105 protein-coding genes, 3 tRNA genes and 2 riboswitches (2 of these 110 running past the window's edge) are annotated in these 114,045 nt (G+C 67.7%); of the genes, 78 read left to right on the forward strand and 30 right to left on the reverse strand.

All coding sequences use genetic code 11. The features are described from left to right. The 9 genes from MRBLMD1_RS15380 to MRBLMD1_RS15420 all read left to right on the forward strand — a co-directional run. Positions 1–1,722, forward strand: the 3' portion of a protein-coding gene (locus MRBLMD1_RS15380) for an FHA domain-containing protein (RefSeq protein ID WP_364401142.1). The gene continues 393 nt to the left of window position 1, outside the view; only the last 1,722 of its 2,115 coding nucleotides appear in the window; the start codon falls outside the window, past its left edge; it ends in the stop codon at positions 1,720–1,722. Further along, on the forward strand, positions 1,719–3,485 hold the full coding sequence (locus tag MRBLMD1_RS15385; protein ID WP_364401145.1) for a serine/threonine-protein kinase: 1,767 nt from the start codon (positions 1,719–1,721) through the stop codon (positions 3,483–3,485). Before MRBLMD1_RS15380 ends, MRBLMD1_RS15385 begins: the two co-directional genes overlap by 4 nt. Positions 3,486–3,530: 45 nt before the next feature. Continuing rightward, a complete protein-coding gene (locus MRBLMD1_RS15390; protein WP_307492410.1) occupies positions 3,531–4,235 on the forward strand; it encodes a hypothetical protein in 705 nt (234 codons plus the stop codon). Then, on the forward strand, positions 4,232–8,677 hold the full coding sequence (locus MRBLMD1_RS15395; protein ID WP_364401148.1) for an FtsK/SpoIIIE domain-containing protein: 4,446 nt from the start codon (positions 4,232–4,234) through the stop codon (positions 8,675–8,677). Before MRBLMD1_RS15390 ends, MRBLMD1_RS15395 begins: the two co-directional genes overlap by 4 nt. A gap of 121 nt (positions 8,678–8,798) precedes the next feature. After that, on the forward strand, positions 8,799–9,422 hold the full coding sequence (locus MRBLMD1_RS15400; protein WP_364401151.1) for a hypothetical protein: 624 nt from the start codon (positions 8,799–8,801) through the stop codon (positions 9,420–9,422). A 63-nt stretch (positions 9,423–9,485) separates the two neighbouring features. Next, positions 9,486–11,831, forward strand: a complete 2,346-nt coding sequence (gene ligA, locus MRBLMD1_RS15405) for an NAD-dependent DNA ligase LigA (RefSeq protein WP_364401153.1) — start codon at positions 9,486–9,488, stop codon at positions 11,829–11,831. Further along, positions 11,828–12,637 (forward strand): inositol monophosphatase family protein, encoded by an 810-nt coding sequence (locus MRBLMD1_RS15410; protein WP_159632438.1) that lies wholly within the window; start codon positions 11,828–11,830, stop codon positions 12,635–12,637. Before ligA ends, MRBLMD1_RS15410 begins: the two co-directional genes overlap by 4 nt. 113 nt (positions 12,638–12,750) lie before the next feature. Further along, the gene (locus MRBLMD1_RS15415) at positions 12,751–13,254 is read left to right on the forward strand and encodes a GNAT family N-acetyltransferase (protein ID WP_364401156.1); all 504 of its coding nucleotides are present in this window, start codon (positions 12,751–12,753) and stop codon (positions 13,252–13,254) included. 47 nt (positions 13,255–13,301) lie between these two features. Then, positions 13,302–13,682 carry a RidA family protein gene (locus MRBLMD1_RS15420; protein WP_364401158.1) on the forward strand — a complete coding sequence of 127 codons (381 nt, stop codon included), beginning with the start codon at positions 13,302–13,304 and terminating at the stop codon, positions 13,680–13,682. A gap of 10 nt (positions 13,683–13,692) precedes the next feature. On the opposite strand, the gene MRBLMD1_RS15425 is transcribed toward MRBLMD1_RS15420, so the two are convergent. Together MRBLMD1_RS15425 and MRBLMD1_RS15430 are read right to left on the reverse strand one after the other, a co-directional pair. Continuing rightward, a complete protein-coding gene (locus MRBLMD1_RS15425) occupies positions 13,693–14,355 on the reverse strand; it encodes a response regulator (RefSeq protein ID WP_159632435.1) in 663 nt (220 codons plus the stop codon). Further along, positions 14,348–16,102 carry a sensor histidine kinase gene (locus MRBLMD1_RS15430; protein ID WP_364401161.1) on the reverse strand — a complete coding sequence of 585 codons (1,755 nt, stop codon included), beginning with the start codon at positions 16,100–16,102 and terminating at the stop codon, positions 14,348–14,350. The genes MRBLMD1_RS15425 and MRBLMD1_RS15430 overlap by 8 nt, the downstream gene beginning before the upstream one ends. Before the next feature lie 190 nt (positions 16,103–16,292). Between MRBLMD1_RS15430 and MRBLMD1_RS15435 the strand changes: the two genes are divergently transcribed. From MRBLMD1_RS15435 to MRBLMD1_RS15455, 5 genes are all read left to right on the forward strand, one after another. After that, positions 16,293–17,774 carry a CitMHS family transporter gene (locus tag MRBLMD1_RS15435; protein WP_275180368.1) on the forward strand — a complete coding sequence of 494 codons (1,482 nt, stop codon included), beginning with the start codon at positions 16,293–16,295 and terminating at the stop codon, positions 17,772–17,774. A gap of 145 nt (positions 17,775–17,919) precedes the next feature. After that, entirely contained in the window at positions 17,920–18,216 is a 297-nt protein-coding gene (gene gatC / locus MRBLMD1_RS15440; protein WP_141940678.1) for an Asp-tRNA(Asn)/Glu-tRNA(Gln) amidotransferase subunit GatC, read from the forward strand. A gap of 2 nt (positions 18,217–18,218) precedes the next feature. Next, positions 18,219–19,784 carry an Asp-tRNA(Asn)/Glu-tRNA(Gln) amidotransferase subunit GatA gene (gene gatA / locus MRBLMD1_RS15445; protein ID WP_159632432.1) on the forward strand — a complete coding sequence of 522 codons (1,566 nt, stop codon included), beginning with the start codon at positions 18,219–18,221 and terminating at the stop codon, positions 19,782–19,784. Beyond that, entirely contained in the window at positions 19,784–21,292 is a 1,509-nt protein-coding gene (gatB, locus tag MRBLMD1_RS15450) for an Asp-tRNA(Asn)/Glu-tRNA(Gln) amidotransferase subunit GatB (protein WP_159632431.1), read from the forward strand. The genes gatA and gatB overlap by 1 nt, the downstream gene beginning before the upstream one ends. Before the next feature lie 219 nt (positions 21,293–21,511). Continuing rightward, complete coding sequence (locus tag MRBLMD1_RS15455; RefSeq protein WP_364401166.1) at positions 21,512–22,183, forward strand: hypothetical protein; 672 nt, start codon at positions 21,512–21,514, stop codon at positions 22,181–22,183. Positions 22,184–22,204: 21 nt separating this feature from the next. Here MRBLMD1_RS15455 and MRBLMD1_RS15460 read toward each other — a convergent pair whose 3' ends face one another. Continuing rightward, complete coding sequence (locus MRBLMD1_RS15460; RefSeq protein WP_159632429.1) at positions 22,205–23,116, reverse strand: LysR family transcriptional regulator; 912 nt, start codon at positions 23,114–23,116, stop codon at positions 22,205–22,207. 125 nt (positions 23,117–23,241) lie between these two features. Between MRBLMD1_RS15460 and tdh the strand changes: the two genes are divergently transcribed. The 6 genes from tdh (at position 23,242) to MRBLMD1_RS15490 (ending at position 29,662) form a co-directional block, all read left to right on the forward strand. Next, positions 23,242–24,288 (forward strand): L-threonine 3-dehydrogenase, encoded by a 1,047-nt coding sequence (gene tdh / locus MRBLMD1_RS15465; protein ID WP_364401169.1) that lies wholly within the window; start codon positions 23,242–23,244, stop codon positions 24,286–24,288. 8 nt (positions 24,289–24,296) lie between these two features. Then, complete coding sequence (locus MRBLMD1_RS15470) at positions 24,297–25,493, forward strand: glycine C-acetyltransferase (protein ID WP_364401171.1); 1,197 nt, start codon at positions 24,297–24,299, stop codon at positions 25,491–25,493. Between the two features lie 55 nt (positions 25,494–25,548). Next, the gene (locus MRBLMD1_RS15475) at positions 25,549–26,679 is read left to right on the forward strand and encodes an NAD(P)/FAD-dependent oxidoreductase (RefSeq protein ID WP_364401174.1); all 1,131 of its coding nucleotides are present in this window, start codon (positions 25,549–25,551) and stop codon (positions 26,677–26,679) included. 11 nt (positions 26,680–26,690) lie between these two features. After that, entirely contained in the window at positions 26,691–27,902 is a 1,212-nt protein-coding gene (hutI, locus tag MRBLMD1_RS15480) for an imidazolonepropionase (RefSeq protein ID WP_364401177.1), read from the forward strand. A 99-nt stretch (positions 27,903–28,001) separates the two neighbouring features. Next, complete coding sequence (locus MRBLMD1_RS15485) at positions 28,002–28,790, forward strand: DeoR/GlpR family DNA-binding transcription regulator (protein WP_224025534.1); 789 nt, start codon at positions 28,002–28,004, stop codon at positions 28,788–28,790. Positions 28,791–28,882: 92 nt separating this feature from the next. Further along, complete coding sequence (locus tag MRBLMD1_RS15490) at positions 28,883–29,662, forward strand: CPBP family intramembrane glutamic endopeptidase (RefSeq protein ID WP_364401181.1); 780 nt, start codon at positions 28,883–28,885, stop codon at positions 29,660–29,662. An 85-nt stretch (positions 29,663–29,747) separates the two neighbouring features. Here MRBLMD1_RS15490 and MRBLMD1_RS15495 read toward each other — a convergent pair whose 3' ends face one another. Continuing rightward, positions 29,748–31,493, reverse strand: coding sequence for an HNH endonuclease signature motif containing protein (locus MRBLMD1_RS15495; protein WP_364401185.1), 1,746 nt, complete (start codon positions 31,491–31,493; stop codon positions 29,748–29,750). A gap of 206 nt (positions 31,494–31,699) precedes the next feature. Beyond that, positions 31,700–32,338, reverse strand: coding sequence for a VOC family protein (locus MRBLMD1_RS15500; RefSeq protein ID WP_364401188.1), 639 nt, complete (start codon positions 32,336–32,338; stop codon positions 31,700–31,702). Between the two features lie 161 nt (positions 32,339–32,499). Beyond that, positions 32,500–32,614: riboswitch (SAM riboswitch) on the forward strand. Between the two features lie 44 nt (positions 32,615–32,658). Between MRBLMD1_RS15500 and MRBLMD1_RS15505 the strand changes: the two genes are divergently transcribed. From MRBLMD1_RS15505 to MRBLMD1_RS15520, 4 genes are all read left to right on the forward strand, one after another. Beyond that, entirely contained in the window at positions 32,659–33,981 is a 1,323-nt protein-coding gene (locus MRBLMD1_RS15505; protein WP_159632421.1) for a bifunctional o-acetylhomoserine/o-acetylserine sulfhydrylase, read from the forward strand. 103 nt (positions 33,982–34,084) lie between these two features. Then, positions 34,085–34,200: riboswitch (SAM riboswitch) on the forward strand. A gap of 12 nt (positions 34,201–34,212) precedes the next feature. Next, positions 34,213–35,328 (forward strand): homoserine O-acetyltransferase MetX, encoded by a 1,116-nt coding sequence (gene metX, locus MRBLMD1_RS15510; RefSeq protein ID WP_224025537.1) that lies wholly within the window; start codon positions 34,213–34,215, stop codon positions 35,326–35,328. A gap of 179 nt (positions 35,329–35,507) precedes the next feature. After that, complete coding sequence (locus MRBLMD1_RS15515; protein WP_224025538.1) at positions 35,508–36,890, forward strand: MFS transporter; 1,383 nt, start codon at positions 35,508–35,510, stop codon at positions 36,888–36,890. A gap of 4 nt (positions 36,891–36,894) precedes the next feature. Next, positions 36,895–38,031, forward strand: coding sequence for an alcohol dehydrogenase catalytic domain-containing protein (locus MRBLMD1_RS15520; protein WP_364401193.1), 1,137 nt, complete (start codon positions 36,895–36,897; stop codon positions 38,029–38,031). Positions 38,032–38,066: 35 nt separating this feature from the next. Here MRBLMD1_RS15520 and MRBLMD1_RS15525 read toward each other — a convergent pair whose 3' ends face one another. After that, positions 38,067–38,999, reverse strand: coding sequence for a LysR family transcriptional regulator (locus MRBLMD1_RS15525; protein WP_159632417.1), 933 nt, complete (start codon positions 38,997–38,999; stop codon positions 38,067–38,069). A gap of 111 nt (positions 39,000–39,110) precedes the next feature. Between MRBLMD1_RS15525 and mmsB the strand changes: the two genes are divergently transcribed. Further along, positions 39,111–40,028 (forward strand): 3-hydroxyisobutyrate dehydrogenase, encoded by a 918-nt coding sequence (mmsB, locus tag MRBLMD1_RS15530; RefSeq protein ID WP_364401197.1) that lies wholly within the window; start codon positions 39,111–39,113, stop codon positions 40,026–40,028. A 69-nt stretch (positions 40,029–40,097) separates the two neighbouring features. Then, a complete protein-coding gene (locus MRBLMD1_RS15535) occupies positions 40,098–41,582 on the forward strand; it encodes a CoA-acylating methylmalonate-semialdehyde dehydrogenase (protein ID WP_364401200.1) in 1,485 nt (494 codons plus the stop codon). A 131-nt stretch (positions 41,583–41,713) separates the two neighbouring features. On the opposite strand, the gene MRBLMD1_RS15540 is transcribed toward MRBLMD1_RS15535, so the two are convergent. Both MRBLMD1_RS15540 and MRBLMD1_RS15545 read right to left on the reverse strand, forming a co-directional pair. After that, a complete protein-coding gene (locus MRBLMD1_RS15540) occupies positions 41,714–42,295 on the reverse strand; it encodes a hypothetical protein (RefSeq protein WP_364401203.1) in 582 nt (193 codons plus the stop codon). Between the two features lie 48 nt (positions 42,296–42,343). Then, positions 42,344–43,213, reverse strand: a complete 870-nt coding sequence (locus MRBLMD1_RS15545) for an SGNH/GDSL hydrolase family protein (protein ID WP_159632413.1) — start codon at positions 43,211–43,213, stop codon at positions 42,344–42,346. Between the two features lie 77 nt (positions 43,214–43,290). Here MRBLMD1_RS15545 and MRBLMD1_RS15550 point away from each other — a divergent pair, with 77 nt between their 5' ends. Beyond that, entirely contained in the window at positions 43,291–43,941 is a 651-nt protein-coding gene (locus MRBLMD1_RS15550; RefSeq protein WP_224025543.1) for an alpha/beta hydrolase, read from the forward strand. Between the two features lie 53 nt (positions 43,942–43,994). On the opposite strand, the gene MRBLMD1_RS15555 is transcribed toward MRBLMD1_RS15550, so the two are convergent. Beyond that, a complete protein-coding gene (locus MRBLMD1_RS15555) occupies positions 43,995–44,228 on the reverse strand; it encodes an RNA-binding S4 domain-containing protein (RefSeq protein ID WP_364401208.1) in 234 nt (77 codons plus the stop codon). Positions 44,229–44,260: 32 nt separating this feature from the next. On the opposite strand from MRBLMD1_RS15555, the gene MRBLMD1_RS15560 reads away from it, so the two are divergent. The 3 genes from MRBLMD1_RS15560 to MRBLMD1_RS15570 all read left to right on the forward strand — a co-directional run bounded on the left by MRBLMD1_RS15560 (position 44,261) and on the right by MRBLMD1_RS15570 (position 47,806). Beyond that, entirely contained in the window at positions 44,261–45,250 is a 990-nt protein-coding gene (locus tag MRBLMD1_RS15560; protein WP_364401211.1) for a DMT family transporter, read from the forward strand. Between the two features lie 130 nt (positions 45,251–45,380). Continuing rightward, a complete protein-coding gene (locus MRBLMD1_RS15565) occupies positions 45,381–46,766 on the forward strand; it encodes a glycine--tRNA ligase (RefSeq protein WP_224025544.1) in 1,386 nt (461 codons plus the stop codon). Positions 46,767–46,768: 2 nt separating this feature from the next. Further along, entirely contained in the window at positions 46,769–47,806 is a 1,038-nt protein-coding gene (locus MRBLMD1_RS15570; protein WP_364401215.1) for a GNAT family N-acetyltransferase, read from the forward strand. A gap of 67 nt (positions 47,807–47,873) precedes the next feature. Here MRBLMD1_RS15570 and MRBLMD1_RS15575 read toward each other — a convergent pair whose 3' ends face one another. Both MRBLMD1_RS15575 and MRBLMD1_RS15580 read right to left on the reverse strand, forming a co-directional pair. After that, positions 47,874–48,710: a lysophospholipid acyltransferase family protein gene (locus MRBLMD1_RS15575; protein ID WP_364401218.1), complete on the reverse strand. Its 837-nt coding sequence runs from the start codon at positions 48,708–48,710 to the stop codon at positions 47,874–47,876. A 9-nt stretch (positions 48,711–48,719) separates the two neighbouring features. After that, positions 48,720–49,568, reverse strand: coding sequence for an alpha/beta hydrolase (locus tag MRBLMD1_RS15580; protein ID WP_364401221.1), 849 nt, complete (start codon positions 49,566–49,568; stop codon positions 48,720–48,722). 110 nt (positions 49,569–49,678) lie between these two features. Here MRBLMD1_RS15580 and MRBLMD1_RS15585 point away from each other — a divergent pair, with 110 nt between their 5' ends. Beyond that, entirely contained in the window at positions 49,679–51,160 is a 1,482-nt protein-coding gene (locus MRBLMD1_RS15585; protein ID WP_364401224.1) for a YibE/F family protein, read from the forward strand. Positions 51,161–51,208: 48 nt separating this feature from the next. Here MRBLMD1_RS15585 and MRBLMD1_RS15590 read toward each other — a convergent pair whose 3' ends face one another. Further along, positions 51,209–52,420 carry a globin domain-containing protein gene (locus tag MRBLMD1_RS15590; RefSeq protein WP_275180355.1) on the reverse strand — a complete coding sequence of 404 codons (1,212 nt, stop codon included), beginning with the start codon at positions 52,418–52,420 and terminating at the stop codon, positions 51,209–51,211. Positions 52,421–52,552: 132 nt separating this feature from the next. On the opposite strand from MRBLMD1_RS15590, the gene dusB reads away from it, so the two are divergent. The 10 genes from dusB (at position 52,553) to MRBLMD1_RS15640 (ending at position 60,993) form a co-directional block, all read left to right on the forward strand. Further along, positions 52,553–53,731 (forward strand): tRNA dihydrouridine synthase DusB, encoded by a 1,179-nt coding sequence (gene dusB / locus MRBLMD1_RS15595; RefSeq protein WP_159632404.1) that lies wholly within the window; start codon positions 52,553–52,555, stop codon positions 53,729–53,731. After that, positions 53,724–55,043: a deoxyguanosinetriphosphate triphosphohydrolase gene (locus MRBLMD1_RS15600; protein WP_414703699.1), complete on the forward strand. Its 1,320-nt coding sequence runs from the start codon at positions 53,724–53,726 to the stop codon at positions 55,041–55,043. Before dusB ends, MRBLMD1_RS15600 begins: the two co-directional genes overlap by 8 nt. A gap of 116 nt (positions 55,044–55,159) precedes the next feature. Beyond that, positions 55,160–55,483, forward strand: coding sequence for a hypothetical protein (locus MRBLMD1_RS15605; protein WP_159632403.1), 324 nt, complete (start codon positions 55,160–55,162; stop codon positions 55,481–55,483). Position 55,484: 1 nt separating this feature from the next. Beyond that, positions 55,485–56,585, forward strand: coding sequence for an FAD:protein FMN transferase (locus tag MRBLMD1_RS15610; RefSeq protein ID WP_364401230.1), 1,101 nt, complete (start codon positions 55,485–55,487; stop codon positions 56,583–56,585). Next, entirely contained in the window at positions 56,578–57,135 is a 558-nt protein-coding gene (locus MRBLMD1_RS15615) for a ferric reductase-like transmembrane domain-containing protein (protein ID WP_364401468.1), read from the forward strand. The genes MRBLMD1_RS15610 and MRBLMD1_RS15615 overlap by 8 nt, the downstream gene beginning before the upstream one ends. Further along, entirely contained in the window at positions 57,132–58,400 is a 1,269-nt protein-coding gene (locus MRBLMD1_RS15620) for an NADH-ubiquinone oxidoreductase-F iron-sulfur binding region domain-containing protein (RefSeq protein ID WP_364401233.1), read from the forward strand. Before MRBLMD1_RS15615 ends, MRBLMD1_RS15620 begins: the two co-directional genes overlap by 4 nt. After that, on the forward strand, positions 58,397–58,657 hold the full coding sequence (locus MRBLMD1_RS15625; protein WP_159632401.1) for a ferredoxin: 261 nt from the start codon (positions 58,397–58,399) through the stop codon (positions 58,655–58,657). The genes MRBLMD1_RS15620 and MRBLMD1_RS15625 overlap by 4 nt, the downstream gene beginning before the upstream one ends. A gap of 29 nt (positions 58,658–58,686) precedes the next feature. Next, the gene (gene dnaG / locus MRBLMD1_RS15630) at positions 58,687–60,630 is read left to right on the forward strand and encodes a DNA primase (RefSeq protein ID WP_159632400.1); all 1,944 of its coding nucleotides are present in this window, start codon (positions 58,687–58,689) and stop codon (positions 60,628–60,630) included. A 95-nt stretch (positions 60,631–60,725) separates the two neighbouring features. After that, positions 60,726–60,798, forward strand: a tRNA-Asn gene (locus MRBLMD1_RS15635). Positions 60,799–60,920: 122 nt separating this feature from the next. After that, positions 60,921–60,993, forward strand: a tRNA-Asn gene (locus tag MRBLMD1_RS15640). A gap of 70 nt (positions 60,994–61,063) precedes the next feature. On the opposite strand, the gene MRBLMD1_RS15645 is transcribed toward MRBLMD1_RS15640, so the two are convergent. The 3 genes from MRBLMD1_RS15645 to MRBLMD1_RS15655 all read right to left on the reverse strand — a co-directional run bounded on the left by MRBLMD1_RS15645 (position 61,064) and on the right by MRBLMD1_RS15655 (position 63,025). Further along, the gene (locus tag MRBLMD1_RS15645) at positions 61,064–61,471 is read right to left on the reverse strand and encodes a hypothetical protein (protein WP_159632399.1); all 408 of its coding nucleotides are present in this window, start codon (positions 61,469–61,471) and stop codon (positions 61,064–61,066) included. Between the two features lie 80 nt (positions 61,472–61,551). Next, the gene (locus tag MRBLMD1_RS15650) at positions 61,552–61,728 is read right to left on the reverse strand and encodes a glycine zipper 2TM domain-containing protein (RefSeq protein WP_159632398.1); all 177 of its coding nucleotides are present in this window, start codon (positions 61,726–61,728) and stop codon (positions 61,552–61,554) included. Between the two features lie 73 nt (positions 61,729–61,801). Further along, positions 61,802–63,025: a multidrug effflux MFS transporter gene (locus tag MRBLMD1_RS15655; RefSeq protein ID WP_159632397.1), complete on the reverse strand. Its 1,224-nt coding sequence runs from the start codon at positions 63,023–63,025 to the stop codon at positions 61,802–61,804. 179 nt (positions 63,026–63,204) lie between these two features. Here MRBLMD1_RS15655 and MRBLMD1_RS15660 point away from each other — a divergent pair, with 179 nt between their 5' ends. From MRBLMD1_RS15660 to MRBLMD1_RS15685, 6 genes are all read left to right on the forward strand, one after another. Beyond that, positions 63,205–64,056 (forward strand): phage holin family protein, encoded by an 852-nt coding sequence (locus MRBLMD1_RS15660; protein ID WP_364401240.1) that lies wholly within the window; start codon positions 63,205–63,207, stop codon positions 64,054–64,056. A gap of 102 nt (positions 64,057–64,158) precedes the next feature. After that, positions 64,159–64,782 carry a CDP-alcohol phosphatidyltransferase family protein gene (locus tag MRBLMD1_RS15665; protein WP_224025556.1) on the forward strand — a complete coding sequence of 208 codons (624 nt, stop codon included), beginning with the start codon at positions 64,159–64,161 and terminating at the stop codon, positions 64,780–64,782. Further along, positions 64,782–65,690 (forward strand): DMT family transporter, encoded by a 909-nt coding sequence (locus MRBLMD1_RS15670; protein WP_224025557.1) that lies wholly within the window; start codon positions 64,782–64,784, stop codon positions 65,688–65,690. The genes MRBLMD1_RS15665 and MRBLMD1_RS15670 overlap by 1 nt, the downstream gene beginning before the upstream one ends. Before the next feature lie 111 nt (positions 65,691–65,801). After that, positions 65,802–66,998 carry a glycosyltransferase gene (locus MRBLMD1_RS15675; RefSeq protein ID WP_364401244.1) on the forward strand — a complete coding sequence of 399 codons (1,197 nt, stop codon included), beginning with the start codon at positions 65,802–65,804 and terminating at the stop codon, positions 66,996–66,998. A gap of 75 nt (positions 66,999–67,073) precedes the next feature. Then, positions 67,074–67,147 (forward strand) — tRNA-Ile (locus MRBLMD1_RS15680). A gap of 137 nt (positions 67,148–67,284) precedes the next feature. Further along, positions 67,285–68,475: an acyl-CoA dehydrogenase family protein gene (locus tag MRBLMD1_RS15685; protein WP_364401247.1), complete on the forward strand. Its 1,191-nt coding sequence runs from the start codon at positions 67,285–67,287 to the stop codon at positions 68,473–68,475. Between the two features lie 68 nt (positions 68,476–68,543). On the opposite strand, the gene MRBLMD1_RS15690 is transcribed toward MRBLMD1_RS15685, so the two are convergent. Beyond that, positions 68,544–69,203: a M23 family metallopeptidase gene (locus MRBLMD1_RS15690; protein ID WP_364401250.1), complete on the reverse strand. Its 660-nt coding sequence runs from the start codon at positions 69,201–69,203 to the stop codon at positions 68,544–68,546. 447 nt (positions 69,204–69,650) lie between these two features. On the opposite strand from MRBLMD1_RS15690, the gene rpsB reads away from it, so the two are divergent. The 6 genes from rpsB (at position 69,651) to MRBLMD1_RS15720 (ending at position 74,678) form a co-directional block, all read left to right on the forward strand. Then, positions 69,651–70,514 carry a 30S ribosomal protein S2 gene (gene rpsB, locus MRBLMD1_RS15695; protein ID WP_110544706.1) on the forward strand — a complete coding sequence of 288 codons (864 nt, stop codon included), beginning with the start codon at positions 69,651–69,653 and terminating at the stop codon, positions 70,512–70,514. Between the two features lie 129 nt (positions 70,515–70,643). Further along, positions 70,644–71,480 carry a translation elongation factor Ts gene (tsf, locus tag MRBLMD1_RS15700; protein WP_141161028.1) on the forward strand — a complete coding sequence of 279 codons (837 nt, stop codon included), beginning with the start codon at positions 70,644–70,646 and terminating at the stop codon, positions 71,478–71,480. A 150-nt stretch (positions 71,481–71,630) separates the two neighbouring features. Next, positions 71,631–72,368, forward strand: coding sequence for a UMP kinase (gene pyrH, locus MRBLMD1_RS15705; RefSeq protein WP_159632390.1), 738 nt, complete (start codon positions 71,631–71,633; stop codon positions 72,366–72,368). A gap of 129 nt (positions 72,369–72,497) precedes the next feature. After that, positions 72,498–73,055 carry a ribosome recycling factor gene (gene frr, locus MRBLMD1_RS15710; RefSeq protein WP_141161026.1) on the forward strand — a complete coding sequence of 186 codons (558 nt, stop codon included), beginning with the start codon at positions 72,498–72,500 and terminating at the stop codon, positions 73,053–73,055. Then, positions 73,055–73,975 carry a phosphatidate cytidylyltransferase gene (locus MRBLMD1_RS15715; RefSeq protein WP_159632389.1) on the forward strand — a complete coding sequence of 307 codons (921 nt, stop codon included), beginning with the start codon at positions 73,055–73,057 and terminating at the stop codon, positions 73,973–73,975. Before frr ends, MRBLMD1_RS15715 begins: the two co-directional genes overlap by 1 nt. Positions 73,976–74,093: 118 nt before the next feature. Next, entirely contained in the window at positions 74,094–74,678 is a 585-nt protein-coding gene (locus tag MRBLMD1_RS15720) for a DivIVA domain-containing protein (RefSeq protein WP_364401254.1), read from the forward strand. Positions 74,679–74,700: 22 nt separating this feature from the next. Here MRBLMD1_RS15720 and MRBLMD1_RS15725 read toward each other — a convergent pair whose 3' ends face one another. From MRBLMD1_RS15725 to MRBLMD1_RS15745, 5 genes are read right to left on the reverse strand one after another with little or no spacing between them, the layout of a single operon-like run. Next, positions 74,701–75,390, reverse strand: coding sequence for a hypothetical protein (locus MRBLMD1_RS15725; RefSeq protein WP_307492312.1), 690 nt, complete (start codon positions 75,388–75,390; stop codon positions 74,701–74,703). Between the two features lie 19 nt (positions 75,391–75,409). Further along, a complete protein-coding gene (locus MRBLMD1_RS15730; protein WP_159635633.1) occupies positions 75,410–76,876 on the reverse strand; it encodes a cation acetate symporter in 1,467 nt (488 codons plus the stop codon). Positions 76,877–76,883: 7 nt separating this feature from the next. After that, on the reverse strand, positions 76,884–77,255 hold the full coding sequence (locus MRBLMD1_RS15735) for a hypothetical protein (RefSeq protein ID WP_159632386.1): 372 nt from the start codon (positions 77,253–77,255) through the stop codon (positions 76,884–76,886). Beyond that, entirely contained in the window at positions 77,252–77,968 is a 717-nt protein-coding gene (locus MRBLMD1_RS15740) for a LytR/AlgR family response regulator transcription factor (protein ID WP_159632385.1), read from the reverse strand. The genes MRBLMD1_RS15735 and MRBLMD1_RS15740 overlap by 4 nt, the downstream gene beginning before the upstream one ends. 33 nt (positions 77,969–78,001) lie before the next feature. After that, on the reverse strand, positions 78,002–79,183 hold the full coding sequence (locus MRBLMD1_RS15745) for a sensor histidine kinase (protein WP_364401257.1): 1,182 nt from the start codon (positions 79,181–79,183) through the stop codon (positions 78,002–78,004). Positions 79,184–79,397: 214 nt separating this feature from the next. Here MRBLMD1_RS15745 and MRBLMD1_RS15750 point away from each other — a divergent pair, with 214 nt between their 5' ends. Beyond that, positions 79,398–79,778: a DUF485 domain-containing protein gene (locus tag MRBLMD1_RS15750; RefSeq protein ID WP_159632383.1), complete on the forward strand. Its 381-nt coding sequence runs from the start codon at positions 79,398–79,400 to the stop codon at positions 79,776–79,778. Continuing rightward, entirely contained in the window at positions 79,775–81,391 is a 1,617-nt protein-coding gene (locus MRBLMD1_RS15755; protein ID WP_159632382.1) for a solute symporter family protein, read from the forward strand. Before MRBLMD1_RS15750 ends, MRBLMD1_RS15755 begins: the two co-directional genes overlap by 4 nt. Before the next feature lie 171 nt (positions 81,392–81,562). Here the strand turns inward: MRBLMD1_RS15755 and MRBLMD1_RS15760 are convergent, their stop codons facing one another. From MRBLMD1_RS15760 to MRBLMD1_RS15775, 4 genes are all read right to left on the reverse strand, one after another. Further along, positions 81,563–82,198, reverse strand: coding sequence for a hypothetical protein (locus tag MRBLMD1_RS15760; RefSeq protein ID WP_364401260.1), 636 nt, complete (start codon positions 82,196–82,198; stop codon positions 81,563–81,565). A gap of 16 nt (positions 82,199–82,214) precedes the next feature. Continuing rightward, on the reverse strand, positions 82,215–82,619 hold the full coding sequence (locus MRBLMD1_RS15765) for a DUF4383 domain-containing protein (RefSeq protein ID WP_364401262.1): 405 nt from the start codon (positions 82,617–82,619) through the stop codon (positions 82,215–82,217). Positions 82,620–82,765: 146 nt separating this feature from the next. Further along, on the reverse strand, positions 82,766–83,311 hold the full coding sequence (locus tag MRBLMD1_RS15770) for a hypothetical protein (RefSeq protein WP_364401264.1): 546 nt from the start codon (positions 83,309–83,311) through the stop codon (positions 82,766–82,768). 141 nt (positions 83,312–83,452) lie between these two features. Next, entirely contained in the window at positions 83,453–83,926 is a 474-nt protein-coding gene (locus MRBLMD1_RS15775) for an Lrp/AsnC family transcriptional regulator (protein ID WP_307492302.1), read from the reverse strand. Positions 83,927–84,119: 193 nt separating this feature from the next. On the opposite strand from MRBLMD1_RS15775, the gene pdhA reads away from it, so the two are divergent. From pdhA to MRBLMD1_RS15790, 3 genes are read left to right on the forward strand one after another with little or no spacing between them, the layout of a single operon-like run. After that, complete coding sequence (gene pdhA / locus MRBLMD1_RS15780) at positions 84,120–85,289, forward strand: pyruvate dehydrogenase (acetyl-transferring) E1 component subunit alpha (RefSeq protein WP_307492300.1); 1,170 nt, start codon at positions 84,120–84,122, stop codon at positions 85,287–85,289. After that, positions 85,289–86,299 (forward strand): alpha-ketoacid dehydrogenase subunit beta, encoded by a 1,011-nt coding sequence (locus MRBLMD1_RS15785; protein WP_159632377.1) that lies wholly within the window; start codon positions 85,289–85,291, stop codon positions 86,297–86,299. The genes pdhA and MRBLMD1_RS15785 overlap by 1 nt, the downstream gene beginning before the upstream one ends. Beyond that, a complete protein-coding gene (locus tag MRBLMD1_RS15790) occupies positions 86,296–87,687 on the forward strand; it encodes a dihydrolipoamide acetyltransferase family protein (RefSeq protein WP_364401267.1) in 1,392 nt (463 codons plus the stop codon). Before MRBLMD1_RS15785 ends, MRBLMD1_RS15790 begins: the two co-directional genes overlap by 4 nt. Positions 87,688–87,792: 105 nt before the next feature. Here the strand turns inward: MRBLMD1_RS15790 and MRBLMD1_RS15795 are convergent, their stop codons facing one another. Next, positions 87,793–88,416: a TetR/AcrR family transcriptional regulator gene (locus MRBLMD1_RS15795; RefSeq protein ID WP_364401471.1), complete on the reverse strand. Its 624-nt coding sequence runs from the start codon at positions 88,414–88,416 to the stop codon at positions 87,793–87,795. A gap of 221 nt (positions 88,417–88,637) precedes the next feature. On the opposite strand from MRBLMD1_RS15795, the gene MRBLMD1_RS15800 reads away from it, so the two are divergent. The 7 genes from MRBLMD1_RS15800 to MRBLMD1_RS15830 are packed head-to-tail and all read left to right on the forward strand — an operon-like array spanning position 88,638 to position 96,582. Beyond that, positions 88,638–90,245, forward strand: coding sequence for a carboxyl transferase domain-containing protein (locus MRBLMD1_RS15800; RefSeq protein ID WP_364401269.1), 1,608 nt, complete (start codon positions 88,638–88,640; stop codon positions 90,243–90,245). 31 nt (positions 90,246–90,276) lie between these two features. Further along, positions 90,277–92,448: a biotin carboxylase N-terminal domain-containing protein gene (locus MRBLMD1_RS15805; protein WP_364401474.1), complete on the forward strand. Its 2,172-nt coding sequence runs from the start codon at positions 90,277–90,279 to the stop codon at positions 92,446–92,448. A gap of 2 nt (positions 92,449–92,450) precedes the next feature. Next, complete coding sequence (locus tag MRBLMD1_RS15810) at positions 92,451–93,614, forward strand: acyl-CoA dehydrogenase family protein (RefSeq protein ID WP_364401271.1); 1,164 nt, start codon at positions 92,451–92,453, stop codon at positions 93,612–93,614. Positions 93,615–93,634: 20 nt separating this feature from the next. Further along, entirely contained in the window at positions 93,635–94,399 is a 765-nt protein-coding gene (locus tag MRBLMD1_RS15815) for a CoA transferase subunit A (protein ID WP_364401273.1), read from the forward strand. Then, positions 94,396–95,175: a CoA transferase subunit B gene (locus MRBLMD1_RS15820; protein ID WP_414703700.1), complete on the forward strand. Its 780-nt coding sequence runs from the start codon at positions 94,396–94,398 to the stop codon at positions 95,173–95,175. The genes MRBLMD1_RS15815 and MRBLMD1_RS15820 overlap by 4 nt, the downstream gene beginning before the upstream one ends. Then, on the forward strand, positions 95,172–95,738 hold the full coding sequence (locus MRBLMD1_RS15825) for a MaoC family dehydratase (protein WP_224025573.1): 567 nt from the start codon (positions 95,172–95,174) through the stop codon (positions 95,736–95,738). The genes MRBLMD1_RS15820 and MRBLMD1_RS15825 overlap by 4 nt, the downstream gene beginning before the upstream one ends. A gap of 4 nt (positions 95,739–95,742) precedes the next feature. Beyond that, positions 95,743–96,582, forward strand: a complete 840-nt coding sequence (locus MRBLMD1_RS15830) for an HpcH/HpaI aldolase/citrate lyase family protein (protein ID WP_159632372.1) — start codon at positions 95,743–95,745, stop codon at positions 96,580–96,582. On the opposite strand, the gene MRBLMD1_RS15835 is transcribed toward MRBLMD1_RS15830, so the two are convergent. Next, a complete protein-coding gene (locus tag MRBLMD1_RS15835; RefSeq protein WP_224027300.1) occupies positions 96,583–98,052 on the reverse strand; it encodes a lipase maturation factor family protein in 1,470 nt (489 codons plus the stop codon). A 110-nt stretch (positions 98,053–98,162) separates the two neighbouring features. Between MRBLMD1_RS15835 and dxr the strand changes: the two genes are divergently transcribed. From dxr to MRBLMD1_RS15890, 11 genes are all read left to right on the forward strand, one after another. Continuing rightward, a complete protein-coding gene (gene dxr / locus MRBLMD1_RS15840) occupies positions 98,163–99,347 on the forward strand; it encodes a 1-deoxy-D-xylulose-5-phosphate reductoisomerase (RefSeq protein ID WP_224025574.1) in 1,185 nt (394 codons plus the stop codon). Positions 99,348–99,364: 17 nt separating this feature from the next. Continuing rightward, the gene (locus MRBLMD1_RS15845; RefSeq protein WP_364401277.1) at positions 99,365–100,696 is read left to right on the forward strand and encodes a M50 family metallopeptidase; all 1,332 of its coding nucleotides are present in this window, start codon (positions 99,365–99,367) and stop codon (positions 100,694–100,696) included. Between the two features lie 77 nt (positions 100,697–100,773). Continuing rightward, positions 100,774–101,556 (forward strand): MarR family transcriptional regulator, encoded by a 783-nt coding sequence (locus MRBLMD1_RS15850; protein ID WP_224025576.1) that lies wholly within the window; start codon positions 100,774–100,776, stop codon positions 101,554–101,556. After that, positions 101,553–102,176 (forward strand): hypothetical protein, encoded by a 624-nt coding sequence (locus tag MRBLMD1_RS15855; RefSeq protein WP_364401280.1) that lies wholly within the window; start codon positions 101,553–101,555, stop codon positions 102,174–102,176. The genes MRBLMD1_RS15850 and MRBLMD1_RS15855 overlap by 4 nt, the downstream gene beginning before the upstream one ends. Before the next feature lie 97 nt (positions 102,177–102,273). Continuing rightward, complete coding sequence (locus MRBLMD1_RS15860) at positions 102,274–102,567, forward strand: YciI family protein (RefSeq protein WP_224025578.1); 294 nt, start codon at positions 102,274–102,276, stop codon at positions 102,565–102,567. A gap of 34 nt (positions 102,568–102,601) precedes the next feature. Continuing rightward, complete coding sequence (gene ispG / locus MRBLMD1_RS15865; protein ID WP_018771945.1) at positions 102,602–103,768, forward strand: flavodoxin-dependent (E)-4-hydroxy-3-methylbut-2-enyl-diphosphate synthase; 1,167 nt, start codon at positions 102,602–102,604, stop codon at positions 103,766–103,768. After that, complete coding sequence (locus MRBLMD1_RS15870; protein ID WP_159635612.1) at positions 103,731–104,621, forward strand: GNAT family N-acetyltransferase; 891 nt, start codon at positions 103,731–103,733, stop codon at positions 104,619–104,621. The genes ispG and MRBLMD1_RS15870 overlap by 38 nt, the downstream gene beginning before the upstream one ends. Before the next feature lie 39 nt (positions 104,622–104,660). Then, complete coding sequence (locus MRBLMD1_RS15875; protein ID WP_364401284.1) at positions 104,661–105,422, forward strand: hypothetical protein; 762 nt, start codon at positions 104,661–104,663, stop codon at positions 105,420–105,422. A 373-nt stretch (positions 105,423–105,795) separates the two neighbouring features. Next, positions 105,796–107,607, forward strand: coding sequence for a proline--tRNA ligase (locus tag MRBLMD1_RS15880; RefSeq protein WP_364401287.1), 1,812 nt, complete (start codon positions 105,796–105,798; stop codon positions 107,605–107,607). After that, positions 107,604–108,398, forward strand: coding sequence for a sulfite exporter TauE/SafE family protein (locus MRBLMD1_RS15885; protein WP_324644678.1), 795 nt, complete (start codon positions 107,604–107,606; stop codon positions 108,396–108,398). Before MRBLMD1_RS15880 ends, MRBLMD1_RS15885 begins: the two co-directional genes overlap by 4 nt. A 56-nt stretch (positions 108,399–108,454) precedes the next feature. Further along, on the forward strand, positions 108,455–109,846 hold the full coding sequence (locus MRBLMD1_RS15890; protein WP_364401291.1) for a pyridoxal phosphate-dependent decarboxylase family protein: 1,392 nt from the start codon (positions 108,455–108,457) through the stop codon (positions 109,844–109,846). A 43-nt stretch (positions 109,847–109,889) separates the two neighbouring features. Here the strand turns inward: MRBLMD1_RS15890 and MRBLMD1_RS15895 are convergent, their stop codons facing one another. From MRBLMD1_RS15895 to MRBLMD1_RS15905, 3 genes are all read right to left on the reverse strand, one after another. Beyond that, complete coding sequence (locus MRBLMD1_RS15895; RefSeq protein ID WP_364401294.1) at positions 109,890–110,945, reverse strand: aminoglycoside phosphotransferase family protein; 1,056 nt, start codon at positions 110,943–110,945, stop codon at positions 109,890–109,892. After that, positions 110,938–111,705: a VIT1/CCC1 transporter family protein gene (locus tag MRBLMD1_RS15900; protein ID WP_159632363.1), complete on the reverse strand. Its 768-nt coding sequence runs from the start codon at positions 111,703–111,705 to the stop codon at positions 110,938–110,940. Before MRBLMD1_RS15900 ends, MRBLMD1_RS15895 begins: the two co-directional genes overlap by 8 nt. Before the next feature lie 98 nt (positions 111,706–111,803). Then, positions 111,804–112,964, reverse strand: coding sequence for a DUF4439 domain-containing protein (locus MRBLMD1_RS15905; RefSeq protein WP_364401298.1), 1,161 nt, complete (start codon positions 112,962–112,964; stop codon positions 111,804–111,806). 140 nt (positions 112,965–113,104) lie between these two features. Here MRBLMD1_RS15905 and rimP point away from each other — a divergent pair, with 140 nt between their 5' ends. Continuing rightward, entirely contained in the window at positions 113,105–113,716 is a 612-nt protein-coding gene (rimP, locus tag MRBLMD1_RS15910; RefSeq protein WP_364401301.1) for a ribosome maturation factor RimP, read from the forward strand. Then, on the forward strand, positions 113,716–114,045 hold the 5' end (the start) of the coding sequence (gene nusA / locus MRBLMD1_RS15915; RefSeq protein WP_159632360.1) for a transcription termination factor NusA. It continues 651 nt past the right edge of the window; only the first 330 of its 981 coding nucleotides appear in the window; the start codon lies at positions 113,716–113,718; its stop codon lies off the right edge, out of view. The genes rimP and nusA overlap by 1 nt, the downstream gene beginning before the upstream one ends.

The raw sequence follows: 114,045 nt of genomic DNA on the forward strand, positions 1-114,045 counted from the left end.
CCCGGCCAGCCGCTCGGTGAACAGCTGCTGGGTGAACAGCCGCTGCCTGAACTGCCGCTGGCTGAACTGCCGCTGGGGGAGGGTGTGGTGCTGCTCCAGACGCTGACCCTGTGCGCGCCGGCCGGCCCTGCCGCCGTCGGTGGTCCTGCCGCAGTGGACCGCGAAGAATCCCCGGGGAAACCGGCCAGTGTTGATGGCCCGTTCGCCGTCAGTTCTTCCGGCGAGGTGGACGGTCCAGCCGGTTTCGCTCCGCCGTTGGCCCCCGAAGCGCCAGCAGGTGGGGGCGAAACAGCCGACGATTCCCCCGTGGGGACCCCTAGTGGCATGCCGGCCGCAACCGCCGGAGACCCGCAGCAACCTGACGCGCTGCCGGATCCGGTACCCGCCGCGCACCACCTCGACCCGGAGGCCACGATTGCCCCCGGCGCGATCATTGACGCCGACGGAGAGCTTCTCGAAGCAACCGGCACCGAAGACCCGGCCGGCCCTGGGGACCCAGGATCGGAGCTGCCCGGTTCCGCGGGAGCAGGCATGGACTCAACCGCCCCCGCGGCAGGCCACGGTGATACGGGTCCCGCCGTGGAGATGACTACGTCCTACGACCACCTCTGGGACCGGACCGTCATGCGGAACATCGAAGACGCAGCCGTGCGGGAGGACCCCGACGCCGACTCCGGACATGTAGTGCCGCAGCAACAGCCGGCGCTGCCCGCACCTGAACCACTCCCTGCCCTGGGCACGGGGGAGGATTCGGCGCGGGATTCCTCGTCGGCCGAATCCGGAGCAGGACTTGCCGGAGCAGCAGATGCCGGACCAGCAGATACCCGTTCAGACGCTCCAGCCGGACCCGGTGACGGCTCGAACGGCACGGCTGCCACTCCGTCCCGTCCCGCTTCCTCCGGTGTCCTCATCGATTCCGTCCCCTGGCGCACTGCAGGGACGGCACCCGCACCGACGGAACCCGGCACCGGCAGCGACGCTCCCGCCCGGGAGCCCGCGCCCTTCCAGGGACCTCCGGCTGCCTATGAGCCCGGTCCGGCTGCCTTCGGGCGTGCCCCTGTCCATGAGCTGCCTGCCGATGGGCCGCCCGCCCATAACCCGTCAGTCCATGACCCACAGGTCCAGCAGCCGGACACGGGCCAGGAACCCGCTGCCGGCTTCGATCCCGACCATGATGGCCAGACGGTCATGAAGAGCAGCGTCGCCGGATCAACGGCCGGCCCTGCCGCGGACGCACCTGCGGCCCGGCAGGACGCGGGCGGCGGCCCGCTGGTGCTGGCGCGCGTCTGCGCCCAGGGCCACGCCAATCCGCCCACCCGCGCCCAGTGCAGCGTCTGCGGGGCGGCCCTGTTGCCCGACGCGGTGCAGGTAGCGCGTCCCAGGCTGGGACGGATGCGGCTGTCCACCGGCGACCTGCTGGACCTCGACCAGTCCATGGTGATCGGCCGCCAGCCGTCGGTGTCCCGGGTCCAGGGCGGCGTGATGCCGCGCCTGGTGCAGGTGGCAAGCCCGGGCGGTGACATCTCGCGGTCCCACGTGGAGGTGCGGCTTGAGGGCTGGCACGTGATGCTCTGCGACCTCAAGGCCACCAACGGCACCGTCCTGGTCCGCGAAGGCCAACCGCCGCGCCGTCTCGCCCAGAACGAGATGGCCATCCTGCTCGACGGTGATATCGCTGAACTGGGCGACAACATCTCATTGCGTTTTGAGGAGATTCCTTGAGTTCCAAACGGCCTGTTGCGCCGCCGCCCCGCATTCCGGGGTTCACCTACATCAGCCTGCTCGGCTCGGGCGGCTTCTCCGACGTCTACCTCTACGAACAGGACAGGCCGCGCCGGAAAGTCGCCGTCAAGGTGCTGCTCTCGGACCTGAAGACCGAAGGCGCCCGCCGGCGCTTCGAGTCCGAGGCCAACCTCATGGCCCAGCTGTCCTCGCACCCGTACATCGTCACCATTTTCGAGGCGGAAGTGACGGACGACGGGCATTCCTACCTGGCCATGGAGTACTGCTCCCGGCCCAGCCTGGACGTGCGGTACCGGCGGCAGCGCTTCAGCGTTGATGAAGTCCTGGCCGTCGGCATCCAGGTGGCCTCCGCCGTCGAAACCGCGCACCGTGCCGGAATCGCCCACCGCGACATCAAGCCAGCCAACATCCTGGTGACGGACTACAACCGTCCCGCGCTGACCGACTTCGGGATCTCCGGCACCCTTGCCGGGGACTCCGACGACGACTCGGGCATGTCCATTCCCTGGTCCCCGCCGGAGCAGTTCCGCGACGGCAGTGTCGACGGCGTCATGGTGGACGTGTGGGCCCTCGGTGCCACCCTGTACACCCTGCTGGCCGGCCGCTCGCCCTTCGTCATGCCGGGGGCGGACAACTCGCAGCGGGAACTGATCAACCGGATCAGCAACTTGCCGCTGCCCCGGCTGGGCCGTCCGGACGTGCCGGAATCGCTGGAACTGGCCCTGGCCACCGCCATGGCCAAGTCGCCGCAGTCACGGTATTCCTCCGCGCACGCCTTCGCCCTGGCCCTCCAGCGGATCCAGGCTGAGCTCAACCTCTCCGTGACTCCCTTCGAAGTCCTAGAGGAACCCCAGCAGGAGGAAAGCCACCCGGACGACGGCACCGAGGAAACCCGCGTCCGCAGCATCGCCGCCATCGATCCCGAGCGCACCGGCAGCGCCCCCACCTTCCCGGCCCGCACCCGCCCCGGCTCACCCGGCGCCGGAACCGACGCCACGGGACGCCGCGGTGGTGCCCTCCCGCCGTCGTCCTTCACTCCCGCCGGCCCCGGCCAATGGCGGCAAGCCCCGGCCGTGCCCTCCATCCCGGCGGCCCCCGCCGGAGCGGCTGGCCCCGGAGCAGACGCGGCCGACGGCGGCGGCCAGGGGGAGTGGGCACAGTCCACCGTCCTGCGCGGCAGCACCGGCGCGGCGAAGTATGGGGCCCCGGTAAGGGACGACGCCGGGCCGGACACCTACACCGCCGACGCCACCGTGCACCGGCCCGTGAACGTGGACCAGCCCCAGGCGGAGCCGGCGGCAGACCATGGCAAGCGCAACCTCTGGCTCGCGCTGGCCGGCGGAACCCTCCTGGCCCTGGCGGCGGTGGTGGGCATCGTGGTGGCCAACACTGCGACCGGAACGCCCAAAGCAGTGGACACCCAGCAGGTCAGCAAGCCGCCGGCGGACGCCGTGGACAGCGGCACCGTCCCCAGTGTTGAAGGCCTCACGGCATCACGAAAGCCCGAAGATCCAAACACCATCATCTTCTCCTGGACCAACCCGCAGCCCAGGGAGGGCGACTCCTACAAATACCGCACCAAATCCGCCAAGGCGGACGGTCCCTACGAAACCACGAAGGTACCGAAGACCTTTGTTTCCGGGTTCGGCCCCACTCCCATTTGCCTGGAAGTGATCCTGGTGCGGGCCGACGGCAGCGCCTCGCCGGAAGGCCAGGACTCCATCGCCTGCCTGCAGGACTAGCCAGCTGATGATGCAAACACATTGCCCACTGAGGAGGCACAGATCATGGGGGATCTAGCAATAGATTTCTGTGGCGAATGGTACGAGCCATCGGATGAGGACATCTTCAATATCGGCCGCGAAGGCGACCTTGAAGTGGACGACAACCCGTACCTGCACCGGCAGTTCCTGCAGGTGGCCCGCTACGACGGCATTTGGTGGCTGAGCAACGTCGGCAGCATGCTGTCCGCCACCGTGGCTGACGCGTCCGGCGGCATGCAGGCCTGGCTGTCGCCCGGCGCCCGGATTCCGCTGGTGTTCAGCCACACCAACGTCATCTTCACGGCCGGGCCCACCACCTACGAGTTCGCCGTGCACCTGAAGACGCCATCCTTCCGGCAGGAAGCCCGGGAAGGCGCCAGCAGCGGCGACACCACCATCGGCCCCGTGGTCTTCACCGACGCCCAGAAGGCGCTGATCGTGGCCCTCGCCGAGCCCGTGCTCCGGCGCGAAGGCACCGGGTTCAGCACCATCCCGTCCTCGGCGGCCGCCGCCAGGACCCTGGGCTGGGCGCTGACCCGTTTCAACCGCAAACTGGACAACGTCTGCGACAAGCTGGACCGCGTGGGCGTGGTGGGGCTGCGCGGAGGCGGCGGGAAACTGGCCACCAACCGCCGCGCCCGCCTGGTGGAGCACGCCGTCACCACCCACCTGGTGACACCCGATGACCTGTACCTGCTCGAAAAGATGAGGGGCGTGGACGAAGGATGAGGATCCGGCTGACACTCCGCCGCGAACCCGCCGACGCCAAGGACCTGGCCGTCACGGTGGACGGCCTGGCCACCGTGGCCGACATCGCCACCGTGCTCTGGGCGGCCGACCCTGACCGGAAGGGCACCCCTGCCCCGGACAACCTGTCCCTGCGCATCGACGAAGCCTTCGTGGGTGCCGGCATCAGCGGCAACGTCCTGGCCCGCGAAGACAACCTGCTCGAATCGGGCCTGCGCCCCGGCTCCGTGGTGTCGCTGGCCCAGGTCAGCGGGCAGTTCCACGAACCCGGAGCCAGCCGTGGGCCTGCTGCGGCCACGTTGCGCGTGTTGTCCGGGCCCGACGTCGGCCGCGAATTTTCGCTGCCCATCGGCACCAGTTACATCGGCCGGGACCGGGACGTGGATATCCGCCTGACGGATCCGCTCACGTCCAAACGGCATGCCCGGATCACGGTGGGCGAAAGCATCGAGATCGTGGACACCAACTCCGCCAACGGCCTCCTGATGGACGGGCTGCCGGTCACGCGCGCCACCCTGAACTCGTCCGACACGGTGACCCTGGGGGACACCACCGTCACCGTGGTGCCCCTGGGGCATAATCACGCGGCAGCGCCGACGTCGCCCCTTGTGGACTTCAACCGCTCCCCGCGCGTGGTGCCCCGCTTCGACGTGCCCAAACGCGTCCTTCCTGCCGGGCCCAAGCGGCCCGATGACCAGCCGTTCCCGTACATCATGCTGGTGGCACCCCTGATGATGGGCGCGGTCATCTTCGCGGTCACGCAGAACGTGCTGTCCATGGTGTTCATGCTGATGATGCCCCTGTTCATCGTGGGCCACTACGTGGACACCAGGATGCGGACGCGGAAGCAGCAGAAGGAACAGCTCAAGCAGTTCCGGGCGTCCATGGCCGCCTTCCGGCAGGACCTCACCGAACTGCAGCAGGTGGAACGGGCGGTCCGGCTCCAGGAAGCGCCGTCGGTCAGCGACACCGTGGATGCCATCTACAAGCTCGGGCCACTGCTGTGGACGCACCGGCCCGAGCACTCCTCGTTCCTGGGCCTGCGCTTCGGGCTGGGGACCGGGCCGTCCCGCATCCCGCTGGAGGAACCCTCCAACAATGACACCGAAGTCCAGTACGCCCGCGAGATCCAGGACTGCATCAAGCAGTTCAGCGAGATCGAAGGCGTCCCCGTGGTCTCCCAGCTGCGCACCTCCGGGGCCCTTGGCATCGCCGGCGCCCGCGGCCTGGTGGACGATGTTGCCCGCGGCATGGTGCTGCAGCTCGTGGGCCTGCATTCCCCGGCCGAGGTGGTCCTGACGGCCATCACGTCCGCGCAGTCCCGCGAACGGTGGAACTGGCTGCAATGGCTGCCGCACGTGGGCTCGGGGCACAGCCCGCTGGGCGGGGACCACCTGGCAGCCGGGTCTGCCGGCGGCTCCTCCCTGCTGGCCCGGCTTGAGGACTTGGTGGACGCCCGCGAAGCGGCGGCCAAACGGACTGCCCCGGAACTGCGCCCCGGCATCGACCCCGCCAAACACGAACTCGAAGAGCCCGTCCTTCCCTCGGTGCTGGTCATCGTGGAAGACGACGCTCCCGTGGACCGCGGCCGGCTCACCCGGCTGGCGGAACGCGGGCCCGACTCCGGCGTCCACGTCCTGTGGGTGGCCACCGACATCCAGGCCCTGCCCGCCGCCTGCCGCGACTTCATGGTGGTGGACGGCGACCACGGCACCACCACTGGCCAGGTGCGCCTGGGCCGCCACACCTATCCCGTCAGCTGCGAGAGCGTGGACGCGGAACTCGCCGCCCAGCTCGCCCGGATGCTGGCCCCCGTGGTGGACGTGGGCAAGCCCGTCAACGACGACTCCGACCTGCCGCGCGCCGTGTCCTACGCGACCCTGATCGGCAAGGACTTCCTGGACAACCCGCAGTCCGTGGCCGAGCGCTGGACGGAAAACAACTCCGTGCACGCCACCGCGGTGGCGAACCGCAAGGACAACGGCACGCTCCGGGCCCTGGTGGGGTCCAAGGGCATCGAGCCGCTGTACCTGGACCTGAAGAACGAGGGCCCGCACGCGTTGGTCGGCGGCACCACCGGCGCGGGCAAGTCCGAGTTCCTGCAGTCCTGGGTCATGGGCATGGCCGCGGCGTACAGCCCGGACCGCGTCAGCTTCCTGTTCGTGGATTACAAGGGCGGCGCCGCATTCGCGGACTGCATCAACCTGCCGCACACCGTCGGGCTGGTCACCGACCTGTCCCCGCACCTGGTACGCCGCGCCCTGACGTCCCTGCGCGCGGAGCTGCATTACCGTGAGCAGCTGCTGAACCGGAAGAAGGCCAAGGACCTGCTGGCCCTGCAGCGCGAGGCAGACCCGGAAGCCCCGCCGTACCTGATCATCATCGTGGACGAGTTCGCCGCCCTGGCCAACGATGTTCCCGAGTTCGTGGACGGGGTGGTGGATGTGGCCGCCCGTGGCCGCTCCCTCGGCCTGCACCTGATCCTGGCCACCCAGCGGCCCGCCGGCGTCATCAAGGACAACCTCCGCGCCAACACCAACCTCCGGGTTGCGTTGCGCATGGCCGATGAGGACGATGCCACGGACATCCTGGGCGTCCCGGACGCCGCCTACTTCGACCCCGCCATTCCGGGCCGCGGTGCCGCCAAGACGGGGCCCGGCCGCATCCAGGGGTTCCAGACCGGCTACGCCGGCGGCTGGACCACCGACAAGCCGCAGCGGCCCCAGATCGACATCGTGGAAATGGCTTTCGGTTCCGGTCCCAGCTGGGAAGCGCCCGCCCCTGACAAGCCCGTCGCCCAGGAACCGGCCGGCCCCAACGACATTGCCCGGATGACTTCCACCATCGTGCACGCCGCGGACACCCTGGCCATCCAGCCGCCGCGCAAGCCATGGCTGGATGAACTGGCCAAGACCTACGATTTCTCGAAGCTGCCCAACCCCCGCACCGACGAACAGCTGCTCCTGGGCGTTGCCGACGATCCCGTGCACCAGGACCAGCCCACCGTGTTCTACGAACCGGACCGGGACGGCAACATGGCCATCTACGGCACGGGCGGTTCCGGCAAGTCCGCAGCCCTGCGCGGCATTGCCATTGCCGCCGCGGTCACCCCGCGCGGCGGCCCGGTCCACGTGTACGGCATCGATTGCGGTTCTTCGGGGCTGCGGATGCTGGAGGAGCTTCCGCACGTGGGCGAGATCATCAACGGCGACGACGTGGAACGCGTTGGGCGCCTGCTGCGCCTCCTGCGGGACATCGCCGAGCTGCGGTCCGCACAGTTCGCAGAGGTGCGGGCGTCCACCATCGTGGAGTACCGGAAGCTGGCCAACCGGCCGGACGAGAAGCGGATCTTCGTGCTGGTGGACGGCATGTCCGCGTTCCGGGAAGCCTACGAGCACAGCAAGCTTTCCGGGCTCTGGGACATCTTCCTGCAGCTCGCCACCGACGGCCGCACCCTGGGCATCCACCTGGTGGTGACGGGGGACCGGCCCAACGCCGTCCCCGCGTCGCTGCTCGCCTCCATCCAGCGCCGGCTGGTGCTGCGGCTCTCCAATGAAGACGACTACATCTCGATGGACGTCCCCAGGGATGTGCTCACCGCCACGTCGCCCCCGGGACGCGGGCTGCTGGACGGACTTGAAGTGCAGCTCGCCGTCCTGGGCGGCAACTCCAACCTGGCCCTGCAGGCCCGGGAAGTCCATAAGCTCAGCGAAGCCATGCTGCGCCAGGGCCTGGACACCGCGCCGGGCATCGAACGGCTGCCTGAGCAGGTGGACCTGGACGTCCTGCCCGCCGGCAGCCCGGACCTGCCGGTGATCGGCGTGGACGACGAGTCCCTGCAGCCCGCAGAGCTCATGGCGCGCGGCCCGCTGCTGCTGGCAGGCCCGCCGGGTGCCGGACGGACCGTGGCCCTGGTGACCCTGGCCTACGCACTGCGCCGGTCCAACCCCGCCACGGAGCTGATCTACCTCGGGTCGCGCCGGTCCGCCGTCGCCTCCCTTCCCATCTGGAACCGCTCGGTGGTGGGACCGGACGACCTCGCCGAGGTGGTGGAGGACCTGGTGGAGCACTCCACCGGGAATCCGGGAGCGGTGGCCTTCTTCATCGAGGGCCTGACGGAATTCACCGACACCATCGCTGAATCCGGCATGGCGCAGCTGGTGACCGCGTCGCTGAAGGCGGACCAATGGGTGGTGGGCGAGTCCGAATCCTCCACCTGGTCCAGTGCCTGGCAGCTTGCCCAGCCGTTCAAATCCGGGCGGCGGGGCCTGCTCCTCAACCCGGGGGACATCGAAGGCGACAGCCTGCTCAATACCTCGCTGGGCCGGGTGAGTCCGGACTTCATCCCGGGCCGCGGGTACGTGGTGGGACGCGGCAAAGCGCGGAAAATCCAGGTGGCGCTTCCACCGGAAAACCGGGACTGAGCAGGCCCGAAAAAGGCGGGGCCGCTGCTGCGGCGGATTTGCGGCCCCGCCCGGCGCTGTAGAAGACTACCGGGGACACCAGAAAGCCGTGGTGGGGGGCTGCGCGCATCGAAAGGTAGCAATGACCCCGTCCGCCCCGGTCCGCCACGCTGTTACGACGACGGCTTCCGCAGCTGTCCTGGCCCTGGCCTTTGGCTTCTTCCCAACAGGCCCGGCACTTGCTGCCACTGCCGACCCCACGCCCGCTCCGGCGTCGGACACCCAGGCGCCAGCCGACTGCGGATTGCTGTGCATTCCCATCCTTGCCAGCAGCCCCGACGCCGGCCCAACCGGGCGCCCACGCAAATCAAAGGATCCCGTGCCGCCGCCGGCCCAGCCGGCACCCCCGGCGGTGCCGGCCGCCCCGACTGTCCAGCCCCAGCCGGCGCAGGGTGACATCCCGCCCCCGGACCCGGCCCGGCTTCCGGCAACGGTGGCACCGGTCCCCGACGATTCCGCCCCCGAAACCCCCTCAGCGACTGCCGGCTACCGCCCGCCCACCGGCCCCTCCAGTGGACAGGACTGGAACAGTCCCGTGACCCGGACCACTGCGCCCACCAAGTTGGCCGCCGTTGCTCCCGCCGGGGGCGGGGGCCCGGACGGGCCGGCACTGGGGCCCATCGCGATCGGAACACTGCTGGTGGGTGCGTCCGCCGGAGCTTTCGCCTGGTGGAACCGGAACCGCAACCGGCTCCGGTCGCACTGAGCCTGGGTGCCTGCCACGCCGCCGTGCCCGGTGGCTGTCGGAGGTGTAAGGCAAGATAGGTCTGTGAGCACAGGACCAGGACCCGCAGAACAGACCGCCGCCCGGACCACGGCACCGCACGAGCCCGAAGCGATTCCCACCGAGGCCATCCGCGAGGAATATGACAACCTCGCGGACCTGGTCCGGAAGTACCGGTTTGCGTACTACCAGGAGGACGCGCCGCTGGTATCGGACGCCGAGTTCGATTCCCTCTTCCGCCGCCTCGAGGAGATCGAGGCGCTGCACCCGGAACTGGTGGCCAACGATTCACCCACCCAGGAAGTGGGCGGCGAGGTGTCCGCCGCGTTTGCTCCGGTGCAACACCTGCAGCGGATGTACAGCCTCGAGGATGTCTTCTCCCTGGAGGAGCTTGAGGCATGGCTGAACCGGGCCGAGGCCGGCATCGAAAAAATCGGGGACGGCGGAGCAAAGGCGGCGTGGCTGACCGAACTGAAAATCGATGGCCTGGCGGTCAACCTCCTGTACCGCGACGGCAAACTGGTGCGGGCTGCCACCCGCGGCGACGGCACCACAGGTGAGGACATTACCCACAACCTGCTCACCATCAAGGAAATCCCGCAGGAACTGCGTGGCAGCGGTTTCCCCGCCGAAATGGAAGTGCGCGGCGAGGTCTTCATCCCGTCCAAGGCCTTCGCCGAGTTCAATGAGGCCCTGATCGAAGCCGGGAAGGCGCCGCTGGCCAATCCCCGAAACGCCGCCGCCGGCTCGCTGCGGCAAAAGGATCCGGCGGAGACGGCCAAGCGGCCACTGAAAATGTTTGTCCACGGCATCGGCGCCCGGGAGGGCCTTGCCGCCGGCAGCCAGTCGGAGACCTACGGCCTGCTGAAGGAGTGGGGCCTGCCGGTGAGCCCGTACTTCGAGGTGCTGGAAGCCCGGGACGACGTCCTCGGATTCATCAAGCGGTACGGGGACCAGCGCCACAAGCTGCTTCACGAAATCGACGGCATCGTCATCAAAGTCGATGATTTCGCCACCCAGCGCGCCCTGGGCAACACCACCCGTGTTCCCCGCTGGGCCGTGGCGTACAAGTACCCACCGGAGGAAGTCCACACCAAGCTGCTGGATATCCAGGTCAACGTGGGCCGCACCGGCCGCGTCACGCCCTACGGTGTGATGGAGCCGGTCAAGGTTGCCGGATCCACCGTGGAAATGGCCACCCTGCACAACCAGGACGTGGTCAAGGCCAAGGGCGTCAAGATCGGCGACATCGTCATCCTGCGGAAGGCGGGGGACGTCATCCCCGAAATCGTGGGCCCGGTCCTGAACCTCCGGGACCAGCAGGACCCGCCGGTACGCGACTTCGTGATGCCCACCGAGTGCCCATCCTGCGGTACCCCGTTGGCACCTGCGAAGGAGGGGGACGTGGATGTCCGCTGCCCCAACGCGAGGTCCTGCCCGTCCCAGCTCCGGGAGCGCGTGTTCCACGTAGCCGGCCGGGGTGCCTTCGATATCGAGGCCTTGGGCTGGGAGGCGGCCATCGCACTGACCCAGCCTGCCGAACCGGACACCCCTCCGCTGACCTCCGAAGCCCGCTTGTTCGACCTCACCCCCGAGGACCTGGCCGGTGTCCGGATCCGGCGTGAAAAGAAGAGTAAAGGCGTTCCCACCGGCGAATACGAGCTGGTGCCGTACTTCTTCAGCAAGGGCACGGCCAAGTCGCCGTCCAAGCCCACCGCCACCACCCAGAAACTGTTCAAGGAACTTGAAAAGGCCAAGACCCAGCCGCTGTGGCGCGTCCTGGTGGCCCTGTCCATCCGCCACGTCGGTCCCCGCGCATCCCGGGCCCTGGCGCAGGCGTTCGGCAGCATGGACCGCATCCGCGCCGCGTCCGAGGAGGAACTTGCGCATGTGGACGGCGTTGGCCCCACAATTGCCGCCGCACTGAAGGAATGGTTCGCCGAGGACTGGCACGTCGAGATCATCGACCGCTGGGCCGCCGCCGGGGTCCGCATGGAGGACGAACGCGACGAGTCCATTCCGCGCACCCTTGAGGGACTGACCGTGGTGGTCACGGGCTCCCTGCCCAACTTCAGCCGCGACGAAGCCAAGGAAGCCATCCTGCTCCGCGGCGGCAAGGCGGCCGGCTCCGTTTCCAAGAACACCAGTTACGTGGTGGCCGGCGAAAGTGCCGGCAGCAAGCTGGACAAGGCAGAGCAGCTGGGCGTCCGCGTCCTGGACGAGGACGGGTTCCGGCAACTGCTTGACGGCGGCCCGGCGGCCGTGGGGGATGCCGCGGCAAGAGATGCCGTGGAACCGGGCGGGGATGACGAGGGCAACGAAGAGGCGACCGCACCTGCCTCTGCAGGGGAGGACACAGTACAGGACAGCACCGTGGAGGAGAACGCATGACGTCCGCAACGGAATTGCTGGAGGTAGCCAAACAGGCCGCCGCGGCAGGCGCTAAAGTCCTCTCCGGCCGTGACGGCAACGCCCTGGACGCGAGCAACAAGGGAGCGGCCGGGGACTGGGTCACGGCCTTCGACCTGGCCGCGGAAAACGCCGTACGCCGCGTCATCACCGCTGCCCGCCCGGGCGACAGCATCACCGGCGAGGAACAGGGAACCACCCGGGCCGCCGACCCCACCGGTTACCGCTGGTCCATCGACCCCCTGGACGGCACCACCAACTTCATCCGCAACATCGTCTACTACGCCACCTCCGTGGCGGTTGCCGATGCCGACGGCGTCTGGCTGGCCGGCGTCGTCAACGCCCCTGCCTTGGGGCGGGTGTACTACGCGGCCCGCGGCCAGGGCGCGTGGCTGGACGAACGCGGCATTGTCACCAGGCTGGACGGACCGGTTCCGGGCCGCGCCGGGCAGATCCTGGCCACCGGGTTCAGCTACGAGCCCGATGTCCGCGCCCAGCAGGCGGCCGCCTTCGGTACTTTGATGGATGGCTTTGCCGATGTCCGCCGGCTTGGTTCCGCCGCCCTGGACCTGTGCATGGTGGCGGACGGAACCCACGATGCCTACGGCGAGCGGGGTCTGAATGAGCATGACTTTTCAGCCGGCGCCCTGATCGCGGAGGAGGCCGGCTGCTGGGTGCGCAGGCCGCGCCTGACGAGCCCCCTCGACGGCGGCCCCACCGATGGCGAACGCCTGGACGCCTGGACCTGTGCCGCCAGCCTGGAGCTGTCCGGCAAGTTTCCGCTCTGAGTGGGCATGGGAACCAGCCTCATCGAAAGAGCGGGGCCACCCGTTCTGATAGTTCTGTCACGGAAAGTGCCTTCCTGCCGTACGGCGCCCCGGCCCGCCACTAGCATTGACGGGTGCAGCCGCAGATAACCATCCGTCCCGCCGTCGAGGCCGACTTCGCCGCCATTGCCCGCATCACCGGAGATTCGTATCTTTCGGCAGGCTACTTCGACGACGCCGCGCACCCCTACATGGTCAAGATCATGGACGTGGCATCCCGCGCGGAGCAGGCCACCATCTGGGTGGCGGAGCGGGACGGAGCTGTCATCGGTTCCGTCACGCTGGCGCTGGCGGGGGAGCCGTACGCGGATATCGCCCTGCAGGATGAGCTGGAATTCCGGATGCTGGTGGTGGACCCTGCCGTGCAGCGCAGCGGCGCCGGCAAAGCCATGGTGGACGCCATCATCGGCCATGCCAGGACCCTTCCCGGCATCCGTGCGGTGGCCCTCACCACCGGTCAAACCTGGGAAAGCGCGCACGGGCTGTACCGCAAGACCGGCTTCCAGCGGGTGCCTGAGCGGGACTGGCTGGTCCCCGGAACCGACATAAAACTGCTGGTTTACCGGCGCGACCTGTAGCAGCCCTACAGTGGTGGCGACCCATTCCAGCTTTGAAAGGCCCACCCATGCGCAAAACCTTCGGCAGCGGATCCGTCTGGGAACAGACCCTCGGCTATTCCCGCGCCGTCCAGGTGGACAACACCCTCTACATCTCTGCCACCGCAGCCAGCGGTGACGACGGAATCGTGGGGGATGACTTCTACACCCAGACCCAGTACATCCTGCAGAAACTCGGCAAGGTCCTGGCGGATGCCGGTTTCGGCTACGGGGACGTGGTGCAGTCCAAGCTGTACCTGACGGACATCAGCAAATGGGAAGAGGCCGGCCGGGCCCACGGCGAAGTGTTCGGCGAGATCCGCCCCACCCTCTCCCTGGTCCACGTGCTCCCGTTCCTGGACCCGAAGATGCTCGTCGAAATCGAACTGGTCGCGCAGAAGAGCGAGTAAGTTTCCGGCCCTACCGTGCCGGCAGGCCGTAGCGGTGCTCGGGCCTGCCGGTGGTGCCGTAGCGGAGCTGGATGTCCACTGCGCCGTCGTCCGCCAGCGAGGACAGGTACCGCTGGGCGGTGGCGCGGGACACGCCCACCCGGGCGGCCACCTCGGCGGCAGAGTACTGCTCGCCGGGGGCCAGCGATTCCAGCACCGCGGCCTCCGTTGCGGAGCGTGGTTTCGACGACGGCGTGACGTCCCCCGGAATCAGCGCGCGTTTGGCGCGCTCCACGGCGTCCTGGTCCAGTGCCCCCGGCTGGCCCAGGAGGCGCCGGTACCGGGCATAGGAACGCAGCTGCTGGGACAGTGACTCCGCCGTGAAGGGCTTGAGCAGGTATCCCAGTGCGCCGCGGCGGAACGCGACCCGGACCGACGCGGGATCAGACGCGGCACTGAGGATGATCGTGTCCACGTCCAGCTGCTGCAGCAGGTCCAGGCCGGAGGCGTCCGGAAGGTACACATCCAGCAGCACCAGGTCCGGCCGCAGGCTGTGGATCGCCTGCAGGGCCAGCGACGCCGTTCCGACGGGCGCCAGCGCCAGGAACCCCGCCACCGAATCCACGTAGGCGGCATGCAGCTTGGCCACGTGGAAGTCGTCGTCCACGATCAGGACCCGAAAATCGTCAGCCATTCTTTTCCTTTCCGGCTTCCCCCGTGGTCTTCGCGGCAGGGCTCCCTGCCGTCGTGTGCGGAAGGGTGGCCATGAACACGGCCCCCGGGCCACCCCTGGCCCCGCGGTCCAGCACCTTCACATCGCCGCCCCGGCGCCGTGCCAGCTGGCGGGCCAGCGCCAGCCCGAAGCCCTGGCCGCCGCCGGCGCGGACCGGGCCGGAAGCGGTGGTGAAACCTTCGGCAAACACGGCCTCCGTGTCGGTGCCTTCTGCCAGCCCGTCACCGGAGTCCGCCACCACGACGTGCAGCGTGCCGCCGTCGTCGCCCGGCTCATCCAGCACCTCCAGTTCAACCCAGCGGTCCGCGGACGAGCCCGCCACGGCGGCGTTGACGGCGTTGTCGAGCAGGTTCCCCAGCACCGTGGTCACGTCCTGGGCCTCCGTCACCTGCCCGCGGACCAGGGTCTCCGGCCCGATGCGCAGTGCGACGCCCCGTTCGTCGGCCTCCACGCCCTTGGCGCCCACGAAGGCCTGCAGGTACGGGTCCTGCAGCAGCTCGGCCTGGTCCACCGGGAACTTCAGCGGGCCGGTGGCGGCGAGCCCGGCCAGGTAATCACGCGCCTCCTGGTGCTGCCCGATGCCCAGGAAGCCGGCAAGGGTGTGCAGCTGGTTGGCGAACTCGTGCCGCTGGGCGCGCAGCGCGGTGGACATGGTGCCCACGGCGTCGAGCTGCCGCGTAAGCTCCTGCAGTTCCGTCCGGTCACGCAGCATGACCACCCAGCCCAGGTCCTCCCGGCGGTGCAGGGCTTTGCGCGCATTCACCACCAGCACCCGGCCGCCGGCCACCAGCTCGAGGGCATCCTGGTTTGATCCGCCGGTGGCAACCGCCGGGCCCGCAACCCCGGTCCCGGGGCGCGTGAGGGACTTCAGCTGTTCCGGGACGGGCGCGTCCTCCCAGCGGGATCCCGACAGGTCCGGCAGTCCCAGCAGCCGCTGCGCGGCGGCATTGAAGACGCTGACCCGGCCGTCGGCACTGACACCGATCACGCCGTCGTCCACGCCCTGCAGCACCGCCACCTGGTCATGGACCAGCGTGCTGATCTCTTCCGGTTCCAGGCCCAGGGTGAGGCGCTGCAGGCGCCGGCGCAGCAGGAAGGAGCCCAGGACGCCGGCCAGGAGGGCGCCCGCGGCGGTCAGTGCCACGGGCCCGATGTCCCGGGCCACGCTCTGGGCCACGGTTTCCATGGAGTAACCCACACTCACCTCGCCCACCACCGCGCCGGTGCCGGGTGCGTAGACCGGAACTTTCGCGCCGGCGGACGGGCCGAGTGTTCCGGTGTTCCGGGTGGTGACCTCCTGCCCGGACAACGCCTCGGAGGGGTCCGTGCTGACCTTCTCACCGAGCCGTTGCGGATCCGGGTGGGCCAGCCGGATGCCCGTTTCGTCCGTGATGACCACGAACAAGGCGCCGGTCCTGGTCCGCGCCGCCTCGGCGGATGCCTGCAGTGGCCCGGCCAGGAGCTCTGCTGCCGGGGGAGTGCCGGGCTGTCCGCTGATGGCCAGCACATCGGCACGGACCTCCGGGTCGGAGGCAACGGTCCGGGCCAGCGTCAGGGCCTGGTTCTCCGCATCGCTGCCCACCCGGTCATACGTCAGCCACGCGTGCACGGAGGTGCTCAGCAGCACCACCAGCAGCACCACGGCCAGCTGCAGCAACAGCGTCTGGGTGGAAAACCGCAGCGGCTGCCGGGGCGCGGAACGCTGCATTCATCCTCCTTGACGGGTGGCGGCGGGCCATGGTTTCGGCGCCTAAGCGCTGTGAGCACAATGAGCAAAATGCTCCCAATAAGCAGTATGCCAATCAATTGAGCCAAAGGCACTGCCGTGACGGCCGCCACCCTACAGTCTGTAGCACGCGTCACACCGCTGTGCCGCTGTTCACAAGAAGGAGCCGGCTGTGCTGGTAATACTTGGATTCGCCATGATCGCGGTATTCATGGTGCTGATCATGACGAAGAAGTTGACGCCAGTGCTGGCGTTGATCATTGTCCCTACTGTTTTCGGCCTGTTCGCCGGTGCCGGCCTGGGCATCGGCGACATGGTGATGGACTCCATGAAGTCCATGACCTCCACCGCGGCCCTGCTGATGTTCGCCATCATCTACTTCGGCCTGATGATCGACGTCGGGCTCTTTGACCCGCTGGTGAAGTTCATCCTCCGCAAGCTGGGCAACGACCCCGCCAAGGTGGTCCTGGGCACCGCCATCCTGGCCGCCGCCGTGTCCCTGGACGGCGACGGGTCCACCACCTTCATCCTCACCACCGCCGCGATGCTGCCGGTCTACCTGCGCCTCAAGATGAGCCCCGTGGTCCTCACCTGCGTGGCCGGCCTGGCCAACGGCACCATGAACATCCTGCCCTGGGGCGGCCCCACGGCCCGCGCCGCCACCGCCCTGAAGATCGACGTCAACGACGTCTTCGTCCCCATGATCCCGTCCCTCGTGGCCGGCCTGGTGGTCGTCTTCGCCTTCTCCTGGCTGCTCGGCCTGCAGGAACGCAACCGCCTCCGCGCCACGGCCCCCGAGATCTGGGGCGTGCCGGACACTGCGGAAGAGTTCGACGGCGGCACCTCCACAGGTGCCTCAGGCACCGGCGCTTCCGGAACCGGCGCTTTTGGAAGTGGCCGCCGAAAGGGCGGCAACCCCGGCGGAGCAGCCCCCGCCGGTGGTTCGGTGGCGGTCCTGGACCGCACCGAAACCCTGGTGGACGAGCACGACTCCGCCATGGCGGACACCGCGCTCGACCCCAACCGCAGCACCCTGCGCCCCAAGCTGTTCTGGTTCAACCTGGCCCTGACCGTCGCCGTCATGGTGGTGCTCGTCGCCAACGTCATCCCGCTGCCGTTCGTGTTCATGGTGGGCGCAGCAATCGCCCTGCTGGTCAACTTCCCCAAGGTCAAGGACCAGGGCGCCCAGCTGATTGCGCACGCACCGTCCATCGTCGCCGTGGTCAGCATGGTCATGGCCGCCGCCGTCCTCACCGGCGTCCTCAAGGGCACCGGCATGGTGGAAGCAATGTCCGCGTGGCTGGTCCAGATCATCCCCACCTCCATGGGCCCGTTCATGGCGGTCATCACCGGTGTGCTCAGCATTCCCATGACGTTCTTCATGAGCAACGACGCGTTCTACTTCGGCGTCCTGCCCGTCCTCAGCGAAACCGCTGCCCACTACGGTGTCGGCGCCGCTGACATGGCCCGTGCCTCCATCACCGGCCAGCCGTTCCACCTGCAGAGCCCGCTGGTTCCGGCCATCCTGCTGCTGGTCTCGCTGGCCAAGGTGGACCTGGGCGACCACCACAAAAAGGTCCTGTGGCGCACCGCCGTCATCTCCCTGGTAATGCTCGGAGTCGGCATGCTTACCGGAGCCATTGGAATCGGCTAGTCTATAGCTGCCCGTGCTCCTGTCCCCGAGGCAGGCCGGGTATCGAAGGTGCCCGTCTGACGCCCGCTGGGGGATGTCAGACGGGCATCTGCGTTTCCGCACTAGACTGGATCGGAAAACAATTCGAACTTTGCAGGGGAGATCCATGGCTGCGATCAACCGTGACGACGTCGCGCATCTCGCGCGGCTCGCTCACATCGAGATGAGTGCAGAAGAGCTGGACAGGATGGCCGGCGAGCTCGCCGTCATCGTGGATTCGGTCAAGTCCGTCAGCGAGGCCGCGGGGGACGACGTCCCGGCCACCTCGCACCCCATCCCGCTGACCAACGTGTTCCGTGAGGACGTCGTGGGACACACCTTCACCGCGGAACAGGCTCTCTCCGGCGCCCCGGACTCCGACGAAAACCGTTTCAAGGTTCCGGCCATCCTGGATGAGGCATAGACATGACTGAAAAGAACACCAGCGCCGGCACCCTGATCCGGCTGTCCGCCGCACAGCTTGCCGAGAAGCTGCGCGCCGGCGAAGTCACCGCCGTCGAAGCCACCCAGGCCCACCTGGACCGCATTGCCGCCGTCGACGGGAAAGTCAACGCCTTCCTGCACGTCAACGCGGAAGAAGCGCTCGCCGTCGCCGCCGAGGTGGACGCCATCCGCGCCGCCGGCGGAGCGGAAGCAGAAGCACTGCACTACCTGGCCGGCGTCCCCATCGCCGTCAAGGACCTGATCGTCACCATCGGCCAGCCCACCACCGCCGGCTCGAAGATCCTCGAAGGCTGGCACAGCCCGTACGACGCCACCGTCGTCGAACGCCTTCGCGCCGCAAAGATGCCCATCCTGGGCAAGACCAACCTGGACGAGTTCGCCATGGGCTCCTCCACGGAGCACTCCGCCTACGGCCCCACCCGCAACCCCTGGGACCTGGACCGGATCCCCGGCGGCTCGGGTGGTGGCTCCGCTGCCGCCGTCGCCGCCTTCGAGGCGCCCCTGGCCCTGGGCACGGACACCGGCGGCTCCATCCGCCAGCCCGGCGCCGTCACCGGAACCGTTGGTGTGAAGCCCACCTACGGCAGCGTCTCCCGCTACGGCGCCATCGCCATGGCGTCCTCCCTGGACCAGATCGGCCCCGTCACCCGCACCGTGCTGGACTCCGCGCTCCTGCACCAGGTCATCGGCGGCCACGATCCCCGCGACTCCACCTCGCTGCCCGAACCCCTGGCGGACCTCGTTGCCGCCGCGAAGACCGGCAACGTCGAGGGCCTGCGGATCGGCATCATCAAGGAACTGCACGGCGAGGGCTACCAGGCCGGCGTCGAAAACCGTTTCAACGACGCCCTGGAGCTGCTCAAGGAAGCCGGCGCGGAGATCGTTGAGGTCTCCTGCCCCAACTTCCAGTACGCCCTGGGCGCCTACTACCTGATCATGCCGTCCGAGGCCTCATCCAACCTGGCCAAGTTCGACGGCGTCCGGTACGGCCTGCGCGTCCTCCCCGAAGATGGCCCCATGACCATCGAACGCGTGATGGGTGCCACCCGCGCCGCCGGCTTCGGCGACGAAGTCAAGCGCCGCATCATCCTGGGCACCTACGCCTTGTCCGCCGGTTACTACGACGCCTACTACGGCTCGGCCCAGAAGGTCCGCACGCTGGTGCAGCGGGACTTCGAGGCCGCCTTTGCGCAGGCTGACGTCCTGATCTCGCCCACCGCCCCCACCACGGCGTTCCCGCTCGGCGAAAAACTGGACGATCCGCTGGCCATGTACCTCAACGACGTCGCCACCATCCCGGCCAACCTTGCCGGCGTCCCCGGCCTGTCGCTGCCTGGCGGCCTGGCGGACGAGGACGGGCTGCCTGTCGGTATCCAGTTGCTGGCCCCGGCCCGCGAGGACGCCCGCCTGTACCGGGTGGGTGCGGTCCTTGAATCGCTGCTCGAAGCCAAGTGGGGCGGCCCGCTGCTGGCCCAGGCTCCCGACCTTGCCGTTGCCGGAACCCTCGAAACCCAGGAGGCAAAATAATGAGCACTGATGACATCCTGAGCTTCGAAGAGGCCATGGAGAAGTACGATCCCGTCCTGGGGTTCGAGGTCCACGTGGAGCTGAACACCAAGACCAAGATGTTCTCCTCCGCCCCCAACGTCTTCGGCGACGAGCCCAACACCAACGTCAACGAGGTGGACCTGGGTATGCCCGGCGTCCTGCCCGTGGTGAACAAGACGGCCATCGAGTCCTCCATCAAGATCGGCCTGGCGCTGAACTGCAAGATCGCCGAATCCTGCCGCTTCGCCCGGAAGCAGTACTTCTACCCGGACACCCCCAAGAACTTCCAGACGTCCCAGTACGACGAGCCCATCGCCTACGACGGCTACCTGGACGTCGAGCTCGAGGACGGCACCGTGTTCCGCGTGGAGATCGAGCGCGCGCACATGGAGGAGGACGCCGGGAAGCTGACCCACATGGGCGGCGCCACCGGCCGGATCCAGGGCGCCGACTTCTCGCTGGTGGACTACAACCGTGCCGGTGTTCCGCTGGTGGAAATCGTCACCAAGCCCATCGAGGGCGCCGGGTCCCGTGCACCGGAACTGGCCAAGGCCTACGTGGCGGCCGTCCGGGAGATCGTGAAGAACCTGGGCGTGTCCGACGCGAAGATGGAACGGGGCAACGTCCGCTGCGACGCGAACGTTTCGCTCCGCCCGCACGGCCGTGAGCGGTTCGGCATCCGTTCCGAGACGAAGAACGTGAACTCGCTCCGCGCGGTGGAGCACGCCGTCCGCTACGAGATCCAGCGCCACGCCGCTGTCCTGGACTCGGGTGAACCGGTGATCCAGGAGACCCGCCACTGGCACGAGGACACCCGCACCACCACGTCCGGCCGCGCCAAGTCCGACGCGGACGACTACCGCTACTTCCCGGAACCGGACCTGGTTCCCGTGGTGGCCTCCCGGGAATGGGTGGAGGAACTGCGCGCCACCCTGCCCGAGCCGCCGGCCGAGCGCCGCAAGCGCCTCAAGGCCGACTGGGGCTACTCCGACCTCGAATTCCGCGACGTGGTCAACGCCGGCGTCCTGGACGAGATAGAGGAAACCATTGCCGCCGGCGCCACCGCATCCGTGGCCCGCAAGTGGTGGATGGGTGAGATCGTGGGCCGCGCCAAGGCTGCCGACGTCGACCCCGGCCAGCTGGGCGTCGAGGCTGCCACGGTGGTGGAGCTGAGCCGCATGGTTGAGGCGGGCAAGATCAACAACAAGATGGCCTCCCAGGTGCTGGACGCCGTGCTCGCCGGTGAGGGCACCCCGGAGGAGATCGTGGAGAAGCGCGGCCTCGCCGTCGTATCCGACGACGGGCCCCTCCTGGAAGCCATCGACGCCGCACTCGCCGCGCAGCCCGGCGTCGCGGACAAGATCCGTGGCGGCAAGGTGCAGGCCATCGGCGCGATCGTGGGCGGGGTCATGAAGGCTACCCGTGGACAGGCCGACGCCGGCCGCGTGAAGGAACTGATCCTGGAGAAGCTGGGCGTCACCGTCTAGTACACCCCTGCAGGACCCAACTGGGTAGCGCCAGGTGTCGTTTTGAACCCTCATAACGACACCTGGTGCTACCCAGTTCCGCGTTAAGTACTCAGGCGGCGCTCAGTGAAACTACCCGTGGTTGGGCGCCTGCGGCGGACTTACACTGGAGCCCACAGGGCGCCGGTGCCCTGGCTGCGTGCGGGAGGAACAACCATGGTGGTCCGGGAACCTATGAGGATGCGCAAGGCGGTGCTGGCCGGTGCCGTGGCCGTGGCACTTACCGGGACAGGGGCCGCCCTCGCCTGGTCGGCAACCGGGACGCCCGCACCCACGCCGTCGCCCTCACCATCATCACAATCAGCGCCCGGCAACTCAGGCAACGCCCCGGGGCCACATAAGCCCGGCAAGGCCGAGCGCGGGCAACTCCTGCACGGCGAAGGCGTCGCCAGGAAGCCCGACGGAACCTACCAGACGGTCCTGGAACAGAACGGGACCGTGGAGTCGGTCAGCGATACCGCCATCACCGTCAAGAGCGGGGACGGCTTCTCCCAGACCTACACCGTCAATGGCGACACGAAGGTGACCACGATTCCCCCGGCAGCCAATCCAGGTGGAACGCCCAGCCCGGAAGCAACGCCCAGCCCCGGTGGAAAGTCCGACGACGGCAAGCGGCTTAAGCCGACGGACGGGACCATCGCGGACATCGCCGCCGGGGACACCGTGCGCATCGCCGGCGTCAAGGACGGGGACAAAGCCACGGCCACGCGGATCGTGAAGGGCGCCGGTGACGGGCCCGGCCTGGGGCTGGGGCGTGGGTTGGGACGCGGGCCGGGCCATGCGCCGGGTAACGGCCAAGGACTTGGACACAAGATGGGCAAGGGCAACCACCAGGACGGCCAGGACTCGTAGCCTCCAGTACGCCGGCCCGGCTTAGCCCTGTTTCACCAGCCCCGCCATGATGTCCTCCAGCGCCTCGCAGACCATCACCACGGAGCGGCGCTTGAGGTTCTCCGGCCGGGCCAGCAGGTCGATCCTGCGGCGGGTGCTGATCCCCTCCAGGGGTCGCAGCACGATGTCCGGGTTCAGGACCGGGCCCGCCGTGTATCTGGGGAGCAGCCCCACCACACCGCCGGCGGCCACGAGTGCCGCGACGGTGGAATAGTCGTTGATGCGGTGCACGATATTAGGCTCGCGGCTGGAGACGGCGGCGACGGCGGACAGGACATCGGCGGGGGAGTAGCCGGGGTGGCTGGTCACCCAGGCCTCTGTACCGACGTCGTCCGCCGTGACCGTCTCCTGTTGGGCCAGGGGATGGCCGGCGGGCAGCGCCACGTCCAGCGGCTCATGCGCCAGCGGGATCACCGCAACCCGCTCCGCCGGCCAGCGGGGACTGTGGTCCATGCGGTGCGCCAGCACCAGGTCGTACCGGGCGGTGAGGGCCGGGAAGTCCTGTTGCGCGACGTCCTCGTCGGACAGCTCGATCCGCGGGTGCTCCGGCCGGTCCAGCATGCGGGCCAGCGGCGCGAACAGGGCCTGCCCCGCGCTGTGGAACCCGCTGACGGTCACCCTCCCGGCGGGCGAGCCGTGGTAAGTGCCCAGCGCGCCGCGGGCGTCGGCCATGGCACTGACGACGGCGGCGCCCGCGTCAGCGAGAACCTGGCCGGCTTCCGTGAGCACCAGGTTCCGGCCTTCCTTGCGCGTCAGCGGCACCTCCACGGTGCGCTGCAGGTGCGCCAGTTGCTGCGATACTGCCGACGGGGTGACCATGAGCGTATCGGCCACGGCCTTCACACTGCCCAGGGCGCCCAGTTCCCGCAGGATTTCAAGCTGATGAACCTCCATACGTCCACTCTAATCATTAGGACTGCTACATCGTCGATTGAGAAAATCCCTGTTGTGCTAAAGCATCGGCAGGGCTTCAATGGGGACGTACCCCGCAGATTGAATGCCAAGCAGTAAGGATGCCAATGAAGGCCCTGTATAAAGCCGGCCCCCACGCCGGATTCGAGCTCGTCGAACGGCCCGAACCCGCAGCAGGCCCGGCTGACGTGAAGATCCGGGTCATGACCACCGGAATCTGCGGCACGGATCTGCACATCCAGTCCTGGGACGCCTGGGCGCAGGGGATCATCGAAGCCCCCCTGATTGCCGGCCACGAGTTCTACGGCGAAGTGGTTGAAGTGGGCGAGGACGTCCGGGAGGTCAAGGTCGGGGACAGGGTCTCCGGCGAAGGCCACGTGGTCTGCGGCATCTGCCGGAACTGCCGTGCCGGACGCCGCCAGATGTGCATCCACACGGTCAGCGTGGGAGTCCAGCGCGATGGCGCCTTTGCCGAATACGTCGTGATCCCCGAAACCAATGTCTGGGTCCACCATGATCCCTCCGTCACGCCCGAACTCGGTGCCATCTTCGACCCCTTCGGAAATGCCGTCCACACAGCACTCAGCTTCCCGCTGGTGGGCGAGGACGTGCTCATCACCGGCGCAGGCCCCATCGGCCTCATGGCCATCGCCGTGGCCCGCCACGCCGGAGCGCGGAAGATCGTCATCACGGACGTGTCCCGGCCGCGGCTGGACCTGGCGCGGCAGCTCGGAGCCGATCTTGCCATCGACGTCTCCACCACCCGGGTGCGGGACGCCCAACGTGAGCTGGGCATGCGCGAAGGCTTCGACGTCGGAATGGAAATGTCCGGCCACCCCTCGGCCCTGCCTGAGATGATCGACAACATGAACCACGGCGGCCGGATCGCCATGCTGGGCCTGCCCAGCCAGGAGATCACCATCGACTGGGGCAAAGTGGTCACCCACATGCTCACGCTCAAAGGCATCTACGGCCGCGAAATGTACGAAACCTGGTACGCCATGAGCGCCATGCTCGCCTCCAACCCAGTGCTGCACGCCGGCATCTCCGCCGTGGTGACGGACACGCTGGCCGCCACGGAATGGGAAAAGGGCTTCGAGATCGCCCGCAGCGGCGTGGGCGGCAAAGTTGTCCTCGACTGGACCCGACTGTAAGGAACCCCATGTACACCTCCATCAAGGACCAGCTGCGCGAAGAACTGGACGGGATCCGCACCGCGGGACTGTACAAGACCGAACGCAGCATCAGCTCGCCCCAGTCCAGCCACATCACCGCCGGGCAGATTGGCGGCCCGGGAGCTGATGTGCTCAATTTCTGCGCCAACAACTACCTGGGCCTGGCTGACCACCCGGACATTATCAGCACCGCCAAGGCCGCCATGGATGAGCGCGGCTTCGGCATGGCCAGCGTCCGGTTCATCTGCGGCACCCAGGACCTCCATCTGGAACTGGAAGCCAAGGTCTCCGCGTTCCTGGGCACCGAGGACACCATCCTGTTCTCCAGCTGCTTCGATGCCAACGGCGGCGTGTTCGAGTCCCTGCTGGGCCCGGACGACGCCGTGATCTCCGATGCGCTCAACCACGCCTCCATCATCGACGGGATCCGCCTCTGCAAGGCCCGCCGCTACCGCTACGCCAACCAGGACATGGCCGAACTCGAGGCCCGCCTGCAGGAGGCGCAGGGCGCCCGCCGGACACTGATTGTCACTGACGGCGTGTTCTCCATGGACGGCTACCTGGCCCCGCTTGAGGCCATCTGCGACCTCGCCGAAAAGTACGGCGCCATGGTCATGGTGGACGATTCCCACGCGGTGGGCTTCATCGGCGCCACCGGTGCGGGCACTCCCGAGCACGCCGGCGTCTCTGACCGGGTGGACATCTACACCGGCACCTTCGGCAAGGCTCTGGGCGGAGCGTCGGGCGGGTACGTCTCCGGACGCGGGGAGATCGTGGCCATGCTGCGCCAGAAGGCGCGGCCCTACCTGTTCTCCAATTCCCTGGCTCCCGCCATTGTTGCCGCGACCCTCAAGGCGCTTGACCTGGTGCAGAACTCGGCCGACCTCCGCCGCCGCCTGTTCGAAAACGCCGGGCTGTTCCGCCGCCGGATGACCGAGGAGGGCTTCGACCTGCTTCCCGGCGAGCACGCCATTGTCCCGGTCATGTTTGGCGACGCCGTCGTGGCGGCCAAGGTGGCGAACCGGATGCTGCAGCATGGCGTCTTCGTCACCGCCTTCAGTTTCCCGGTGGTTCCGCGGGGTGCCGCCAGGATCCGGGTGCAGCTCTCCGCTGCGCACTCAGCGGACGACGTCGAAGCGTGCGTAGGCGCCTTCGTCGCCAGCCGGGCCGAGGCAGCAGCCTGACGGGACTCCCCGACGGCGGGGTTTCAGTTCGCTGGAACTCTGTCAGGATGGACGAATGGCAGCACACTACGATGTCCTGATTGTGGGCGGCGGCATCGCCGGCCTGTCCCTCGCGTCCGCCCTCGCCGGCCGCTGCAGCGTTGCGCTGGTGGAGGCGGAGCAGGAACTGGCGTACCACACGTCCTCCCGCTCCGCCCGCCAGCTGATCCCAAGCTACGGGCCTCCCGTGGTGCAGGAGCTTACCGTCCGGACCCTTGAGTTGCTCGCAGCCCGCGACGCAGAATCGCCCGAACCCGTCCTGACGCAGCGCAGTTTCATGCTGGTGGGCTCTGCGGAGGATGTCGCCGCGGAGGCCAGCGGGCACATGCAGTCCATTGCCGTGGACCGTGCCCTTGAGCTGTGCCCTGCGCTGGTCCCGGGAACCTTTGAAGCCGCCGGACTGGATACCGGCTCCTTTGGCTGCAACGCGCCCCTGCTGCTGGAGGACCACCGCAAGCGGGCGCTCGCCGCCGGAGCCGACATCATCACCGGTGCCCGCGTTCATTCGGCACAACGGCTGGGTTCCGGGTGGCAGGTGGGTGCCGGTGCAGAGGGTTTTGAGGCCGGGGTGCTGGTCAATGCGGCAGGCGCCTGGGCGGACGAACTGGCGGTGCTTAGCGGCGTCGAGAAGCTGGGACTCCAGCCGTACCGGCGCACTGCGGCGATTGCCGCCGTCGACCATCCCTTGCCTGCCGCCACCCCCATGGTGGCAGCGGCGGACAACACGTTCTATTTCCGGCCGGACGGGCAGGACGTGCTGATTTCTCCCTCGGAGACTGTGCCCAGCGGGGCCGAAGATGCGCGCCCGCGTCCCGGCGATGTGGAACGCCTGGTGGAAAAGCTCAATGCGTTCACCAGCCTGGGGATCAGCGGCATCCGACGGGCATGGACGGGCCTGCGCACGGAAGCCGCGGACGGGGTGCCGGTGGCCGGGTTCGATGCCGAGGCTGCCGGGTTCTACTGGCTGGCAGGGCAGGGCGGCTATGGCTTCCAGACCTCTGCCGCGATGGCCGAGCTGGCAGCGGGGCAGATTCTTGCCGCGCTGAACTCTTCCGGCGGTGCCGCCCTTGCTGATGGGGGTGCGGACGGTCCGGAATCCCGGACAGCACAGGCCCTGGCAGCCACACGCTGGTCCATCCGACGCTGAAGAATGATTCCATGAGCACCTTGATCACCAACATCGCCGAGCTGATGACACAGGACCTGGAACACCGGGTCTTGAAGGACGCGGCGGTGGTGGTCGAGGGCGAACGGATCTCCTGGATTGGGGCAGCGGCCGATGCTCCCGCCGCGGATGACGGGGTCGATGCCGGCGGCCGGGCCATGCTGCCGGGGTGGGTGGACTCGCACAGCCACCTGCTGTTCGCCGGGGACCGCACCGCAGAATTCGAGGCACGGATGGCGGGGGAGGCCTACGCCGCCGGCGGCATCGCCGTCACCATGGACGCCACGCGTGCCACGTCCGATTTCGACCTCACCCGCCTGGCCATGGGGCGGGTGGCCGAGGCCGTATCCCAGGGCACCACTTACCTGGAAACCAAGACCGGCTATGGACTGGACGTTGAGCATGAGGCCCGGAGCGCGCGCATTGCCTCCACCATCGCGGACCAGGTGACCTACCTCGGCGCGCACCTGGTGCCTGTCGGGCAGGATCCGGAGGCTTATACGGACCTGGTCTGCGGGCCGATGCTCGCCGCGGTCCGCCCGTACGTCCAGTGGGCTGACGTCTTCTGCGAGGAGGGCGCGTTCAACGCCGAGCAGTCACGCCGTGTGCTGGTGGCCTGCCGTGACGCCGGGCTGGGGCTGCGCGTGCACGGCAACCAGCTCGGTGAAGGCCCCGGTGTGCAGCTCGCCGTGGAGCTGGGCGCGGCCAGCGTGGACCACGTCAACTACCTTGCAGCGCAGGATGTGAAAGCGCTGGCTGCGTCCTGGTCGGGCTGGGACCCTGCCGTGGGGACGGGGGAGCGGGGCACTGTTGCCACCTGCCTTCCTGCCTGCGACCTGTCCACCCGCCAGCCGTTGGCCCCCGCCCGCGAACTCCTCGACGCCGGTGTGCAGGTGGCCTTGGCATCCAATTGCAACCCGGGCACGTCGTACACCAGCTCCATGGCTTTCTGCGTGACGACGGCCGTGCTCCAGATGCGCCTCAGCGTGCACGAGGCTGTCCGTGCCGCCACCTACGGCGGCGCCCTGGCGTTGCACAAGGAAGCCGGCCGGGATGCCGACGGCGAACGCGCCGTGGGGTCCATCGCCGTCGGACACCGGGCGGACCTGCACTTACTGAACGCACCGTCCGCGACGCACCTCGCTTACCGGCCGGGGATGCCGCTGACGTACGCTGTCTGGCGGGCCGGAACCCGGGAACGGTAATCAAAGGCACCACTTTGATTGTTCCTGATTGTTTCCCTAGGGTTATAATCAGGAAACGTCATCAGGAGTGGTGGCTGATGTATCGAAAGGCCCGCTTGTATGACGCGCACCGACCGGCTGACGGCGATTCTCGACCTGCTGGCCAGGACCGGGCAGGTGGAGGTTGACGAGATCGTCAGCACCCTCAACGTTTCCCCTGCCACAGCCCGGCGCGACCTGGACAGCCTTGCCAAGCGCCGCCTGTTGACGCGGACCCGCGGCGGCGCCACCACGGGCGCCCTCGCATACGACCTGCCCGGACGTTACAACCGCGACGACCATGCCGAAGCCAAGGAACAGATCGCGCAGTGTGCCTCTGCCTTGATCCGGCCGGGTGCGGTGATCGGTCTCTGCGGTGGCACCACCAGCACCGCCCTTGCGCAGATCCTGGCCACCCGCGAGGACCTGAACGCACCCTCAAACCAGCCGACGCTGACAGTGGTGACCAATGCCATCAACATCGCCGGCCAGTTGGCGGTGCGGCCCAATATCAAGGTGATGGTGACCGGCGGCATCCTGAACCCGCGGTCGTACGAGCTCGTGGGCCCTTACACGGACATCATCATGCAGAAGGTGGTGCTGGACATCGCCTTCATCGGTGTCAACGGCATCGACCCAGAAGTGGGACCCACCAACACGGGGGAGGGGGAAGCCTCTGTCAACGCCTTGCTGGCTTCCCGCGCCCGGGTGTCCTACGTCCTGGCTGATTCCTCCAAAGTTGGCGTTCGGGCTTTTGCCACCATGGATGGCTATGACTTCACCCGGCTGATCACCGATTCCGGCATTTCTGCGCGTGACAAGGCAGCGTTCGAAGCCAACGGCACGGAAGTGATCGTCGCACCCGCCTAAACCCCTTGGGCGGTGCGCGGCCCGCGTACCGTGCTGTCCAACATCTGCAGCTCCATCAGGCCGGATCCAGAAACTGAAGGCAAGATGGGAACATGCTGGTTCCCTCCCGCCGTCAACTGCGGCTCGAAGTCTGGATCGTCCTGGGCCTGTCCCTGGGCCAGTCCGCTGTCTACTCCGTGGTGCAGCTGCTCGACAAGATGACCCGCGCCCCGCTGGCCGAGGGCACCTCCACCCTGAACCGGTCGCAAAGCACCCGCGAGTACTTCGACCTCACCTACCAGCTGCTGGACATCATCTTTGCGCTGGTTCCAGTACTGCTGGTTCTCTACTTCCTCACCGACCAGCGGCAGGCTTCGCCCGGCAACGCACGCAACTCCGGTTCGGCATTCCAAAAGCTCGGATTCAACTTCGCCCGGCCCGGGAGGGACCTCCTGCAGGGCGTCGGGCTCGCCGCGCTGATTGGCGTACCGTCCCTGGGGCTTTACGCGGCCGGCCGGGCCCTCGGCATCACCACCGCCATCATTCCCAGTGCACTGGACTCGTATTGGTGGACTGTTCCGGTCCTGATCCTGTCGGCGATGCGCCATGCGGTGCTCGAGGAAGTCATTGTGGTGGGCTACCTCCTGGACCGCTTCGGCAAATTCGGCTGGAGCACGCCCCTCGCCATCGCCGTCAGCTCGCTGCTGCGCGGCAGCTACCACCTCTACCAGGGCTTCGGGCCCTTCATTGGAAACGCGGTGATGGGGGTGGTCTTCGCCTGGCTCTACACCCGCACCAAGCGCGTCATGCCATTGGTCATCGCCCACGCGCTGCTGGACATCGTGGCATTCGTCGGCTTCAGCCTCTTCGGTAAGGCCGTGGGGCTGGGATAGCGCCGCCGCGGCCTGGCAGTGGGGCTTAGGGGCTACCTGAGCGGCACAAGTGCTGCGTCCCCGCAATGCCCAACACCACCCACATTCACATGCCCAGCAGCAGCTGCCAGTCCGCCTGCGGGTCAGCGGGCAGCTCGAAAAACTTTGCATGGAACTCATCCCACAAGGGATCAGTGGGGCAAAGCTCGCCGGGGTCCACCATGTTCTCACCTGGCGGTTCTTCGACAGGCGGATCAGGCCACACCGGCATCCCCGCAAGGAACTCTTGCCACAACGGATCCTCCGATAGGTGCGGCCCGCGCCATGGTGGCGCCGTAGCCGGTGGAACGGTGTCACTAAGCCGGGCAGTGTCATCAAGTCCAGCCATGGATCCGGGCCGAGCTGATGCTTCGACGGGCGCCGCAACAGCATCGACCGGCAAGCTTCCCGATGGCCACTGGGCCGGTTCGGGGTCGGGGTGTTCTGGGTTGTAGTGCCTGCCTGTGGGTGAGGTCCAGCCGGGTGGTTCATTCTTGTTGGCCGGATCTGGCGTCCATCTGGTGTGGTGTTTGAGCCGGTGGTGTTTGGGGCAGAGTTGGGCCAGGTTGCTGACGTTGGTGGTGCCGCCGTGTTGCCACGCTTGTAGGTGGTCGGTTTCGTTGTCGGGGGTGCGGTTGGTGCAGCCGGGGAAGGTGCACTTGGCATCGCGCAGCCTGATCCAGCGTTTGATGGCCTCGGTGAGCCGGTAGTTTTTCCGGCCGATCTCCAGTGGTGCCCCGTCGCGGGGGTCGATCAGGACCCGGTAGAACGATTCCGCCCCGTCGGCGACAAGTTTCCGTGCCATGGACGCCGGGATTGGTCCGAAGCCGTCCAGTAAGGCGGGTTCGTCGGTGGCTCCGAGGAGGGCGAACACGGGCACGGTGACCAGGACATCGGCCCGCGGCGCAGGGACCTTCCCGACCCCGGTGACACCCTCCGTGCCCTGAATGCCGAGGCCGGGACCGTCTTCCTCGGCGTGGCCGGCGCCGAGGAGCAGCGATGCTGCGATGTCGGGGCGGAGTTGGGTAAGGGTGCGGGGTTCGTCTGGTCCCTGGAGGCCGCGGGCGGTCGCGGTGGTCCGGTTCCAGATAGCGCACGCGGTGTCCCCGGGCAAGTAGAGGGAGATCCAGGCCATACCGTCCTTGTCCGGGGTGTATTCCATCCGCCGGTCAGCCACACCCTTTACATGGCGCTTCTCGATCGAGTCGGGGTGGTGGCGTTCCCGCCAACCACGCACCTTCGCCCGGAACCGGGACGGAACAAGCTCGCCGGGGGCCGCGCCGCGGGCGGGCTGGGGTGCAGCCGGGTCGAAGAAGTGCGCCACCAACGCCAGGGCGCCCTCGGTGGTGAGGCCTTCAGTCTCATCGGCGACAATCCGGGCGTGCTGCCAGGACATGTCCCCGGCGGACAGTGCATCGAACACCAGCGGCAGGGAGCAGATCCGGCGTGAGTGCTCCACCAAAGCGCCCGCGGCCGCCGAGCTGATGGTCAGCACCCCGGCGATCTCCTCCACCACCGACATGTCCGCGTAAGTGCGGTCCTGGACAGTGGCGTCCGGCGGCGTCATCGCCTGCTGGAAGGCAACGGCTTCGGCAGTATCCAGCGCCTTCATCGCGGCGAGCTGCGCCTCCAGCCGGGCCGCAACCTCCAGCCGTTCCAGCCGGATCTCATACCGCCGTTGAAGCACGTCAACACGGGAACCAATGCCGGCGCCGGCAGCCAGGGAAGTATCTTCGAAATCCAGCGCATCGATGGCAGCAACAGAGGCACGAACACCCTCCAAAACCACCTCAACACCACCGCTGATTCCCATGCCCACATCATCCAACGAGGCACTGACATCCAAAGTGTGCACGGTTCATGCTGGCGTCCTTCATAGCGGCGCAGGGGGCAGCTTCTTAAATTAATTCGGCCGCCATTGGGTGGTGACGCCGTTGTCACCACCCAATGGCGGCCGAAGTTTGCCCGGGCACAACCCGGGGACCTCCCCGAAGTGATCCGGGGAGGAACGGGGGAGGGTCAGATGGTGACGGCTCCGTTGGCGGTTTCAAAGGTGACCGAGAGGATGCCCGGGGTTCCGTGCGGGGCGACCCACTCCACCGCAACGTCCTCGAGCGGCTTCTCCACCGGCTCACCCAGCCACTCGGTGACGCGCGAGGCGGAACCGGCGATGGTCAGGCAGCTCATCTTGAGGTTGCTCTCGTACGCGTGGGACGGGTGGAGCGAGGGATCGCCCTCCCACTTGAGCATGTACGGCACCTGGGGATCGGCGATGAGGCCCAGGATGCCAATCTGCTTCCAGACCAGTTCGCGGCCGTCCGGGAACTTGCGGTTGCCGTTCACGGCGGCGCGGCCCAGGCGTTCCTCGAAGGGGGCGAGGTCGTCCACTTCGACGCACCAGCCCATCCAGCCGCCACCAGCAGCGGAGCGGGCACGTACTGCCTGTCCGAACGGTGCCTTGTCCGATGCCGGGTGGTCCAGGACCTCAACGACTTCGAGGTACTTGTGGCCGGCGAGCGGGATGATCATATTCCGGGTTCCGAAGCGGGGGTGTACGCCACCCTTCACTGCCTCAACGCCGAGGGCAGTTGCAATACGTTCGGTAGTGGCCGCGAGGCCCTCGTGTTCACAGGCGTAAGAGACGTGATCCATGCGCATGCGAACATCTTGGCACTTTGTGATCAGGCTCTCAGCTAAGGGCACCCTTACTAGTATTTGTGGCGCCCGGCGCCCCCGTTATTCGGCCGAGACAGTGGCCGGAAGACCATGTTCGTCACAATGCTGTCCACGGCAACCGTCCGGTTCCTAGACTGGGCCCAGGTCATGAGTGCCAGCGCCAAGCCCCGGCTCGCTGGCCGGCAACCCTCCATCCGCGGTGGGGTGCCCCGGGTGAAGACCTGGCTCCCCGGCAACAGCCGGGAGCAAGCGCGGCCCGTACTGCCGGTGAGCATGCCGGGCCCATGTCAAAGGAGATTTGGATGTCCAACGGATGGTCCTTCGAAACCCGCCAGATCCACGCAGGCCAGGCGGCGGACAGCGCCACGGGGGCCCGCGCCCTGCCTATCTACCAGACCACGTCATTCGTGTTTCCCAGCGCTGAAAGCGCCGCCAACCGTTTTGCCCTGGCTGAACTTGCGCCCATCTATACCCGCATCGGCAATCCCACCCAGGATGCCGTCGAGCAACGGATTGCCAGCCTCGAAGGAGGCCTGGCCGCGCTGCTGCTGAGCTCCGGGCAGGCCGCCGAAACCTTCGCTGTCCTGAACATCGCCGAGGCAGGCGACCACATCGTGGCCAGCCCCAGCCTTTACGGCGGAACCTACAACCTGTTTGCGCACACGCTGAAGAAGTTCGGCATCTCGGTGACCTTCGTGGCCGATCCGGACAACCTGGACCAGTGGCGCGATGCCGTGCAGCCCAACACCAAGCTCTTCTTCGGTGAAGTGGTGTCCAACCCGCGCCAGGACGTCCTGGATATTGAAGGCATCTCCGAGGTGGCCCACCAGGCCGGGGTTCCGCTCATTGTGGACAACACCTTGTCCACGCCGTACCTGATCCGCCCGCTGGAGTGGGGTGCGGATATTGTCCTGCACTCGGCCACCAAGTACCTGGGCGGCCACGGCTCGGCCATCGCCGGTGTCATCGTCGATTCCGGCAAGTTCGATTTCGGCAAGGATCCGGAGCGGTTCCCCGGCTTCAACACCCCGGACCCCACGTACAACGGCCTGGTCTACGCCCGCGATCTCGGTGAAGGCGGCGCACTCGGCGCCAACCTCTCCTACATCCTCAAGGCCCGTGTGCAGTTGCTGCGCGACCTCGGCTCAGCCGTCTCGCCCTTCAACGCGTTCCTGATTTCCCAGGGCCTGGAGACGTTGAGCCTGCGGGTGGAGCGCCACGTTGCGAACGCCACGGAAGTGGCGCGCTGGCTGGAGGCAAGGGACGACGTCGAATCCGTCGCCTACGCGGGGCTGCCCTCCAGCCCCTGGTACGAGCGTGGCCGCAAGTACGGACCCAAGGGGACGGGCGCCGTCGTGGCCTTCAACCTGGCCGGCGGGGCAGAGGCGGGCAAGCGCTTCGTCGACGCCCTGGAGCTGCATTCCCACGTGGCCAACATCGGCGACGTCCGCTCCCTGGTCATCCACCCCGCGTCCACCACGCACAGCCAGCTCTCGCCGGAGCAGCAGGTTGTGGCCGGCGTGCACCCGGGCCTGGTCCGGCTTTCCGTTGGCCTGGAGCACATCGACGACATCCTGGCCGACCTGGAGGCAGGCTTCCGGGCAGCCAAGGGCGCCGACGCGTAGCCCCAAACGCGAGCGTCGCAGCATGTGCCGGCCGGCGAACCGGGAAGTCACAACCAGTCATACTCTTGGCCTGGAGTGGGGGGTGTTTCGTACACTCGAACCAGGTCATGAGTGCCAGTGACAGCCCCGGCTTGCTGGCCGGCAACCCTCCATCCGCGGTGGGGTGCCCCGGGTGAGGACCTGGCCTGCCGGTCAGACGACGGCAGGCAAGCGCGTAGAAGAGGTCTTGCCATGACGGTTACCGTCGCCCGAACCACCATCCCCCAACACGGAATCGTCCGTTACGCCTCCATCGGGGGACTGGAACTCGAAGCCGGGGGATACCTCCCGGACGTCACCCTGGCCTACGAAACCTGGGGGACGCTCAACGCGGACGCCAGCAACGCCATCCTGATCGAGCATGCGCTGACCGGCAGCACCCACGTGACCCGCGGCGACACCGACGAAGAAGGCTGGTGGGAACAGCTGGCCGGCCCCGGCGCTCCCGTGGACACGGACCGCTTCTTCGTGGTGTCCATCAATATCGTTGGCGGCTGCTACGGATCTACGGGCCCGTCATCGCCCGCGCCGGACGGAAAGCCCTGGGGCTCCAGGTTTCCCCTCGTCACGCTGCGCGACAGCACCGTTGCCGAGGCAAGGCTCGCGGACCAGCTGGGCATCAAGAGCTGGTTCGCCGTCCTCGGCGGATCCATGGGCGGCGCCCGCGCCCTGGAATGGGCGGTGACGTACCCGGAAAGGGTGCAGCGCTGCGCGGTGATCTCCGTGGGAGCCGCCAGTACTGCCGAACAGATTGCCTTCGCGCAGGCCCAGACGCTGGCCATCCGGCAGGACCCCAATTTCAACGGCGGGGACTACTACGGCGGTCCGTGCCCGGAAGACGGGCTGGCGCTCGCCCGGCGCATCGCCCACATCACCTACCGGTCGGCTGCCGAACTGGAAGGCCGCTTCGGCCGGGCACCCCAGGCGCCCGAGTCGCCCCTGCAGGGGGAAGTTCTTGCCTCCCGCGGCCGCTACCAGGTGGAAAGCTACCTGGACCACCAGGGCAACAAGCTGGTGAAGCGCTTCGATGCCAACAGCTATATCGCCCTGACCGAGGCACTGATGAGCCACGATGTGTGCCGGGGACGGGGAACCTTGACCGAAACCCTCGCCGCCTCCACGGCACGGTTCTTCGTGGCCGCCGTCGACTCGGACCGGCTCTATTTTCCGTCGCAGTCCCACGAACTGGCCCAGGCGCTGCCCGGGGACGTGGACGTCCATGTCATCCAGGCACCGATCGGGCACGACGGGTTCCTCACCGAGATCGGGCAGTTGGGCGGCCGGCTGCGGAACAGCTTCCTGGTCTAGGCGCCGCCTGGCGCACAGCCCTTAATGTGCATTCCTGCAGATGCGTTCTGCACTAATCGGCGTTGAGGTTGCGCCGCAGGCAGACCATACTCATCGAATCCGGCTTTCGTGGTGTGCATCACACCCGTCTGCCATTGACTGGTCCCCGTGGTGTCGACGACGACGCCGAAGGAGTTCGCATGAGTACGGAAAGCTCCGCCGCAAGGCGTACAGAGGAAACCGACGTCAAGGCCTCAGGCCTTAAAAAAGTGGTGACGGCCTCCATGGCCGGCACGGTCGTGGAATGGTACGAGTTCTTCCTCTACGCATCGGCCGCCACCCTGGTGTTCGGGAAGGCCTTCTTCCCCAACGCCGGCACGGAACTGGACGGCATCATCGCCGCCTTCCTCACCTATGCCGTCGGTTTCGTCGCACGCCCTATCGGCGGCATCGTCTTTGGCCACTTCGGCGATAAGTTCGGCCGCAAGCAGCTGCTGCAGCTGAGCATCATCCTGGTGGGGGTCTCCACCTTCCTCATGGGCTGCCTGCCCACCTTCGGACAGATCGGCTACTGGGCGCCCGCGCTGCTGGTCTTCCTGCGGTTCGCCCAGGGCTTCGCCGTGGGCGGGGAATGGGGCGGCGCCGTGCTCCTCGTGGCAGAGCACAGCCCCAGCAAGTCACGCGGCTTCTGGGCCAGCTGGCCGCAATCGGCAGTGCCGCTGGGCAACCTGCTGGCCACGGCCGTGCTGTTCGTCCTCTCCTCCACGCTGACGCAGGACGCGTTCCTGGGCTGGGGCTGGCGCGTGGCGTTCTGGCTCTCCGCCGTGATCGTCATCATCGGTTACTACATCCGCACCAAGGTCAACGACGCTCCCATCTTCCTGGAGGCCCGCAAAGAGGTGGACGCCGGCCACAAGGGCTACGGCGTGGCCGAGGTGTTCCGGCGCTACCCGCGCGGCGTCTTCACCGCCATGGGCCTGCGCTTCGCGGAAAACATCCTCTACTACCTGGTGGTCACGTTCTCCATCACCTACCTGAAGACGGTGGTGCAGGCTGACACCACGCGGATCCTCCTGCTGCTGCTCCTTGCGCACGCCGTCCACTTCGCCGTCGTGCCCATGGTGGGAAAGCTGTCGGACCGCTTCGGCCGCAAGCCCGTCTACATGGCCGGCGCCATCATGGGTGCCACCTGGGGCTTCTTTGCCTTCCCCATGATGGACACCAAGAACGATGTCATCATCCTGGCGGCCATCATGATCGGCCTGGTGTTCCACGCCTTCATGTATGCCGGGCAGCCCGCCATCATGGCGGAAATGTTCCCCACCCGGATGCGGTATTCCGGCGTCTCCCTGGGATACCAGGTGACGTCCATCGTGGCGGGCTCACTGGCGCCGATCATCGCCGCGTCCCTGCTGGGTACCTACAAGTCCTCCGTCCCGGTGGCGGTGTACCTGCTCATCGCGTGTGCCATCACCGCCGTCGCGGTCTTCTTCCTGAAGGAAACCCGGGGCATCTCGCTGCACGACGTTGACGCGGCCGACGCCAAGGGCACGGCAGACCTGCTCGCTGCCAGCAAGAAGTAGGCACATGAAAGCCACCGTCCTCTATTCCACCGTTCCCGCCCCGGCCGGCGCCGAGGGAAAACAGAGCTACGCCGAGTCCCGGCCCCTGCTGGTGCAGGAGCTGGAGCAGCCGGAGCCGCGCGCCGGTGAGCTCGGAGTCTCCATCACCTACTCGAGCCTGTGCCATTCGGACCTGTCCGTCGTGGACGGTTCACGCGTCCGGCCCCTTCCCATGGCCCTTGGACATGAGGCCGTGGGGCGGGTGGTGTCCGTGGGCGACGGCGTCTCCGACGTATCCGTGGGGGACCATGTGGTTCTGGTGTTTGTGCCCAGCTGCGGCCAGTGCCGGGCCTGCCTTTCCGGCAGGCCCGCGCTCTGCCACCGGGCAGCCGAGGTGAATGGATCCGGAGACCTGCTCCATGGTCCGGCACTGTTGCGGACGCCGGCGGGGGAGCGGATCAACCACCACCTGGGCGTTTCCGCCTTCGCTGACTACGCGGTGGTCGCGCGGGAATCAGTGGTGGTGATTGACGACGACGTCCCGGACACCGTGGCGGCGATGTTTGGTTGCGCCGTGCTCACCGGAATGGGAGCGGTGTTCAACACCGCCGGAGTGGGCCCCGGCCAGTCCGTGGCAGTGTTCGGCCTGGGTGCGGTGGGACTGTCCGCTGTGATGGCGGCCCGCCTGGCCGGGGCCGCCAGCGTCATCGCCATCGACCCCAACCAGGGGAAGCACCAGCTGGCCCGCGACGCCGGGGCCACCGCGGTAGGGACGCCGGAGGACGCGGGGCGGCTGATTGAGGAAGCAGCCGGCGACGGAGTCGACGTCGCCATCGAAGCGGTGGGCTCGGCCGGTGTCATCGCATCCTGCCTGCAGCGGGTCACCAGGGGTGGCGCGGTGGTCTCCGTGGGCCTGCCCCACCCCTCCGCAGAGTTGACGGTGCCGGCCCTGCAGTTCGCCGGGGCCGGCAAGCGGCTGCTGGGCTCCTACATGGGCGACGCCGTTCCAGCGCGGGACATCCCCAGGTACCTCGGGTACTGGCGGGACGGCAAACTGCCGGTTGAGCTGCTGCACACCGACACCCGGCCACTCAGCGAGATCAACGAGGGCCTTGATGCGCTCGCAGCGGGACAGGTAGTGCGGCGGCTCTTCCGGGCCTGAACTGTCAGGCCCGGTTCTTCACCCGGCCCGGCTCCTCACCCGGCGAGCAGCAACGAGCGCTCCTTCACCTCGTCCTTCAGGGCCGCGATCACGGCCTGCACCCGCGCTGACCGGAGCGACTCCGGCCGTGCAACGGCCCAGATGGGCAGCTGGCGCTCAAAATCACCTGGCAGGACGGGGACGAAATCTTCACGGTCTCCCACCATGAAGTTCGGCAGCAGCCCAATGCCGGCGCCCTGGCGCACCGCCTCCACCTGGGCGAACACGCTCGTGGCCTGGAAGCTTGTCCTGGGCGTCGGAAGCTGTGATGACCAGCGGGGCCCAAGCTCCGCCACTTGGAGCGCAGACTCCACGTAAGAGACAAACGCGTGCTGCCCCACGTCGTCGAGCGTTTCCGGCAGGCCGTGCTGCGCGGCATAGCCGGGGCTGGCGTAGAGGCGCAGGTAGTAGTTGCTCAGGAAGATGGTCTGCGCGGTGCTGACGTCGGCCCGGCCCACCACGATCTCCAGGTCCACCCCTGACCGGTTCTGGCTGACTTTCCGGGTGGCGCTCAGCATTTCGATGTTCAGCTGCGGGTTCTGCTGCTGGAGCCGCACCAGCGACGGGGTGACGAACACGGCTCCCACTCCATCGGTCGTGGCGACCCGGACCAGGCCGGCAAGGGCACTCTGGTCCTGGCTGATCAGGCCCGACAACGAGCCAAGGGTGCTTTCGATCGCCTCCGCCGCCTCTACCGCGGCCGCACCAAGCTTCGTCAATTCCCAGCCGTGCGGGCTGCGCTCCAGGGTACGCCCGCCCAGCTGTTTGTCCAGGGCCAGGATGCGGCGGGAAATGGTGGTGTGGGTGGTGCCCAGGGTCTCGGCCACCGCATTGAACCGGCCCAGGCGCGCCACGGTCAGCAGGATGAGCAGGTCGTCGGGGCTGGGCAACCGTCTCGAATCCACGGGCGGCCTTCCTCTTGTGTGCATCAATGCACAGAGCGTCTGTAATTTTTCCCCTTGATTGCACTCTAGCAGGGTGTGATCGTAGACACAGACATGCCGGCAGGAACGCCGGAATGGAAGCAAAGGAGCTTACGCATGGCAGTTATCGGATGGATCGGCCTGGGCAACATGGGCGGCCACATGTCGGTGAACCTGGTGAAGGCCGGGCACGATGTGCGCGGCTTCGACCTTAACCCCGCGGCACTGGCAGCCGCCGAGGCAGGCGGCGTCAAGCGTGCAGCCAGCATCGCCGAAGCGGTGGACGGCGCGGACGCCGTGTTCACCATGCTGCCCAAGGGTGAACACGCCCGCGCCGTCTACCTTGGGGAGGACGGTGTTCTGAAGCATGCGGATACCCGCACGCTGCTCATCGACTCCTCCACGATCGACATCGCCTCCGCGCAGGAACTGCACGACGCCGCTGCTGCCGCCGGCTTCCGCTTCGTGGACGCCCCGGTGTCCGGCGGAATGAGCGGTGCCGAGGCCGGAACCCTGACGTTCATGGTGGGCGGTGAAGAGGGTGCCGTCAAAGACGCCTCGGGCTACATCGGGCCCATGTCCGGAAACATCATTCCCACGGGTGGCCCCACCACGGGCCAGGCAGCCAAGATCTGCAACAACCTGATGCTTTTCATCAACCTCGCCTCCACCGCGGAGGGTGCGGTCCTGGCTGACCGGCTGGGCCTGGACAAGCAGGTCTTCTGGAACATCGCCTCGGTCTCGTCGGGGGACTCCTGGGCGCTGCGGACCTGGTACCCGGTCCCCGGAGTGGTTCCCACCGCGGCCTCCAACAACGACTTCGCACCCACATTCACCACCGAGCTCGCGAACAAGGACATCGGCCTGGCCATCAGCGCCGCCGACGACACCGGCACGCCGCTGGAGATTGGCAAACATGTCCAGCAGCTGTTCCAGCGGCTCATTGACGCCGGTGATGCGGGCAAGGACTGCTCCATGATCATCAAGCTCGTGGACGGCTCGCTCCAGCCCGCCGACGGGACGCCGTCCAACTAACCGCGCCGTCCAACGCAGACACGCAGTCCAACCAACCATGCCGCAAGAACCGCAGGAAAAGAGACATCCTTGGAAACCATTCCGCACTACATCAACGGCGCCCGCGTCACCGATGCCGACCGCTTCGGTCCGGTCTTCAACCCCGCCACCGGCCAGCAGGAGAAGCAGGTGGCGCTCGCCTCGGCGGCACGGACAGAGGAAGCCATCGCCGCAGCCCGCGCCGCGCTGCCGGCCTGGCGGGCCACCAGCCTGGCCAAGCGCACCACCATCTTCTTCAAGGTCCGCGAGATCCTCACCCAGCGAAAGTCCGGGCTCGCGGCGATCCTCACCAGCGAGCACGGCAAGGTCCTCTCCGACGCCGAAGGTGAAATTGCCCGCGGCCTGGAGAACATCGACTTCGCCACAGGCCTGTCCCACATGCTCAAAGGCGAACGCTCGGAGCAGGTCTCCAGCGGCATCGACGTGCACTCCGTCCGCCAGCCGGTGGGCGTGGTGGCGTGCATTACCCCGTTCAACTTCCCGGCCATGGTGCCGCTGTGGATGATCGGCAGCGCCCTGGCGTGCGGCAACACGGTGCTGCTGAAGCCCAGCGAGAAGGATCCGTCGGCGGCCGTCTTCATCGCAGAGGCCTTCGCCGAGGCGGGCCTGCCGGCCGGGGTCCTGAACGTGGTCCAGGGGGACAAGGAAGCGGTCGACGTCCTGCTCGAGCACCCTGAGGTGAAGGCAGTCAGTTTCGTGGGCTCGACCCCCGTGGCCCAGTCCATCTACAAGCGGGCAGCTGATCACGGCAAGCGGGTGCAGGCCTTGGGCGGCGCGAAGAACCACATGGTGGTGCTTCCCGACGCCGACCTGGACATGGCTGCCGACGCGGCGGTTTCCGCCGCCTACGGTTCCGCCGGTGAACGCTGCATGGCCGTCAGCGTCCTGGTGGCCGTGGGCAACATCGCCGACGACCTGGTGAAGGCGATATCCAGCCGCATGGCAGACCTGAAGATCGGTGCGGGAACCGACCCCGCCTCGCAGATGGGTCCCCTGATCACCGCGGAGCACCGCGACCGGGTGGCATCCTACGTTTCAGGTGCCGAAGGCGAAGGGGCCACCGTAGTGGTGGACGGCCGCTCCCAGCAGTTCGACTCCGACGGGTTCTTCATTGGGGTCAGCCTGGTGGACCACGTCAAGCCGGGCATGAAGGTGTACGACGACGAGATTTTCGGCCCCGTCCTGTCCGTGGTCCGGGTCGATACCTACAGCGACGCGGTGCAGCTGGTCAATGACAACCAGTTCGGCAACGGCACGGCCATCTTCACCCGCGACGGCGGGGCGGCGCGGCAGTTCGAGTTCGACGTTGAGGCAGGCATGGTGGGCGTCAACGTCCCCATCCCGGTCCCGGTGGGCACGTTCTCGTTCGGCGGCTGGAAGAACTCGCTGTTCGGCGACACCCACATGTACGGGCCCGACAGCATCCGGTTCTACACCCGCGGCAAAGTGGTGACCACCCGCTGGCCGGACCCCTCCACCTCCGTGATCGACCTGGGCTTCCCGCAAGTGGACTAGGCAAGTGGATTAAGCACCACCACCTGGCACGCGGATTAAACAACACCAGACCGGGTTAAGAAACAACAGGCCGGGGACCGTCATTCGGTCCCCGGCCTGTTGTGTGGAGGGGCTGCTAAGCACCAGGGCGGCTAGCCGTTCATGATGTCGCCGCGTCGCTTCATGTACTCCTCCATGGACAGCTCACCGTTGCTGTACTGCTGGTCCAGCTCCGCGAGTTTCCGCGCCCGGTATCCTTGCGGGCCCGAGGGTGGCGGGGGAGTGGCGGGTCCGGAAGACTGCTCCCGTCCCTGCTGCTGGTAGGGCGCTTGGTACGGCTGCTGCTGGTAGGGCGGTTGGTACGGCTGCTGCCGGAACGGCGGTTCCTGCCCGAAGCCCTGCGACCCAGCGCCATAACGGGGGTCCGTCATGGGCGGCTGCCCGTACTGGTACGGCACGGGCGGCTGGCCCTGCTGGCCGGGCCGGCCGAAGCCGCCGGAGAAGTAGTCCTGCTGGGTGTACCCGTCGCGCGGCTGGTTGCTCTGCGGCCCGGCGGAACCGGGGAACCGGCCATAGCCCGGGAACTGGTTGGAACCAGGGAACTGGTTCGGACCCGGAAACTGGCCGGGCAAGCCCTGGCCCCGGTCCCGCCGAGCCATGGAACGCCGGTACGCCCGCATGGCCATGGGGACAACGAAGGACAGGATAATGATCCAGAAAAACAAGCTGCTCACGGTGCCGCACCTCTCGAGTGTTGTCCTTCCAGCCTAACCCCGGAAGCGTTACCGGCGGCTGGGTTCCGAGGTTCCCAACGGACCCTCGCCGGAACCCAACGGGACGCCCGGGCCGAAGATGGGACCCGGCGTCGGCCGCTTTGCCATGACGCCGTCACCCGAGGACTGGCGCCGCAGCCGGCGCAGCACCCACGGCACGAAATATTCGCGTGCCCACACGAAGTCCCCGCTCCGGGCCTCCCGCCACGTGCGCGGCGGCAGCGGCTTGGGCTGCAGCGGTTCCAGCGAATGCTGAACGTTCAGCGCGTCCAGCACCATCGCGGCAATCGTGTGGTGCCCCAAGGGGGAGAAATGCAGGCGGTCCTGGTCCCACATCTGCGGGTCGCTCAGCTGCCGCAGCGACCACATGTCCGCGATGACCGCGTCATGCCGGGCCGCCACCGTCCGCAGGTTCTCGTTGTAGATGGCCACCTTGCTGCGGATCCTGCCCAGCACGGAGGAACCCGTGTCCGGCCCGTTGAACAGCACCACCGTGGCGCCGCCCATGGACAGGATCTGGACCACGGAATCGAGTTTCTCGGCCAGGGCGTCAGGATCGCCGCCGGGGCGGATGAGATCGTTCCCGCCGGCGGAGAGGGTGACCAGGTCCGGCTTCAGCTCCAGGGCCGGGGCCAGCTGCTGGTCCACGATCTGCTGCAGCAGCCTGCCGCGGACGGCAAGGTTGGCATACGCGAAATCCGGCTGGGTGCGGCCCAGCTCTTCGGCAACGCGGTCGGCCCAGCCGCGGTGGCCGCCGGGGCTTGAGGGTTCGGGGTCGCCGATGCCCTCGGTGAAGGAGTCGCCCATCGCCACATACCGGGTCCAGGGGTGGGAACCGGGGTGCGCGGACGGGGTCTGGATGGCACTTGCGTCAGTCACGGTCCTATCCTGCCTTCCGTCTTGCTGCCTACGCGAACGTAGGTTGTTACTTTCCGGTAACTGTAAGAATGGAAACCATGACTGACGCCGAAGTATTTCCTGCCCCCGTTGTCCTTTGGTCCCATCCGGAAGACCAGCGCGCCGGCAAGCCGCTGCTGGTGCTGCTCCACGGCTACGGCGCCAATGAGCAGGACCTGCTCAGCCTGGCCGACCTGCTGCCCGGGGACTTCGCGGTCGCCTCGCTGCGGGCGCCGATCGCCATGGGCCCCGGCTTCACCTGGTTCCCGCTGACGGCCTCGATCGAGTACTCGCTGGAACGGGTCAAGAAGGCTTCGGCCTACGTGCTGGAGTGGATCGACACCATCCGGGTGGGGCACCCGTCCGTCACCCTGCTGGGTTTCTCCATGGGCATGGCGATGGCCACCACGCTCCTGCGCCAGCGGCCCACGGACTTCGCCGCCGTCGTCGGACTGTCAGGCTTCGTGGTCGACGCCGCCGATGACCCCACGTTCAAGGACGCCGAGCTGGACGGAACCGTGCCCATGTTCTGGGGCCGGGACCAGCAGGACCCCGTGATCACCCAGGACAAGATCGAGTTCACCATGGGCTGGGTGCGCAAGCACGTCAAGCTCACCAAGGTGCTGTACACCGGCATGTGGCACGGCATCAACCAGCAGGAGATCGGGCACGTGGGGGAGTTCCTCACCCACGAAGTGCTCAACAAATAGGACGTACGACGGCGCGCGGCGGCTTGGGCGCCCCCGGCGCCCCGCCGGCGCCGTCAGTCAGCGTTGGGCGCGACCACCCGGACGCTCTGGCCGTTGACCGTGACGGTGTCTCCGTTGTGCAGCTGGCGGCCACGGCGGTCATCGATCTCGCCGTTGACCTTGACCAGGCCGTTCTTGATGAGCTCAGCGGCCTCCACCCCGTCCTCAACGAGGTTGGCGAGCTTCAGCAGCTGGCCAAGCCGGATCATGGTGTCGCGGATGGGGACGTCCTCAATGGGGTTGCTCATAGAGCAATAATGCCTGAACTAAGGTGGATTCAATGACCTCCCCTTCGCGCCTGCCGGTACTTGCAGGCCTGCCCCTGGCCGTGGGTTCCGGCCTGGCCATCCCCGTCCAGGGCCGCATCAACGGGGCGCTGGGCGCCCGCCTCAATGACGGAATCGCCGCGGCGGCCGTGAGCTTCAGCACAGGCCTGCTGGTCATGATCGTCATTTCCCTGGTCCTGCCGCGGGGACGGGCAGGCCTGGCCGCCATCATCCCGGCGGTCCGCAACCGTGCCTTTCCCCGCATCTACGTGGTGGCCGGTGCCATCGGTGCGTTGTTCGTCTTTGCCCAGTCCTTCACCGTGGGCATCCTCGGTGTGGCACTGTTCACCGTGGCCACCGTCACCGGACAGACTGTCAGCGGCCTGCTGGTGGACCGGCTGGGAATCGGGCCGGCTGGAAAGAAATCCGTCACCGGCATCCGCATCATTGGCTGCATCCTGACCATCGCCGCCGTCGCGTGGGCGGTGTCGCCCCGGTTCAGCAGTGGAGGCTCAGGGGACGGGGCCGCCGGGTTGCTGCTTCCCCTCCTGCTGCCCGTGGCGGCGGGGTTCCTCATGAGCTTCCAGCAGGCCATGAACGGCACCGCCACCCTCCACTACGGCACTCCCATTGCCGCCACGCTGGTCAACTTCGTGGCCGGCTGCACCGTGCTCTGGGTCGCGTTGGCCGTGAAGCTCGCGGTGGCCGGCCCCGCCAACCCGCTGCCGGGGGAGTGGTGGTACTACCTGGGCGGCCCCATGGGCTGCGTGTTCATTGGGCTGGGCGCCCTCCTGGTCCGCAGCCTGGGCGTACTGGTCACCGGGCTGGGCATGATCGCGGGCCAACTGCTCGGCTCGCTGGCCCTGGACCTGGCGCTGCCCGCCCCGGGCACCGTCGTGGCCCCGGCCACCGTGCTGGGAACCCTGCTCACGCTCGGCGCCATTGTCCTGGCCACCCTGCCGTGGCCCCGGGGCGCGCTGCGCAGGCAGCGGCCGGTACGCTAGGACACAAGCTTTTCCACGATCTTCCTTCATCCGCCCCGACCCGCTGCCCTGCGCCCCAGGTGCAAGGCAGCGCCGGGCCTGACAACCCGCGGACCGCACCCAGCGGCCCTGTAGAAATTGGAGTTACCCCATGGCAGCAAAATCCGTCCTCGACCAGGTCATTTCCCTCTCCAAGCGGAGGGGCTTCGTGTTCCAGGCCGGTGAGATCTACGGCGGTTCGCGCTCTGCCTGGGATTACGGCCCCCTCGGTGCCGAGCTGAAGGAAAACATCAAGCGCCAGTGGTGGCAGTCCATGGTCCGCGGCCGCGAGGACGTGGTGGGCCTGGACTCCTCCGTGATCCTGCCCCGCCAGGTATGGGAAGCATCCGGCCACGTTGAGGTCTTCTCCGACCCCTTGGTGGAATGCCTGTCCTGCCACAAGCGCTACCGGGCCGACCACCTCGAGGAAGAATACGAGGAAAAGAAGGGCCGCCCCGCCGAGAACGGCCTGAAGGACATCGCCTGCGCCAACTGCGGCACCCGCGGCCAGTGGACCGAGCCGCAGGAGTTCTCCGGCCTGCTCAAGACCTACCTTGGCCCGGTGGCCAGCGAAGAGGGCCTGCACTACCTGCGGCCCGAAACGGCGCAGGGCATCTTCGTGAACTTCAACAACGTGCTCACCACCTCCCGGAAGAAGCCGCCGTTCGGCATCGGCCAGATCGGCAAGTCGTTCCGCAACGAGATCACCCCCGGCAACTTCATCTTCCGCACCCGCGAGTTCGAGCAGATGGAGATGGAGTTCTTCGTCGAGCCCGGCACGGACGAAGAGTGGCACAAGTACTGGATGAACGAGCGCATGGCCTGGTACACCGGCCTGGGCATCCGCGAGGAGAACCTGCGCTTCTTCGAACACCCCAAGGAAAAGCTCAGCCACTACTCCAAGGGCACCACGGACATCGAGTACCGCTTCGGTTTCCAGGGCTCGGAGTGGGGCGAGCTGGAAGGCATCGCCAACCGCACCGACTTCGACCTCTCCACCCACGCCAAGGCCTCCGGCACGGACCTGAGCTACTTCAACCAGGCCACCAACGAGCGCTACACCCCGTACGTCATCGAGCCCGCGGCCGGCCTGACCCGTTCCTTCATGGCGTTCCTGGTGGACGCCTACACCGAGGACGAGGCCCCCAACGCCAAGGGTGGCGTGGACGTGCGCACGGTACTGAAGCTGGACCCGCGCCTGGCGCCGGTCAAGGCCGCCGTGCTGCCGCTGAGCCGCAACGAGGACCTGTCCCCGAAGGCCAAGGCCCTGGGTGCGCAGCTGCGGAAGAACTGGAACATCGACTTCGATGACGCCGGCGCAATCGGCCGCCGCTACCGCCGCCAGGACGAGATCGGCACCCCGTTCTGCATCACCGTGGACTTCGATACCCTCGAGGACCAGGCCGTCACCATCCGCGAGCGGGACACCATGAGCCAGGAACGCGTCTCCCTGGACAAGGTGGAAGGCTACCTGGCGGCACGGCTGATCGGCGCCTGAGCATGGCCATCGAATACCGCGAATGGCGGGACGGCGACGACCTTGCCCTGCTGGAAATCTGGGGCGGTCCGGAGACCGCGCAGGCCCGCCAGTTCCGCGGCGCCCTCGCCGTGTCCTCCAATGGAGGAAACGGCACCCCGTGGCGCCGCTGCATCGTGGCCGAGGACGTTGTTGACGGCGTCGGTATCCCCGTCGCCGCCGGCGTCGTTTATGAAGCCTCCCTGCACCCGGAACGCCTGTGGACGTACGTTGAAGTCGCGCGGGACCACCGCCGCAACGGCATCGGTGCCACCCTCCTGGCCATGCTGCGCCGCGAGGCCGGCCACGCGCCGTCGGGCGTTTCCAAGCTCCGCGCCAAGGTGGAGCCGGGCAGCCCCGGCGCCGCATTCGCCGAAGCCGCCGGGCTGGCACCCATCCAGCGTTCCCGGCTGGTCATCGTGGAGCCGGGAGCCCTCCGGCTGCCCGTGTTCCCGGACAAGGACCACGGCGGCCGGCCCATCGACGGTGAGAACGCCGGTTCGGACATCGTCATGGACCTGGCCACCGGCTCGGTGGAGCTGACTGACGTGGTGGGCCGCTACTACACCTCCATCCACGGCTGGGACTCCCCGGGGGTCCTCTCCGTGGGCCAGGTGCAGAAGCTCTTCCTGGACGAGCTCACCGGTGCGCACGGTGCCATCGTGCTCCGCGCCCAGCCGGAATCCGCGTTCGGCCAGGGTGTGGCACCCAGCAAGAAGGGCCGCATCCGGGCGTTCGCGGTCAGCTACGCCGCCCCCGCCGGGCCTGACGACGCACCCAACGCGGAGGTGGGCCCGGGCGTGGACACGCCCACGGACGTTTTCGTTGGCCACGAGCCCTCGCTCGATGCTGACGATGCCGCCGAGGCGGTACGGGACATGCTCGCCCTGATCGCCTACCAGCACCCGGTCATGCTTGAACTGGACGATTCCATGACGGCCCTGCGCGCCGCCGTCGAGCCCCTCCTGGAGAGCGGCAAAGCCCGGCTGGCGGGCGCGGAGACCCTGGTGGTCTCGGACTAACCAGCCCCGCCCCAACTGGGTAGCGCCAAGTGTCGTTTCGACCCCTCAAAACGACACTTGGCGCTACCTACTTGGACTGGTACTTTCCGCGGGGAGCGCGACGGCGGCCCGCGGCTGCGTCGGCGGCGTCCAGCAGCTGCCGTTCGGCGTCAGTTGGTGCACCGCCGCCCAGCCGTGCCGGCATCCACCATGCCCCGGGTTCCGGCCGGAGCGGAAAGCCGGCGATGCAGCGGTCGATTCCCGCCTGCAGCGTGCCGCGCAAAGCTTCCGTTGCCGCTTCAACGTCGACGCCGGCGGGAAATACCACCGGCTCGTCCACATGGACCCGGACCGGCGCCCGCCAGCTGCGGCGGAAGGAGAAGCCATGTCCCCTGGTCAGGATGCGGTGGGCGCCCCAGATGGATACCGGAATGACCGGAACCCCCGCTTCCGCCGCCATCCGGACAGCCCCCGTGCGGCATTCGCGGACGGTGAAGCTCCTGCTGACCCCAGCCTCGGGGAACACCGCCAGGTATTCGCCTTCCCGCAGCCTGGCCACGGCAGCGGCGTAAGCGTCTGCGCGGCCGGTATATCCCACCACCACATGGCCGCTGGCGCTGATGGCGGGCCCCGCCAGCCAATGGTCCGCCGCGCCCTGGTGGACCAGGAACCGCAACTGGGCCCGGGTGCTGCGCCAGAGGAGCAGTTCGACGACCGCAAAATCCACGTAGCCGAAGTGCGTCACGGCGAACACCGCGCCGTGCCCGCGGACGGCCTTCCGGGAGGGGCCGCGGGCCGGTCCCTGGGCAGGCAGGTGCTCCAGGCCGGTGGCTTGAATGTCCAGTTGCAGGGCCCAGCGCAGGAACTGGCCGGTGCGGACGATCAGGCGGTAGAAGTGGTCGTTGGCCGGGGGACGCCAGGGCACGGCTCCGGCCTACAGGGTGACGTGGACGGAGGACTCGGGAAGTAGATCCGTGAAGGCACGGGACGGCTGGACGCCGGCGCCCGTGCTCTCGGCGAAGGATTTGATGACGAACCCGGTGGCCAACGTCTGCCACACGCGGACCTTCCGCAGCATGAAGTGCCCCACGCCCTTGAGTGAGACGTACTGCATGCTTGCGGCGTCAGCGGAAGCCCGGCGCGCGAAGGCCAGCGACTGTGAGGGGCTGGTCATGTGGTCGGTAGTGCCGTGGATGATGAGGACTTTCCTGCCGTTGACCCTCTCCACCGGGGTTTCCGGGCCCAGCCAGGGCGCCAGCGCCACCACGGCCTCCACCTGCGGATGGTCTGCCGCGCACACGGCGGTCAACCCGCCCATGGAGTGGCCCAGCAGGAAGACGGGAACGTCGGGGTGGCGTTCCGCAATCTGCTGCAGGGCCCACCGGGCGTCCTGCAGCGGGGACATATCCGGGCCGTTCCAGCCGCGGACACTGTTGCGCAGGGACCAGACGGCCAGTCCGTGTTTCCGGCCGGCACGGTGCAGGTGCCTGGCGAAAGGAATCATCCTGGCCGGGCTCAGGTGCCGCGCCTCCACCGGCTCCCGGCTGTGGGCCTTGCCGCCGTGGAGGACCAGGACCACGCCCCTGGTGCTGCCGGATGCTTCCAGGACGCTCAGCACCGGCCGGTGGGCGGGAAGAAGGGGCGCCTGACCGGCCCGCACCGCGCCGCTGTCCGGTGTCGCATTGGTACCCGTCCCGGCCCCACTAGTACCGGTTCCCCTGCTGCCGGCCCCCTGTGCACCACGGTTGTCCATGACTGGTTCCTCCCCATCCCGATGGTCCATTTATAAACCCTAAGGCGCCGCACGTAGAGTTCAACCATGAGGTTGTACTGCTGATGGGCGCCGGTCACTCCCACGCTTCCTTGGATCATTCGGAGCCGACGCCCCAGGCGATGGCTGCCCGCAGCAAGGCGAACCGCATCCTGGCCGCCGTGCTCATACCGTTGGCGCTGCTGACCCTGGCAGGGATGGCCGCGCTGTGGCCGTCCGGCAGCAAGGAGGGGGTCTCGCTGGCCAACCCGTACGCCACCGCCCCCGGCGTCACCTTCGATACCGGCACCATCCAGAACGTGGTCACCGGGAGCTGCATGCAGGACACCGGCCAGCAGGGAACAAACCAGCAGGGAACAAACCAGCAGGGGAGCGGGCAACAGGACACCGGCCAGCAACAAACAGGCCAGCAGCAACCCGCCCAGCAGGCCCCGCAGCAGGCGCCAGGCCAAGGTTCGGACTGCACCTTCGCCTTCACCGAACAGGACAAGGGCGGCAGCCCGGTAAAGGTGGTCATCAACCCTGACGTGGCCGCATCCCACGGGGTCAAACCCGGCGACCAGATCCGGTACCTGAACCTTTCAAACGCCCAGGGCGCCACCGGGTCGCAGGGGTCCCCGGCTTACATCTTCGTGGACTTCGTCCGGACCATGCCCATTGTCCTGCTCGCCGTCCTCTACGCCGTGGTGGTCATCGCCGTCGCCAGGTGGCGGGGGCTCCGGGCCCTGATCGGCCTGGTGGGCGCATACCTCGTACTGGCGAACTTCCTGCTCCCGGGCCTGGTGGAAGGCAAACCGCCGCTCCTGCTGGCGCTGGTGGGCTCCACGGTGATCATGATCGGGGTGCTCTACTTCGCCCACGGGTTCTCCGCACGCACGTCGACGGCGCTGCTGGGCACCATTTTCGGCCTGGCCATCACGGCCCTCCTGGCGGCCTGGGCCACCGACGCCGCCAACCTCGCCGGCGTGGGCAGCCACGACGCCGCCACCCTGGTGAACACGTCGTCGAACATCTCAATATCCGGCGTCATCCTGTGCGGACTCATCATTTCCGGCCTGGGCGTCCTGAACGATGTCACCATCACCCAGTCTTCGGCCGTGTGGGAGCTTTACGAACTGGCACCGGCCAGCAGCGCCCGCAAGCTGTTCACGTCCGCCATGCGGATCGGCCGCGACCACATTGCCTCCACCGTTTACACCATCGCCTTCGCCTACGCCGGTGCCGCACTGCCCATCCTGATCATCGTCATGCTCTACGACCGGCCACTCATGGACACCCTCACCAGCGCCGAGCTCTCCGAGGAGGTCATCCGGACGCTCGTGGGATCCATCGGACTTGTCCTGGCCATCCCGGTGACCACCCTGATCGCCGTCCTCGTGGTCAAGGCAACAGGCATCAAGGCAGGCGGCGTGCAGGCACCAATCGCCGGGCCTGGGGACGGAACGCACGACGCCGGGCACAGCCACGCGGACGACGTCGCGGACACCGGGGCGCTCGCCGCAGCCGCCCTTGAGGAACGCAGCCGGCGCACCGCCGTCGAACCCGGTGTCCTGCCCACGGAAGAGGCCGGCACCCGCCGGGGCCGGCGGGCGGACCGCGGCTGACCTGCGTCCAAACCCAAGGCTGGACCTGCGCTCAGTGCCCCCTACGGGTTACTGGTAGTCGGCCAGCCAAAGGTCCGGGCCGAAGACTTCGTACTGGATGTCCTTCGCCCGCACGCCTGCGCCCACCAGGGCGGTCCGCACCGCCTGCATGAAGGGCATGGGGCCGCAGAGGTAATACTCGCCGTCGGACGGCAACTGGACGTCCTTGATGTTCATGAATCCGGAATGCACGCTGCCGTCGGCCGAAGAGCCCCCGCCGTCCGGGTTGAGGAACCAGGTATGGAGGGAAGCATCAGGGAGCGCGGCGAGGTCGGCCGTCACCTGGTTCCGCAATGCAAAGGAGGCAGGGGAGTCGTCCGCGTGCAGGAACAGGACCTTCCGCTGCGAACCGGACTTGACCAGGTGGGACAGCATGCCGGCCATGGGCGTGACTCCGATGCCCGCGCTTGCCAGCACCACGGGCCGGTCAGTGTATTCCAGCACCACATCGCCAAAGGGCGCGGAGAGGGTGACCTCGTCGCCCACATTGACGTGGTCGTGCAGGAGGCTGGACATCTCACCGTCCGGCGCACCCTCGGTGCGCACGCGCTTGACGGCGAACCGCCGGTGCTGGCCGTCGTCGGCCTGGGTGAGGCTGTACTGGCGTGGCTGCAGGACGCCGTCGGGCATCTGCATGCGGATGGTGACGTACTGTCCCGGCAGCGACGGCTTGACCTCCCTCTCGTCGGTCCGCTCCACCACGAAACTGACAACGTCGTCGGTTTCCTGGATCTTTTCGGCCACCCGCCAGGTGCGCCAGACAGTTTCCGGGCTCAGCCGGACTGCGTCATAGAGCCCGCGTTCCTTGTTGATGAGCATGTTGGCCATGAGCCAGTAGACCTCGTCCCAGGCCGCGGCCACCTCAGGGGTCACGGCGTCGCCCAGGACATCCACAATGGCCCACATTAGGTTGTCGTGCACCACCTGGTACTGCTCAGGACTCAGGCCCAGGGAGACGTGCTTGTGCGAAATACGGGACAGCAGGTGGTCCGGCAGGTGGGTGGGGTCGTTGACCAGGAAGCCGGCGAACGCGGCAACGGAACCGGCCAGCGCCTGCTGCTGCCGGCCATCGGCCTGGTTGCCGCGGTTGAACAGGCCGTTGAGCAGTTCGGGGTGTTCGCCGAACATGTGCTTGTAGAAACGGGAGGCGATCTCCTGGATATGTTCGCCGACGACGGGAAGGGTCGCCTGGATCACGGGGTATGCGGTGTCGGAAAGCATGGGCAAGTCTCCTTCAAACTTCCTGGCTGGTTGTCCGTCCCCGCGCCACGCTAACAGCCGTCCGAAACCGGGGACAGGTACTTTGGCACTGGACGGGATCACCGATTTGCCCGGCTTTGCAACAATGGACAGGTGACTGTTGCTGCAACTCCTCCCGCCCCCAAGCTGGAACTCCCGCCCCTGAAGCTGGGACCCATCACGGTGGACACCCCCGTGATTCTGGCTCCCATGGCCGGCATCACCAACTCCGCCTTCCGCAGGCTCTGCCGTGAGTACGGCGGCGGCATGTATGTGGCGGAGATGGTCACTTCCCGCGCGCTGGTGGAGCGGACCCCCGAATCCCTCCGCATCATTTCGCACGACGACGACGAAAAGGTCCGCTCCGTCCAGCTGTACGGCGTGGACCCCGGCACGGTCGGCGCTGCCGTGCGGATGCTCGTGGAGGAGGACCGGGCCGACCACATCGACCTCAACTTCGGCTGCCCCGTCCCCAAGGTGACCCGGCGCGGCGGCGGCTCGGCCCTGCCCTGGAAGATCGATCTCTTCACCTCGATCGTGCAGACCGCCGTTAAGGAAGCCTCCAAAGGCAACATCCCGCTGACCATCAAGATGCGCAAGGGGATCGACGACGACCACCTCACGTACCTCGACGCCGGCCGGATCGCCCGCGATGCCGGTGTCGCCGCCGTCGCGCTCCACGGCCGGACGGCCGCGCAGTTCTATTCGGGCAAGGCCGACTGGTCCGCCATCGCCCGCCTCCGCGAAGCCCTTCCGGACATTCCGGTGCTGGGCAACGGCGACATCTGGTCCGCTGAGGACGCCGTCCGGATGGTCCGCGAAACCGGCGTGGACGGCGTGGTGGTGGGCCGCGGCTGCCAGGGGAGGCCCTGGCTGTTCGGCGACCTGCAGGCCGCGTTCGAAGGCAGCGACGTCCGGCACCGCCCCAACCTCCGCCAGGTGGCCGAAGGCGTGTACCGCCACGCTGAACTGATGGTGGAAACCTTCGGCGACGAAGGCAAGGCACTGCGGGAGATCCGCAAGCACATCGCCTGGTACTTCAAGGGCTACGTGGTGGGAGGGGAACTGCGCACCCGGCTGGCCCTGGTGACCAGCCTGGAGGTGCTCCGGGACACGCTGGCCGAGCTGGACCTGGACTCGCCCTACCCCGGAGTGGACGCCGAGGGCCCCCGCGGCCGCGCCGGCTCGCCGAAAAGGCCCGCCCTGCCCAAGGACTGGCTGGACTCCCGGGCACTCAACGAGGACCAGTCCAAGGACATCGCGGCCGCAGAGCTGGACGTTTCCGGTGGCTGAGGCATCCCTGGCCGGACACCCGCCCGCGGGCACCCCCACCGCAGCCCTGGCGCTGCCGGGCTACGACACCCACGACTCCGCGCGCTGGGTGGAGGAACCGCCCAAGAGCACCTACCGCTCCGACTTCGAACGCGACCGCGCCCGCGTGCTGCACTCCTCTGCGCTGCGCCGGCTGGGCGCCAAAACCCAGGTGGTGGCACCGGACACGGACGACTTCGTCCGGACCCGGCTCACCCACAGCCTGGAAGTGGCACAGGTGGGCCGCGAACTGGGCCGGGCGCTGGGCTGCGATCCGGATGTGGTGGACACCGCCTGCCTCAGCCACGATCTCGGCCACCCGCCCTTCGGCCACAACGGCGAATCGGCGCTGAACGAGGTGGCCCACGCCATCGGCGGTTTCGAAGGCAACGCCCAGACCCTGCGCCTGCTCACCCGGCTCGAACCCAAGGTGCTCACGGCTGATGGCCACCCGGCCGGACTGAACCTCACCCGCGCCAGCCTTGACGCGGCGTCGAAATATCCCTGGTCAGCGCTGGAGGCACCGGTGATCCACGGGCAGAGGACCAGCAAGTTCGGCGCCTACGAGGATGATCTCCCCATCTTCAACTGGCTCCGCGAAGGTGCTCCGGAACGCCGGACCTGCCTCGAAGCCCAGGTCATGGACCTGGCGGACGACATCTCCTACTCCGTCCATGACGTGGAAGACGCGATCGTCGCCGGCCACTTCCAGCTGCGCTGGATGGACAACCCGGACCACCGCGCACGCGTGGTGGGCTACGCCAAGCAGTGGTACCTGCCGCACAACGACCCCGCCGCCATTGACGCCGCCCTCGCCCGGCTGGAGGCCACGGACGTCTGGGTGCGCGAGGCCGACGGCAGCCGCAAATCCATGGCGGCCCTGAAGAACATGACCAGCCAGCTGATCGGCCGGTTCTGCCAGAGTGCCCTGGAAACCACCCGCGCCGTCTACGGGCCGGAAAACCTGACCCGCTACAGCGCCGAACTGATGGTTCCCGACGAAACCGTCATGGAGATCGCGGTGATGAAGGGCCTGGCCACCACCTTCGTGATGACCACGGAGCACCGGCAACCCATCTACGAGCGGCAGAGGGAAGTGCTCCATGCCCTGGTGACCGCCCTCAGCGCCACGGGTGACCGGCACCTGGAGCCGATGTTCGCGGCGGACTGGCGGACGGCGGACGACGACGGCGCGCGCCTTCGCGTGGTCATCGACCAGGTGGCCTCACTCACCGATGGATCGGCCCTGGCCATGTACGAGCGCCTGGTGGGGAGCCTGCCCTCGCTCTGGTGACCCGCCGCTGGCTCCAGCCCGGACGTCCGCCCGATCAACAGCTTCCTTAAAGCATCTACACAGGAACGAAGCGCACCATGGGAGGAAAGACAGGCCGCTAGGAACGGGAGCTGGTCATGAGTACTCGCAGCAGGGGCAAGCGCCTGGCCACCGGGATCACCGCGGCCGTAGGTGTGGGCAGCTTCGCGGCTGCCGGGGTCGCGGCAGCCGCCGTGTACGCCGCAACGCCGTCCGTCATCGCCAGGACCACTCCCGCCACGGACACCAGCACGCAGGGAAGCACCCCTAAAACCGGTCCTGCCCGCTCCGACGACGATGACTACGGGACCCACCAGGACAGCAGCCCCCGCCGCTCCAAGAGCTACGGCAATTACGGCAGCACCACGCCGGTCCAGCCAGGCAACGGCGGTACCGTCCACGGCCGGTCCTCGGGGTCTTGACGTGGCACGTTCCGCAATGGCAGGTCCCGGTGCCCCGGCTGCCAGGACCGCCGAACACACAGCACCCCCGCACGGCACAGCATCTCCGCACGGCACAGCGCACACCAGCTGGACTGTCTGGGGGCTTGAGGCCTCGGTCACGGTCACGGAACCGGCACTGCTTGCCGCGGCCGGGGACATTGTCCGGGATGCCGTGGCGGAGGTTGACCTCGCCTGCAGCCGCTTCCGCGAAGATTCGGAACTGATGATGCTCCAGCCCCACATGGCGCGGGGTGTAAGCATCAGCCCCATGTTCCGGCTGCTCCTTGAACGTGCCCTGGACGCTGCCCGGATGACCGGCGGCGACGTTGACCCCACTCTCGGAGCCGACCTGGCCGCGTTGGGCCACGGCCCGGGAATGCAGGGCAGGCCGGGGCTCACCAGTGTGCCGGTACCGCCGCAGCCTGTGCCATCCCAGCCGGTACCGCAGCATCGATCGACGCCCCGGGCCCCCGGCTGGTCCCGCCTCCAGCTCGGGGCAGGCACCCTCACCGTGCCGGACGACCTCCGCCTGGACCTGGGGGCGTCAGCAAAGGCAGTCGCGGCCGATCTTGCGGCCGCAGCTGTCTACCGGGAGCTGGGCTGCGGGGTGCTCGTGGGCCTGGGCGGTGACCTGGCCAGCGCCGGGCCCGGACCGCAGGAGGACGGCAAGCCCGGCCACTGGCAGATCATGGTGCAGGACCTTCCCGCCGACCCTGCCCAGTACATCTCCCTGGCCCCGGGGTTCGCCGTGGCCACGTCCAGTACGCAGAAACGCCGCTGGCAGCACCAGGGGATGCAGGTCCACCACATCCTTGACCCCCGCTTTGGCCTCCCCGCCGAGCCGGTCTGGCGTTCGGTGAGTGTCGCAGCGCCCACCTGCCTGGAAGCGAACGCCTTCAGTACCGCGGCCATTGTCCGCGGCTTCGCTGCCCTGGACTGGTTGCGGACCGAAGGCATTGCTGCCCGGCTGGTGGACAGCCGGGGCAGGGTCGCCACCACCAGCGGCTGGCCGCCGGAAACCTGGAACCCCGTTGGGAACACCGAAGAAAGCAATACTCCCGGGGGTGGCGGCCATGGATGAGGCCATGTGGGCGTTCGGCCGGGTCAGCGGGTTCGTGTCCCTGGCACTGTTCACGGCGTCGGTGCTGCTGGGCATCCTCAACCGGTCCGGCCGGCCCCTGTTGGTGCTGCCCCGGTTCTCCATCAGCCTCCTGCACCGGAACATCGCCCTGCTCGCCACAGTGTTCCTCGGACTGCATGTGGGGTCCCTGCTCCTTGACTCCTTTGCCAAGCTCAACCCGGTGGACATCGTGGTGCCGTTCCTGGGCTCCTTCCAGCCGTTCTGGCAGGGGCTGGGAACCGTGGCGCTGGACCTTGTCCTGGCCGTGGTGGTGACGGGCCTGCTGCGGCACCGGATCGGGCAGCGCAGCTTCAAGGCCGTGCACTGGCTCAGCTACGGCGTCTGGCCGGTGGCGATGGCGCACGCGTTGGGCAACGGCACCGACGTCTCCAGCGGCTGCTTCCTCCTGCTGGCCGCGGCGTCCGCAGTGGCCGTAGCCGCGGCCCTGCTGTGGCGGCTGAGCCCCTCCTTCCTCGAAACCTCCCACGCCCGGCAAGGACACCTCCCGTGAGCCCCGCCAAGGACACCTACCCGACCGCGCCCCTCCACGCCATACAGGACAACAGGGGGCAGGAACCGCGGCTCCTGGCAGCAGGCCCTGACGCCGGCTTGGAACAGCACCTCGACACCTTCGGACCCTGGGAGCCGAACGCCGCCGGAGCCGGCCTGCTGGAGGCGCTCGGGGAGGCTGGACTGACCGGGCGGGGCGGAGCCGCGTTCGAAACCTGGCGCAAGGCCACTGCCGCTGCCGGGTCCGGCAGGAAGGGCCTGTTTGCGGCCCGGCCGGTGGTGATCGCCAACGGCGCCGAGGGCGAACCGCTCAGCTTCAAAGACCGCACCCTCCTTGCCCACGCGCCCCACCTCGTCATCGACGGGCTGGCCGCCCTGGCCGCGGCCCTTGGCGGCGCAAGCATGTACGTCTACGCACCGGCGGCCGGCCTGCCCCGCGTGCAGCAGGCCATCGGCGAACGCCCCCGGGGCAACCGGATCCGGGTAGTGCAGGCACCCGAAACCTTCATCTCCGGCGAGTCGAGCGCCGTCGTCAATATGATCGGCAACGGCAACGCCGTCCCCACCGACCAACGCCGGCGCCTCAGCGAATCCGGCCTCAACGGCCGGCCCACACTGGTGGTCAACGTCGAAACCCTCGCCCAGGTTGCCCTGATCGCCCGCTACGGGGCGCAATGGTTCCGCCAGGCGGGCACCGCGACGGACCCGGGCACACGGCTGGTGTCCGTTTCCGGTCCTGCCCCGGTACGGGATGTGGTGCTGGAGGTGCCCGGCGGTGCGCAGCTTTCGGCGGTCCTGCAGGAAGCGGGCATGGACCCTGCCGCCTTGTCCGCCGTCCTGGTGGGCGGCTACCACGGCCGGTGGGTGCGGCCCGCGGCGCACGCGCTCTCACCCGTGGGCCCGCCGGACCGGACCGCCCGGCCGGGCGCAGGAGTGATCCACGCCCTGGATCTGCAGACCTGCGGCATCCAGGCGACGGCGCGGATCGTCAGCTACCTTGCCGACCAGTCCGCCAGGCAGTGCGGGCCCTGCATGTTCGGGCTGCCGGCCATGGCATCCGTCCTCAACCGGATCGCCGGAGGGGAAACAAATCCCCGCCTTGCCTCCGAACTGGACCGGCTGGGGCGGCTGGTCTCCGGGCGGGGCGCGTGCAGGCACCCGGAAGGGACCACCGGGCTGGTCAGCAGTGCCCTGGAGGTCTTCGCCGCAGACTTCCGCGCCCACCTTTCCGGATACTGCACGGGCCCGGGAGGCGCAGCGGCATGAAAACCCACCTGCATATCGACTGGACCAGCTGCGACGGCCGCGGCCTGTGTGCCGAACTGCTTCCCGGGGTGCTGGACCGGGACGACTGGGGGTACCCCGTGGCGCGCGGAAAGACAGGCCGCGACAGGACCGACGTTCCGCTGCGTGACGCCGACCGTGAAGCCGCACAGGAGGCCGTCTTCCTCTGCCCCAAGCTGGCCCTCAGCCTGCTCGACGGGAGGACACCGGAACCCGGGACGCGGGTGCCCGGGCAGTGACGCCGGGCCGGTGACACTAAGATTGCTGTGTGGCTGGGCTGATTAAACGTGAAGATATTGACGAAGTACGCCAGCGCACGGACATCAAGGAAGTGGTTGACGGCTACGTCACGCTCAAGGGCGCCGGGCTGGGAACCTTCAAGGGCCTGTGCCCCTTCCATGACGAGCGCTCGCCGTCCTTCACCGTCCGTCCCCAGGTAGGCCGTTACCACTGCTTCGGCTGCGGCGAGGACGGCGATGTCATCGCCTTTGTCCAAAAGCAGGACCACAGCTCCTTCCAGGAAGCCGTGGAGAAGCTCGCGTCCAGGATCGGCTACGAGCTCCGCTACGAAGACGGTGGAACCGGCCCCAACCGCGAGGAAGTGGGCCGCCGCCAGCGGCTGCTGGACGCACACAAGATCGCGGACGAATTCTTCCGTGCGCAGATGCTCACGCCCGGCGCCGCAACGGCCCGCAACTTCCTGTTTGGCCGCGGCTTCGACCGGGCCGCCGCGGAACACTTTGGCTGCGGCTACGCACCCCAGGGGTGGGACGCCCTCCTGAAGCACCTGCGCGGCCGCGGCTTCACCGACGCCGAACTCAAGCTCACCGGAATGTTCAGCGAAGGAAACCGGGGCATCTACGACCGTTTCCGCGGGCGCCTCATCTGGCCCATCAAGGACATGGCCGGTGACACCATCGGCTTCGGCGCGCGCAAGCTGTATGAGGACGACCAAGGCCCTAAGTACCTCAACACCCCGGAGACCACCCTCTACAAGAAGTCCCAGGTCCTGTACGGCATCGACCTCGCCAAGAAGAGCATCGCCAAGGACAGGCAGCTGGTGGTGGTGGAGGGCTACACGGACGTCATGGCCTGCCACCTTGCAGGGATTACGACGGCGGTAGCCACCTGCGGCACCGCCTTCGGTACCGAGCACATCAAGATCGCCCGCCGGCTTTTGTCAGACGACGGCACCGGGGGAGAAGTGGTGTTCACCTTCGACGGCGACGCCGCCGGGCAGAAGGCAGCCCTGCGCGCCTTTGAAGAGGACCAGCGCTTCACCGCCCAGACGTATGTGGCCGTGGAACCCACAGGCGCGGACCCGTGCGATCTCCGCCTCAGCCGCGGGGACGAGGCGGTGCACGCCCTGATCCAGTCCCGGCGGCCGCTGTTCGAGTTCGCCATCCGCAGCACGCTCAAGCAGTTCAACCTGGACACCGTTGAAGGCCGCGTCCAGGGCCTCAAAGCATCCGTGCCCGTGGTGGCGGCCATCCGCGACGCCTCCACCCGGACGGGCTACTGCCAGGCCCTGACCGGCTGGCTGGGGATGCCGGACCCCAACGAGGTCTTGCGGATGGTCAACGCCGAAGTGAAGAACGCCGGAAAGCGCGGCGAGACCGGACGCCCCCCGGCCCCGGGCCAGCCGCAGCCAGGCGGCCCCTCCAGCCCGGCCCCTGCCCAAGCGGGGGCACCCGGCCTAGCTGCCGCGCCGTCGTCGGGCGTTGTCCCCTCCTTCCACCGCCCGGACCCGCGCGATCCCGTGGCTTCCATGGAGCGGCAGGCGCTCGAGGTGGCGCTGCAGCAGCCCTCCCTGCTGGCCGGCGGGGTGTGGGACCGCTTTGCCGCTGCCCGGTTCGCCATCCCTGCCTTCCAGGCCGTCCATGACGCCATGCGCGCTACTGGTCCCGGCCTGACCGTCGATCCGGTGCGGTGGGTGGAGCACGTCATGCACGAGGTGCCGGAACCCCTCCGGCCGCTGGTATCCGAGCTCGCCGTCGTGCCGCTGCCGGCCCACACCGAAGAAGCGGTGCTGAAGTACTGCCGCGACATCCTGTCCCGGCTTTTCGAACTCCAGATCACCCGGGTCAAGGCGGACAAGATGGGCCAGTTGCAGCGCCTTGACGCGGCGGCGGACCCGGAGACCTACCAGCGGCTCAACCGCGAGCTGATGATGCTGGAAATGGAACGCCGGGCCCTGCGCGCGGAGTCGTAGGGGTGGCCCGGCCAGCGGACCCGGAGGTGGGCCAGGTCACGGCCCCTCGATTTCGTTTCCGCGCCAAGAGTTTGCTAGGCTAATACCCGCTTCATTCCTCCTTAGCTCAATTGGCAGAGCATTCGACTGTTAATCGAAGGGTTGCTGGTTCAAGTCCAGCAGGAGGAGCTTCCATCCCCGTTCCGGCCTCCGGAACGGGGATTTTTGTTTCCCGGCAGGGCCGTCCGGGCCCGGAAAACCGCCGATTTCCCTTCGGCCGGAATCCTTTGCTAATGTCATACCTGCTTCATTCCTCCTTAGCTCAATTGGCAGAGCATTCGACTGTTAATCGAAGGGTTGCTGGTTCAAGTCCAGCAGGAGGAGCGCAACAAAAAATCCCCGTTCCTCCACATGGAGGAACGGGGATTTTTGTTTCCGCGGGGTGGGAGTCTGTTCAGACGAAATCCATTTCCACCTGCAGGAACCTTTCCGCCTCGGCGATGGCCGCCTGGAAGGCTTCCTGCTCCGTGGGCGACTTCCGGGGTTCACGCGGGCTCCACTCGTGCGGCGCGGAGTGGATCCTCACAAAGCCTGAGTCCGGGGGAGCGTAGAAAATTCCGAAGCGCTGCACCGGCCATTCCGGCGAGGTTTCCGGGGCCACCAGCAGGGCCGCGTTGAAGGCCGGATTGAACCATTGGGCGATGGGCCGGCGGCGGTCTTCCGTGAACAACCCCGCCGCGTACAGCGCCGCGGACTGCTGTCCGGCCTGCGCACACAGCCGCTCCCACCACAGTGGCAGGATCCGGGCGTCGCACCGTTGCCATGTGGCCGGAAGTGGCGGTTGGTTCTGCCAGTTGGGCACGGCATCATTTTATCGCGGGAGCGGGCCTGGCGGCAGGGAATGCCGCACCGGCCTGCCACAACAAAATCGCGGCACGTCCTTCAGCGGCGGCCGCGGGACCCCGGATTCACCCGGTACAGGATCGCCGCGCCTGCCAGCGTCCCCAGGATGATGCCCCAGGCGGGGTTGCCCAGGGCGCGGCCGGCGAAATAACCCACGACGGCGCCAAGCACCGCCCCGAGGAAGAGTCCCCGTCCATTCCGGTGTGTGCGGCTCACAGGCTGCCTTTCGAGGGGGAGTGGGGACAGGGTCACGCAGGCCCGAAATCACGGACCACAGTGGAGGTGGGTCTCAGTGGATCGAGGGTACCGTGCGCGGCCGCACCACCAGCCACAGTGCTGCGATCGCCAGCAGGATGCAGGCCGCCTGCACTGCTCCCATGGGAGCGGCGCTGGTGATGCCGAGCCAGCCCACCACGGGGGAGATGAGCCCGGCCATGAGGAACGTGGCCGCGCCCAGCAGCGAGGCTGCCGTTCCCGCCTGGGCCGCGTGCCCGGCCAGGGCCAGCACCTGGACGCAGGGGAACATGAAGCCGGTGCCCATGATGTAGAACCAGAGCGGGACCATCACGCCCCATAGCCCCAGGCCTGCCCGGTCGAAGACCACGATCAGCATGGCCATCAGGAACATCCAGGCCGTGGCGCCCGCCAGGATCCACTGCGGAGGCACAATCCTGATAAGCCGCGAACTGGTCTGCACGCCGGCCACGATGCCCAGGGAGTTGATGCCAAAGAGCAGCCCGTACTGCTGGGCGGAGAACCCGAACACGTCCTGGAACAGGAACGGCGAGGCCGACAGGTAGGTGAAGAGGCCACCGAAGTTGAAGCCCGCCACCATCAGCAGCCCCACGAAGATCCGGTCCGTAAACAGCGCCCGGTAGCGTTGCCGGGCGGTCATTCCGCTCCGGCCCCGCTTTTCCGGCGGAAGCGTCTCGCGGACCAGGAGCAGGGCGGCCACGATGACCAACGTCCCGTAGGCAGCCAGGAACACGAAGATGCCCGGCCACGGCATCACCAGGAGCAGCTGTGAACCGATGACGGGGGCAAGGATGGGCGCAAGCCCGTTGACCAGTGACATCCGGGAGAACATCCGCACCATGGCGTAGCCGGAAAACAGGTCCCGCACCATGGCCATGGCCACCACGCCGCCGCCGGCCGCGCCCACGCCCATCAGTACACGGAAGATCCCCAATGTGGTGATGTCCGTGGACAAGGCCGCGCCCAGGGATGCTGCGATGTGCAGCGCCGTGGCCAGGATCAGCGGAGTCCGGCGGCCGAACTTGTCGCTGAACGGACCCACCACCAGCTGTCCGAACGCGAAACCGACCGTGGTGCCCGCCAGGGTGAGCTGGACCTGGGCCTCGGTCACCCCCAGGCTTGCCTCCAGCGCCGGGAAGGCGGGCAGGTACAGGTCGATGGTGAACGGACCGAGGGCCGTCAAAGCGCCCAGGAGGAGGATGTACAGAAGCTTCCGGCGGCGGGTCAGCAGGTCGCCCGGATTGGGGGGATTGGTCACGGAGAACAATCCTAGGCCCGGCCATGGCGGTTTTTGCAGCGTTGTAGGCCGCGCCGTCCGGCAAGCCCCCAAGTCCGCCCTGAACCTGAATGGTAGTTTTGGTGGCGTGGACTGTGCGGCTGCACATTTCCGCACTAAACGGATGCAGTATGGACCCATGAACCAGTAAGGCGGAACCGATGAGCGGACGTCACAGCGGGCGTACCAGCCCGGGATTGCGTATCACTGCGCTGCCCGGGACGGCAAGACTCCTTTTCCGGTTGGCCCCCCGCCAGCTCAATGACGAGATCGCCTTCGCCAAGATTGAACTTAAGCGCAAGGGCGTCCAGGTGGGGGTGGCCGCGGCCTTCTTCGCCGTAGCGCTCCTCTTCCTGGCGCTGCTGGTGGTCGGCCTGATCGTCGCTGCCATCATGGGGCTGGCCACCATCATGCCCGCGTGGCTGGCAGCCCTCCTGGTTTCCGCCGCTTTCCTGCTGATCGCCCTCGTCGGGGGCCTGGTGGGCCTCGCCCGGTTCAAGAAGGCCATGCCGCTGATGCCGGAGGAAACCATCCGTGGCATCAGGCACGATATCGGGGTCGCCCGCGAAGGTTCCGCCTTCAACCCGGCCGTCCTGGATCCTGAGAGCCCGGAAGCCAAGGCTGCGAAGGCCGCCAAGGCCGAGGCAGCGGCCAAGGCAAAAGCCGAGAAGGAAGCCAAGGCCGCCCGGCACGACCAGGAGTTCCCGCACGCATCCGAACCCGAGCTGGTGCGCCGCCTGAGCCAGCGCCGCCACCACCTCACCGAGGTCCGCGACGAGCTCGGCACGGAACTGGACGTCAAGACCCAGACGCGCTATGTGCTGGCCGCCGCCCGGGTCAAGGCGCGCGAAGGCCAGGTACTGGCCCAGCGCGGCCTGGACGAGGCGGGGCAGCGGTTTGCGGCCCTGTCCGCCTCCGCTGACCTGCCCCGGCGCTGGAAGCCGCTGACGGCCCTTGTCGCCGCCGGTACGGTCCTGGTGGTCCTCCTGCGCAGGCTCCTGCGCGCCAACTAGGCCCCTGTTCCGCCACGCAAAAGTCCGGCGGAGGCTGTTTCCGCCTCTGAAGGCACAACCGAATGACCGCGCCGCGGCGCAGCAGGAAGGAGAGGGGGACGGGTGAAGTTCATAGGTGCAGGCGCCCGCCCCGGCCGTCCCCAGGTGGACCATGACCGCGTGGCCACTATTCCCAATCTGCTCACCGTGGTGCGGTTCATGGGTGTTCCGCTCTTCATCTGGCTGGTCCTGGCCCAAAAGGAGTACGGGGCAGGCGTGATCGTCCTGGCTGTCATGGCAGGGACGGACTGGATTGACGGCTACATCGCCCGCCGGTTCGACCAGGCCTCCAAGCTGGGCAGGGTCCTTGACCCCATCGCCGACCGCCTTGCCCTGCTGGCGGTGGCCTTCACCCTGGTGATTGCCGGCGTCGTGCATTGGCTGTACCTGGCCGCGCTGGTGGTGCCCGATGCCGTCCTGCTGGTACTGACTCTCTCCCTCTTCCGCGGCCACCCGGACCTCCCGGTCAGCGTGGTGGGCAAGGTGCGGACCGGGCTGCTGCTTTTGGGCACGCCGCTGCTGGTCCTTTCCCGGCTGGACACCGGGTTCTCCGACCAGCTCTTCGCCACCGCCTGGGTGGTGCTGGGCCTGGGCCTGGTGGGTCACTGGATTGCCGCGTACAACTATTTCCGGGCCATGCTGCGCAAGGGCCGGGCATTGAAACAGCACGACGGCGGGAACGGCTGATGGTGTGGTTTGCCGTCGGCCTGGCGGTGCTTGGCGCCTTCTGCCTTGCGTTGGGTGCGCAGCGCCAGGGCAGTGCCGTCAAAGCCGATACCGGCGGCCTGGCCCTGAGCTCCAATGGCTTCCTGCGCCTCCTGCGCAATCCGCGGTGGATGCTTGGACTCCTGCTGCTGTGCACCGGCATGGCGATGAATGCCGTCGCCCTGGTCTCCGCACCGCTCACGGTCATCCAGCCCATCGGCGCAATTGCCCTGGTGATCACCACTGTGGTCAATGCCCGGGACCAGGACCTGACCATCAACCGCGCCACAGCGGTGTCCATTGCCGCGTGCGTCACCGGATCGGCGCTCTTCGTCCTCCTGGCGGTCAACGTCACCCAGGAGAACCACCATGTCAGCCCGGAGGATGAGCTCACCATCGTCCTGCTGCTGGCCCTGGCGGTGGGACTGTTCGGCACGCTGGCCGTGACGTTCAAGCACCGGATGAATGCGTTCATCTATATCCTCGGCGCCGGCATCCTGTTCGGCTTTGTGGCAGTCCTCACCCGGATCATCGGCAAGCACCTCCTGGATCCGAATGGCCTCTTCCTGCTGAATGTCCAGTGGTATTCGGTGGTGGCCATCATCGCGGCCGGCGGCCTGGGGTCCTGGTTCGTGCAGAGTGCGTACTCCACCGGTCCGCCGGACCTGGTGATCGCCGGACTCACGGTGGTGGACCCCATGGTGGGCATTGCCATTGGCGTCATCATCCTGGGCGAACTGCGCCCCGACGTCCATGCCGTCATGGCCATTGCGATGGGAACGGCTGCCGCCCTTGCTATCGTTGGGGTTATCGCCCTTTCCCGGCACCACCCGGAGGTCACCAAGCGCAAGAAGGACGCGCGGAAGGCCGCCGGCAGGCCGTCCCACTAGTCCATTCCCGTCTGTAACCAGCAATCCCACGAAGCCCGGCGCCTTGCGCCAGTGGCCAACCGTGCTGTCAGTTCCACGCTGTCCGCACCGTGACCATCAGGAGTACTCCCCATGACCACGCCCGCCGACCAGCGCCCCCTGACCATCCTCATCGCCGCAGACACCTATCCGCCGGACGTCAACGGCGCGGCCCAGTTTGGCTACCGGCTGGCCAAGGGAATGACTGCCCGGGGCCACAACGTCCATGTCCTGGCGTCCCGCGACAGCAAGGGAAAGAGCTTCACCGAGTTCCGCGAGGAAGCAACCGTGCACCGGCTCCGCTCGCACAAGGCGTTCACCCACGAGAGCTTCCGCCTCTGCTTCCCCTGGGAAATCAAGAAGGAAATCAGCCTCCTCTTCGACCGGGTGAAGCCCGACGTCGTGCATATCCAAAGCCACTACATGATCGGCGAGCACGTTCTCTATGAGGCTGTGAAGCGCGGCGTCCGCATCATTGCCACCAACCACTTCATGCCCGAAAACCTCAACCCCTTCCTGCCGTTCCCGCAGTGGTTCAAGGACATCATTGGGCGGGTCTCCTGGAAGGACATGGGCAAGGTCATGGGCCAGGCGGACGTGGTGACAACGCCCACGCCGCTTGCCGCCCGCGCCATGCACGAGCACGCCTTCCTCCGCAAGGTTTTGCCGCTGTCCAACGGCATCGACTCCGCCGCCTATGAACTGCAGCCCGGTGAGCACATCGAGCCGCACGCCCACCCCACCGTCCTGTTCGCCGGCCGCCTCGCCGAGGAAAAGCACGTGGACGTGCTGATCGAGGCCATCGGCAAAACGCCGCCGGAGCTGAACGTACACCTGGAGATCGTGGGCGGCGGCGAAGTGCGCTCCGCCCTGGAGGATCTGGTGCGGCGGCTCGGCCTCACCAGCCGGGTCAAATTCCTGGGCCTGGCCAGCGACGAGGAACTGCGTACCGCCTACATGCGGGCCGACCTGTTCTGCATGCCCGGAACGGCGGAACTGCAGTCGCTGGTGACACTGGAAGCGATGTCCGCCTCCACCCCCGTGGTCCTGGCGGACGCCATGGCGCTGCCGCACCTGGTCCGCGACGGCGAGAACGGGTACCTCTTCACTCCCAACGACAGTGATGACCTGGCCAAGAAGATCACCCAGGTGCTGGAACTGCCCAAGGACGAACAGCAGGCCATGGGCCGCGCCAGCCGGCAGCTGGTGGAGCCGCACAGCATCCAGGGGACGCTGCAGACCTTCGAGGACCTGTACCGCGGCGCCTCCTACGAGGACAAAGTGGTCTGAACCCTTTCCCGGGTTTGCTAGAGTGTTTTTGCCCTGCCGGAGCATGGCGTCCGAACACCTGCTCCCGGGGCTTGGGGGGCTATAGCTCAGCTGGTTAGAGCGCGGGACTCATAATCCTAAGGTCCTCGGTTCAAGTCCGAGTAGCCCTACCTCAACCGCGGCCGACGAGTTTTCGTTGGCCGCGGTTTTCTTGGTTAACCCAGCACCCTGCGGTATGTTACTGACCAGTAACATACCGTGCTCCGCTCCGCGGCATGGTCAGCGCTGATCATCAAAGAAGGTAACCATGGCCACCTCCGCAGCCGATTTCCCAGAGCTTCCCTACGCCGACGGCGACTTCTTCGCCTTCGAGCAGCTTCTCTCCGGCAAGGAGCAGGACCGGCTGGCCGAAGTCCGCGACTTCCTGGCGCGTGAGGTCAAGCCCATTGCGGTGGACTGCTGGAACCGCGGAGAGTTCCCCATGGACCTGGTACCGAAGCTTGCCGGGCTGGACCTGGTCAGCCCGGTGCGGAGGCAGGGGTATTCCAACCTCTTCGCCGGCATGCTGCACGCCGAAGCCACCCGTGCGGACGCCTCCATCGCCACGTTCCTGGGCGTGCACGATGGACTGTTCACCGGCTCCATTGAGTTGCTGGCGTCCAAGGAGCAGCAGGACGAATGGCTTCCCGATATCTACGCGCTGAAGAAGATCGGGGCCTTCGGCCTGACCGAGCCGCTGGGCGGCAGTGACGTGGCCGGCGGAACGCGCACCACGGCGCGCAGGGACGGGGACAACTGGATCCTCAACGGCGCAAAGCGCTGGATCGGCAATGCCACGTTCTCCGACTGGGTGGTGGTGTACGCCCGCGACGTGGCGGACAACCAGGTCAAGGGCTTCCTGGTGGACAGCACGCTGCCTGGATACAGCGCAACAAAGATCGAGAACAAAATCTCCCTGCGGACTGTCCAGAATGCCGACATCGTCCTGACGGACGTCGTGGTGCCGGACCACTTCAAGCTCGCCAACGCCAACAGCTTCCGCGACGTCAACAAGGTGCTCAAAGTCACCCGCCTGTCAGTTGCCTGGCAGGCCGTGGGGCTCCAGATGGCCGCCTTCGATGTTGCCCGCCGCTATGCCGTGGAGCGCCAGCAGTTCGGCCGCCCCCTGGCCTCCTTCCAGCTCATCCAGGACCAGCTGGTCCGGATCCTGGGCAACACCGTCAGCTCCATGGGCATGATGGTCCGGCTCTCCCAGCTGGAGGACGCCGGGGAGGCGAAGGACGAACAATCCGCACTGGCCAAGGCCTTCGCCACCGACCGCATGAGGGAGAGTGTGGCGCTGGGCCGCAGCATCCTGGGCGGCAACGGCATCGTGACCGATTACGGGATGGCCAAAATCTTCGCCGACGCGGAGGCCATCTACTCCTACGAGGGCACGGCCGAAATCAACACCCTGGTGACAGGGCGGGCCATCACCGGGATCTCGGCGATCGTCTAGGCGGGACGCCCCCACGGGGAGTTGTCTGACTGACTGATGCTCCGGGGCCATGCCTGCGTTCTCCGTGGCTATGGTCCACCGGCTACCGGCAGCAGGATGGACGGGCGGAGGTCCAGGACGAACTGCAGGGGATTGACGTAGTCCTCTCCTTCCCGCACGCCCCAGTGCAGGCACTGCGCCGCCGGACAATGCCCCGGCAGCACAGTGCCAATGACCTCGCCCCGGGCCACGGTGGCGCCCACGGCCAACGTGCTTTCCACGGGTTCGAAACTGCTCCGCAGGCCGCCGCCATGGTCGATGGTGATCACGGGACGGTCCACCACCACGCCCGCGAAACTCACCGTTCCGGCTGCAGGTGACAAGACCTGCGTGCCTGTGCCGAAGTCAAGGTCTACGCCCCGGTGCCCGCTCAGCCATGGCTTGGGCGGCGGATCGAAAGGGCGCAGCACCGGCGGGCGCGGTGCCAAGGGCCACTGCCAGGAAGGGGTGGCACCCGCCCGGGTGGCCGTCGTCGTACTTCCCTGCTGGCCGGCGGCCGCATGGCTGAAGCCGGCGGCGCTGTTCGGAATGGCTGCGCTGTTGGGGATGACTGCTCTGTTGGGGATGACTGCTCTGTTGGGAATTGCCGCGTTGTAGGGGAGGGCTGCGCTGTTCGGGAGGCCGGCGCCCGGGGCGGCAATCGACGCCGGCAGCAGCAGGAATGCGGCCAGCAGGATTGATGTCTTCATGCGACCAGCCTGCCCGCCTGCGCCGCGCGCCGGCAGGGCCGGTTCCGGCTATGTGGACAACGGCCCGGGCAGGCACGGACTGTCCGGCGGGCGGGGGTGCCTGTAGTACACTTGATGGAGCAGTTTGCTGCGCCCTCAACGCGTTACGTCCCAGTGGTCCACCCCCGCGGTGCATCCCCCTGTCCGGATCGCGTCGGCACATCTCATTCAGGAGTGTGGGGGAGCAGCGGCTGACTACGCGCATCCAGCCCTCCGGCAGCCAACGCCCCGGCGTCGTCCATGGAGGATCGCGCTTCCTGCGGTCAGGCTTTCGTCCTGATGGGAAGGGCGGGGGATGCCAGGAGCACGGCCCGTCCGGGCCACGCTGATCAACCGTCAACTATTGGCAGGGTAAGAAGCCTCCGGGTTTTCTCATGAATGACCTGCCGGAAAATAAGGAGCGCCGGAATGCCCGTCGTAACCATGCGCCAGCTGCTTGACAGCGGCGTCCACTTTGGACACCAGACCCGCCGTTGGAACCCGAAGATGAAGCGCTTCATCTTCACCGAGCGCAACGGCATCTACATCATCGACCTGCAGCAGTCGCTGTCCTACATCGACCGCGCCTACGAGTTCGTCAAGGCCACTGTTGCCCACGGCGGCACCGTGCTCTTCGTCGGCACCAAGAAGCAGGCCCAGGAAGCAATTGCCGAGCAGGCAACCCGCGTGGGCCAGCCCTACGTCAACCAGCGTTGGCTCGGCGGTATGCTGACCAACTTCCAGACGGTTGCCAAGCGTATCCAGCGCATGAAGGAACTCGAAGAAATCGACTTCGACGACGTCGCCGGTTCCGCTTACACCAAGAAGGAACTCCTGCTCCTCAAGCGTGAGCTCACCAAGCTGGAGTCCAACCTGGGCGGTATCCGCAACCTGACCAAGGCTCCGTCCCTGCTGTGGGTTGTCGACACCAAGAAGGAACACCTCGCCGTTGACGAGGCCAAGAAGCTGAACATCCCGGTTGTGGCCATCCTGGACACCAACTGCGATCCGGACGAAGTCGACTTCCCGATCCCGGGCAACGACGACGCCATCCGCTCCGTGAACCTCCTGACCCGCGTTGTTGCCGACGCTGTTGCCGAGGGCCTGATCGCCCGCAACAACCGCGGCACGGGCGCCACCGAAGCTCCGGAAGAGCCGCTGGCCGAGTGGGAGCGCGAGCTCCTCGAAGGCAGCAAGGCAGAAGCTGCTGCCGCTCCGGCTGAGAACGCTGAAGCCCCGGCCGCCGAGGAAGCTCCGGCTGCCGCCGAGGCTCCCGCCGAAGACGCCAAGTAACACACGCAAAAATCCGGATTCTCCGCGCTGTCAGCAGCCGGAGCTGCTGACAGGATGGCAGCCCACCTCCGTGGGCTGCCGTCCTGTCGGTCCGTACACCACCACACATTTCTAGACAGAGGGGTTCACATGGCGAACTACACTGCCGCGGACATCAAGGCCCTGCGCGAGCGCACCGGCGCCGGCATGATGGACGTCAAGAAGGCTCTTGACGAAGCCAACGGTGACGCCGAGAAGGCCATCGAGATCATCCGCATCAAGGGCCTCAAGGGCGCTACCAAGCGCGAAGGCCGCTCCACCGCTGAAGGCCTCGTGGCCGCCAAGGTCAGCAACGGGGTCGGCGTCATGATCGAGGTCAACTGCGAGACCGACTTCGTCGCCAAGGCTGACAAGTTCATCCAGCTGGCCGACAAGGTCCTGGCCGTGGCCGTCGAGTCCGGCGCTGCCGACCTCGAGACCCTGCTGGCCACCGACGTTGACGGCAAGCCGCTCTCCGAGGTTGTCGTCGAAGAAGGCGCCATCCTGGGCGAGAAGGTTGTTGTCCGCCGCATCTCCCGCGTTGAGGGTGCAACGGTTGACGCCTACCTGCACAAGACCTCCAAGGACCTCCCGGCCCAGGTCGGCGTTCTGTTCGCTGTCGACGGTGAAGGCGAAGCCGCCACCGCCGCTGCCCACGACGTCGCCGTGCACATCGCCGCCATGGCCCCGAACTACCTCACCCGTGAGGACGTTCCGGCCGAGCTCGTCGAGTCCGAGCGCCGCATCGCCGAAGAGACCGCCAAGGCCGAGGGCAAGCCTGAAGCTGCCCTCACCAAGATTGTGGAAGGCCGCGTGACGGGTTTCTACAAGGGTGAGGTCCTGGTTGACCAGGCATTCGCCAAGGACGCCAAGAAGTCCGTGGCACAGGTCCTCGAAGAGGCCGGTGTCAAGGGAACCGCCTTCACGCGTTTCCGCGTCGGCTCCTAGCCGAAACTGCAAGGGGGTGGCCACTTCGGTGGCCGCCCCTTTTGCATGCGCCCAAACGGCTGGCAGTCCAGTCCATTTGGACCGCGGCCGGTTCCGGGCACCGGATCCGGCAGGATACCCTTTTTTCAGAGTCACCAACGGGAAGGCATCATGGAAGCCGTCAACACTGTCACGCATTCGGAAAAGAGCCGGCGGCGGGTCCTCCTGAAGCTCTCCGGCGAGGTCTTCGGCGGTGGGAAGCTCGGTGTCGACCCCGAGACCGTCCGCAACGTCGCCAAGCAGATCGCAGCAGCCGTCCCCGAAGTGGAGGTGGCCATTGTGGTGGGCGGCGGAAACTTCTTCCGCGGCGCCGAACTGTCCCAGAGCGGCATGGACCGCTCCCGCGCCGACTACATGGGCATGCTGGGAACGGTCATGAACTGCCTGGCGCTGCAGGATTTCCTGGAGCAGGCGGGCGTGGAAACCCGCGTCCAGAGCGCCATCACCATGGGCCAGGTGGCCGAGGCCTACATTCCCCGCCGCGCCATCCGCCACATGGAAAAGGGCCGCGTGGTCATTTTCGGCGCCGGCGCAGGCCTGCCCTACTTCTCCACCGACACCGTGGCCGCCCAGCGCGCGCTGGAAGTCCACGCCGACGTGGTCCTCATGGCCAAGAGCGGGGTGGATGCCGTGTACACCGCGGACCCCAAGAAGGACCCCACCGCGGAGCGGCTGGAGACCCTCAGCTACGACGATGCCCTGCGCCGCGACATCCGCGTCATGGACCAGACGGCCATGACCATGTGCAAGGACAACGACCTCTCCATGGTGGTTTTCGGCATGGAGGGTGAAGGCAACGTCACCCGCGCCATCCTTGGCGAAAAGCTGGGCACGCTGGTCACCGCCTAGCTGCGGCTAGGATGATTTCAGGACAGTTCCGTCCCCGCCCCTCCGGGCGGGGACGGAACCAGCAACAAAGAACCACGTGAGTGCATGGATCCGGCGCCCCGGACTGCACCAGAACCGTCAGGAGAGACCGTGATCGAAGAAACCTTGCTCGAAGCCGAAGAAAAGATGGACAAGGCGGTAGAGGTAGCCAAGGAAGACTTCGCCGCCGTCCGCACCGGCCGCGCCAACCCGGGCCTCTACAACAAGGTCCTGGTGGACTACTACGGCTCGCCCACGCCGCTGCAGCAGCTGGCCTCCTTCGCCATCCCGGACGCCCGCACCATCCTGATCACCCCGTTCGACAAGACCGCCATGCGGGACATCGAACGCGCCCTGAGCGATTCCGAGGTCGGCGCGAACCCGTCCAACGACGGCAACGTCATCAGGATCACCATTCCTGAGCTGACCAAGGAACGCCGCAAGGAATACGTGAAGATCGTCAAGACCAAGGGCGAGGACGCCAAGATCTCCATCCGCAACATCCGCCGCAAGGCCAAGGAAACCCTGGACCGCCTGGTCAAGGACGGCGAAGCGGGCGAAGACGAAGGCAACCGCGCCGAAAAGGAACTGGACAGCCTCACCAAGGCCCACGTGGACGGCATCGACGAACTGCTCAAGCGCAAGGAAGCAGAGCTGCTCGAAGTCTGATGGGCCAGGCAGATCAGGCCCCCGCACCACGGGCGCGCACACGGGGGAAGCAGCCCAGGAGCAACCCGACGCCGAAGGCCGGGCGGAACCTGCCCGCCGCCGTCGTGGTGGGCCTGGCCATGCTTATCGCCGTCCTCGGAGGGCTGCTGTTCCTCCCGCTGGCGTTCGTAGCCATCGTCACCGCCTTCGCCGTCTTTGGCGTGTGGGAGATCTACCGGGCGCTGGAAGCCAACGGCACCAGGATGCCCATCGTGCCGGTCATGACCGGCACGCTGGCCATGCCTTTCGCCGCCTACTTTGGCGGCATCGAAAGCCAGCTGTTCGCGCTCCTGCTCAGTGCGGTGGCCGTCCTGCTGTGGCGCTCGATCGAAAGCGCCGCCGGATCGGCCAACAGCATCTTCGCCGGTGTCTTCACCCTGGGGTGGGTTCCCTTCTTCATCAGCTTCGCCGCGCTGCCGCTGCACGCCGCAGGCACCACCCCGCTGGGGCTTTGGCCCGGCGGCATGGCCCCCATCGGCGCGTGGGAGATCGCCGTCATGCTCCTGCTGGTGGTCTCCAACGACACCTTCGGCTACCTGGTGGGCGCGTCGCTGGGAAAGCACCCCATGGCACCGAAGATCAGCCCCAAGAAGTCCTGGGAAGGCTTCGCCGGATCCGTGGCAGGCGCCATGCTGATCGGCGTCCTGGCAGCCCTCTTCGTGCTGGACAAACCGTGGTGGGTGGGCGCCGTGCTCGCCGTCGGAACCGTGGCCGCGTCCACCGCCGGCGACCTCGCCGAGTCCATGGTCAAGCGTGAACTGGGCGTCAAGGACATGAGCAGCATCCTGCCCGGGCACGGGGGAGTGATGGACCGGCTGGACTCCATCGTCTTCGCCTCGCCGGTGGCGTTCATCCTGTACGGCCTGGTGGCCGGCGCCTGACCCTCCAGCCCGGCGCGCCGGGCCCCCGACACAAACATGGTCCCGGGCCGCCGCACCAATCGCGGCCCCCTAAACTGGTGCGGAAGCACTACCGCTGAAGAGCATTGAAGGAAACGAAGTGGCATTGGACATTCATCGGCAGATCCCTGCGTCCTTTGAGCGCGTGCAGCGCAGCGAGTACGGGTACAACGCCAGGCAGGTGGACCAGTTCCTGCAGCGGGCACGGATCTCCCTGGAAACACCCCAGGCCGCTACCGACCCCGTCAACAGCGCCGACGTGAGGGCCGTGTCCTTCGATCCCGTCAAAGGCGGCTACTCCGCCACGGTCGTGGACGCCGCCCTGGACCGGCTTGAGGACGCCTTCGCCCGCCGGGAGCGGGATGAACTGATCGCGGCCCGCGGCGAGGAAGCCTGGCTGCGCGAAATCGGGAGCCTCTCCGGCATCCTCCGGGTCCGCCTGCACCGGCCCGACGGAGACCGCTTCCGGCGGCCCACCAAGAAGAAGGCCCGCAGCTACAACACCGACGACGTCGACCGGCTGTGCCGCGAGCTCGTCGCCTACCTCGAACAGGACAAGCCGTTGAGCGTGGACAGCGTGCGCCGCGCCGTCTTCCGTCCCGCAGTGGGCCGCGACGGCTACGAGGAATCACAGGTGGACGCCTTCCTGGACCGCGTTGTCGAGCTGATGGCGGCCATCGACTGACACGTCTCTGCCGCCGGGGCTTTCAGTCCCCGGCCGGCGGGGTGGGGGAAAGCGGCGTGAAGCGGCGCCACACGTCCCGGTAGCTCCGGTACCCGCGCGCCGCGGACACCGCCAGGAACGCCACGCCGCAGAGAGCCCCCACGATAAGGCCGCCCGCTGTCCCTGCCCCGGCGAGGGTTACCAGCAGCCCGGCAACAATGGCAATCAAGGCAGCGTTCGCCGTCGTCATGAAGATCATGCTGCTGCCCGCCACATGGCTGAAAGAGCCGCGGTTGCCGAAGAAATAGTAGGTCTGCACCGAACCGGCCTCATCGTCGTGGTGCGCGGCCATCAGGTACGGCGCCACGCCCGGATCGAGGTCCACGTACGCGGCCCGCAGCCTGTTCATGGCCGTGACGTACATCAGGTCCTCATGGGCCACGTTCATCACCCGGAGCTGGGTCAGCAGCCCGATCGCGGTATCGATGAACAGGACAACCACTGCCAGCAGGACGAAGGCATCCGAAAAGCCCGTGGCCTGGCCCACCAGAGCCACGCTGACAATGCTGGCCGAAGTGAACGTCAGGAACATGCTGATGCGGGTCAGCACCTCGCCCTGGGCCGTGCTGCGCGATGCCAGCAGGCCCCAGTGCTCCGTGGCGAGCAGCTGGGCCCGCACGGAGGCAGGGACCCCGCCGTGCTGGTGGGAGGTGCCGCCGTCCTCGATGGACATGGCGTTATTGTCCTCCCGATCACCGTTCCGTTGCCAGCGGCCGTTCCGGGGTGTGCAGGCGGGTCATGATCCGCGGCATGGTCCCCGGGATCCGGTGGGAAGTGGCCCGGGACACGATGACCATCACCGCGAACGCGGCAGGCACGCTCCACGCCGCCGGCTGCGCGAGCCAGGGCGGCGTCAGGCCCGAACCCGATACTGCGCCCGCAATCATCGCCCCGCCGCACAGCACCCCGCCGGTCACCATGCCGGCGATGGCTCCGGCGTCGGTCAGGCCGCGCCACCAGATGCCCAGCAGCAGGACGGGGCAGACCGTGGAAGCGGTGAACGCGAAAACCAGGCCCACGCTGCCGGCAAGTGCCAGGGAACCGGTCATGAACGCAAAGCCGAGCGGGACCAGGGCGGAGACGACGGCCGCGAGCCGGAACCCGCGGACGCTTCCGCCCAGCACGTCCTGGCTGATCACGCCGGCCAGGGAGACCACCAGGCCGGAGGTGGTGGACAGGAACGCCGCGAACGCACCGGCCACCACCAGGGCGCTGAGCAGGTCGCCCGGTACCCCGCCCACGAGTTCGCCGGGCAGCCGCAGGACCATGGCGTCCGGCTGCCCCGAGCGGGCCAGGTCGGGGGCAAACATCCGGGCCACCAGCCCGTACGCCGTGGGGAAGAGGTAGAACACGGAGAGCAGGCCCAGGACGATCAGCGTGGTCCGCCGGGCCGAGTGCCCGTCCGGGTTGGTGTAGAAACGCACCAGCACGTGCGGCAGTCCCAAGGTGCCGAACAGCAGCGCCACCAGCAGGGACACGTTCTGATACAGCCCGGCAGGTGCCACGCCCGTGGGGTTGACCGCCGGCAGGGACTGGGGCTCCGCCCCCTGGCCGGCCAGCACGAAGACGATGAACAGGATGGGCACGGCCAGGGCCGTCAGCTTCAGCCAGTACTGGAACGCCTGGACAAAGGTGATGGACCGCATCCCGCCTGCCACCACCGTGAGGCACACCACCACCACGACGGCAACGGAACCCACCCAGGACGGCAGGCCCGTGGCGATATGGATGGTCAGCGCTGCCCCGTGCAGCTGCGGCACGATGTACAGCCACCCCACCATCACCACCACCAGGCTGGTGACGCGCCGGACCGTCCGGGAGGCGAGCCGGGACTCGGTGAAGTCCGGAATCGTGTAGGCGCCGGACCGGCGCAGCGGGGCGGCAACGAAGAGCAGCAGCATCAGGTAGCCGGCGGTGTACCCCACCGGGAACCAGAGTGCATCCGTCCCGGACAGCAGGATGAGGCCTGCCACACCCAGGAAACTGGCTGCGGACAGGTATTCCCCGCCGATCGCCGACGCGTTCCACCAGGGGCGCACGGTCCGGGATGCAACGTAGAAGTCGCCGGTGGTGCGTGAGATCCGGAGCCCGTAAAACCCGATGATGGCCGTGGCGAGGGACACCACCGCGACCGCTGTGATGGCGACGCCGGCATTCACCTGCGCATCACTGTTCCCCTGCCAGGTCCCGGTACCGCGCCTCATTGCGTGCCGCCGTCCTGACGTACAGCCATGCGCTCAAGCCGATCACCGGGTAGATTCCCGCGCCCAGCAGCAGCCAGCCGAACGGGATGCCGGCGATCCGGGTATCGGCCAGGCCGGGAACCACCACCAGGGTCAGCGGGAATGCGGCCAGGATCAGCAGGAAGCCGCCCGCCACCACCAGAGCCAGCCGCAGCTGGGACCTGATCAGCGACCGGACAAACACCTGCCCCACCTCGGAGTCCTGCGCCGCTTCCCGCGACTCGAGCGCGCGGGGTGTGCCGCGCACCGCGGTGCGCGCAGACGCGCGCGGGGCCGTAACCCGGACCCGGGTCATGCGTGCGGCCTGATCCTGGTTGCCTCCAGCTTCTCCCGCACGATGGGCAGGTGCCGGCGGCTGATGGGCAGGCCGGCACCGGCCACGGTGACGCGCGGCCCGTCGGCGGCCAGTTTCATCGAGGACACATGCTTGAGTGCCACCAGGTAGGAGCGGTGCGTGCGGATGAAGCCGGCGTCCGCCCATTGCTGTTCAAGGTCCGCCAGGGGCACCCGGATGAGGTAGCTTGCGTCGGCGGTATGCAGCCGCGCGTAGTCGCCCTGTGCCTGGACGTACGTGACGTCGTCGCGCCGGATCATCCTGGTGGTCCCGCCCTGGTCCACCGTGATCATCTCCGGTGCCGCCCCGCCGTCGCGCAATTCGCTGATCCGCCCCACGGAACGTGCCAGGCGCTCGGCGCGCACCGGCTTGAGCAGGTAGTCCACGGCGGCGAGTTCGAACGCAGCCAGGGCATGGTCCTCATCGGCAGTGACAAAAACAACGGCCGGCGGATTGCTGCTGCGGGCGATGGCCCCGGCGATGTCCAGGCCTGACACCGCAGGCATATGGATGTCCAGGAAAACGGCGTCGATGCCGCCGGCGGACAGGGCCGCAAGCGCTTCAGCGCCGGACGTGGCACGCAGCACCTTCCCGATGCGCTCGTCCCTGCCCAGCAGGAAAGCCAGCTCCTCAACGGCGGGCAGCTCATCATCAACGACGAGGACGTTAATCATTCTCCTAGGGTACTTCCAGCGGAACGGCGCTCCTCACGCATCATGCCCGGGCTGGGACTTCGGCACCCGCATGGTGATCAGCGTTCCCTCGCCCGGCGCCGTTTCCACCACCAGGCCGTGATCGTTGCCGTACACCTGGCGGAGGCGCGCATCCACATTCCGCAGCCCCACATGGTCCCCGTCCGTATGGCCCGCCAGCACGGACCGGAGATGCTCCGGATCCATCCCCACGCCGTCGTCCTCGATGGTGACCTCGGCGAAGGCCCCGGCGTCCTCCGCCGTGATGCTGATGTGCCCGGGGCCCGCCTTGGCCTCGAGCCCGTGCCGGACGGCATTCTCCACCAGCGGCTGCAGGCTGAGGAACGGGATGACGGTGCCCAGCACCTCCGGGGCGATCCGCAGGCTGACCTGGACGCGCTCGCCGAACCGGGCACGCTCCAGGAGCAGGTAGCGGTCAATGCAGCGGAGCTCCTCGGCAAGGGTGGTGAAGTCCCCGTGCCGCCGGAATGAGTAGCGGGTGAAGTCCGCGAACTCGACCACCAGCTCCCTGGCCCGCTCCGGATCGGTGTTGATGAAGGATGCGATGGCGTTGAGCGAGTTGTAGATGAAATGCGGGCTGATCTGGGCGCGCAGCGCCCGGACTTCCGCTTCCATCAGCAGCGTGCGGGAGGCGTCCAGCTCGGCAAGTTCCACCTGGACCGCGACCCAGTCGGCCACTTCCCCCGTTGCCCTGACCAGGCCTGCCCCCGCGGAAGGGGCGAAAGCTGCCACCGCGCCCACCACCCGGGTGCCCGCGCGCACCGGGGCGATGACCCCGGCAAGGTGGCCGTCGGTTCCGTCTGCACCGGCGGAGAGAACTGCTGTCCGGCCGGACGCCAGGACATCCGCTGCGAGTTCCATCAGGCGTGGCCTGATGTCCTCGGCACCGCCGTCCCAGGCCAGGACACCGTTGGTATCCGTGATGGCCAGGGCATCGCAGGCCAGCAGGGCCCGCAGCTGGCGGCTGGCTTTCGCGGCGCCCGCCGGGTTCAGCCCGCGGCGCAGGTGCTGCCCGGCCTGGGAGGCAGCGTGGAGCGTGTGGTACGTGGCGCGTTCTGCGTCAGTGCCCAGCTCACGGAAGGAGCGGAGCACCTTCAGGCCCACGCCGACGACGACGGCAATGGCCATGGCGATCACCGCAACGGCCGCGGCGGTGAGGAGGGGGGAGTCCGGCATGGTGCCCAGCGTAGCGGCGGGTGCCGCTTGCCGCAGCATCGCAACCGTTGAGCGACAGTGGGCGGTGAAGTGCTGGAACACAGCGGCGCGCGGGCGGCAAAGTGATTGGTGTCACATCTGCGGTGCCCCTGCGTGGTGCTGCCGGCCAGGCCCCCTGTCCAGCAGTCCGGGGCCCTCCGCCCGGTGTGTTCCGGCAACTCAATGAGGAGGAACGATGGGTAATGATGCCCATACTCCGGACGCAGCGGCGTCCGTGGACTTTGAACAAGTCCAGTCGACCGGGCAGTTCCAGGAATTGCGCAAGCGTCACCGCAGCTTTGTCTTCCCCATGGCAGTGGCCTTCCTGCTGTGGTACTTCGCCTATGTGCTGCTCGCCGACTACGCGGTGGGATTCATGTCCACCAAAGTCTGGGGCAACATCAACATCGGCCTGATCCTGGGCCTGCTCCAGTTCGTCTCGACCTTCGCCATCACCGGCTGGTACGTGCACTACTCCAACAAGCGGCTGGACCCCATCGCCACCGAGATCAGGCACGAAATCGAGGGGCACGAATTCGATAAGAACGGAAACCGAGTGGGCGGAGCCAACAAATGATCGCAATTCCCGCCGCGGTGGATGTCGCCGCCCTCAAGGACACCACCCTTCTGAACATGGGCATCTTCGGCCTGTTCGTGGCCGTGACCATGGTGATCGTGTTCCGCGCCAGCCGCAACAACAAGACCGCCGCCGACTACTACGCCGCCGGACGCTCCTTCACGGGCTCGCAGAACGGCACCGCCATCGCCGGCGACTACCTGTCCGCCGCCTCCTTCCTGGGAATTACCGGGGCCATCGCCATCAACGGCTACGACGGATTCATGTACTCCATCGGCTTCCTGGTGGCCTGGCTCGTGGCGCTGCTGCTGGTGGCTGAACTGCTGCGCAACACCGGCAAGTTCACCATGGCGGACGTGCTGTCCTTCCGGCTGAAGCAGCGGCCGGTCCGGATCGCCGCCGCCATCTCCACCCTCGCGGTCTGCTTCTTCTACCTGCTGGCCCAGATGGCCGGGGCGGGAAGCCTGATCTCCCTCCTGCTGGGCATCAGCGACTGGGGCGGACAGGCCCTGGTGATCATCGTCGTCGGCGCCCTCATGATCATGTACGTCCTGATCGGCGGCATGAAGGGCACCACGTGGGTCCAGATCATCAAGGCCATGCTGCTGATCGCCGGCGCCGCCGTAATGACCCTCTGGGTCCTGGCCATCTACGGCTTCAACCTCTCGGCCCTGCTGGGCGGAGCCGTGGAGACCGCCAAGAACCCGGCCGTCCTCAACCCGGGCCTGCAGTACGGCAAATCGGACACCTCCAAGCTGGACTTCATGTCCCTCGGCCTGGCGCTGGTGCTGGGCACCGCCGCCCTGCCGCACGTGCTGATGCGCTTCTACACGGTCCCGACCGCCAAGGAAGCCCGCAAATCGGTCGTCTGGTCCATCTGGCTGATCGGTATCTTCTACCTGTTCACCCTGGTGCTGGGCTACGGCGCCGCAGCGCTGGTCGGAGCGGACACGATCAAGGGCGCCCCCGGCGGCGTCAACTCGGCAGCTCCGCTGCTGGCATTCCACCTGGGCGGGCCACTGCTGCTGGGCTTCATCTCCGCGGTGGCGTTCGCCACCATCCTGGCGGTGGTGGCCGGCCTCACCATCACGGCCGCAGCATCGTTCGCGCATGACATCTACGCCAATGTCATCGCCAAGGGCAAGGCCGATGCCGCCACAGAAGTCCGGGTTGCCCGGCGGACCGTGGTGGTCATCGGCATCCTGGCCATCCTGGGCGGCATCTTCGCCAACGGCCAGAACGTGGCCTTCCTGGTGGCACTGGCCTTCGCCGTCGCCGCATCGGCGAACCTGCCCACCATCATCTACTCCCTGTTCTGGCGGAAGTTCACCACGCAGGGCGCGCTGTGGAGCATGTACGGCGGCCTCGCTTCGGCGATCCTGCTCATCATCTTCTCCCCGGTGGTCTCGGGACTGAAGACTTCCATGATCCCCGGGGCAAACTTCGCCCTCTTCCCGCTCAGCAACCCGGGCATCGTCTCGATCCCGCTGGCCTTCTTCCTGGGCTGGCTGGGCACCACCCTGGACAAGAGGCGGGAGGACGTGACGAAGCAGGCCGAGATGGAAGTCCGCTCGCTGACCGGCATCGGTGCCGAAAAGGCTGTGGACCACTAAAACCGGGACACTCCCCGAACCGGGACACGCCGGAACGGGGAGGCCCTGAAACAGGGACCACACCCACCAGCGCCGAACCTGTTCCGGCGCAACGTGAAGAGCCTCCTGCCGCGGGCTGCGGCACGGAGGCTCTTTCGTTGGGGACGGACCGGTGGGTTTTCCCGCGGGCGGTCAGCGCTGGTGGTGGCCGCCCGGTGCCAGGTTCCCGTGTTCACCATGCGGCACGGCGTACTGGCCGGCCGTCGAGGCGGCGAGGCCCGGCGTCGTAATTCCGGCCACCAGTACCGCGCCGGCGAACGCTGCCAGCAACAGCCTCCGCGGGCGCATGCCGGCCCCTGCCGGCTGCCGCGCGCTGTCTTGCTGTGCACTGTCCTGCTGGCCACTGTGCCGCTGGAGCCACCCGAGCGAGGCGATGATCATCAGCGTCAGCAGGAGCGCCGAAAGCTGCGTCAGGCTGAGCCCGGAGGTGGTGGACGTGGGGAACGCGATGGCGGCCAGGTGGGCCGCCGCCGCGCCTGCGAGGGCGTACCGCGCCCACCGGTTGCCGGCCAGCCGGTCCTTGGCCAGGAAGGCCACGGCTCCGGCCAGCAGAGCGGCTCCCCACAGGCCGGCCGCCACACCCGCAAGAAGCCCTGCCGGTCCAGGGGAGCCCGCTGCAAGGAAGCTGGAGGAGATGGCCAGGTTGACCGAGCCCGCACCGAAGCCGGCGAACCCGGTGACCAGGCGAACCGAAGAGTCCGCCTGGGGCGCCGTGGACTGTACCGTCACCGGGTGGGCCGGCGGTGCCGTGGGCCGGAGCGAAACCATGCCGGACCTTGGCATGCTAGGCGCGGGCAGCGGCCGGGGACTTGTCCAGGGACAGGCCCACGCCGAGGAGGAGCACGGCGCTGGCGAGGTGGAGGACGTTGTCGGCACCGTTCAGGGCGATGATGTTCAGCGGCGAATTCAGCAGGAACAGCCCCACGATGCCCACCAGGAGGTAGGCGGCGCCGACGGAGGAGTTCACGGTGCGTGCGCTGTCAGTCCCGCGGAGGCCGGCGAAGAGCAGCGCGGCGCCGATGGCCAGGTGGATGACGTTGTGCAGCGGGTTGACCTCGAAGATGATCAGGTTGGCGCCTTCCGTGGCGACGAAACCGACGCCTGACGTTACGGCGAAGCCCAGGAGGCCCACCAGCAGGTAGACGGCTCCGAAAATGGTGGCGACGAGGCGGTTGGGTGAGTTGCGCATGGTCCGAATCCTTCCTTCAGGGCGGGTGGGTTGTCCCGCCGGATGTGGGCCCCGGACGGGGCCCTCGGAAGCGATTCGGATCATTGCCGGGGTCGGATGGGTGAAAAGGTCAGTACCCTTTGCATTTTCCGTCCGGCTGGTCCCGGCTAGGCCGCGGGGCGCAGCTTGATGTTGGTCATCAGCAGCTTGTCGGTGCCCTGGAAGCGGTAGGCCAGGTCAACCTTCTTTCCGGTGCAGCTGATCTGGCCCACCACCTCGGCGGACTTCACGCCGTTATCGGTGGCAACCTTGAGGTTGTTGTATGCCGGCTGGCAGGAACTGTCCATTTCCAGGCTCTTAACGCCGGAGATGAAGGCCTCCTTGGAAAGCTGCTTCTTCAAGTCCGGGTCAAGGTATTCGTCGTAGGCGCCGGACGAATCCCCGGCAATCACCTTCTTGGTGAAATCATCCGCAAGGCCACGTGCCTGGTTGGTGGCGCTTCCCACCACGTTCACCAGGATCACGATGCCGAGGATCACCAGGAGCAGCACCCCGCCAATGCTGCCAAGGATGATCCACAGCTTCCGACGGCTCCGCTGGCGTGGCGGCTCCCCGGGAAGGCCGAACGGCGCGGGCTGCTCCGGCAGCCGGCCAAACTGCTGTGGCGTGAAGCCCGCCTGGCGCTGCCGGTACGGATCCTGGGGACTGCTCAAGGGTGGGCCTTTCGTGGAACAGGCGCTCTGGCGCCGGCGGACTGCCCCGGACCGTCCCGGCCCGGCAGATGACTGGAACAAGCCTATAACCCAGGCCGCCGCCGTCGTGCCTGAAGTGCCGCACCGGGGGTTCCGCTGCTGCTAGCTGCCTTCGGAGCCGCGGTCCAGCAGGGGCTGCACCCGGAAGGGGATCAGCTCGCCCATTGCCAGGGCCGTGTCTGCCCGCTCCACGCCGTCGCACGCCAGGATCTTGCCGTTGATGCGGAAAAGGTCCTCGGCGTCCCTGGCCACCACGCGCAGCAGCAGGTCTGCCGACCCCGTCAGCCCGTAACCCTCCAGGACCTCGGGGATGGCGGCGATTTCCCCGGCAAGCCGCCCGAGTTTCTGCTGCTGGACGTGGACGGAGATGAACGCCATCAGCGGATAGCCCAGTGCCACCGGGTTGAGGCGCCGTTCGAAGGACAGGAAGACGTGCTTCTTTTCCAGTTGGGCCATGCGCGCCTGGACGGTATTGCGGGACAGGCCAAGCTTCTGCGCGAGGGCCACCACGGTACGGCGCGGATCCTGCGCCAACGCCGACAGCAGGCGGGTGTCAGTGCCATCCAAAGCTCGCATAATGCGCAACGCTAGCACGGTGCCGGGGCGCGGGACAGGGCACTTTGCTCAGAAACAGCGGCGGTGGTTGTACCCTCTGGGCATTGTGAGTAGGGTCACAGTATCTGGGGCAATGACGCCCGGAAGGCCGGTGGCGGCAGGGGCCAAAAGCCCGCAAACCACGGGTCAACGACGTTCGAAGGTTGCGGCAATCGTGTCTACAGACCAAACGGGCCATGACGGCGCTAACACCCCCCAAAGCGCAGGGAATCCAGGAGAAACCGGGCCGGAATTCCTTCAGCTGATTACCCCGGCCGGTGAACGGATCAGCCACCCGGAGTTCGATTTCTGGGTCCGGGACGTCACCGATGACCAGTTGTGCTCCCTCTTTGAGGACATGACCGTCATCCGGCGGATTGATGTTGAGGCCACCGCCCTGCAGCGGCAGGGGGAGCTGGCCCTCTGGCCCCCGCTCCTGGGCCAGGAGGCGGCCCAGATCGGGTCCGGACGGTCACTGCGCGCAGACGACTTTGTGTTCTCCAGCTACCGCGAGAACGGCGTGGCCTACTGCCGCGGCGTGGACCTGACGGACCTCCTGCGGGTCTGGCGCGGAAACGCCTCCGGCGGCTGGGACCCGTACAGCATCAACATGGCCACCCCGCAGATCATCATTGGCGCCCAGACCCTGCATGCCACCGGCTACGCGATGGGCATCCAGAACGATGGTGCCGATGCCGTGGCCGTCACCTACTTTGGCGACGGTGCCACCAGTGAGGGTGACGTGAACGAGGCCATGGTGTTCGCGGCCAGCTTCCAGGTCCCGGTGGTGTTCTTCTGCACCAACAACCACTGGGCCATCTCCGAGCCGGTGCGCCTGCAGTCCCACATCCAACTCGCGGACCGCGCCACCGGTTTTGGAATCCCCAGCCTGCGGGTGGACGGCAACGATGTCCTGGCGGTCATGGCCGCCACCAGGCTGGCCCTTGACCGCGCACGGCGCGGTGGCGGCCCCACCTTCATCGAAGCCGTCAGCTACCGCATGGGGCCGCACACCACCGCCGACGACCCCACCCGGTACCGGGACGCCAATGAGCTGGAGGACTGGGCCGCCAAGGACCCCATCAGCCGGCTGGCCGGCCTCCTGGAGCGCAAGGGGCTGCTGACCGAGGAGCTGCAGCAGCAGGTCAAGGACAAGGCCGACACCGTGGCCGCGCAAATGCGCCGCGGCTGCACCACCATGCCGGAGCCCCAGCCCATGGACATCTTCAAGCATGTCTACAGCACGCCCAATTCCTGGCTGGAACGCCAGCAGGACCATTACGCACGGTATTTGGCCTCCTTCGGCGATCCCGCAGGTGCCGTTTCAGAGGAAGGTGCACGCTGATGACCCAGTTGACCTTTGCCCGCGCCATCAACGCCGGGCTCCGGAAGTCGCTGGAAAACGACTCCAAGGTGGTTCTCCTCGGCGAGGACATCGGCGCCCTGGGCGGCGTGTTCCGCGTGACGGACGGCCTGCAAAAGGACTTCGGAACCCACCGCGTGGTGGACACCCCGCTGGCGGAGTCCGCCATCGTGGGAACCGCCGTCGGCCTGGCCTACCGCGGCTACCGGCCCGTCGTGGAAATACAGTTCGACGGGTTCATCTATCCGGCCTTCGACCAGATCGTCAGCCAGGTGGCCAAGCTGCACTACCGCACCCGCGGGGCCGTCAAAATGCCCATCACCATCAGGGTCCCGTTCGGCGGCGGCATTGGCTCACCGGAGCACCATTCCGAGTCCCCGGAAGCCTACTTCACCCATACCTCGGGGCTGCGGGTGGTCACCGTGGCCAACCCCCAGGACGCCTATACGGTCATCCAGCAGGCCATCGCCTGTGACGATCCCGTCCTCTACTTCGAGCCCAAGCGCCGCTACCACGACAAAGGCGAGGTGGACGAGAACGCAGATCCTGCCTCGACCCTCCCCATGGACAAGGCCCGGGTGCTGACCGACGGCAGTGACGTGACCCTGGTGGCCTACGGGCCACTGGTCAAGACCGCCCTGGACGCAGCCTCCGCCGCCGCGGACGAGGGCATCTCCATTGAAGTCATCGACCTGCGCTCGCTGGCCCCCGTGGACTACGAACCGGTGGTGGCCTCGGTGCGCAAGACCGGGCGCCTGGTGGTCACGCACGAGGCTGCCCAGTCCGGCGGGCTGGGAGCGGAAGTGGCGGCCAGCATCACCGAACGGTGCTTCTACCACCTCGAGGCCGCTCCGGTCCGGGTGACGGGGTTCGACATTCCCTACCCCTACTCCAAGCTGGAAATGCACCACCTCCCGGGCCTGGACCGCATCCTGGACGGCGTGGACCGTGCCCTGGGCCGCCCCAATTCCCTGAGCGGACTGGAAGGATGAGCGCCACCATGATCAAGGAATTCCGGCTCCCGGACCTGGGGGAGGGACTTACGGAGTCTGAAATCCTCAGCTGGAAAGTGGACGTCGGCGACACCGTCAGCCTGAACCAGGTCATCGCCGAGGTGGAGACCGCCAAAGCCGTGGTGGAGCTCCCGTCGCCCTTCGCCGGGGTCATCAAAGAACTTCATGAACAGCCCGGTTCCGTGGTGGAGGTGGGCAAGCCGATTGTCTCCTTCGAGGTGGCGGACGACGCCGGGTCCGCACCTTTGGCGCCGTCCGGCGCCGCGGGCGCGGAGTCCGGGGAGGCTGCGCTGGACACCCCGAAAAGGGAACCGAACCTTGTTGGGTACGGCGCCGTCGTCGAAGGTTCCGGGCGCCCCACGCGCCGGGCGCGGAACTTTGCCCCGGTAGTTGAGGCAGGGGGAACCAAGGCCCCGGAGGCCGGCCCGGTCGAGCCTGCAGCTGTCCAGCCAGCACCTGCGGAGGGCAAGGCCGCCGAACGTCCCCGGTCCACGCCCCCGGTCCGCAAGCTGGCCAAGGACCTTGGCCTGGACCTCGCCCAGGTTCCCGGAACCGGTCCCGGCGGCCTGATCACCCGGGAGGACGTGCAGGAGTTTTCCGGCCACGCCGCGGAACCTGCCCTGCAGGCGCAGGGGGCCGCGTCCCCAGGCGGAGCCACGCCGGGGGAGCGGGAGACCCGGACCCCCATCAAGGGGGTACGCAAGCACACCGCTGCCGCGATGGTGCAGAGCGCCTTCACCGCGCCCCATGCCACCGAATTCCTGACCGTGGATGTCACGCCGAGCCTTGAGCTGCTGGCCAAACTCAAGACCAGCAGGGAGTTCGCGGGTATCAAGCTCACCCCGTTGACGCTCGCCGCCAAAGCCCTCCTGATCGCCCTGCGCCGCAACCCGGCACTGAATTCCCGCTGGGACGAAGAAAACCAGGAGATCGTCACCTTCAATTACGTGAATCTGGGCATCGCCGCCGCCACGCCGCGCGGACTCACGGTTCCGAACATCAAGGACGCCGAGGCCCTTCCGCTCCCGCAGCTGGCCCAGGCGCTCACGGCGCTTGCCGAAACCGCACGCGCGGGCAAGACCACGCCGGCGGACCTCTCCGGCGGCACCATCTCCATCACCAACATCGGCGTCTTCGGCATCGACGCAGGCACCCCCATCCTCAATCCGGGGGAGGCCGCGATCCTTGGCCTTGGGGCGGTCCGGACCATGCCATGGGAATACCGGGGCGAGGTGGCGTTGCGCCAGGTGCTGACGCTGAGCCTGTCCTTCGACCACCGCCTGGTGGACGGGGAGCAAGGCTCCCGGTTCCTGGCGGACGTGGGGGCCATCCTGGCCGAGCCGGGCATGGTGCTCACCATGGTGTAGCGGCTCCTGGCCTGCACATCACCGGCCCCGGCCCGCATAAGCGGTGCTGCCAGGGGCCGGTTGTGCTGCCAGGGGCCGCTCGTGTGGTGCCGAGTGCCGGGCGGGTCAGGCCGAGGGTACGGTCAGGGCGGCGAGCGCCATCCGTTCCAGCAAGGGACGGGCGACGCCGGCAGCCATGCGCCTGCCATGGCTGCGGACCGAGTGCGGGGTGGAGTTGATCAGGCCGAATGTGGCATGGGCGCGCATCCGCAGCTCAGCGTGGTCGGTCGCGGGATGGACCTTGGCCAGGACGTCCACCCACACCTCCACGTAGCTGCGCTGCAGTGTGCGTACGGCCAGCTGGTCCTGCTCGGACAGGTTGGTGAAGTCCCGGTCCTGCACCCGGATCACGTCCGGTTTGCCGAGGGCGAAATCCACCTGGAACTCCACCAGCTGACGGAGCGCGGCCTGGGGGTCGGCAGTACGCTCCACCACCTGGCGGCCGCCGTCGAGCAGTTCCTGGCTCACCGTGACCAGCAAGTCCGCCAGGACTGCCTGCTTGCCCGGAAAGTGGCGGTACACCGCAGGTCCGCTGACGCCTGCCGCCGCGCCAAGGTCCTCCAGCGAGACCCGGTTGAAGCCGTTGGCCGCGAACAGCGAGGCAGCAGCGGACAGCAAAGCCTGCCGCCGGTTCTCCTTGGCCCTGCCGCGCTGGGTTGTTGGCGTGGGGGGAGTGGCGGCCTGGGCCATGGGGGCCTGGGCTGTGGTGGCTTGGACTGCAGGGGCTTGGGCGGCAGGGGCCGGCTGCGCTGTATTGCTGGACACTTTTCCTCCTTGAGCCAGCCCAGAGTCTAGCAACGCAGCGATGTGTTGGACATCACAGTTAATCGAGACTAACCTGAATTTCAGTTATTAGTCACTAACCGAGTTGGCCTGGCGGCCGCCCGGACCCACACAAGGACGGAACGTCGATGGAGACCCTGGCCACCCGGCTCGACCCGGCAAGCGAGTCCTTCCGCACCAACCGGGACGAGCAGCTCTCGCTCGCCGGGGAGCTGCGGAAGAAGCTGGCGGATGCGGCGCTGGGCGGGCCCCAAAAGTCGCGGGACCGCCACGTGGCCCGGGGCAAGCTGCTGCCGCGGGACCGGATCGACCAACTGCTGGATGACGGCAGCCCCTTCCTGGAAATTGCGCCCCTTGCGGCCAACGGGATGTACGGTGACGACGCACCCGGCGCAGGAGTGATCGCCGGAATCGGCCTGGTGCATGGCCGCCACGTCCTGGTGATCTCCAACGACGCAACCGTCAAGGGCGGAACCTATTACCCCATGACGGTGAAGAAGCACCTCCGCGCCCAGGAGATCGCGCTGGAAAACCGGCTGCCCTGCATCTACCTGGTGGACTCGGGAGGCGCCTTCCTGCCCAAGCAGGACGAGGTGTTCCCGGACAAGGAGCACTTCGGCCGGATCTTCTACAACCAGGCGCGACTCTCGGCGGCCAAGATCCCGCAACTGGCCGCCGTCATGGGCTCCTGCACGGCCGGCGGAGCCTACGTCCCCGCGATGAGCGACGAGACCGTCATTGTCCGGAACCAGGGCACCATCTTCCTGGGCGGCCCGCCGCTGGTAAAGGCAGCCATCGGGGAAATCGTCACCGCCGAGGAGCTGGGCGGCGGCGAGGTGCACTCCCGGGTCTCCGGAGTGACGGACCACCTGGCCGAAAACGACGAACATGCCCTCCAGATCATCAGGGACATCGTTGCCACCCTGCCGCCTCCCGCCGCACCGGCCTGGCAGGTGGAACCCGCCGTCGAACCGGCAGCGGACCCCGAAGGCCTCTACGGCGCCGTGCCCACGGACGTCAACGCACCTTACGACGTCCATGAAGTCATCGCCCGCCTGGTGGACGGCAGCAGGTTCCACGAGTTCAAAAAGGACTACGGCACCACCCTGGTCACGGGATTCGCCCGGATCGACGGACACCCCGTGGGCATCGTGGCCAACAACGGCGTGCTGTTCAGCGAGTCATCGCTCAAGGGCGCGCATTTCATTGAGCTGTGCGACCAGCGCGGCATCCCGCTGCTGTTCCTGCAGAACATCTCCGGCTTCATGGTGGGCCGGGACGCCGAGCAGGGCGGCATCGCCAAAAACGGGGCCAAGATGGTGACCGCCGTTGCCACTGCCCGCGTCCCCAAGCTGACAGTGGTCATCGGCGGCTCCTTTGGCGCCGGCAACTACTCCATGTGCGGCCGTGCATACTCGCCGCGGTTCCTGTGGATGTGGCCTGCTGCCCGGATCTCGGTCATGGGCGGAAACCAGGCGGCCGGCGTGCTGGCCACCGTGAAGCGGGACCAGTACGAAGCGGCGGGGGAGGAATGGGCGGCCGAGGACGAGGAAGCCTTCAAAGCGCCCATCCGCCGGCAGTACGAGGACCAGGGCAGTCCCTACTACTCCACCGCCCGGCTGTGGGACGACGGTGTCATCGACCCCGCCGATACGCGCACCGTCCTGGGCCTGGCGCTTGATGTCGTCTCCCGCACCCCCTTGCCGGAGACCTCCTTCGGCCTCTTCCGGATGTGAGCCAGCAATGACCATGCAGACCAATACCGCCATGCACCAAGGCCCTACCGGCGCCCAGGCCGGAGAAGCCGGCACCGGGCCCCTCTTCAGCGCCGTCCTGGTGGCCAACCGTGGTGAAATTGCGTGCCGCGTCATCCGCACGCTGCGGCTCCTGGGAATCCGGTCGGTCGCGGTCTACAGCGATGCCGACGCCGGCGCCCGCCACGTGCGCGAGGCTGACACTGCCGTGCGCATTGGCCCTGCCGCGGCAACCGAAAGCTACCTCAGCATCGACGCCATCCTGGCGGCGTGCCGGCAGTCAGGCGCTGACGCGGTCCACCCCGGTTACGGCTTCCTGAGCGAAAATGCGGACTTCGCCCGTGCCCTCGAAAAAGCCGGCATTGCCTTCATCGGTCCCGGCGTGGAAGCCCTGGACGTCATGGGCGACAAGATCCGCGCCAAGAACCATGTGGCAGGGTATGGCGTGCCAGTGGTCCCCGGCATTGCCAGGCCCGGCATGACGGACAGCGAACTGGTGGACGCTGCTGCCGCCGTCGGCTATCCCCTCCTGATCAAGCCCTCTGCCGGCGGGGGCGGCAAAGGCATGCACGTCGTCGAAAAGCAGGCGGACCTGGCCGCCGCCCTGGCCACCGCACGGCGTGTGGCCGCAGCCGCCTTCGGGGACGACACCCTGTTCCTGGAGCGACTGGTGACCACACCGCGGCATATCGAGGTGCAGGTGCTGGCGGACGGCCACGGCAACGTCATCCACCTCGGCGAACGCGAATGCTCCCTGCAGCGGCGGCACCAGAAAGTCATCGAGGAAGCCCCTTCGCCCCTGCTGGAAAGCCTTCCCAACGGTGCGGACGTCCGTGCTCGGATCGGCGAGGCCGCCTGCAACGCTGCCCGCAGCGTGAACTACACCGGGGCAGGAACCGTGGAGTTCCTGGTCTCGGACAATGCGCCGGATGAGTTCTTCTTCATGGAGATGAACACCCGGCTGCAGGTGGAGCACCCTGTCACGGAGATGGTCACCGGAATCGACCTGGTGGAATGGCAGGTGCGGATCGCCGCCGGTGAGCCGCTGACCGTCCGGCAGGCTGACGTCAGCCTTTCCGGCCATGCGGTGGAGGCACGGGTCTACGCCGAGGTGCCGGAGAAGAACTTCCTCCCGTCCACCGGGACGGTCCTCCAGCTGGACGAACTGCCGGACGCAACGGACAGCCGCGTCCGGGTGGATTCATCCCTGGTGGAGGGCCTGGAGCTCTCCGCGAATTACGACCCCATGATCTCGAAGGTGATCGCCTGGGGCAGGGACCGCACTGAGGCCCTGGAATCCCTTGACGCGGCGCTGGCCGGCTACACGGCGCTGGGCATTGAGACCAACGTCGAGTACCTGCGGCTCCTGGTCAACGATTCCGATGTCCGCGCCGGGCACCTGGACACCGGGCTGATCGAACGGAAGCAGCCGGCGCTTGAATTCCGGCGCGTCGGCACCCCCGAACTGGTGGCCGCCGCCCTGTACGCCCTCACCCGGGAGGCGCAGGACCACCCCGCGCCGCCCGGCGGACCGTGGCAGGCCCGCAGCGGGTGGCGCCTTGGTGCGCCCGCGCCGCGCCGGATCAGCCTGGGAACGCCCGACGGCGGTGTGGCAACAGTGCAGGTCAGCGGAAGCCCCACCGGCGCCGACACTGCCGTGGTTGCTGTTGACGGCGGCGCCCGGCAGGCCGCCGCGCTGCGCTTGGCGCAGGACGGCAGCGCAGTCCTGACCCTTGGCGGGGAGGCACGGGAGTACCAGGTGGCCGTACCGCCCGGGCAGCCGCTCCAGCTCTTCCTCGGCAACGGCGGCTGGTCCTGCCGGCTGGAACTCCTGACCCGTGAAGCACGGCTGGAACGGGTACTGGCAGCCGTGCAGCGCCAGGAAGGTGCGGCGGACCCCGAGGTGCGCTCGCCCATGCCGGGAACCGTGGTGGCCGTCCCGGTCAGCGACGGGGATGCGGTGGAGGCCGGGGAGGTCCTGGTGTCCGTGGAGGCCATGAAGATGGAGCACCACCTGGTGGCCCCCCTGGCAGGAACGGTCCACCTGGCCGCCCGCACCGGTGACCTTGTGAAGGCGGATCAGATCCTGGCCACCATCCACCCCCATCCCACCGGTGCGGAACCCGCTTCCACGGACACCGACGCAGACGCAGACACAGACACCCAGCAAGGCGAAGGAGCCTGACCATGACCGGTTTTGAACTTACCGAGGAATACCAGGACCTCAGCGACACCGTTCGCGACTTCGCGGACAACGTGGTGGCCCCGGTCTCCGCCAAGCACGACGAAGAGCACAGCTTCCCCTATGAAGTGGTGAAGCAGATGGCGGAGATGGGCCTGTTCGGGCTGCCGTTCCCGGAGGAGTATGGCGGCATGGGCGGGGACTATTTTGCCCTGGCGCTCGCGCTGGAGCAGCTGGGCCGTGTGGACCAGTCCGTCGCCATCACCCTGGAGGCCGGCGTGTCCCTCGGTGCCATGCCGGTGTACCGGTTCGGCACGGACGCACAGAAACAGGAATGGCTGCCCATGCTGGCGTCCGGCCAGGCGCTCGCCGGGTTCGGGCTCACCGAACCCGAAGCAGGCTCCGACGCCGGCGGCACCAAGACCCACGCCCGGCGGGAGGACGGCCACTGGGTCATCAACGGCAACAAGGAGTTCATCACCAACTCCGGAACCGACATCACCCGGTTGGTCACCGTCACGGCGGTTACCGGGCAGAAGGAGCGCGAAGACGGGTCCATCCAAAAAGAGATTTCCACCATCCTGGTACCCACCGACACACCCGGCTTCAAGGCGGAAAAGCCCTACAACAAGGTGGGCTGGAACGCCTCGGACACCCACCCCCTCACCTTGAAGGACGTCCGGGTGCCGGAGGAAAACCTGCTGGGCGCCGAGGGGCGCGGTTACGCCAACTTCCTGTCCATCCTGGACGAGGGCCGGATCGCCATCGCCGCACTGGCCACCGGTGCCGCCCAGGGCTGCGTTGACCTGTCCGTCAAATACGCCCGCGAGCGCCGGGCGTTCGGTCACGAAATCGGCAAGTACCAGGCCATTTCGTTCAAGATCGCCCGGATGGAAGCGCGGGCGCACACGGCCCGCCTGGCCTACTACGACGCGGCCGCAAGGATGCTGGCCGGCAAGCCGTTCAAGACCCAGGCGGCCATCGCTAAGATGGTCGCAGGCGAGGCGGCCATGGACAATGCGCGGGATGCCACCCAGGTGTTCGGCGGCTATGGCTTCATCAACGAGTTCACCGTGGCACGCCACTACCGCGACTCCAAGATCCTTGAAGTGGGGGAGGGCACCACGGAGGTCCAGCTGATGCTGATCGCCCGCGAACTGGGACTCTAGCCGGCCCGAAAGGATCAATGATGATTGACAAGGTTGTTGCCAGTGCAGACCAAGCCGTTGCGGACATCCCCGACGGCGCGTCGCTGGCCGTGGGCGGGTTCGGGCTCTGCGGAATTCCGGTGGCCCTGATCGACGCCCTCCACCGGGCCGGCACCTCGGGGCTGGAAACCGTCAGCAACAACTGCGGCGTGGACGACTGGGGCCTCGGCATCCTGCTCCGTGACGGCCGCATCCGCCGCACCATCAGCTCCTACGTAGGCGAAAACAAGGAGTTCGCCCGCCAGTTCCTGGCCGGCGAGCTCGAGGTGGTGCTCACCCCGCAGGGCACGCTGGCGGAAAAACTGCGGGCCGGTGGGGCCGGGATTCCGGCGTTCTACACCAAGGCAGGGGTCGGCACGCAGGTGTCCGACGGCGGCCTGCCGCAGAAGTACGACGCCAACGGCGGGATCGCGGTTGCTTCCGCCCCGAAGGAAGTGCGCTCCTTCGGGGGAGTGGACTACGTCCTGGAAGAGTCACTCACACCTGACTTCGGGTTGGTGCACGCGTGGAAGGGCGACCGGCACGGCAACCTGGTCTTCCACGCCACCGCCATGAACTTCAACCCGCTGTGCGCCATGGCAGGGCGCATCACCATCGCCGAGGTGGAGGAACTTGTGGAGCCCGGCGAACTGGACCCCGAACATATCCACACCCCCGGGATTTTCGTCCAGCGGGTGGTCCTGGCCCAGGACGGGGAAAAACGGATCGAAAAGCGGACGGTGGCACTCAACCAGGCAGGAGCATGACCATGGATCCCAACAGCCCCGAAGCGCCCCGGCCCGAAGCCGTACGCCCGGAATACCGGCGGGCCGGTTCCCGGCAGTATTCCGGCCCCGGTGACTCCACATCGGCGGAAACCAAAGGCTGGACCCGCAACGAACTCGCGGCACGCGTAGCCAGGGAACTCCGCAACGGCCAGTACGTGAATTTGGGCATCGGGATGCCCACCCTGATCCCCAACTACATCCCGGCGGGCGTGGAAGTGGTGCTGCACTCCGAGAACGGGATCCTCGGCGTCGGGCCCTACCCCACAGAGGATGCCATCGATCCCGACCTGATCAACGCCGGCAAGGAGACCGTCACCGTCAACAGGGGAGCGGCGTTCTTCGACTCGGCCACGTCCTTCGGCATGATCCGCGGCGGCCACGTTGACGTGGCCGTGCTCGGCGCCATGGAGGTGGCCGCCAACGGTGACCTGGCCAACTGGATGATCCCGGGAAAGATGGTCAAGGGCATGGGCGGGGCCATGGACCTGGTGTTCGGGGCCAAGCGCGTGATCGTGATGATGGAACACGTCGACCGCAACGGCAACCCCAAGATCGTCCAGGAATGCTCGCTCCCGCTGACCGGGAAGGGCTGCGTGGACCGGATCATCACGGACCTGGCCGTCATCGACGTCGTCCGGGACGGCAGCGGATCGCGGCTGGTCCTGAGCGAACTGGCCCCCAACGTCTCCGTGGAGGATGTAGTGGCCGCCACCGGTGCGGACCTGTTTGAGGAAGACCGGGAACTCACCGTATGACCGGCAGCAACCCCACGGACGGCAACCCCGCGGACCGTAAACCCACGGAAGACGGCGGCCGGCGGGTCATCGAGCAGCGCGGGCTGTACTTCGACGAACTTGAGGACGGCCTGGTGTATGCGCACCGTCCGGGCCGGACGGTGACGGAGACGGACAACGTCCTCTTCAGCACCCTGACCATGAACACCCAGGCGCTGCACCTGGACGCCGCCTGGAGCGCCGGCCAGCCCTTTGGGCAGCGGCTCATGAACTCCATGTTCACCCTGGCCACCATGGTGGGCCAGTCCGTCACCCAGCTGACCCAGGGGACCATCATCGCCCAGCTGGGCCTGACGGACGTTTCCTTCCCGCACCCGCTGTATCACGGGGACACGCTGTATACGGAGACAGTCGTCACCGGCAGGAGGCTTTCGGCCTCACGCCCGGGCCAGGGCATCGTTACCATGGAGCACACCGGCCGCAACCAGGACGGCGCCGTGGTGGCACGTGCCACCCGCAGTTGCCTGATGTGGACCCGGGAGGCACATCAGAACGCGCAGAGCAGCCAAAACGTCGGAGAATAGCCTTATGACCTTTGTGATGGGCCCCGCCCTGCTCTTCTGCCCCGCCGACCGTCCCGAGCGCTACCAAAAGGCCGCCGCCCGCGCGGACGCCGTCATACTGGACCTCGAAGACGCGGTGGCGCCGGCAGACAAGCAGCGGGCCCGCGGCGCCATCCTGGCCCAGCTGGGCACCACCGGCGTGGAGCCCGAGCTTGAGCCCAGCTGCACCATTGTCAGGGTCAACCCCGTGGGCACCGAGGACTTCGAAAAAGACCTGCACTGCCTGGCGCACACGCCCTACCGCACCGTGATGCTGGCCAAGGCAGAATCGGCCGACCAGCTCAAGGCGCTGGAGGGATACCAGGTCATTGCGCTGTGCGAAACGGCGGTGGGCGTCCTCAACGCCCCGGCGATCGCCGCGGCGCCGAATGTGGTGGGCCTGATGTGGGGGGCTGAGGACCTGCTGGCTTCCCTGGGCGGCACGTCCAGCCGGACGGACGACGGCGGCTACCGGGCAGTGGCCCTGCACGCCCGCTCGTCAGTGCTCCTGGCAGCGCGGGCGCACGGCAAGGAAGCAGTGGACGCCGTGTACACCACCATCCCGGACCTCGACGGGCTGGCTGCTGAAGCGGCCGACGCCGTGGCCTCCGGCTTCAGCTCCAAGGCCTGCATCCATCCCAGCCAGGCAGCCGTGGTCCGCAAGGCCTATGCGCCCTCGGACGATGAGGTGGCCGCAGCCACCGCCCTGCTGGACGCTGCCGCGTCGGCGGGCTCCGGGGTCTTCAAGTACCAGGGCAAAATGATCGACGGCCCCATCCTCAAGCACGCCCAGGAGATCGTCCGGCGCGCTGCCGTGGAGGCATAACTACCGTTGCCATCCCTCCGGCCGCCGGAGGGACGTGGCCGGGATCGGCTCATACAGCAGCGTCCGCACCCAGCGGTTCCCTGTTTCCCGGAACTCCTTCCGGCTGGCGAAGCGGTAATGGAAACTGCGCACGCGCACCCAGCGTGGCGCGGCGCCGTCGAACGGGTCCTTCCGCAGCAGCCGCAGCATCTGCCGGTCCGCCGCCAGCAGCTTGCCCAGGAAGGCGTAGAACCATTCCTCGTGCACGGTCCGCAGCGGCAGGAACCACATCAGCCAGTCCAGCCGCAGGTGGTACGGGGCCCACTGCCGCGGAATCCGGCGCACGTCCCCCGGCTTGCCCTTGAAGCCGTACTCGCGCCAGTCCGAACTGTCACCGGGGTCCTCGTCCAGCGTGCCCTCCACCACGATCTCGATGCGCTGCTTGGTCACCGTGCCAAACGCGCCGTAGGCGTTGACCAGCTGCCACCGGTTGAAGCTGGCGTTCATCAGCTGCCGGCGGGAGAAGAGGTTCCGCAGCGGCCAGTAGCTCAGCACCAGCAGCAGGACCGACGCCGCCAAGGTCACGGCCAGCCACCACAGCGGGGTTTCCGGCCGGGCACCCGCGGCGGCATTCCAGTCCGCGGGGATGGCGGGGATCACGGCGTGCGCCACGGGGTCGCTGACCGCCGCGAACGCCAGCACGATCGCCATCCAGTTCAGCCAGGCGAAGTTGCCGCTGGCCACCAGCCACAGCTGGGTCACCACCACCACTCCCGCCGCGACGCTTGCCACGGGCTGGGGTGCGAACAGCAGGAACGGCACCACCAGCTGGGCGATGTGGTTGCCCACCACCTCGATCCGGTGCAGCGGCCTGGGCAGCAGGTGGGCCTGCCGGCTCAACGGCCCGGGCATGGGCTGGGTTTCGTGGTGGTAGTACAGGGCGGTCAGGTCGCGCCACTCCCTGCCGCCGCGGATCTTGATCATTCCCGCGCCGAACTCCAGCCGGAACACCAGCCACACGGTCAGGATCAGGATGGTCCGGGGCGGCTCCGTCTGGTTGGAACCCAGGAAGCCCACCGTGAAACCCGCCTCCAGGAGCAGCATTTCCCAGCCGAACCCGTAGAAGGTCTGGCCCACGTTCACGATGGACATGTACAGCAGCCACAGGGCCAGGAACGCAAGCAGCGGCACCCAGGGCGGGCCCAGCTGCGGGATTCCGGCCACCAGCAGCGCCGACACCACCAGCCCTGCGGCGCAGACTCCGCGCAGCAGCCCGTCCGAGTACCGCCAGCGGAACAGCGTAGGCCGGCGAAAGCGGGGGAACGCGGACAGGAACCCGGGCACCGGGAGGAGGCCGCGCTCGCCGAGCAGGGCGGGGAACTGGTTCATCGTTGACAGGAACGCAACAAAATACAGCGCCGCCACACCCCGTTGCAGCACCTGCCGGGCGAACCCGTATTCCGGCGCGTCAAACCACCACAGCCAGTCCACGGATTCCACGTTACGCCCGGTCACGCGGGGGTCAAGGTGCACCATCGGGCCCGGGCGGAGCAGGGCCAGGGGCGTCAAAGGGGCCCGGACGGGTGCGGGATACTTAACCCATGCAGCCACGCAGAATCGTCCTCCTCGGATCCACCGGTTCCATCGGCACCCAGGCGATTGACGTCGTCGACGGCGCCCCGCACCTGTTCGAGGTGGTGGCGCTCAGTGCCGGGGGCGGCAACCTGGAACTCCTGGCGCAGCAGGCGGTCCACACCGGCGCCGCGGCGGTGGGGATTGCCGGCGGAGATCCTGCCCGGCTGGCGGCGCTGATCAGCGACGCCGCCGCTGCGGCAGGCCGCCAGGGGTACCGGCCGGAGATCGTGGCGGGCCCGGACGCGTCCGCCCGCATCGCCGCGATTGAGGCGGACGTGGTGCTCAACGGCATCACCGGATCCATCGGCCTGGCACCCACGCTCGCGGCCCTCAAGTCCGGGGCCACCCTTGCCCTTGCCAACAAGGAGTCCCTGATCGTAGGCGGCAGCCTGGTCAAGGCCGCAGCCCGCGAAGGCCAGATCGTCCCCGTCGATTCGGAGCACTCCGCCATCGCCCAATGCCTGCGCTCCGGCACTGCCGATGAGGTGGACAAGCTCATCCTCACAGCTTCAGGAGGACCGTTCCGGGGCAGGAGCCGGGAAGAGCTCCACGCCGTCACCCCCCGGGAAGCCCTGGCCCACCCCACCTGGGACATGGGCGTCATGGTCACCACCAACTCGGCCACCCTGGTGAACAAAGGCCTGGAAGTCATCGAGGCCCACCTGCTGTTCGACATTCCCCTGGACCGGATCGACGTCGTCGTGCACCCCCAGTCCGTGGTCCATTCCATGGTCCAGTTCGTGGACGGCTCCACCATCGCCCAGGCGTCCCCGCCCGACATGCGCCTGCCCATTGCCCTGGGGCTCGGCTGGCCGGCGCGCGTGCCCAACGCCGCCGTCCCGTGCGACTGGACCCAGGCCGCCACCTGGACCTTCGAACCGCTGGACACGGATGCCTTTCCCGCCGTCGGGCTGGCCAAGGACGCCGCCAAGCAGGGGAGCACCTACCCTGCTGTCTTCAATGCGGCCAACGAGGAAGCGGTCACGGCGTTCCATGCCGGCCGGATCCGTTTCACCGACATCGTCGACACCGTGGACAGTGTGCTCAGCGAACACTCAGGTTCCTCCGGGCTGACGGTGGAATCCGTGCTGGATGCTGAAAGCTGGGCACGCGCCCGGGCCCACGAACGTTTAGCAGTCAGCAGTCTCTAGGAAGCAGCAGCACCTCCATGACCCCTGTCCTACTTTTCATCCTCGGCGTTGTCTTCGTCGCCCTTGGCATCGCCGTGTCCATTGCGCTCCACGAAGTGGGCCACCTGGTCCCCGCCAAGCTCTTCAAGGTCCGCGTCACCAAGTACATGATCGGGTTCGGCCCCACACTGTGGTCGCGCCGAAAGGGCGAAACCGAATACGGCGTGAAGGCCGTGCCGCTGGGCGGCTACGTCTCCATGATCGGCATGTATCCGCCGAACAAGGAGGACGGCTCGGTCCGGCCTTCGAGCACCGGCATGTTCCAGACGCTGGCCACCGAGGCCCGTTCCATGGCCCACGAGGAAGTGGGGCCCGGCGACGAAAACCGGGTCTTCTACCGCCTGCCGGTCTGGAAGAAGGTCATCGTGATGCTGGGCGGCCCGGCCATGAACATGATCCTTGGCGTGCTGCTCACCGCCGTTCTGCTGATGGGCTTCGGCGTGGCGACGGCCACCACCACCATTTCCGACGTCTCCAAGTGCCAGGTAGCCGCAGGGCAGACCGTCGACCCCGATTCCACCGACTGCCAGCTGACGCCCGCCGCCGCGGCCGGCCTGAAGCCCAATGACACCATCACCTCCTTCGACGGCAAACCTGTCACCAGGTGGGACCAGCTGACGGAATGGATCCGCGCTTCCGCCGGCAAGGAAGTCTCCATTACGGTGCAGCGGGACGGCAACCCGGTATCCACCACCGTGACCCCCGTCCTGTCGGCCCGGCCGGTCATGGGAACCGACGGTCGCCAGGCCACCGACGCCGCCGGCAACCTCCAGTACCAGGACGTCGGATTCCTTGGCATCGGCGCGCAGACGGCGCTGGTGCCCCAGCCGGCGTCGTCCGTCCTGCCCATGGCGGGGGAGAACATCCGCCAGGTGGCCGGTGTTGTCTTCAACCTGCCTGCCCGCGTGGTGGGCGTGGCCAAGGCTGCGTTCAGCGAAGAGCCGCGCGACCCCAACGGGCCCATCAGCGTGGTTGGCGTGGGCAGGGTTGCAGGCGAGGTGGCAGCCATGGAGGCCGTGCCGATGCAGTCCCGGGTGGCAACCCTCGTCGGACTGCTGGCCGGCCTGAACTTCGCACTTGCGGTGTTCAACCTGGTCCCGCTCCTCCCACTTGACGGCGGCCACGTTGCGGGCGCCCTGTACGAGGGCGTCCGGCGCCGGGTGGCAAAGCTGCGCGGGCGGCCGGATCCCGGGGCCTTCGACATCGCCAAACTGCTTCCCGTCACGTACGTGGTCGCGGCGCTGTTGATGGGCATGAGCGCGTTGTTGATCTACGCGGACATCGTCAAGCCGGTCAACCTGTTCGGATAATCGCCCCATATCGGTTGACTTTCAAAAATCAGCCAAATCTGATTGATTGATCACTCTCAACCGCCTATGGTTGAGAGATGTTCGTCATGACCATCGACCAGCGCGGAAGTACCGGTGACCAGGACCGTGTACCGGCCCTGCTGGACCAGCTTGCCGGCCTTGAGCTGCCCAACCCGGAACAGCCGGTCTTCGAGCGCTCCGTAGGGGATGAAGTCCAGGGAGTGGTCCGGGACGCCTCCGCCGTGGTGGAGATAGCCCTGCACGCGCTCCGCGGCGGCCACTGGTACATAGGCATTGGCGTTGGGACCGTGGTCCTGCCGCCCCACGCCAGTCCCCGGGAAGGAACCGGAACGGCCTTTGTTGCCGCGCGGAAGGCTGTTGAGCTTGCCAAGGGCGCCGGTTCCCAGGTGCCGTTGTCGGTGGTGCCCGGCATCATGGCAGGGGAAGCGGCCAAAGGTGTCGCTGCAGCGGAGGGGGTGCAGGCTTGTGCCAATGCGGAGGCGGTGCTCCGGCTGCTGGGCCGGCTTGTCCAGGACCGCACGGAAGCGCAGTGGCGGGTGGTGGACGCCCTGCGCCGCCTGGGCGCGCGGGGCCAGGGCCAGGGCCGGCACGGAAGCCAGAAGCACGTGGCGCTTGAACTCGGAATTTCGGAGCAGTCGGTGAGCCGTACCGTGCTTCGCTCCGGGTGGCAGGAAGAATGGGCAGCCAGGCCGGCCGCGTCCATGCTCCTTGGTTTTGCCGACTCCCGGGTTGGCCAGGCCGAAAAGGATGTCCCTGCGCAGCAACAGCAGCAGGCGCCTGCGCAGCGGCAGGGGCCTGGGCAGCGAAAGCCGGCGGACCGGATTGAAGGAGACACGTGACCGCACTGTGGGTGGCAGTGGCCTTGCTGGTGGCGGGCTTTGCCGGCTGGCCGGTCACTGCGCTGGTGTTCAAGCTCGCCCGGACCATCGACGACAAGGCAGATGCCGCCAAGGCCGCGGAGGAAGCCCGGGCGGCGGAAGAGGACCCGTCGGCTGACGTCACCGTCGATGACCCTTCCCCTGCATCCCCGGGGTCGCGCGGAGGCACCGTACCGGCGGCGGGCGCAGACCCGGCTCCTGACGCAGACCCGGTTCCTGACGCAGACCCGGCTCGTGACGCTGCCGGGGGTGCAGGCAACCAGGCAGTGGACAGTGAGCTGACCGCTACTCCCGGCCGGCCGGCGTCGAACGGTCCCGCAGCCGGACCCGCTGCACCCAGCCAGCGCATCCTGCGCGGCGGGGCCATCATCGGCGTGCTGGAGCGGCTGGGGGTGTGCCTTGCCATCCTTACCGGCCAGCCCGTGGCCATCGCCTACATCGTTGCGATCAAGGGCCTGGGCAGGTTCGCCGAGCTGAAGGAGACGCCGGTGGCCGCTGAGCGTTTCATCATCGGGACCCTCACTTCCATGCTCTGGGCCGCCGGCACCGCGGCCGCGGTCAAAGTCCTCTTCCTGCACTGACCGCAGCCCCCTGGGCGCAGTCCGCTCCGTCCCGGCACATCCTCCGGCATTGGGGATTGGGACGGTACCAGGGCGGCCATGGCGATAGGGTAGCGGTATGACAGTTTTTGCCGTTGAGTACGTTTATGCCGCCAACTCCACCGAAACCCGCAATGAGGTCCGCCCCGCGCACCGGGAATGGACAGGCGGCCTGGCACAGGACAGCGTCATCGTGGCCAGCGGCCCCTACGGCGACGGCGCGGGTGCCCTGCTGATCTTCAAGGCGTCAGATGAAGGCGCCCTCAACTCGATCCTCAAGCAGGACCCTTTCGCCGAAGCCGGTGTGATCGCCGGAACCCGCATCACCGAATGGTCTCCGGTAACCGGCATGCTGGCCGGGATTGCCGCGTAGCCGCCTTTTTACCCTTTCAACTCAAGGAGTCCACGTGACCTCGGTCAGCCTGGGAATGCCGTCAGCACCACCGCCCGTCCTTGCCCCCCGCCGCAAGACGCGCCAAATCAAGGTCGGCTCGGTAGGCGTCGGATCTGATTTCCCCATCAGCGTGCAGTCCATGACCACCACGCCCACCACGGATATCAACGCCACCCTGCAGCAAATCGCCGAGCTCACGGCGTCCGGCTGCGACATTGTCCGCGTGGCCTGCCCGTCCGCCGACGATGCCGAGGCGCTGCCCATCATCGCCCGGAAATCACAGATCCCGGTCATCGCGGACATCCACTTCCAGCCCAAGTACGTCTTCGCAGCCATCGAGGCCGGCTGTGCGGCAGTGCGCGTGAACCCCGGAAACATCCGCAAGTTCGATGACCAGGTCAAGGAGATCGCCGCCGCCGCCAAGGACCACGGCACCTCCATCCGCATCGGGGTCAACGCGGGCTCCCTGGAGCCGGGCATCCTCAAGAAGTACGGCAAGGCCACCCCCGAAGCGCTGGTTGAGTCAGCGGTGTGGGAAGCCTCACTCTTCGAGGAACACGGCTTCCACGACTTCAAGATCTCCGTAAAGCACAACGACCCCGTGATCATGGTGGCCGCCTACGAGATGCTCGCGGAAAAAGGCGACTGGCCCCTGCACCTGGGCGTCACCGAAGCCGGCCCCGCCTTCCAGGGGACCATCAAGTCCGCCACGGCCTTCGGGGCGCTCCTCTCTCGCGGCATCGGCGACACCATCCGGGTGTCCCTCTCCGCGCCGCCGGTGGAGGAGATCAAGGTGGGCAACCAGATCCTCCAGTCGCTGAACCTGCGCCCTCGCAAGCTTGAAATTGTGTCCTGCCCTTCCTGCGGCCGTGCCCAGGTTGACGTGTACACTCTCGCAGAACAGGTCACCGCCGGGCTGGAAGGGATGGAGATCCCGCTGCGCGTGGCAGTCATGGGCTGCGTCGTCAACGGCCCCGGTGAGGCCCGCGAAGCTGATCTTGGTGTTGCCTCCGGCAACGGCAAGGGCCAGATCTTCGTGAAGGGCGAGGTCATCAAGACTGTTCCCGAGAGCGCAATTGTTGAGACACTGATCGAAGAGGCTATGCGTATCGCGGAAGAGATGGGGGAGGCCGATGGCGAAGATGCTGTCAAGGGTAGCCCCGTGGTTAGCGTCTCGTAAGGACGCGGCGGACCCCGCGGGTCTTTCTGTCCGTACCCTCGACGGCCAGGACACCCCCGCGCTGACATCGCTCGCCGGGCAGGACCCGGTAACCAACGTATTCATCCTGGCGCATCTTCGTGCCACGGGAACGGCGGCACCCACCAGCGGCGGTGCCGGGGTCATCGGCGTTTTCGACGACGGCATCCTTGCAGGTGCGTGCTGGGCCGGAGCCAACCTGGTTCCGGTCCAGCTCGATCCCGCCCTGGCCCCCCTGGTGGCCGAGGCCGCCAACAGCTCCGGGCGCCGGTATGCGTCCGCCTTCGGTCCGGCGGATGCGGTGCTGGCGCTCCATGCCGAACTGGCGGAGCTCGGCCACCGTGCCCACGAGGTCCGGGCGGACCAGCCACTGATGGTCATTGAGGGACCGCCCCTGGTGCAGCCCGATCCCGGCCTGGCCCTGGGGAACCTGGCCGACTTCGACCGCATCCTCCCGGCCTGCGCCGCCATGTTCGAGGAGGAGGTGGGCTACTCGCCCTACCTTGGCGGCAGGGAGTTCTACAGCCGCCGCGTCGAGGGCCTCATCCGGCAGGGTCATTCCATGGTCCACCTCAATGACGCGGGGGAGGTGGTCTTTAAAGCCGAGCTGGGGGCGGTCACGGACGATGTCACCCAGGTCCAGGGGGTCTGGATGAACCCGGTCTTCCGCGGCCAGGGGTTGAGTGCCGGCTACATGTCGGCAGTCGTGGAAAAGGCCCAGCAGATAGCACCCGTGACCAGCCTTTATGTCAACGGCTTCAACACCAGGGCAAGATCCACGTACGAACGCGTCGGCTTCCGCCAGGTGGGCACCTTCGCTACAGTTCTCTTCTAGCCGGCGGTCGCCGGTTCCAAGCAGAATATTGGGGGAAAAGTGAAGACATCGGTGCTGGGAACTTTCGGGGCGTCAGTCCTTTTGGCCGTAGCAGTTTCTGCGTGTGGGGGTCCCGGGCCGCAGGCCGCAGAGTCCTCACCGGCACCGTCCGCGGGCTCCGGCACCACAGCCGCCGCGCCCACCGCCACGGCAACTCCTACGCCAACCCCGACGGCGAAAGCATACACGGCCGAAGAGCTGGCTGCCATAGTGGGCCAGGTGCGGGACGCGGCCGACCGGAGGCTGACCGTCCTGCCCAGTGCCGATATCAACACCACGCTGGAGCAGACGAAGTCGATGCTTGCCTCCATCGACGTCAAGCCGGAGGAGTGCAAGGCGCTGGCTGCCGCAAGCACCGTGCCTTCGGTCGACGGAGCAGCCATGGCGGTGGGCATGAGCAATGATGCGTCCACAGGCGCTGTCACTGCCCTGTCTTTGGTTGCCGGCCTGGACCAAAGCTTCCTCAGCAAGGTTGCCGACCCATCGGAGCAGCTGGCGAAGTGCTCTTCAATGACCATGACTGCCTCGGGAATGGACGTCTCGGTCACCATCACGCCGGTGGACGCCGGCACGCAGCCCGGTGCGGTCGCCTACCGCACGGACAGTGCCCTGCCGGACGGCCGCACCCAGTCCACCATCACGGCGCAACTGGTCCGCCAGGGCGTGGTGCTCACCTCGGTTGCGTCCGGCGGCGCAAGCGAGGCCGACGCCGTCCGTCGGGCAGGTGCGCTCCTTGACTCCGCGGCCGCCCTGGTGAAGTAACAACAGGCAAAGGCAGTAACAACCGGCGGCAAACACGGGGCAAGCGGATTCCCAAAATAAAAACACTTGTCAAACGTGTGCACGATCACATAAGTTCGATCTAGCTGCGCTGGAAGTGGGGTGGGCGGTCTCACCAGTCCTCACCAGTACTCAGGCGATAACGGCGTTGAGCCACGCCCGGATGCGATGACCAGCCCTATTGGGGGGCCAGGGGCTTTGTATTCCCGGGCGTGGCTCTACTGTGTCCGGGGGTGGTCCCTGGTGCTCCCGCCACCGCCAGTAAGTCCCGCCGGTTGAGTGCCGGTAGATTAGTACCCAGACGAATTTGTCCGGCCCTGCTGACCCAGCACTTCCCCAGAAACGGATACCACCCGTGGTCCTACGACTGTCCCAGCTTTTCCTGCGCACGCTGCGCGAAGACCCCGTCGACGCCGAGGTTGCCAGCCACAAACTCCTGGTCCGCGCCGGCTATATCCGCCGCGCCGCCCCCGGCATCTACACTTGGCTGCCGCTGGGGCTCAGCGTCCTGCGCAAGGTCGAGGAAATCATCCGCGAGGAAATGACGGCCATCGGAGCCCAGGAAGTCCACTTCCCGGCCCTGCTGCCCCGGGAACCGTATGAGGCCACCAACCGCTGGACCGAATACGGCGAGGGACTGTTCCGGCTGCAGGACCGCAAGGGCGCCGACTACCTGCTGGCCCCCACGCACGAGGAAATGTTCACGCTCCTGGTCAAGGACCTGTACTCGTCCTACAAGGACCTGCCGCTGAGCCTGTACCAGATCCAGAACAAGTACCGCGACGAGGCACGTCCCCGGGCAGGGCTCCTCCGCGGCCGTGAGTTCATCATGAAGGATTCCTACTCCTTCGACGTCGACGACGCCGGCCTGGATGCCAGCTACGCAGCGCACCGCGCCGCCTACCTGAAGATCTTCGAGCGCCTCGGACTCGAAGTTGTGCCGGTAGCGGCCACTGCCGGCGCCATGGGCGGATCCAGGAGCGAGGAATTCCTGTTCCCCACCGAGATCGGCGAGGACACCTTCGTCCGCTCCGCAGGCGGCTACGCGGCCAACGTGGAGGCTGTCACCACGGTGGTCCCCGACCCGATCGACTTCACCAATGCTCCGGCCGCGGAAGTCCTGGACACCCCGGACACGCCCACCATCGAGACCCTCGTTGCCGCGTCCAACCAGATTGCCCCGCGGGCAGAGGCCGACGGCGGCGCCTGGACTGCCGCCGACACGCTCAAGAACGTGGTCCTCGCCGTCACGCTGCCCACCGGTGAGCGTCAGCTGGTGGTCATCGGCGTTCCCGGCGACCGCGCAGTGGACCTCAAGCGCGTCGAAGCCAACATCGGCGCCTTCCTGCCCATCGCGGGCGAGATCGGACTTGAGCAGGCGGGCGATGAGGACCTGAAGAAGCAGCCGCTGATCGTCAAGGGCTACCTGGGCCCGGGCCTTTCCCTGGACCAGGCCCTCCTCGGCGCCGAGAGCGCCACAAAGCTCCTCTACCTGGTGGACCCGCGCGTGGTCAGCGGCACCGCCTGGATCACCGGTGCCAACGAGGCCGGCAAGCACGTCTTCGGTTTGGTCGCGGGCCGCGACTTTTCCTGGGACGGCGTGATCGAGTGCACCGAAGTCCGCGCCGGCGATCCTTCGCCGGACGGCTCCGGCCCCCTGGAAACCGCCCGCGGCATCGAAATGGGCCACATCTTCCAGCTGGGCCGCAAGTACGCCGAAGCCCTGGACCTCAAGGTGCTGGACCAGAACGGCAAGCAGGTAGTGGTCACCATGGGTTCCTACGGCGTCGGCGTAACCCGGGCCGTGGCAGCCCTGGCCGAAGCCAACCACGATGACCGCGGCCTGGTCTGGCCCCGCACCGTGGCACCTGCCGACGTGCATGTGGTGGCCGTGGGCCGCGGCGAGGAGATCTTCCAGGCAGCGGAGAAACTCTCGGCAGACCTTGAAGCGGCAGGCCTGTCGGTCATCTACGACGACCGTCCCAAGGTCTCGCCCGGCGTGAAGTTCGGCGACGCGGAACTGGTGGGCGTGCCCACCATCCTCGCCGTGGGCCGCGGGCTGGTGGACGGTGTGGTGGAAATCAAGGACCGCCGCAGCGGTGAAGCCGAGAACATCGAGGTGGACAAGGCCGTCGACTACGTGGTCAACGCCGTCCGCAACCAGTGATCTCCGGCTTCGAATCGATCCAGCTCACCACCATCATCCTGATCGTGGTGGCTGGATTCGCAGCCGGCTGGGTTGACGCGGTGGTGGGCGGCGGGGGCCTTATCCAGCTTCCCGCACTGCTGCTGGTTCCCGGCATCGCGCCGGTCCAGGCGCTGGCCACCAACAAGATGGGCTCCATCTTCGGGACCGCCACCAGCGCCGCCACGTACTACCGGAGGGTCGGGCCGGACCTTCGGACGGCCGTCCCCATGGCCGTCATAGCCCTCGCGGGCAGCTTCGGCGGGGCGAGCCTGGCGGCCACCCTGCCTGCCGGGGTCTTCAAGCCCATCATCGTGGTGGCGCTGGTCGCCGTCGCGCTTTTCACCGCCCTCAAACCCAGCGTCGGCGAGCTGACGGCACTGCGGCACGAAGGCCACCGGCACTATGTGGTGGCCTGCCTCATCGGTGCGGTGATCGGGTTCTATGACGGACTCATCGGCCCCGGGACGGGGTCCTTCCTGGTCATCGCACTGGTGTCCGCCATGGGGTATGCGTTCCTGGAAGCGAGCGCCAAGGCCAAGATCGTGAACATGGCCACCAACGCCGGGGCGCTGCTGTTCTTCCTCCCGCACGGCTCCATCCTGTGGGGCATCGGCCTGCTGCTCGGGGCAGCGAACATGGCCGGAGGCTATCTGGGCGCCCGGACCGCCGTGCAGCAGGGCAGCAAGTTTGTCCGGGTGGTCTTCCTGGTGGTTGTCGGGGCCTTGATCGTCAAGCTCGGCTACGACGTCTGGCAGGAGAACTTCGCCTGACCCCGGCCCGGAAACTGGTTCTCGTGACCCGGGCGTGCCCGGCGTAGCATGCAGGTATGGCACACGGCGACGACGGGTATGCCGCGGCGTTGGCAGCCGCAGCAGGGCATTCGCAGGCCTGGCTGGCCAGCCTCCGGGACCGCCCTGTAGGCCCCCGCGTGCCTGCCTCTAATCTTGCCGGCGTGTTTGGCGGGCCGCTGCCCGCAGCAGGCATGCCCGCTGCTGAGGTGATCGATTTCCTGGCCACGCAGGCCGAGCCCGGGCTTATGGCCATGCCCTCGGGCCGGTTCTTCGGCTGGGTCATCGGCGGCACCCTGCCCGCTGCCCTGGCCTCAGACTGGCTGGTGAGCGCCTGGGACCAGAACGCCGGTCTCCGCTACGCGACCCCGGCGACGGCAGCCATCGAGGAAGCCGCCGGTCAATGGGTGCTGGAGCTGCTGGGGCTGCCGCAGGAGGCCGACGTCGGCTTCGTCAACGGCGCCACCATGGCAAACTTCACCGGCATGGCCGCTGCCCGGTGGCGGTTACTCGCGGACGCAAGCTGGGACCTGGACCGGGACGGCCTGTCCGGTGCACCCCGGATCCGCTGCTTCGTGGGACGGGAACGGCACGACACCGTGGACCTTGGCCTGCGCTACCTGGGCCTTGGCAAGCCAAGGGAGGTCGACGCCGACGGCCAGGGCCGCCTTGTCCCTGCAGCGCTCGACGTGGCCCTTGCCGACGGCTCCGGACCCGCTTTGGTGTGCCTCCAGGCCGGCAACCTGCACTCGGGTGCCTTTGATCCCTTTGCCGAGGCCATCGCCGTCGCACGCAAACATGGCGCATGGGTGCACATCGATGGTGCCTTCGGCCTGTGGGCCGCCGCGGTGCCGGAACTGCGGCACCTTACCCAGGGGTTTGAAGAGGCGGATTCGTGGGGCACGGATGCCCACAAGACCCTGAACGTACCGTACGACTGCGGCATCGCCATCGTCCGGGACCCGTCGGCATTGAGGGCTGCGATGGGGCTGCATGCGAGCTACCTGGTGCATGACGCCGAAGGCCCGGGCGACCCTTTCGAAAAGGTCCCGGAGCTGTCCCGGCGCGCACGGGGAGTGCCGGTCTGGGCGGCCCTGAAAAGCCTGGGCCGCGAGGGGGTGGCCGCGCAGGTGGGAGGCATGGCTGCAGCCGCCACAGCCATTGCGGAGGGGATGGCAGGGCTCGACGGCGTCGAGGTGGTCAACGACGTCGGCTACACCCAGGTGTCCCTTGCCTTCGGAGACGACGAGACCACCCGCAAGGTCACCGCCCGCATCATCGAGGAGGGAAAGGTCTGGATGTCCGGTTCCCGGTGGCGCGACCGCGACATCCTCCGGGTTTCGGTGAGCAACTGGCAGACGGCCGGGGAAGACGTAGCCACGGCCGTGGGAGCCGTCCGGAACGCCCTCGCCGCCGTCCGGAACCCCTGACCATCCAGCACCAGTGCCCGCCTTCCGGCAGCAGGGCGGGACCCTATCCGCCCTGCCCAGGTTCCGGCAGCGAATGGGGATGCGGCAGGCCCTCCAGGGTGTTTCCGGCGAGGGTGCTGGCTACCCAAAGCGACCGCGCCAGGTCACCCCTATGGCCCTTCCCGGCATACCACAGCGCGTTTTCCACCTCCCTGGCGATGCCCCATTCCCTGGCCGCGTCCGGGTCCAGCCCGGCGGCGGTGCTGAAATCGTGGCAGCGGCCGAGGAGCGCTGGAGCGGGCCGGGCCGCGGGCAGGTCTCCCAGGCGGTTCCAGAGCAGCGGCGCAACCGCGAACTCGGGCTCACCGATCATGGGCTGGGGGTCGATCGCCGCATAGCCGGCCGCGGCTGCCTCCGCTGTTCCAGGCCGGGCCAGGATGTTCAGGAAATGCAGGTCCGTGTGGACCAGGAGATCCCGGCCGGACCGGCGTCCCACCGCGCCGCGTGTCTGGCACACCTCCAGCGCCGCTTCCAACAGCCACCGGGGAAACGGCCGTCCCATTTGTTCCCAGTCCGCGGGCAGGTCATCGCTCCATTGTTCGGCCCGGGCAGCTATGTGGGTGAACTCCTGCCATTCCGGGCGGTGGTCCGGGACGAGTCCCAGCTGACGCACCAATCCGCCCCACACCTGCGCTGCCTCATCCAGCGGCAGGTCCGCCAATGACCGGCCGGCGTCGAGGCGCTCCAGGAGCATGGCACAGGATCCGCTGTCCGAGGCCAGCAGGAGGACGGCACCGCGGCCGTCCCAGAGCGCCAGCGCATGCCGCTCCACCGTGGCCTCATCGTGGGGAAAAGCGATTTTGAGGGCTGCCGGCGAGCCGTCATCCTGCCGTACCGGCACGACCAGGCCGCCGTGGCCGCTCCAGGGGAAGCAGCCCGGCGCCAGGTCAACCTCCAGATGCCACTGTTCCAGGCGCTCGGCCAGCAGGCGCGGAAGACTGCCCAGCCAGGCCCGTCCCGCACTGCTGCGGGCATAGCGGGAAGCAAGGTCAGGGGGAACGGGAACGGCAGCCGGCACGGCGCCCGATGACAAGGCGCCGGGCACTACGGGATCAGACAACACCGGAGGCGCCGAGCAGGTTGCCGATCACGAACGTTGCCGCGAGGGCCAGGGCGCCGCCCACCACCACCCGGACAGCTGCCCTGGTTTTCGAGCCGCCGCCAATCCAGGCACCGAGTGCACCTGTCAACGCCAGGGCCACCAGCACCGATATGAACGTCAGCGGGACCCGGATCCCTGGCGGTGGCAGCAGGATGGCCAGCATGGGCAGGATGGCGCCAATGGTGAAGGCAATGGCCGAGGCGAAAGCCGCGTGCCAGGGGCTGACAATGTCCGCTTCGTCGATGTTGAGCTCGGCGGACAGGTGCGCTGCCAGGACATCATGGGCCGTAAGCTCGCTGGCGACCTTGGCCGCCGTCTCCGGGGTGAGGCCCTTGGCCTGGTAGATGGCGGTCAGCTCAGCCAGTTCCGCTTCCGGGTCCTCCGCCAGCTCGCGGCGCTCCTTCTCGATCAGCGCCCGCTGGCTGTCGCTTTGGCTGCTGACGGAAACATATTCGCCCAGCGCCATGGACACCGCACCGCCCACCACCCCGGCTACGCCCGCCGTGAGGATGGGGCCCAGCTCGGCGGTGGCCCCGGCCACGCCCACGACGATGGCGGCAACGGAGACGATGCCGTCGTTGGCGCCCAGGACACCGGCGCGCAGCCAGTTCAGCCGGTGCGCTGTATCGTCGCCGTGCGGCTCAGTCTCCAGGTGGCGGTTCAGGTCCGGGCCGGCTGCATTGGTCCCCGGGGCATCGGCCGGTTCGTCCGCGTTCATCCCTTCAGCAAACCACCCCCGCCCGCCCAATGCCACCCTCCACAAGGCCTTCCTTCGGGACCGGATCCAGGGCGGGACGGCGGTCCGTTCAGCGGGGGTCAGGATGCGGCGGGCGACGGCGCCAGGCCGGTCCCGGCGGGAAGGGCAGGCAGTTGCCCGGTGTCCAGGAGCAGGCCCGGCACAGGCCCGGGGTCTGCTCCCCAGCGCAGGGCACGGCCTGCGGCGGAGCGAAGGGCTGCCAGGGCCCATGTCCGGTCCTGGCCCTGCGAGACGGCCACAACGTCGCCATACGAGGCCAGCGTTGCCGCCTCAAGTTTGCCCAGCCCGGCGGCCGGGGCAGCCAGGAAGCCCGGATCGAGGACGTACCCGGGCTGTTGCGGCACGGGGCCGCCGCAGGCCGCCCGGAGCCGTTCCGCCGCGGCCGCAGCCAGATCCTTGTGCACGCCCAGGAATTCCGACGCCGGACCGGCCTCGGCGGGAGCGAGGCGGGGGAGCGCCGCCTGGTAGCCGTAAACGGCCCGCTGCTCGGCGGAAACGGCCGCGGCCAGGGCCTGGCGCGTGCCGGGGGCAGTGCCTGGCGCCGCGCTGTCCTTGGCGGACGGGGCTGAGGCGGGCGGGGCTGAGGCCGGCGTGCCTGAAGGGGCCGGGGACAACATGGCCTGGACTGAAGGCGAGGGGCACGGGGAAGCGGCTGCTGCTGTCCCGGGCGCCTCGGCGTCGGGTCCTGGGGTTCCCTGCGGTGCGGGGACCCCGGCGGCAGCGGCAAGACGCCCGGCCGCGATGAGCTGCGCGGTGCCGGCACCCGCGAGAAGCCGTGCCATGCCGCCGTCGGCCGTTTCAGCGTCCCTGAGCCGGATGGTCCCGCTGGTGGCCAGGGCCTGGACCAGCTCCGCGGTGTTTCGTGGACCGGCGACGGACGCTGGTGATGCACCTGCCTGCGGCGATGCCTGGGGCGGGCCGGCCGCAGGCACGGTCGGGGCACCGGTCACGGAGGCGGCGCCCGGGGACATCAACGCCCTGGCCTGAATGGTCAGCAAGGTCACAACAGGGTCCACAGCGGTGGAATCCGCGGCGCCCGCGGAAGCGAGCTCCATTCCGGCGGCCCGCAGATCGAGGGCCGCACTGAACGCTGCCGCCCGGGCGCGCTCAGAAAACGGAGGCTCGGCAGGGGCAGGTTTTTCCGCGGGAATCAGGGCGAAACCGAGGCTCAGGACAACCAAGGCAGCAAGCGCGAAGACGGCAAATCGGATCGGGCGCATGCGGGGGGCGGTGTCCTGGCGGCGGTCTTTCACAACAGACCATGGTGTCACGCTGAGGGGGCACCCCGGTGCACCACTGGACCGGTAAAATAGCTACGCTAGTAAACACCACATCATCTATAGGGAGGGCGGCCGGCATCGTGAGCAATGCAGAAGCCACGGCTTCACCAGACCATACCGGTACGGGAAGCGGATCCGCGCCGGCCCACAATCCCGAAGCTGCCAGGCTCCGGGCCCTCCTGGAACCCGCGGTCCAGGCCAACCGCCTGTACCTCGAGGATGTTGCCATCATCCCCGGCTCCCACCGGGTGGTCCACGTTGTGGTGGACCTGCCGCAGGAGGAGACCGGCGGAGTCAGCCTTGACGTCATCGCGGACATCTCCCGGGTGCTCTCTGACGTGCTGGACAACGACCCCAACGACGACGGGCGGCCCTACGACCTCGAGGTGTCCTCACCCGGCGTCGGGCGTCCCCTGACCGAACCCCGGCACTGGCACCGCGCCCGCGGCCGGATGGTCAAGGTCAACGTCATCCAGGGCGAAAACGTCACCGGCCGCATCCACGCCGTGGACAGTGGGGGAGTGACGGTTATCCCCGAGGTGCCCGTCAAGAAGGGCATGAAGCCCCGGCAGGGTGACCCGGTAAAACTTCCTTTCGACAGGATCCGCAACGGAAAAGTCGAGATCGAATTCAGCCACCTCCCGGAGGACGGTCTGGAACCTGAACACAATGGACCTTCCGAGGAGGCCTGATGGATATTGACATGAGCGCACTGAGACTTTTGGAGCGTGAGCGTGAAATCCCGCTGGACCTCCTGATCCCCACCATCGAGCAGGCGCTCCTGGTGGCCTACCACAAGTCACCCGGCGCCTTCGAAAAAGCCCGCGCCGAACTGGACCGCAAGAGCGGCCACGTCACCATCTGGGCTGTCGAGATTGACGACGACGGCGCGCCCATCGGTGAATTCGAGCACACCCCGGAGGGGTTCGGCCGCATCGCTGCCAGCACCGCACGGCAGATCATCCTGCAGCGGCTCCGCGACGTTGAGGACGACAACGTCCTGGGCGAATTCAAGGGCCGC

Source organism: Pseudarthrobacter sp. LMD1-1-1.1, assembly GCF_040676255.1.
In the GTDB taxonomy this organism is placed as follows: Bacteria; Actinomycetota; Actinomycetes; order Actinomycetales; family Micrococcaceae; genus Arthrobacter.

Excerpts from the sequence above, each read along its gene's own strand:
- MRBLMD1_RS15390 (WP_307492410.1), top strand. The coding sequence starts at position 3,531 with ATGGGGGATCTAGCAATAGATTTCTGTGGCGAATGGTACGAGCCATCG.
- MRBLMD1_RS15395 (WP_364401148.1), top strand. The coding sequence starts at position 4,232 with ATGAGGATCCGGCTGACACTCCGCCGCGAACCCGCCGACGCCAAGGAC.
- MRBLMD1_RS15400 (WP_364401151.1), top strand. The coding sequence starts at position 8,799 with ATGACCCCGTCCGCCCCGGTCCGCCACGCTGTTACGACGACGGCTTCC.
- MRBLMD1_RS15410 (WP_159632438.1), top strand. The coding sequence starts at position 11,828 with ATGACGTCCGCAACGGAATTGCTGGAGGTAGCCAAACAGGCCGCCGCG.
- MRBLMD1_RS15420 (WP_364401158.1), top strand. The coding sequence starts at position 13,302 with ATGCGCAAAACCTTCGGCAGCGGATCCGTCTGGGAACAGACCCTCGGC.
- MRBLMD1_RS15425 (WP_159632435.1), bottom strand. The coding sequence starts at position 14,355 with ATGGCTGACGATTTTCGGGTCCTGATCGTGGACGACGACTTCCACGTG.
- MRBLMD1_RS15430 (WP_364401161.1), bottom strand. The coding sequence starts at position 16,102 with ATGCAGCGTTCCGCGCCCCGGCAGCCGCTGCGGTTTTCCACCCAGACG.
- gatC (WP_141940678.1), top strand. The coding sequence starts at position 17,920 with ATGGCTGCGATCAACCGTGACGACGTCGCGCATCTCGCGCGGCTCGCT.
- gatA (WP_159632432.1), top strand. The coding sequence starts at position 18,219 with ATGACTGAAAAGAACACCAGCGCCGGCACCCTGATCCGGCTGTCCGCC.
- gatB (WP_159632431.1), top strand. The coding sequence starts at position 19,784 with ATGAGCACTGATGACATCCTGAGCTTCGAAGAGGCCATGGAGAAGTAC.
- MRBLMD1_RS15455 (WP_364401166.1), top strand. The coding sequence starts at position 21,512 with ATGCGCAAGGCGGTGCTGGCCGGTGCCGTGGCCGTGGCACTTACCGGG.
- MRBLMD1_RS15460 (WP_159632429.1), bottom strand. The coding sequence starts at position 23,116 with ATGGAGGTTCATCAGCTTGAAATCCTGCGGGAACTGGGCGCCCTGGGC.
- tdh (WP_364401169.1), top strand. The coding sequence starts at position 23,242 with ATGAAGGCCCTGTATAAAGCCGGCCCCCACGCCGGATTCGAGCTCGTC.
- MRBLMD1_RS15470 (WP_364401171.1), top strand. The coding sequence starts at position 24,297 with ATGTACACCTCCATCAAGGACCAGCTGCGCGAAGAACTGGACGGGATC.
- MRBLMD1_RS15475 (WP_364401174.1), top strand. The coding sequence starts at position 25,549 with ATGGCAGCACACTACGATGTCCTGATTGTGGGCGGCGGCATCGCCGGC.
- hutI (WP_364401177.1), top strand. The coding sequence starts at position 26,691 with ATGAGCACCTTGATCACCAACATCGCCGAGCTGATGACACAGGACCTG.
- MRBLMD1_RS15485 (WP_224025534.1), top strand. The coding sequence starts at position 28,002 with ATGACGCGCACCGACCGGCTGACGGCGATTCTCGACCTGCTGGCCAGG.
- MRBLMD1_RS15490 (WP_364401181.1), top strand. The coding sequence starts at position 28,883 with ATGCTGGTTCCCTCCCGCCGTCAACTGCGGCTCGAAGTCTGGATCGTC.
- MRBLMD1_RS15495 (WP_364401185.1), bottom strand. The coding sequence starts at position 31,493 with ATGGGAATCAGCGGTGGTGTTGAGGTGGTTTTGGAGGGTGTTCGTGCC.
- MRBLMD1_RS15500 (WP_364401188.1), bottom strand. The coding sequence starts at position 32,338 with ATGCGCATGGATCACGTCTCTTACGCCTGTGAACACGAGGGCCTCGCG.
- MRBLMD1_RS15505 (WP_159632421.1), top strand. The coding sequence starts at position 32,659 with ATGTCCAACGGATGGTCCTTCGAAACCCGCCAGATCCACGCAGGCCAG.
- metX (WP_224025537.1), top strand. The coding sequence starts at position 34,213 with ATGACGGTTACCGTCGCCCGAACCACCATCCCCCAACACGGAATCGTC.
- MRBLMD1_RS15515 (WP_224025538.1), top strand. The coding sequence starts at position 35,508 with ATGAGTACGGAAAGCTCCGCCGCAAGGCGTACAGAGGAAACCGACGTC.
- MRBLMD1_RS15520 (WP_364401193.1), top strand. The coding sequence starts at position 36,895 with ATGAAAGCCACCGTCCTCTATTCCACCGTTCCCGCCCCGGCCGGCGCC.
- MRBLMD1_RS15525 (WP_159632417.1), bottom strand. The coding sequence starts at position 38,999 with ATGCACACAAGAGGAAGGCCGCCCGTGGATTCGAGACGGTTGCCCAGC.
- mmsB (WP_364401197.1), top strand. The coding sequence starts at position 39,111 with ATGGCAGTTATCGGATGGATCGGCCTGGGCAACATGGGCGGCCACATG.
- MRBLMD1_RS15550 (WP_224025543.1), top strand. The coding sequence starts at position 43,291 with ATGACTGACGCCGAAGTATTTCCTGCCCCCGTTGTCCTTTGGTCCCAT.
- MRBLMD1_RS15555 (WP_364401208.1), bottom strand. The coding sequence starts at position 44,228 with ATGAGCAACCCCATTGAGGACGTCCCCATCCGCGACACCATGATCCGG.
- MRBLMD1_RS15560 (WP_364401211.1), top strand. The coding sequence starts at position 44,261 with ATGACCTCCCCTTCGCGCCTGCCGGTACTTGCAGGCCTGCCCCTGGCC.
- MRBLMD1_RS15565 (WP_224025544.1), top strand. The coding sequence starts at position 45,381 with ATGGCAGCAAAATCCGTCCTCGACCAGGTCATTTCCCTCTCCAAGCGG.
- MRBLMD1_RS15570 (WP_364401215.1), top strand. The coding sequence starts at position 46,769 with ATGGCCATCGAATACCGCGAATGGCGGGACGGCGACGACCTTGCCCTG.
- MRBLMD1_RS15580 (WP_364401221.1), bottom strand. The coding sequence starts at position 49,568 with ATGGACCATCGGGATGGGGAGGAACCAGTCATGGACAACCGTGGTGCA.
- MRBLMD1_RS15585 (WP_364401224.1), top strand. The coding sequence starts at position 49,679 with ATGGCTGCCCGCAGCAAGGCGAACCGCATCCTGGCCGCCGTGCTCATA.
- MRBLMD1_RS15590 (WP_275180355.1), bottom strand. The coding sequence starts at position 52,420 with ATGCTTTCCGACACCGCATACCCCGTGATCCAGGCGACCCTTCCCGTC.
- MRBLMD1_RS15605 (WP_159632403.1), top strand. The coding sequence starts at position 55,160 with ATGAGTACTCGCAGCAGGGGCAAGCGCCTGGCCACCGGGATCACCGCG.
- MRBLMD1_RS15615 (WP_364401468.1), top strand. The coding sequence starts at position 56,578 with ATGGATGAGGCCATGTGGGCGTTCGGCCGGGTCAGCGGGTTCGTGTCC.
- MRBLMD1_RS15625 (WP_159632401.1), top strand. The coding sequence starts at position 58,397 with ATGAAAACCCACCTGCATATCGACTGGACCAGCTGCGACGGCCGCGGC.
- MRBLMD1_RS15660 (WP_364401240.1), top strand. The coding sequence starts at position 63,205 with ATGAGCGGACGTCACAGCGGGCGTACCAGCCCGGGATTGCGTATCACT.
- MRBLMD1_RS15670 (WP_224025557.1), top strand. The coding sequence starts at position 64,782 with ATGGTGTGGTTTGCCGTCGGCCTGGCGGTGCTTGGCGCCTTCTGCCTT.
- MRBLMD1_RS15675 (WP_364401244.1), top strand. The coding sequence starts at position 65,802 with ATGACCACGCCCGCCGACCAGCGCCCCCTGACCATCCTCATCGCCGCA.
- MRBLMD1_RS15685 (WP_364401247.1), top strand. The coding sequence starts at position 67,285 with ATGGCCACCTCCGCAGCCGATTTCCCAGAGCTTCCCTACGCCGACGGC.
- MRBLMD1_RS15690 (WP_364401250.1), bottom strand. The coding sequence starts at position 69,203 with ATGAAGACATCAATCCTGCTGGCCGCATTCCTGCTGCTGCCGGCGTCG.
- rpsB (WP_110544706.1), top strand. The coding sequence starts at position 69,651 with ATGCCCGTCGTAACCATGCGCCAGCTGCTTGACAGCGGCGTCCACTTT.
- tsf (WP_141161028.1), top strand. The coding sequence starts at position 70,644 with ATGGCGAACTACACTGCCGCGGACATCAAGGCCCTGCGCGAGCGCACC.
- pyrH (WP_159632390.1), top strand. The coding sequence starts at position 71,631 with ATGGAAGCCGTCAACACTGTCACGCATTCGGAAAAGAGCCGGCGGCGG.
- MRBLMD1_RS15715 (WP_159632389.1), top strand. The coding sequence starts at position 73,055 with ATGGGCCAGGCAGATCAGGCCCCCGCACCACGGGCGCGCACACGGGGG.
- MRBLMD1_RS15725 (WP_307492312.1), bottom strand. The coding sequence starts at position 75,390 with ATGTCCATCGAGGACGGCGGCACCTCCCACCAGCACGGCGGGGTCCCT.
- MRBLMD1_RS15735 (WP_159632386.1), bottom strand. The coding sequence starts at position 77,255 with ATGACCCGGGTCCGGGTTACGGCCCCGCGCGCGTCTGCGCGCACCGCG.
- MRBLMD1_RS15740 (WP_159632385.1), bottom strand. The coding sequence starts at position 77,968 with ATGATTAACGTCCTCGTCGTTGATGATGAGCTGCCCGCCGTTGAGGAG.
- MRBLMD1_RS15745 (WP_364401257.1), bottom strand. The coding sequence starts at position 79,183 with ATGCCGGACTCCCCCCTCCTCACCGCCGCGGCCGTTGCGGTGATCGCC.
- MRBLMD1_RS15750 (WP_159632383.1), top strand. The coding sequence starts at position 79,398 with ATGGGTAATGATGCCCATACTCCGGACGCAGCGGCGTCCGTGGACTTT.
- MRBLMD1_RS15755 (WP_159632382.1), top strand. The coding sequence starts at position 79,775 with ATGATCGCAATTCCCGCCGCGGTGGATGTCGCCGCCCTCAAGGACACC.
- MRBLMD1_RS15760 (WP_364401260.1), bottom strand. The coding sequence starts at position 82,198 with ATGGTTTCGCTCCGGCCCACGGCACCGCCGGCCCACCCGGTGACGGTA.
- MRBLMD1_RS15765 (WP_364401262.1), bottom strand. The coding sequence starts at position 82,619 with ATGCGCAACTCACCCAACCGCCTCGTCGCCACCATTTTCGGAGCCGTC.
- MRBLMD1_RS15775 (WP_307492302.1), bottom strand. The coding sequence starts at position 83,926 with ATGCGAGCTTTGGATGGCACTGACACCCGCCTGCTGTCGGCGTTGGCG.
- MRBLMD1_RS15785 (WP_159632377.1), top strand. The coding sequence starts at position 85,289 with ATGACCCAGTTGACCTTTGCCCGCGCCATCAACGCCGGGCTCCGGAAG.
- MRBLMD1_RS15790 (WP_364401267.1), top strand. The coding sequence starts at position 86,296 with ATGAGCGCCACCATGATCAAGGAATTCCGGCTCCCGGACCTGGGGGAG.
- MRBLMD1_RS15795 (WP_364401471.1), bottom strand. The coding sequence starts at position 88,416 with ATGGCCCAGGCCGCCACTCCCCCCACGCCAACAACCCAGCGCGGCAGG.
- MRBLMD1_RS15800 (WP_364401269.1), top strand. The coding sequence starts at position 88,638 with ATGGAGACCCTGGCCACCCGGCTCGACCCGGCAAGCGAGTCCTTCCGC.
- MRBLMD1_RS15805 (WP_364401474.1), top strand. The coding sequence starts at position 90,277 with ATGCACCAAGGCCCTACCGGCGCCCAGGCCGGAGAAGCCGGCACCGGG.
- MRBLMD1_RS15810 (WP_364401271.1), top strand. The coding sequence starts at position 92,451 with ATGACCGGTTTTGAACTTACCGAGGAATACCAGGACCTCAGCGACACC.
- MRBLMD1_RS15815 (WP_364401273.1), top strand. The coding sequence starts at position 93,635 with ATGATTGACAAGGTTGTTGCCAGTGCAGACCAAGCCGTTGCGGACATC.
- MRBLMD1_RS15820 (WP_414703700.1), top strand. The coding sequence starts at position 94,396 with ATGACCATGGATCCCAACAGCCCCGAAGCGCCCCGGCCCGAAGCCGTA.
- MRBLMD1_RS15825 (WP_224025573.1), top strand. The coding sequence starts at position 95,172 with ATGACCGGCAGCAACCCCACGGACGGCAACCCCGCGGACCGTAAACCC.
- MRBLMD1_RS15830 (WP_159632372.1), top strand. The coding sequence starts at position 95,743 with ATGACCTTTGTGATGGGCCCCGCCCTGCTCTTCTGCCCCGCCGACCGT.
- dxr (WP_224025574.1), top strand. The coding sequence starts at position 98,163 with ATGCAGCCACGCAGAATCGTCCTCCTCGGATCCACCGGTTCCATCGGC.
- MRBLMD1_RS15845 (WP_364401277.1), top strand. The coding sequence starts at position 99,365 with ATGACCCCTGTCCTACTTTTCATCCTCGGCGTTGTCTTCGTCGCCCTT.
- MRBLMD1_RS15850 (WP_224025576.1), top strand. The coding sequence starts at position 100,774 with ATGTTCGTCATGACCATCGACCAGCGCGGAAGTACCGGTGACCAGGAC.
- MRBLMD1_RS15860 (WP_224025578.1), top strand. The coding sequence starts at position 102,274 with ATGACAGTTTTTGCCGTTGAGTACGTTTATGCCGCCAACTCCACCGAA.
- MRBLMD1_RS15870 (WP_159635612.1), top strand. The coding sequence starts at position 103,731 with ATGCTGTCAAGGGTAGCCCCGTGGTTAGCGTCTCGTAAGGACGCGGCG.
- MRBLMD1_RS15890 (WP_364401291.1), top strand. The coding sequence starts at position 108,455 with ATGGCACACGGCGACGACGGGTATGCCGCGGCGTTGGCAGCCGCAGCA.
- MRBLMD1_RS15900 (WP_159632363.1), bottom strand. The coding sequence starts at position 111,705 with ATGAACGCGGACGAACCGGCCGATGCCCCGGGGACCAATGCAGCCGGC.
- MRBLMD1_RS15905 (WP_364401298.1), bottom strand. The coding sequence starts at position 112,964 with ATGCGCCCGATCCGATTTGCCGTCTTCGCGCTTGCTGCCTTGGTTGTC.